This is a genomic window from Rhizobium sp. CFBP 13644 (genome assembly GCF_014842165.1).
In the GTDB taxonomy this organism is placed as follows: Bacteria; Pseudomonadota; Alphaproteobacteria; order Rhizobiales; family Rhizobiaceae; genus Agrobacterium; species Agrobacterium tumefaciens_C.
On record NZ_JACYVF010000001.1, the window covers coordinates 969,920 to 1,075,401 of the forward strand.

The 105,482-nt window shown below is 58.1% G+C and carries 89 protein-coding genes, 2 tRNA genes and 1 other RNA gene (1 of these 92 cut by a window edge); 57 read left to right on the forward strand and 35 right to left on the reverse strand.

The features are described 5' to 3' along the window. The 3 genes in view from rph to hemW are tightly spaced (at most 17 nt apart) and all read left to right on the forward strand, a layout consistent with a single transcriptional unit that may run on beyond the window. Positions 1-75: the 3' portion of a ribonuclease PH gene (gene rph / locus IFT53_RS04645; RefSeq protein ID WP_042616197.1), read on the forward strand. Its footprint begins 642 nt before the window's first position; only the last 75 of its 717 coding nucleotides appear in the window; the start codon falls outside the window, past its left edge; its stop codon occupies positions 73-75. A 17-nt stretch (positions 76-92) separates the two neighbouring features. Next, positions 93-737, forward strand: coding sequence for an RdgB/HAM1 family non-canonical purine NTP pyrophosphatase (rdgB, locus tag IFT53_RS04650; RefSeq protein WP_192063163.1), 645 nt, complete (start codon positions 93-95; stop codon positions 735-737). Next, positions 737-1,942, forward strand: coding sequence for a radical SAM family heme chaperone HemW (gene hemW / locus IFT53_RS04655; RefSeq protein ID WP_192063162.1), 1,206 nt, complete (start codon positions 737-739; stop codon positions 1,940-1,942). The genes rdgB and hemW overlap by 1 nt, the downstream gene beginning before the upstream one ends. Before the next feature lie 105 nt (positions 1,943-2,047). On the opposite strand, the gene IFT53_RS04660 is transcribed toward hemW, so the two are convergent. The 5 genes from IFT53_RS04660 to mutM form a co-directional block, all read right to left on the reverse strand. Next, positions 2,048-2,482, reverse strand: a complete 435-nt coding sequence (locus IFT53_RS04660) for a DUF805 domain-containing protein (RefSeq protein ID WP_244656186.1) — start codon at positions 2,480-2,482, stop codon at positions 2,048-2,050. A gap of 233 nt (positions 2,483-2,715) precedes the next feature. After that, entirely contained in the window at positions 2,716-4,278 is a 1,563-nt protein-coding gene (gene dnaA / locus IFT53_RS04665; protein ID WP_192063160.1) for a chromosomal replication initiator protein DnaA, read from the reverse strand. Between the two features lie 771 nt (positions 4,279-5,049). After that, a complete protein-coding gene (rpsT, locus tag IFT53_RS04670; RefSeq protein ID WP_042616193.1) occupies positions 5,050-5,316 on the reverse strand; it encodes a 30S ribosomal protein S20 in 267 nt (88 codons plus the stop codon). A 252-nt stretch (positions 5,317-5,568) separates the two neighbouring features. Next, positions 5,569-6,342, reverse strand: coding sequence for an enoyl-CoA hydratase (locus IFT53_RS04675; RefSeq protein WP_042616192.1), 774 nt, complete (start codon positions 6,340-6,342; stop codon positions 5,569-5,571). 30 nt (positions 6,343-6,372) lie between these two features. Further along, a complete protein-coding gene (mutM, locus tag IFT53_RS04680) occupies positions 6,373-7,266 on the reverse strand; it encodes a bifunctional DNA-formamidopyrimidine glycosylase/DNA-(apurinic or apyrimidinic site) lyase (protein WP_192063159.1) in 894 nt (297 codons plus the stop codon). A 145-nt stretch (positions 7,267-7,411) separates the two neighbouring features. On the opposite strand from mutM, the gene ubiE reads away from it, so the two are divergent. Next, a complete protein-coding gene (gene ubiE, locus IFT53_RS04685; RefSeq protein ID WP_192063158.1) occupies positions 7,412-8,188 on the forward strand; it encodes a bifunctional demethylmenaquinone methyltransferase/2-methoxy-6-polyprenyl-1,4-benzoquinol methylase UbiE in 777 nt (258 codons plus the stop codon). Positions 8,189-8,225: 37 nt separating this feature from the next. Next, entirely contained in the window at positions 8,226-9,800 is a 1,575-nt protein-coding gene (gene ubiB / locus IFT53_RS04690) for a 2-polyprenylphenol 6-hydroxylase (protein ID WP_192063157.1), read from the forward strand. A gap of 12 nt (positions 9,801-9,812) precedes the next feature. Here the strand turns inward: ubiB and IFT53_RS04695 are convergent, their stop codons facing one another. Together IFT53_RS04695 and recR are read right to left on the reverse strand one after the other, a co-directional pair. Further along, positions 9,813-11,078 (reverse strand): lytic murein transglycosylase, encoded by a 1,266-nt coding sequence (locus tag IFT53_RS04695; protein ID WP_192063156.1) that lies wholly within the window; start codon positions 11,076-11,078, stop codon positions 9,813-9,815. A gap of 11 nt (positions 11,079-11,089) precedes the next feature. Then, positions 11,090-11,695, reverse strand: coding sequence for a recombination mediator RecR (gene recR / locus IFT53_RS04700; RefSeq protein ID WP_192063155.1), 606 nt, complete (start codon positions 11,693-11,695; stop codon positions 11,090-11,092). Positions 11,696-11,750: 55 nt separating this feature from the next. Between recR and IFT53_RS04705 the strand changes: the two genes are divergently transcribed. Next, the gene (locus IFT53_RS04705; protein ID WP_192063154.1) at positions 11,751-12,365 is read left to right on the forward strand and encodes an MOSC domain-containing protein; all 615 of its coding nucleotides are present in this window, start codon (positions 11,751-11,753) and stop codon (positions 12,363-12,365) included. A gap of 6 nt (positions 12,366-12,371) precedes the next feature. Here IFT53_RS04705 and IFT53_RS04710 read toward each other — a convergent pair whose 3' ends face one another. From IFT53_RS04710 to ffs, 3 genes are all read right to left on the reverse strand, one after another. Beyond that, a complete protein-coding gene (locus IFT53_RS04710; RefSeq protein WP_042616185.1) occupies positions 12,372-12,695 on the reverse strand; it encodes a YbaB/EbfC family nucleoid-associated protein in 324 nt (107 codons plus the stop codon). 123 nt (positions 12,696-12,818) lie between these two features. Further along, positions 12,819-14,687 (reverse strand): DNA polymerase III subunit gamma/tau, encoded by a 1,869-nt coding sequence (locus IFT53_RS04715; protein ID WP_192063153.1) that lies wholly within the window; start codon positions 14,685-14,687, stop codon positions 12,819-12,821. Between the two features lie 82 nt (positions 14,688-14,769). Then, positions 14,770-14,866, reverse strand: an RNA gene (ffs, locus tag IFT53_RS04720) — signal recognition particle sRNA small type. Positions 14,867-14,955: 89 nt separating this feature from the next. Here ffs and IFT53_RS04725 point away from each other — a divergent pair. Then, positions 14,956-15,360, forward strand: coding sequence for an HIT domain-containing protein (locus IFT53_RS04725; RefSeq protein WP_042616183.1), 405 nt, complete (start codon positions 14,956-14,958; stop codon positions 15,358-15,360). Further along, positions 15,360-16,340 (forward strand): NAD(+) diphosphatase, encoded by a 981-nt coding sequence (gene nudC, locus IFT53_RS04730; protein ID WP_192063152.1) that lies wholly within the window; start codon positions 15,360-15,362, stop codon positions 16,338-16,340. Before IFT53_RS04725 ends, nudC begins: the two co-directional genes overlap by 1 nt. Before the next feature lie 2 nt (positions 16,341-16,342). Here the strand turns inward: nudC and IFT53_RS04735 are convergent, their stop codons facing one another. Both IFT53_RS04735 and IFT53_RS04740 read right to left on the reverse strand, forming a co-directional pair. Next, positions 16,343-17,200: a prephenate dehydratase gene (locus IFT53_RS04735; RefSeq protein ID WP_197980119.1), complete on the reverse strand. Its 858-nt coding sequence runs from the start codon at positions 17,198-17,200 to the stop codon at positions 16,343-16,345. 10 nt (positions 17,201-17,210) lie between these two features. Continuing rightward, the gene (locus tag IFT53_RS04740; protein WP_192063151.1) at positions 17,211-17,960 is read right to left on the reverse strand and encodes a 3-deoxy-manno-octulosonate cytidylyltransferase; all 750 of its coding nucleotides are present in this window, start codon (positions 17,958-17,960) and stop codon (positions 17,211-17,213) included. Positions 17,961-18,108: 148 nt separating this feature from the next. Here IFT53_RS04740 and IFT53_RS04745 point away from each other — a divergent pair, with 148 nt between their 5' ends. Next, on the forward strand, positions 18,109-18,681 hold the full coding sequence (locus IFT53_RS04745; RefSeq protein ID WP_192063150.1) for a c-type cytochrome: 573 nt from the start codon (positions 18,109-18,111) through the stop codon (positions 18,679-18,681). A gap of 65 nt (positions 18,682-18,746) precedes the next feature. On the opposite strand, the gene IFT53_RS04750 is transcribed toward IFT53_RS04745, so the two are convergent. Further along, positions 18,747-21,074 carry a transglycosylase domain-containing protein gene (locus IFT53_RS04750; protein ID WP_192063149.1) on the reverse strand — a complete coding sequence of 776 codons (2,328 nt, stop codon included), beginning with the start codon at positions 21,072-21,074 and terminating at the stop codon, positions 18,747-18,749. A 128-nt stretch (positions 21,075-21,202) separates the two neighbouring features. Then, positions 21,203-21,661, reverse strand: coding sequence for a YbaK/EbsC family protein (locus tag IFT53_RS04755; protein WP_192063148.1), 459 nt, complete (start codon positions 21,659-21,661; stop codon positions 21,203-21,205). Between the two features lie 510 nt (positions 21,662-22,171). Here IFT53_RS04755 and IFT53_RS04760 point away from each other — a divergent pair. Then, positions 22,172-22,381, forward strand: a complete 210-nt coding sequence (locus IFT53_RS04760) for a cold-shock protein (RefSeq protein ID WP_042616177.1) — start codon at positions 22,172-22,174, stop codon at positions 22,379-22,381. Between the two features lie 459 nt (positions 22,382-22,840). Here IFT53_RS04760 and IFT53_RS04765 read toward each other — a convergent pair whose 3' ends face one another. Both IFT53_RS04765 and IFT53_RS04770 read right to left on the reverse strand, forming a co-directional pair. After that, positions 22,841-24,232 carry a M20/M25/M40 family metallo-hydrolase gene (locus IFT53_RS04765; RefSeq protein ID WP_192063147.1) on the reverse strand — a complete coding sequence of 464 codons (1,392 nt, stop codon included), beginning with the start codon at positions 24,230-24,232 and terminating at the stop codon, positions 22,841-22,843. 91 nt (positions 24,233-24,323) lie between these two features. Then, positions 24,324-24,767, reverse strand: a complete 444-nt coding sequence (locus IFT53_RS04770; RefSeq protein WP_192063146.1) for a MarR family winged helix-turn-helix transcriptional regulator — start codon at positions 24,765-24,767, stop codon at positions 24,324-24,326. A 428-nt stretch (positions 24,768-25,195) separates the two neighbouring features. Here IFT53_RS04770 and polA point away from each other — a divergent pair, with 428 nt between their 5' ends. The 11 genes from polA to IFT53_RS04825 all read left to right on the forward strand — a co-directional run bounded on the left by polA (position 25,196) and on the right by IFT53_RS04825 (position 37,518). Continuing rightward, positions 25,196-28,183 carry a DNA polymerase I gene (gene polA / locus IFT53_RS04775; RefSeq protein ID WP_192063145.1) on the forward strand — a complete coding sequence of 996 codons (2,988 nt, stop codon included), beginning with the start codon at positions 25,196-25,198 and terminating at the stop codon, positions 28,181-28,183. Positions 28,184-28,258: 75 nt separating this feature from the next. Then, positions 28,259-28,981 (forward strand): DUF1868 domain-containing protein, encoded by a 723-nt coding sequence (locus IFT53_RS04780; protein WP_192063144.1) that lies wholly within the window; start codon positions 28,259-28,261, stop codon positions 28,979-28,981. Positions 28,982-29,172: 191 nt separating this feature from the next. Then, a complete protein-coding gene (gene rpmF / locus IFT53_RS04785; RefSeq protein ID WP_003507205.1) occupies positions 29,173-29,358 on the forward strand; it encodes a 50S ribosomal protein L32 in 186 nt (61 codons plus the stop codon). 187 nt (positions 29,359-29,545) lie between these two features. Next, positions 29,546-31,369 carry a sensor histidine kinase gene (locus IFT53_RS04790; protein WP_342365777.1) on the forward strand — a complete coding sequence of 608 codons (1,824 nt, stop codon included), beginning with the start codon at positions 29,546-29,548 and terminating at the stop codon, positions 31,367-31,369. Continuing rightward, the gene (locus tag IFT53_RS04795) at positions 31,366-32,730 is read left to right on the forward strand and encodes a sigma-54-dependent transcriptional regulator (RefSeq protein ID WP_192063143.1); all 1,365 of its coding nucleotides are present in this window, start codon (positions 31,366-31,368) and stop codon (positions 32,728-32,730) included. Before IFT53_RS04790 ends, IFT53_RS04795 begins: the two co-directional genes overlap by 4 nt. Positions 32,731-32,944: 214 nt before the next feature. Continuing rightward, a complete protein-coding gene (locus IFT53_RS04800; protein ID WP_192063142.1) occupies positions 32,945-33,928 on the forward strand; it encodes a tripartite tricarboxylate transporter substrate-binding protein in 984 nt (327 codons plus the stop codon). Between the two features lie 72 nt (positions 33,929-34,000). Beyond that, on the forward strand, positions 34,001-34,462 hold the full coding sequence (locus tag IFT53_RS04805) for a tripartite tricarboxylate transporter TctB family protein (protein ID WP_192063141.1): 462 nt from the start codon (positions 34,001-34,003) through the stop codon (positions 34,460-34,462). Positions 34,463-34,470: 8 nt separating this feature from the next. After that, entirely contained in the window at positions 34,471-35,976 is a 1,506-nt protein-coding gene (locus tag IFT53_RS04810; RefSeq protein WP_192063140.1) for a tripartite tricarboxylate transporter permease, read from the forward strand. A gap of 108 nt (positions 35,977-36,084) precedes the next feature. Beyond that, entirely contained in the window at positions 36,085-36,297 is a 213-nt protein-coding gene (locus tag IFT53_RS04815; protein WP_042616170.1) for a SlyX family protein, read from the forward strand. Positions 36,298-36,346: 49 nt separating this feature from the next. Then, a complete protein-coding gene (locus tag IFT53_RS04820) occupies positions 36,347-36,862 on the forward strand; it encodes a DUF924 family protein (protein WP_192063813.1) in 516 nt (171 codons plus the stop codon). A gap of 71 nt (positions 36,863-36,933) precedes the next feature. Next, positions 36,934-37,518: a LysE family translocator gene (locus tag IFT53_RS04825; RefSeq protein WP_192063139.1), complete on the forward strand. Its 585-nt coding sequence runs from the start codon at positions 36,934-36,936 to the stop codon at positions 37,516-37,518. A gap of 57 nt (positions 37,519-37,575) precedes the next feature. Here IFT53_RS04825 and dnaJ read toward each other — a convergent pair whose 3' ends face one another. Then, complete coding sequence (gene dnaJ, locus IFT53_RS04830) at positions 37,576-38,709, reverse strand: molecular chaperone DnaJ (RefSeq protein WP_042616168.1); 1,134 nt, start codon at positions 38,707-38,709, stop codon at positions 37,576-37,578. An 88-nt stretch (positions 38,710-38,797) separates the two neighbouring features. Further along, a complete protein-coding gene (gene dnaK, locus IFT53_RS04835) occupies positions 38,798-40,702 on the reverse strand; it encodes a molecular chaperone DnaK (RefSeq protein ID WP_192063138.1) in 1,905 nt (634 codons plus the stop codon). 351 nt (positions 40,703-41,053) lie between these two features. On the opposite strand from dnaK, the gene IFT53_RS04840 reads away from it, so the two are divergent. From IFT53_RS04840 to IFT53_RS04855, 4 genes are all read left to right on the forward strand, one after another. Continuing rightward, positions 41,054-42,811, forward strand: a complete 1,758-nt coding sequence (locus IFT53_RS04840) for an alkaline phosphatase (RefSeq protein ID WP_192063137.1) — start codon at positions 41,054-41,056, stop codon at positions 42,809-42,811. A gap of 194 nt (positions 42,812-43,005) precedes the next feature. Continuing rightward, positions 43,006-43,470, forward strand: coding sequence for a hypothetical protein (locus IFT53_RS04845; protein WP_192063136.1), 465 nt, complete (start codon positions 43,006-43,008; stop codon positions 43,468-43,470). Between the two features lie 2 nt (positions 43,471-43,472). After that, positions 43,473-44,153, forward strand: coding sequence for an ABC transporter ATP-binding protein (locus IFT53_RS04850; RefSeq protein ID WP_192063135.1), 681 nt, complete (start codon positions 43,473-43,475; stop codon positions 44,151-44,153). Position 44,154: 1 nt separating this feature from the next. Next, positions 44,155-45,459 (forward strand): ABC transporter permease, encoded by a 1,305-nt coding sequence (locus IFT53_RS04855; protein WP_192063134.1) that lies wholly within the window; start codon positions 44,155-44,157, stop codon positions 45,457-45,459. 29 nt (positions 45,460-45,488) lie between these two features. Here the strand turns inward: IFT53_RS04855 and IFT53_RS04860 are convergent, their stop codons facing one another. Continuing rightward, a complete protein-coding gene (locus tag IFT53_RS04860; RefSeq protein ID WP_192063133.1) occupies positions 45,489-47,117 on the reverse strand; it encodes an MFS transporter in 1,629 nt (542 codons plus the stop codon). A 278-nt stretch (positions 47,118-47,395) separates the two neighbouring features. On the opposite strand from IFT53_RS04860, the gene rimP reads away from it, so the two are divergent. The 9 genes from rimP to IFT53_RS04905 all read left to right on the forward strand — a co-directional run bounded on the left by rimP (position 47,396) and on the right by IFT53_RS04905 (position 58,625). After that, positions 47,396-47,980 (forward strand): ribosome maturation factor RimP, encoded by a 585-nt coding sequence (gene rimP / locus IFT53_RS04865; RefSeq protein ID WP_192063132.1) that lies wholly within the window; start codon positions 47,396-47,398, stop codon positions 47,978-47,980. 52 nt (positions 47,981-48,032) lie between these two features. Then, a complete protein-coding gene (gene nusA, locus IFT53_RS04870) occupies positions 48,033-49,643 on the forward strand; it encodes a transcription termination factor NusA (RefSeq protein ID WP_192063131.1) in 1,611 nt (536 codons plus the stop codon). Then, positions 49,640-50,332 carry an RNA-binding protein gene (locus IFT53_RS04875; RefSeq protein ID WP_192063130.1) on the forward strand — a complete coding sequence of 231 codons (693 nt, stop codon included), beginning with the start codon at positions 49,640-49,642 and terminating at the stop codon, positions 50,330-50,332. Before nusA ends, IFT53_RS04875 begins: the two co-directional genes overlap by 4 nt. A 102-nt stretch (positions 50,333-50,434) precedes the next feature. Further along, a complete protein-coding gene (infB, locus tag IFT53_RS04880; protein WP_192063129.1) occupies positions 50,435-53,197 on the forward strand; it encodes a translation initiation factor IF-2 in 2,763 nt (920 codons plus the stop codon). 74 nt (positions 53,198-53,271) lie between these two features. Further along, entirely contained in the window at positions 53,272-53,688 is a 417-nt protein-coding gene (gene rbfA, locus IFT53_RS04885; protein ID WP_042616157.1) for a 30S ribosome-binding factor RbfA, read from the forward strand. Positions 53,689-53,691: 3 nt separating this feature from the next. After that, on the forward strand, positions 53,692-54,639 hold the full coding sequence (truB, locus tag IFT53_RS04890) for a tRNA pseudouridine(55) synthase TruB (protein ID WP_042616156.1): 948 nt from the start codon (positions 53,692-53,694) through the stop codon (positions 54,637-54,639). 193 nt (positions 54,640-54,832) lie between these two features. Continuing rightward, a complete protein-coding gene (gene rpsO, locus IFT53_RS04895; protein ID WP_042616155.1) occupies positions 54,833-55,102 on the forward strand; it encodes a 30S ribosomal protein S15 in 270 nt (89 codons plus the stop codon). A gap of 286 nt (positions 55,103-55,388) precedes the next feature. Next, on the forward strand, positions 55,389-57,527 hold the full coding sequence (pnp, locus tag IFT53_RS04900) for a polyribonucleotide nucleotidyltransferase (protein WP_192063128.1): 2,139 nt from the start codon (positions 55,389-55,391) through the stop codon (positions 57,525-57,527). A gap of 78 nt (positions 57,528-57,605) precedes the next feature. Then, complete coding sequence (locus tag IFT53_RS04905; protein WP_192063127.1) at positions 57,606-58,625, forward strand: class I SAM-dependent methyltransferase; 1,020 nt, start codon at positions 57,606-57,608, stop codon at positions 58,623-58,625. On the opposite strand, the gene IFT53_RS04910 is transcribed toward IFT53_RS04905, so the two are convergent. Further along, positions 58,626-59,570, reverse strand: a complete 945-nt coding sequence (locus tag IFT53_RS04910) for an AEC family transporter (protein ID WP_192063126.1) — start codon at positions 59,568-59,570, stop codon at positions 58,626-58,628. A gap of 289 nt (positions 59,571-59,859) precedes the next feature. Here IFT53_RS04910 and IFT53_RS04915 point away from each other — a divergent pair, with 289 nt between their 5' ends. Beyond that, complete coding sequence (locus tag IFT53_RS04915) at positions 59,860-60,852, forward strand: adenosine kinase (protein ID WP_042616151.1); 993 nt, start codon at positions 59,860-59,862, stop codon at positions 60,850-60,852. Between the two features lie 23 nt (positions 60,853-60,875). Here the strand turns inward: IFT53_RS04915 and IFT53_RS04920 are convergent, their stop codons facing one another. Further along, the gene (locus tag IFT53_RS04920; RefSeq protein WP_042616150.1) at positions 60,876-61,412 is read right to left on the reverse strand and encodes an SH3 domain-containing protein; all 537 of its coding nucleotides are present in this window, start codon (positions 61,410-61,412) and stop codon (positions 60,876-60,878) included. A 184-nt stretch (positions 61,413-61,596) separates the two neighbouring features. Between IFT53_RS04920 and IFT53_RS04925 the strand changes: the two genes are divergently transcribed. After that, positions 61,597-62,601 carry a 2-hydroxyacid dehydrogenase gene (locus tag IFT53_RS04925; RefSeq protein WP_192063125.1) on the forward strand — a complete coding sequence of 335 codons (1,005 nt, stop codon included), beginning with the start codon at positions 61,597-61,599 and terminating at the stop codon, positions 62,599-62,601. Here the strand turns inward: IFT53_RS04925 and IFT53_RS04930 are convergent. From IFT53_RS04930 to IFT53_RS04960, 7 genes are all read right to left on the reverse strand, one after another. After that, on the reverse strand, positions 62,598-63,080 hold the full coding sequence (locus IFT53_RS04930; protein ID WP_192063124.1) for a GNAT family N-acetyltransferase: 483 nt from the start codon (positions 63,078-63,080) through the stop codon (positions 62,598-62,600). The genes IFT53_RS04925 and IFT53_RS04930 overlap by 4 nt on opposite strands. Further along, positions 63,077-63,838 (reverse strand): molybdopterin-synthase adenylyltransferase MoeB, encoded by a 762-nt coding sequence (locus tag IFT53_RS04935; RefSeq protein WP_192063123.1) that lies wholly within the window; start codon positions 63,836-63,838, stop codon positions 63,077-63,079. Before IFT53_RS04935 ends, IFT53_RS04930 begins: the two co-directional genes overlap by 4 nt. Before the next feature lie 40 nt (positions 63,839-63,878). Then, the gene (recF, locus tag IFT53_RS04940) at positions 63,879-65,003 is read right to left on the reverse strand and encodes a DNA replication/repair protein RecF (protein ID WP_192063122.1); all 1,125 of its coding nucleotides are present in this window, start codon (positions 65,001-65,003) and stop codon (positions 63,879-63,881) included. A 101-nt stretch (positions 65,004-65,104) separates the two neighbouring features. Continuing rightward, a complete protein-coding gene (locus IFT53_RS04945) occupies positions 65,105-65,734 on the reverse strand; it encodes a nucleoside triphosphate hydrolase (protein WP_192063121.1) in 630 nt (209 codons plus the stop codon). Beyond that, complete coding sequence (locus IFT53_RS04950) at positions 65,731-66,525, reverse strand: ATP-binding cassette domain-containing protein (RefSeq protein ID WP_042616144.1); 795 nt, start codon at positions 66,523-66,525, stop codon at positions 65,731-65,733. Before IFT53_RS04950 ends, IFT53_RS04945 begins: the two co-directional genes overlap by 4 nt. Then, positions 66,525-67,589 carry an ABC transporter permease gene (locus IFT53_RS04955; protein WP_042616143.1) on the reverse strand — a complete coding sequence of 355 codons (1,065 nt, stop codon included), beginning with the start codon at positions 67,587-67,589 and terminating at the stop codon, positions 66,525-66,527. Before IFT53_RS04955 ends, IFT53_RS04950 begins: the two co-directional genes overlap by 1 nt. Positions 67,590-67,726: 137 nt before the next feature. Continuing rightward, the gene (locus IFT53_RS04960; RefSeq protein WP_042616142.1) at positions 67,727-68,749 is read right to left on the reverse strand and encodes a sugar ABC transporter substrate-binding protein; all 1,023 of its coding nucleotides are present in this window, start codon (positions 68,747-68,749) and stop codon (positions 67,727-67,729) included. A 273-nt stretch (positions 68,750-69,022) separates the two neighbouring features. Here IFT53_RS04960 and IFT53_RS04965 point away from each other — a divergent pair, with 273 nt between their 5' ends. Next, the gene (locus IFT53_RS04965) at positions 69,023-70,255 is read left to right on the forward strand and encodes an ROK family transcriptional regulator (RefSeq protein ID WP_042616141.1); all 1,233 of its coding nucleotides are present in this window, start codon (positions 69,023-69,025) and stop codon (positions 70,253-70,255) included. Between the two features lie 513 nt (positions 70,256-70,768). Here IFT53_RS04965 and IFT53_RS04970 read toward each other — a convergent pair. Then, complete coding sequence (locus tag IFT53_RS04970; protein WP_192063120.1) at positions 70,769-71,536, reverse strand: alpha/beta fold hydrolase; 768 nt, start codon at positions 71,534-71,536, stop codon at positions 70,769-70,771. 63 nt (positions 71,537-71,599) lie between these two features. Next, a complete protein-coding gene (locus IFT53_RS04975) occupies positions 71,600-72,421 on the reverse strand; it encodes an alpha/beta fold hydrolase (protein ID WP_192063119.1) in 822 nt (273 codons plus the stop codon). A gap of 131 nt (positions 72,422-72,552) precedes the next feature. On the opposite strand from IFT53_RS04975, the gene IFT53_RS04980 reads away from it, so the two are divergent. Next, positions 72,553-73,005 (forward strand): MarR family winged helix-turn-helix transcriptional regulator, encoded by a 453-nt coding sequence (locus tag IFT53_RS04980; protein ID WP_192063118.1) that lies wholly within the window; start codon positions 72,553-72,555, stop codon positions 73,003-73,005. 173 nt (positions 73,006-73,178) lie between these two features. Here IFT53_RS04980 and IFT53_RS04985 read toward each other — a convergent pair whose 3' ends face one another. After that, complete coding sequence (locus tag IFT53_RS04985) at positions 73,179-74,150, reverse strand: DUF808 domain-containing protein (protein ID WP_192063117.1); 972 nt, start codon at positions 74,148-74,150, stop codon at positions 73,179-73,181. A 509-nt stretch (positions 74,151-74,659) separates the two neighbouring features. Between IFT53_RS04985 and IFT53_RS04990 the strand changes: the two genes are divergently transcribed. Then, entirely contained in the window at positions 74,660-75,211 is a 552-nt protein-coding gene (locus IFT53_RS04990; protein ID WP_192063116.1) for an invasion associated locus B family protein, read from the forward strand. Positions 75,212-75,602: 391 nt separating this feature from the next. On the opposite strand, the gene IFT53_RS04995 is transcribed toward IFT53_RS04990, so the two are convergent. The 3 genes from IFT53_RS04995 to IFT53_RS05005 all read right to left on the reverse strand — a co-directional run bounded on the left by IFT53_RS04995 (position 75,603) and on the right by IFT53_RS05005 (position 86,859). Beyond that, complete coding sequence (locus tag IFT53_RS04995; RefSeq protein WP_192063115.1) at positions 75,603-84,227, reverse strand: GLUG motif-containing protein; 8,625 nt, start codon at positions 84,225-84,227, stop codon at positions 75,603-75,605. 73 nt (positions 84,228-84,300) lie between these two features. Then, positions 84,301-86,022 (reverse strand): ShlB/FhaC/HecB family hemolysin secretion/activation protein, encoded by a 1,722-nt coding sequence (locus tag IFT53_RS05000; protein ID WP_192063114.1) that lies wholly within the window; start codon positions 86,020-86,022, stop codon positions 84,301-84,303. Between the two features lie 747 nt (positions 86,023-86,769). Beyond that, positions 86,770-86,859 (reverse strand) — tRNA-Ser (locus IFT53_RS05005). Between the two features lie 233 nt (positions 86,860-87,092). Here IFT53_RS05005 and IFT53_RS05010 point away from each other — a divergent pair. The 18 genes from IFT53_RS05010 (at position 87,093) to IFT53_RS05090 (ending at position 105,158) form a co-directional block, all read left to right on the forward strand. Next, positions 87,093-87,410 carry a hypothetical protein gene (locus IFT53_RS05010; RefSeq protein ID WP_042616138.1) on the forward strand — a complete coding sequence of 106 codons (318 nt, stop codon included), beginning with the start codon at positions 87,093-87,095 and terminating at the stop codon, positions 87,408-87,410. 70 nt (positions 87,411-87,480) lie between these two features. Further along, positions 87,481-88,131: a peptide-methionine (S)-S-oxide reductase MsrA gene (msrA, locus tag IFT53_RS05015; protein ID WP_192063113.1), complete on the forward strand. Its 651-nt coding sequence runs from the start codon at positions 87,481-87,483 to the stop codon at positions 88,129-88,131. Between the two features lie 275 nt (positions 88,132-88,406). Continuing rightward, on the forward strand, positions 88,407-89,399 hold the full coding sequence (locus tag IFT53_RS05020) for a BMP family lipoprotein (RefSeq protein ID WP_042616136.1): 993 nt from the start codon (positions 88,407-88,409) through the stop codon (positions 89,397-89,399). An 83-nt stretch (positions 89,400-89,482) separates the two neighbouring features. Next, on the forward strand, positions 89,483-90,988 hold the full coding sequence (locus IFT53_RS05025) for an ABC transporter ATP-binding protein (protein ID WP_042616135.1): 1,506 nt from the start codon (positions 89,483-89,485) through the stop codon (positions 90,986-90,988). Between the two features lie 19 nt (positions 90,989-91,007). Further along, complete coding sequence (locus IFT53_RS05030) at positions 91,008-92,111, forward strand: ABC transporter permease (protein WP_042616134.1); 1,104 nt, start codon at positions 91,008-91,010, stop codon at positions 92,109-92,111. A 4-nt stretch (positions 92,112-92,115) separates the two neighbouring features. Then, on the forward strand, positions 92,116-93,087 hold the full coding sequence (locus tag IFT53_RS05035; RefSeq protein ID WP_192063112.1) for an ABC transporter permease: 972 nt from the start codon (positions 92,116-92,118) through the stop codon (positions 93,085-93,087). Positions 93,088-93,090: 3 nt separating this feature from the next. Next, a complete protein-coding gene (locus IFT53_RS05040) occupies positions 93,091-93,480 on the forward strand; it encodes a cytidine deaminase (RefSeq protein ID WP_192063111.1) in 390 nt (129 codons plus the stop codon). Beyond that, positions 93,480-94,280 carry a purine-nucleoside phosphorylase gene (locus IFT53_RS05045; RefSeq protein ID WP_192063110.1) on the forward strand — a complete coding sequence of 267 codons (801 nt, stop codon included), beginning with the start codon at positions 93,480-93,482 and terminating at the stop codon, positions 94,278-94,280. The genes IFT53_RS05040 and IFT53_RS05045 overlap by 1 nt, the downstream gene beginning before the upstream one ends. 2 nt (positions 94,281-94,282) lie before the next feature. After that, positions 94,283-95,056 (forward strand): deoxyribose-phosphate aldolase, encoded by a 774-nt coding sequence (gene deoC / locus IFT53_RS05050; protein ID WP_192063109.1) that lies wholly within the window; start codon positions 94,283-94,285, stop codon positions 95,054-95,056. Between the two features lie 7 nt (positions 95,057-95,063). Continuing rightward, entirely contained in the window at positions 95,064-96,374 is a 1,311-nt protein-coding gene (deoA, locus tag IFT53_RS05055; protein ID WP_192063108.1) for a thymidine phosphorylase, read from the forward strand. Positions 96,375-96,914: 540 nt separating this feature from the next. Further along, on the forward strand, positions 96,915-98,132 hold the full coding sequence (gene coaBC, locus IFT53_RS05060) for a bifunctional phosphopantothenoylcysteine decarboxylase/phosphopantothenate--cysteine ligase CoaBC (protein WP_192063812.1): 1,218 nt from the start codon (positions 96,915-96,917) through the stop codon (positions 98,130-98,132). Next, positions 98,129-98,482: an MmcQ/YjbR family DNA-binding protein gene (locus tag IFT53_RS05065; RefSeq protein WP_192063107.1), complete on the forward strand. Its 354-nt coding sequence runs from the start codon at positions 98,129-98,131 to the stop codon at positions 98,480-98,482. The genes coaBC and IFT53_RS05065 overlap by 4 nt, the downstream gene beginning before the upstream one ends. Positions 98,483-98,553: 71 nt before the next feature. Then, positions 98,554-99,522, forward strand: a complete 969-nt coding sequence (locus tag IFT53_RS05070; protein WP_192063106.1) for an alpha/beta hydrolase family protein — start codon at positions 98,554-98,556, stop codon at positions 99,520-99,522. A gap of 88 nt (positions 99,523-99,610) precedes the next feature. Next, positions 99,611-101,122, forward strand: a complete 1,512-nt coding sequence (gene zwf, locus IFT53_RS05075) for a glucose-6-phosphate dehydrogenase (RefSeq protein WP_192063105.1) — start codon at positions 99,611-99,613, stop codon at positions 101,120-101,122. 99 nt (positions 101,123-101,221) lie between these two features. Further along, a complete protein-coding gene (locus IFT53_RS23935) occupies positions 101,222-101,350 on the forward strand; it encodes a hypothetical protein (protein WP_269082218.1) in 129 nt (42 codons plus the stop codon). A 223-nt stretch (positions 101,351-101,573) separates the two neighbouring features. Next, a complete protein-coding gene (locus IFT53_RS05080) occupies positions 101,574-101,774 on the forward strand; it encodes a hypothetical protein (protein WP_042616125.1) in 201 nt (66 codons plus the stop codon). A 190-nt stretch (positions 101,775-101,964) separates the two neighbouring features. Further along, positions 101,965-103,860 carry an ABC transporter ATP-binding protein/permease gene (locus tag IFT53_RS05085; protein ID WP_192063104.1) on the forward strand — a complete coding sequence of 632 codons (1,896 nt, stop codon included), beginning with the start codon at positions 101,965-101,967 and terminating at the stop codon, positions 103,858-103,860. 122 nt (positions 103,861-103,982) lie between these two features. Next, the gene (locus IFT53_RS05090) at positions 103,983-105,158 is read left to right on the forward strand and encodes a zinc-dependent alcohol dehydrogenase (RefSeq protein WP_192063103.1); all 1,176 of its coding nucleotides are present in this window, start codon (positions 103,983-103,985) and stop codon (positions 105,156-105,158) included. A 244-nt stretch (positions 105,159-105,402) separates the two neighbouring features. On the opposite strand, the gene IFT53_RS05095 is transcribed toward IFT53_RS05090, so the two are convergent. Then, positions 105,403-105,479, reverse strand: a tRNA-Met gene (locus IFT53_RS05095). Positions 105,480-105,482: the final 3 nt, after the last annotated feature.

The following is a 105,482-nucleotide window of genomic DNA, read 5'->3' on the forward strand; positions in this document are numbered from 1 at the left end:
TTTCTCACGCTGCTGGGCCTTGCCAAAACCGGCTGCGCGGAACTCGTTGAGATGCAGAAGCAGGCGATTGCCTGATCAAGGACGTTAAAACCATGCGCAAACTCGACACCAGAACCATTGTCGTTGCCAGCCACAACAAGGGCAAGATTGCCGAGATTTCCGATCTGATCGGTCCGCTCGGCTTTTCCGCGAAATCCGCCGCTGAGCTGAATTTCGCCGAACCCGACGAGACAGGCACGACATTCGAGGAAAACGCGGCCATCAAGGCGCTTGCCTCTGCCAAGGCCTCTGGCTTGCCATCGCTTTCCGACGATAGTGGTCTGGTGATCGATGCGCTTGACGGCGCACCCGGTGTCTACACTGCCAATTGGGCGGAAACGGCTGATGGCACGCGTGATTTTGCCATGGCGATGCAAAAGGTCGAAGACGCCCTTCAAAAGAACGGTGCGACGGAAACTTCCGCCCGCACATGCCGCTTTGTCAGCGTGCTGTGCCTTGCCTGGCCAGATGGCCACACGGAGTATTTCCGCGGGGAGATCGAAGGCACTGTCGCATGGCCACCCCGTGGCGCAAGTGGCTTCGGTTACGACCCCATCTTCCAGCCGGAAGGCTATGAAACGACCTTCGGCGAGATGACATCCGATGAGAAGCATGGCTGGAAGCCCGGCGATGCGCAGGCGCTATCCCACCGCGCCCGCGCCTTCAAGATATTTGTCGAAACCTGTCTGGACGCATGATGATCGATCTTGGGAGCAGGTTCTCCCCTGCCCCTGATGTGACGATGTTGCCCGATACCGGCGAGCCCGGTTTCGGCATTTACGTGCATTGGCCCTTCTGCGCGGCCAAATGCCCCTATTGCGATTTCAACAGCCATGTCCGCCACAAGCCGGTGGATCAGGATCGGTTCGTCTCCGCTTTCCTTCGCGAGATGGAAACCATGCGGCAACTAAGCGGCGCAAAAGTCGTCTCCAGCGTGTTTCTGGGCGGGGGCACGCCTTCACTGATGGACCCGCAAACGGTGGGCGCCATATTGGATGGCATTGCACGCTTCTGGCATGTGCCTGATGGTATCGAGATCACCATGGAAGCCAACCCTTCCAGCGTGGAAGCGGAACGGTTTCGAGGCTACAGAGCAGCCGGTGTCAATCGCGTCTCCATGGGCGTACAGGCACTGAATGACCGTGACCTTAAATTTCTGGGCCGCCTGCATGATGTGGCCGACGCACTGAAAGCCATCCGGCTGGCCCGCGAGATTTTCCCACGCATGTCCTTCGACCTGATCTATGCCCGCCCGAACCAGACGGTGGACGAGTGGGAGAAGGAGCTTGTCGAAGCGATTTCTTATGCCGTTGATCACCTGTCGCTCTACCAGTTGACCATCGAGGAAGGCACCGCCTTTTACGGTCTGCACAAGGCCGGCAAGCTGATTGTGCCGGATGGCGACCAATCCGCGCTGCTTTACGAGGCAACGCAGGAGATCACCGCCCGCCACGGCATGCCCGCCTATGAGGTGTCCAACCACGCAAGGCCCGGCGCAGAAAGCCGTCATAATCTGACCTATTGGCGCTATGGCGATTATGCCGGTATCGGCCCCGGCGCCCACGGGCGTCTCACCACCGGCGGATCCAAACTGGCGACGGCGACCGAACGTCATCCGGAAACATGGCTCGAAACCGTCGAGCGTGATGGCCACGGCATTCTGGATCAGGAGCTTCTGGGCGTTGAAGAACAGTCCGACGAGCTGCTGCTCATGGGCCTGCGCCTGCGCGAAGGCGTTGATCTTGCCCGCTGGAGCGACCTTTCCGGCCGCGATCTGGACCCGGACAAGGAAGAGTTTTTACTGAAGCATGGCTTCATAGAGCGCCTGGGAAATTCACGCCTGCGCTGCACGCCATCCGGCATGCTCATTCTGGATTCGGTCGTCGCCGATCTGGCCTGTTGAGGCCTGCACAGACATTCCACAAAGTCCATCGTCAGGCAGCACGCTGCTCATCCCCATCACCCATCTGTGGGTAGCGATGCGCAGATCGCACAGTCGCCTCTTCCGTCAGGTCTCGTCGCGACCCGGCGTGCAGTACCAGACGATGACGACGATGAGCCCGACCGGGGCGAAACAATAGAGAAGCTGATGCCAGCCGCTGCGGTTGATATCGTGAAGGCGGCGGGCAGCGACTGCAATCGACGGTAAAAACAGGATGAGCGACCAGATCAGGCTGATAATCCCACTATTATCAATGATCTCGATGACAACGGAACTGCAGAAAACGAACAGGAATGAGAACCAATATTCCGAGCGCGCCGCCCTGCCCTGGAAGTTGACAAAGTTTCTGAAAAAACTGGCAATGGCCTCACCGAAACTCATCGGCATGGGCGCCGCCCCAAACCTGTTGGGGCCAGATGGCGGTGACCTGAAGACGAAAATCAGTGGGAAGAAAATGAGGACGAGGATGATGATCCAGTGCCAATACGACGAACTTCCCAAGCCATTCCCTTCCATCTTTTCAAATCACGATAACAGATTTCAAACCGCATTTAGCGCGCGCTGATATCACAGCCTGGCAGGTGAGAGCGATATGAACACCGTTTCCGATTATTAGATAATCATGCGCAATCCACAGTTACAAGAAGAAAGACCGGCCGTCGCTATTGGAGCGAGGGCCGGTCTTGATGTGGCGGGCAGATATTCAGGCGGGGCCGTTTTCCCGGCCGCCGTCTTTACGCGTTGTTTTCGTTGATCAGGCGCTTCAGCAACTCAACCTCATGGCCGAGCTTGGTGTCGCCGCCGATCAGTTCCTCAATCTTGCGCACCGCGTGCAGAACCGTTGTGTGATCGCGTCCGCCAAAGCGACGGCCGATTTCCGGGAAGGAGCGAGGTGTCAGCATCTTGGCGAGATACATGGCGATCTGGCGCGGCTTGACGATGACGCGTGTGCGGCGGTTGGATACCAGTTCCTGGCGAGAGACATTGTAATGTCTGGCGACAATGCGCTGAATGTCTTCGATGCGCACGCGCTTTGGCTCGCCTGAACCCACCAGATGGGCCAGAAGCTCATCGACACGCTCGACCGAAAGGTTCGGCTCGAAGGAACGGCGGAAGATCAGCTGGTTGAAAGCGCCTTCCAGTTCACGGCCGCTGGCTGTTACGCTGCGGGCCACGTGGGAGACGATTTCTTCGGGAATATCGAAGCCTGGGTCTTCCTGACGGGCGACTGCAATGCGCTGGGTCAGCATTTCGTGACGCATCTCGTAATCAGGACCTTCGACCTCGATGGCCATGCCGCCCTGAAGACGCGAGCGAACACGTGGGTCAAGCGATTCCAGTTCCCATGGCGCACGGTCTGCGGCCACGACAACCTGCTTCGCGCTGTCGAGCAGCATGTTGAGCAGATGGCAGAATTCGTGCTGGATCATCTTGCCCTGCAGGAACTGCATGTCATCGATGACAAGAAGATCGATATTGCGCAGCGTGTCTTTCAGCGTCAGCGCGTCATTGTCACGGATCGCGGTCGCGAAACGCCACATAAAATATTCAGCAGTCAGATAGACGACGCGCGGGTTGCGCGGGCTATCGATGGCGGCATTGGCAATCGCCTGAAGAAGATGCGTCTTTCCAAGGCCAACACCCGCATGGATGAAGAGTGGGTTGAACCGAACGGCACCGGCGCCGGCCTCGGCAATGGTCTTGGCTGCGGCCAACGCCACGCGGTTGGACGATCCCTCGACAAAAGTATCGAAGGTGAAGCGGCTGTCGAGCGGCGATCCGAACAAAGGACCGGAGCCTGAATGGCGCGTGAGCGTTGCAGAGGCGCCAGACATCTGCACATTTGCTGCAGGTGGCTGTGGCGGCAGGAAGGGCTTTGCCCTCTGTATCGATGTGCTGATCTCGGATACAGGCTGCGCATCTTCCTCAACGGCTACTGGCCGTGCCGGGCGGCTGGCCGAGCGAACCAGAATTTCGACCTTCAAGACATCGGCATCCTCGCTCTGGACGAGCGTGGTGATGAGATCGATGTAGCGATTGTTGATCCATGACTTCAAAAATGTCGTCGGAACCGTAAAACGCACGACGCTTTTTGAAACCGAGTGAAGTTTCAGACGTGCGAACCAGCTTGCATATACTTCCGGTCCAACCTGTGCCTTGAGGCGCGCGCTAAAACGTTCGAACAGCGCGTCATGCTTCATAGCTTGCTTGTCCCCTGCCGCATCAGTCTCAGCTGCATCACATGCCTTCGGTGTGCGGTCCCCGTTCGATACCGCACCCATCAAATTCATTTGCATATTGCCGCCTTTCAAATTGCCAATCATAGCCTGACGAACCAACGCCCGTCAGGGATACCCCTCGTTCTTATTCTCTCTCAGACATCCCCCTCGAAAGTATGTCCTTGAGCCACTTATCTCACCGCGAGCCGGTTATCCCATTATCCTCTACATCATGGAGAGGCCTGCGATTACTCATCTACGAACTCCTGCAACACACATTAATCAAACGCCGAGGCGCGGTTTCGCATTTCCACAACCTGTAGGATTGCGACCAAAACGACCCCAATACTTGAAAAAACGAACCCAAACAGAATTCGTCCGCAAGAAGCATGTGCCTTCGATACTCAAGGATCGAGATAGCTTGTGGATAGAAATCCTTGCCCCTTGTCGAGATCCATTTAGGCAGGATCAGGGTGGGAGATCAATGCCGATATTTCTTTGATTCGGAAGATCGACCATTGACTCACAGGGGCCGTTTTGCATCGCCTTCATGCCCGTCTGGAGAATCTCTTATGAATCAATGAGATTCAATTTCCTGTCTTTTTTAAGGGCCGATTTGGGAGAAAAATAAAAATTCTCTTGACACAATCTTTGCCCCGTCTTCCCCTACGTAAAGAAGATCGTATTTTCATTACCTTTCACAAGCCATTGATTTATAAGGTACTTTTCCGTCATCTCATTGACGCAGAAGCATCATGTTTTTGAGATGATCGTTAAAGATCTATGATAAACGAAAAAAAGCCCGGTCGAGAGACCGGGCTTTTTTTAGATGAAAATGTGTTAGCCGGATTAGGCCATCAGTGCCTTCACGCGCTGTGCAAGACGGGACACCTTACGGTCTGCCGTGTTGCCAGGCATAACGCCGCGAGTAGCAGCGCGCTGGATCTCAGGCTGCGCTACTTTCAGCGCTTCTGTTGCAACTGCCAGATCACCTGTTGCGATGGCTTCTTCGACCTTGCGAATGAAACCACGAACGCGCGAACGACGAGCCTTGTTGACTTCAGTACGGCGAGCGATCTTGCGAGTCGCCTTTTTCGCCGAAGTTGTATTGGCCATGTATGCCTCTCTTCGAATTCAAACCAAAATCCGCAACCACAGGATCAGGTCCTTCAAAGACCTCGCGTTCCAAAGAGTGCGGGAGTAATTGGAATAAGCCGGATGGCTTTTCCTAACCGTGGGCGGGCATATAGCCTTAAAGCAGCTGCCCGTCAACGCGCATTTACAGTAAAAACGCTGATATTCCGAATCCTTGGAGCGAAGCGGACTCAAAACACATGAAGTTCTCTAGAGCATCGCAGGCGGTTTCACCTAGCGATTTCTGAAGACGGGTTTTCTCTTCTCCGCAAAAGCCGCCATGCCTTCCTTCTGATCCTGCGTAGCAAAGAGCGACTGAAACAGACGGCGCTCAAACCGCAGGCCTTCGCTCAATGTGCCTTCAAAGGACCGGTTGACGCTTTCCTTTGCCATCAGCACTGAGGCACGGGAGAGCGATGCGATGACGCCAGCGGCCTCCACAGCCTCATCCATCAGCCGTTCCTGCGGAACGATGCGGGAAACAAGCCCTGCGCGCTCTGCCTCCTGCGCATCCATCTTGCGGCCTGTCAGCACCATGTCCATGGCCTTGGCCTTGCCCACGGCGCGCGTCAAGCGCTGGGAGCCGCCCATGCCCGGAATGATGCCCAGTGTGATCTCCGGCTGTCCGAATTTGGCGCTATCCGAGGCAATGATGAAATCGCACATCATCGCCAGCTCGCAGCCGCCGCCCAGCGCAAAGCCGGATACTGCCGCAATGACAGGCTTGCGGCTTGCCGCCACATCGTCCCAGCCGCCCAGAAAATCGCCGAGATAGGCATCGACGAAATCAAGCGCCTGCATCTCCTTGATATCGGCGCCAGCCGCAAAGGCCTTTTGCGAACCCGTTATGACAATCGCTCCGATGGAATCATCTGTCGAAAAAGACGCCAATATATGGCGCAGCTCTTTCAGCAAGGCGGCATTCAGCGCGTTCAGCGCCTGCGGACGATTGAGCGTGATGACGCCGACATTGTCGCGCTTCTCAACGATCAGCGTTTCATAATCCATGGTGAGGGTCCTCTCCCGTTTTTCCTGGCGTCATGTCTGGCAAGCGGCACAATAGAATGTCGAGCGCCCCGCCTGTACGATCCGCTCAACCGTACCCCCGCAACCGGGTGTGGGGCAAGCATGACCCTCCCGATCATAGACCGAGAAGGAATGCTGGAAATAGCCAAGCGTGCCATCCGTCTGGATATGGTCACGCAGGGACGAGCCACCGGCGGCGATGGCATCGGCAATCACCTCGCGGATTTTCTCGGTGAGATCGATGAGCGATGCCCTCGGCTTGTCCGTTTTCGTGACAAGCGTGCCCGCAGCTCTTAAAGGAGAGAGATGTGCGCGCCACAGCGCTTCACAGACATAGATATTGCCCAGCCCCGCAATGACCTTCTGGTCCAGCAGCGTGCTTTTGAGCGGCTGGCTTTTTCCGGCAAAACGGCGCGCCAGATAATCGGCGCTCAGCGCGTTTCCGGTCGGCTCCGGCCCAAGATCGGCAAAGGCGGGGTAAAGATCGATGTTGGACCGCTCCACCAGATGCATGAAGCCGAAACGGCGTGGGTCATTATAGATGACCTGCGCATGCTTTCCGTCCTTGTCCAGATGGAAGATGACATGGTCGTGCTTGCCATCCTTGGAGCGCGGATGATGGAACACGCCGGGCGCATCCGTCTCCTGCACCTCATCCTCGATGCGAAAGGAGCCGGACATGCCCAGATGCGAAACGATCGTCAGTCCGTCCTCCAGCTCGATCAGCAGATATTTCGCCCGCCGCCCCAGCGAAACGATGCGTTTTCCCTCCACAAGCTCAGCAAACCCTTCCGGGAAGGGAAAGCGCAGGTCCGGGCGACCCAGAACAAGCTTTTCAAGGCGCGCACCTTCCATGGTCGGCGCGAGGCCGCGTCTGACGGTTTCCACTTCGGGCAATTCTGGCATCTGCTCAACTCACATGTTTACCGCGACGGTCTTGCGATCTAAATCCTGCGGACATACATGTCGCAGGCATAAACTGCCGCAACAGATAGCGTCGCATTCCTGTTTCCGCTATGGTCCGCCCCGTAATTAAAGATGGAGACCGCCGATGACCGAAGCCCGCACAACCGCCAATGGCGGCATGGAAACCTCCTATGGTTTTCACAAGGTTGAAGAAGGCCAGAAGCAGGGCATGGTCAACGAGGTCTTCCACAAGGTCGCCAAACGCTACGATATCATGAATGACGTGATGTCGGCGGGCATGCACCGGCTCTGGAAAGACGCGATGATTGCCGCGCTCAACCCGCGCAAGGACCCGACCTACAAGACGCTGGATGTGGCGGGTGGAACGGGCGATATCGCCTTCCGCATCGTCGAAGCCTCCAACCGGCTTGCCCATTCTACCGTGCTCGACATTAACGGCTCGATGTTGGCTGTGGGCGAGGAGCGCGCCGCCAAGAAGAAACTGTCCGACAATGTGACTTTCGTGGAAGCGAATGCCGAAGAACTTCCCTTCGAGGATAAAAGCTTTGATGCCTATACGGTGGCCTTCGGCATTCGCAACGTTCCGCGCATCGATGTGGCGCTGAAGGAAGCGCACCGGGTTCTCAAGCGTGGCGGACGCCTTCTGGTGCTGGAGTTTTCCGAAGTGGACATGCCGCTCCTCGACAAGGTCTATGATGCCTGGTCGTTCAACGCCATTCCTAAGTTCGGCAAGATGATCACCGGCGATGCCGAGCCCTACCAGTATCTGGTGGAATCGATCCGCAAATTCCCCAATCAGGATGATTTCGCGGCCATGATCCGCACGGCTGGTTTTTCGCGCGTCACCTATACCAATTACACAGGCGGCATTGCCGCGCTGCATTCCGGCTGGAAACTTTAATCGACATGATGACTGGCAGCAGGAAGAAGGCATTCGCATGAGCACGCCCGGTGCATATTTACGCCTGGCCAAGGTTGGCTGGGTTCTGGTGCGCGAAGGCGTGGTGCTTGCCCTGCCTTCGCAAGACCTTCCAACCATGTCCAAGTTTGCAAAAGCACTTCTCAAGCCCTTCGCCCGTAACCGTGCCAAACATGCCGACCGGCGTGACCGGCTGGCAACAGCCGTCGAACGGCTGGGTCCATCCTATGTGAAAATGGGCCAGTTTCTGGCCACACGCCCGGATGTTGTCGGTGCCGATTTTGCCGAAGACCTGTCGCGCTTGCAGGACCGCATGGCCTTTTTCCCGAATGCTGCGGCAAGAGCCAATATCGAGGGATCGCTCGGGCGTCCGATGTCGGATCTCTACCTAGAATTCGGTGAGCCGATTGCCGCCGCCTCCATAGCGCAGGTTCACCCGGCCATGGTGCGCACGCCAAACGGCCAGAAAAAAGTGGCCGTCAAGGTCATCCGCCCCGGCGTGCGCCAGCGTTTCCAGAATGATCTGGAGGCCATGTATCTGATTGCCGATCTGCAGCAGCGGTTCATTCGCTCTGCGCGGCGTCTGCGCCCGGTCGAGGTAACGCGGGCACTGGAACAGACGACGAAAATCGAGATGGATTTGCGGCTTGAGGCCGCAGCCCTCTCCGAAATCGCGGAGAACACAAAAAACGATCCCGGCTTTCGCGTGCCGAAGGTGGATTGGGAGCGCACGGGCCGCGATGTCGTCACCATGGAGTGGATCGATGGCGTCAAGATGTCTGACGTTGAAGGCCTGAGGGCTGCCGGTCACGATCTCGATGCGCTGGCCGATACGCTCATTCAGTCCTTCCTGCGTCACACCCTGCGCGATGGCTTTTTCCATGCCGATATGCACCCCGGCAACCTTTTCGTGGACCCGCAGGGCATGATCGTGGCCGTGGATATGGGCATTGCCGGGCGGCTGGGCAAAAAGGAACGCAGGTTTCTGGCCGAAATTCTCTATGGCTTCATCACCCGCGATTACATGCGCGTGGCAGAAGTGCATTTCGAAGCCGGCTATGTGCCCGGCCACCATGATATGGCAAGCTTTGCGCAGGCGATCCGCGCCATTGGCGAACCCATCCATGGGCAACCGGCCGAAACCATCTCCATGGGCAAGCTGCTGACGCTTCTGTTCGAGGTCACAGAACTATTCGACATGGAAACCCGGCCAGAACTCGTCATGCTGCAAAAGACCATGGTCGTGGTCGAAGGCGTGTCACGCATTCTCAATCCGCGCTTCAACATGTGGAAGGCGGCAGATCCTGTCGTCAGCGCATGGATCAGGGACAATCTTGGACCAAAGCGCATCGTAACCGACATCAAGGATGGGCTGAAAGCCGCCGTCAAGCTAGCCGAAGCCGCGCCCGAGATCGCAGCCAAAACGGAAAAGCTGCATGCCGATCTGGTCTATATGAGCGAACACGGCCTGCGTTTCGATGCGAGCACAGCCGAAGCTATCGGCAAGGCGGAAGCGCGCCACACAAAATGGGGACGCGCCGCACTCTGGGTCATCGCGCTCACGCTCATCTATATCGCTATCAGGATCAGTTGATGGGAGGAAGCTCTATCTGAGCTTCGTCTTCAGGGAGGCATCCGGGAAGCAGGTCGGGCGCAGCCCGTTCTTGGCCTGCCAGTCACCGAGGGAACGGCGCGTCTTGAAACCCGCCAGCCCATCCGCCTTGCCCACATCATAGCCCTTGGCGACAAGAGCTTTCTGCATGGACAGCACGTCGGAGCGCAACATGGAGCCGACATCGCCCCATTTTGCCTGAAACGGCCCGGCATTATAGGCGATGCGATCTGCCAGATTGCCGATGAAGAGCGCATAGAGATCGGAGTTGTTATACTCCTTGATGACGTAGAAATTCGGCGTCACCACGAACTCAGGCCCATTGCGCCCTGCTGGCACAAGCATCATGCCATCTGCATCCAAGTCATTGGACGGAAACGCTTTTCCAGAGATTCTGGCAATCCCGAGCTTTGCCCATTCCGTAACCGGGCGGGCAAGATCCGGCCCTTCCTGCGCGCAGGATACCGCGTCTGGTATGGAAACTTCAAAGCCCCAGTCGCGGTTGCGCTGCCAGCCACGTGTGGAAAGATAGTTGGCGATGGATGCCAGCGTATCCGGCACGGAGTTCCAGATATCGCGGCGGCCATCCCCATCGAAATCCACGGCATATTTCAGATAGCTTGAGGGCATGAATTGCGGCTGGCCGAGTGCGCCTGCCCATGAGCCCATTATTCTCGACGCTTCAATATCGCCGCGCTCCACAATCTTCAGGGCGTCGATCAGTTCTGCGCGGAACATGTCCTTGCGGGTGGAGGTATAGGCTTTGGTGGCCAGCACATCGATCACGGCATTGGGCAGCTTTGCCCGTCCGAAACCGGATTCACGACCCCAGACGGCAATCAATATATTACCGGGAACGCCATATTTTGCCTCGATGCGCTTTAACGTTGCGGCATGGGTGGCCGCCAGCGAGCGACCTGTTGCCGCCAGCCCCTGCAAACGCTGCTCGGAAAAATAGGCGCCGGGCGAGGAAAATTCTGCCTGGCTTTGCGCCTGTTCCTTCGGTGGTTTCTGGCCGGGAATGACGAGATCGGGCAGTTTCCAGTTGATGGAAAGGCCTGAAAGTGATGCCTCGATCGTATTCTGTGAGATACCCGCCTTGCGCGCCTCTGGCCAGATGTCCTGCTTCAGCCATGCATTGAACTGCGCATCATATCTGGCAGCGGCAGCACCGGTCGGCACCGTTTGCGCCGAAGACGGGCCTGCGGACAATGCGCAGAGGACCGCGGCAAGAACCGGGCCTGATATCGTGGAGCGCATGTGTATTCCTTTCAGATAAGGGTGCGGGCGCGCAATGCGGCGGTCAGCGTGCCCTCGTCCAGATAGTCGAGCTCTCCGCCAACCGGAACGCCATGCGCCAGCCGGGTGATCCTGACGCCGAGATCGCTCAGCCGGTCGGTGATGTAATGGGCCGTCGCCTGGCCCTCGACCGTTGCGTTTACCGCGATGATGAGCTCCTGAATACCGCCTTCGCTCACACGTTCGATCAAACCTTTGATATTGAGATCTTCCGGTCCCACGCCATCGAGCGGGGAAAGCGTACCACCCAGAACGTGGTAGGCGGTGTTCATTGCGCCCGAACGTTCCAGCGCCCAGAGATCGGATACGTCCTCGACCACGATGATGACCGTCTGGTCACGCCGGTCGTCGGTGCACACGGTGCAAGGGTCCATGGTGTCGACATTGCCGCAGCGCGAGCAGACCTTCACCTTGTCATAGGCATCGCCCATGGCATGCCCCAGCGGCCCAAGCAGCTGCTCTTTCTTCTTGATCAGGTGAAGTGCGGCGCGGCGCGCCGAACGGGGACCAAGCCCCGGCACTTTTGCCAGAAGCTGAATGAGTTTTTCGATTTCGGGGCCGGTGACTCGTTTTGCCATGAGCGCTTTCTACTGCATAAATGTCATAACGGGAATCATAAGCAGAAGGCATTCCATGAAAATACGCACAGTCTGCCGGGGCGATGCAGAAGTCCTGCCCGGAAAAACCTCAAAGACCGGGATTTTCAAACACCCGGTGCAGGGTGCGGTACTCATCGATCAGGCCGGGATCGTCAGTGATGCCGTGCTGAACAAGAAACATCACGGCGGGCCGGATCAGGCCATCTACGTCATGGGCTCTGTCGATCTGGATTTCTGGTCACGCGAACTTGGTTTTTCCATCGAACCCGGATTTTTCGGAGAGAACCTCGTCATCGAAGGTCTCGATAGCGCAAAAATGAATGTCGGAGATCAACTGATGGCCGCAGAAGTGGCACTGGAAGTCACCGCCGCCCGCATTCCCTGCGCAACGCTGTCTGCCAGGGTCGGTGATGCCTATTTTGCGCCCCGCTTCAAACAGGCGGGACAGCCCGGCTTCTATTGCCGTGTGTTGAAGGGCGGCATGATCGCGCCTGAGGAGACCGTCACCTTGACGCCCTATCAAGGCATCCAACTGCCCATCCCCGTTATCCTTCAGCGCTTCAGGCCCCAAAACCTGTCGCAAGCGGAACGCGAGGCCTATCTCACGACACCGCTTGCCAGCCGTTTCAGGGCCATGCTGGAAGGCTAAGCGTGTTTAGAACGGCAGCTTCATGCCGGGCGGAATTGGCAGACCGGCTGTGATTTCGCGGGTCTTTTCGGCAGTGACGGCTTCGGCGCGCTGCTTGGCATCATTGTGGGCTGCGACCAGCAGATCTTCCAGAATTTCGACTTCGTCTTCTTTCAGCAGGGACGGGTCGATCTTCACGCCGAGCAGCGAGCCTTTGCCGCTCATCTTCACTGTCACCAGACCGCCACCGGATTTGCCTTCGACTTCAAGCGCAGAAATCTCCTCCTGCATCTTCTCCATCTTGGCCTGCATTTCCTTGACTTTGCCCATCATGCCCATGATGTCACGCATACGAAACTCCTGTAATTTTCTTTATTATTTCCAGTGAACACCGGTTCACAGGAAATACTAAAGCTCTTTGTTTTTACGCAATTCCGGACGCAAAACCGGTTCCCACTTTTGCTGGAATTGCTCCTAGAATTCTATATCATCGCCGGGAAGAATGTCGCCTTCGCTCGACTCCGCAACGGATGGCGGCGCCACCTCTTCAATATCGTCAGGCACCGGTGTCCGGATGCGCACATCGGTGATCTTTGCGCCCGGAAACTGCGCCATGATCGCGGCAACATCAGGGTCCTGCCGGGCATCGACCAGACGTGCGTCCCGCGCATTGCCTTCGGCCTCAACGAGCGTGGCTTCGCCCTGTTCCTTGCTGAGGCTGATGAGCCAGTGGATACCGGTCCATTCCTTCAGCTTCACACCAAGCTCGCCCGGCAGTGAGCCCGGCGCGCCCTCGGCCAGCCGCATATCCATCCGGCCGGGTTCCAGCCGCACGAGCCGCACGAAATTGCGCACCAGCGCCTTCATGCGTGGATCGCGGTTCTTGGTGCAGAGATCGACCACATCCTGAAGCGTATTGACCGGAACCTTTGGCTCTGGCCGCTCTTCCGGCTTTGGAGCCGCCACCTGCATATCCTGCGGGCGGCTGTCTGGCACGGCGCGCAGCATGGCGGTCGGTTGCGGCGCGGCTTGCCTCTGAGGAGACGCATGGGCCGTTGCGACGGCTTGTGTGGAGGAATAGGCGCGTGCACCGCCGCCATTGCCTGAGCCGGATGGCGCTCCATTGCCAGAGCCACCGCCTTCACCACTGGAAAGCTCCAGCAGGCGACGGGCCGCGTCTTCAGGTGCGGGCAGATTGGCGGCGTGGGAGAGCCTGATCAGCACCATTTCGGCGGCACCGGCAGGGCGCGAGGCATTTTCTGTCTCGGGAATGCCCTTCAGAAGCATCTGCCAGATGCGAGACAGGGTGGAAACCGCGATACTATCGGCAAAATCTGCGCCGCGTGTGCGCTCTACCTCAGACAGGGATGGATCATCTGCCGCGTCAGGCACATATTTCATGCGGGTCACAAGATGGGTGAAATCCGCAAGGTCGTTCAACACGACGACCGGATTGGCACCCGCCTCATATTGGCCGGTAAATTCTTCCAGCGCAGAGGCGACATCGCCCTTCACCACGTGGTGGAACAGGTCAACGATGCGGGCGCGGTCGGCAAGGCCCAGCATGCCGCGAACGGCGTCCGCCTCGACCCGCCCTGCCCCATGCGCAATGGCCTGATCCAGAAGCGACAAACCATCGCGTGCCGATCCTTCGGCTGCACGGGCGATCATCGCCAGCGCCTGCGGTTCGGCCTCAAAGCCTTCCTTTGATGCAATGGCGGTAAACAGGCCCACGAGATCGGCTGCACTGATGCGGCGCAGATCGAAACGCTGACAGCGCGACAGGACCGTGATAGGCACCTTGCGAATTTCGGTCGTTGCGAAAATGAATTTCACATGCTCCGGCGGCTCTTCCAACGTCTTCAAAAGACCGTTGAAGGCCTGCGTGGACAGCATGTGCACTTCGTCGATGATATAGACTTTGTAGCGCGCAGAAACGGGGCGGTAGCGCACCTGTTCGATGATCTCTCTGATGTCATCAATACCCGTATGGGAGGCGGCGTCCATCTCGATCACATCGACATGGCGGCCTTCCATGATGGCCTGGCAATGCTCGCCGGGAATGCGCAGATCAATCGTCGGCTTGTCGATCTCATCGGTCTTGTAATTCAGCGCACGCGCCAGAATGCGCGCTGTCGTGGTCTTGCCCACACCTCTGACGCCCGTCAGCATATAGGCTTGCGCAATGCGGCCGGTTTCGAACGCGTTGGTCAGCGTGCGAACCATCGGCTCCTGGCCAACCATCAGATCGGAAAAGTCTTTCGGGCGGTATTTGCGCGCGAGAACCCGGTAACCTGTACCCTGCTCTTTGGTCTGGGGCATATTGGTTCCGGTTTCGCTCATCGCCTCGCCAGTGATTGGGTGCTGCCCGCTAAGTGGCCGAACTGGCCCGGCGATACCTGAGCACGTCTTCAAAAAGAAAAAGGTGGGAGGCTGGCACGGCGACCCGTGCCTGGCTCGTTAGGGCTGCTTCCTTCCGGACCTGACCCGGTTGGCGAGTGGCTCGTCCACCACCAACCTCCCGAAGGCACATATCGGCAATAATAAAACCAAATGCAAGCCAAGCTGATAAAAAACTGCTATCACGACCAAAACAAATTGGGAGGACGCCTTGCACACATTCCGGCTTGACGAGAGACTGGCTCGCGACAGCGAACTGATTACCAAGCTGGGCCTGTGCCAATTGCGCATTCAAAACGACAAACGCTGGCCGTGGCTGGTACTGGTTCCCCAGCGAAACGATGTGAGCGAGTTGTTTGAACTTACACCGCTTGATCAGGCCATGTTGTCTTTCGAAACCAATCAGGTCGCGTCCGCCCTGAAAGAACTGACCGGCGCGACCAAAATCAATGTCGGCGCACTTGGCAACATCGTGCGGCAACTCCATGTTCATATCATTGCCCGCACCGAGGGTGATCCATGCTGGCCAGGTCCAATCTGGGGGCAAGGCACGCCTGAGCCCTACTCCGACAATGACAGACACAATTTCATGAAAAAACTCGCCGGCGCACTCTGATGACATCAAGCAGCATTTTCACCACCAACGCTCCCCATCCCGAACCCAGCACGATGACGGCATTTTCCCAGAACGGTCTTGACCGTCTGGCGGAAAAGCGCACGGAAGATTGCGTTATCGATGCCCTGAAGGTGGAAGGCACGCACCTTCTGGCGTTTTCGGGCGCAAATCTGATTCTGAAACATGACGATCAGGTCCTCGACCCATTATTTGCCGCCTATGAGCTGGCCGAGCTTGAGCCTTCATTCGATGACGCCATCCTCCTAGGTCACAAGGATAATGGCGAGCCGCGCATCGCCGTGCCTGTCGGCATAGCGCCGGATGCTCTCGCCAGCCATTACAAGGCGGTGGATGCCCGCACTCTTTACCGTGACCAGCTGATCGGCGATGAGCTTCTGGGCGAGGTGGCGCAGGCCGTTGCGCTGATCAACTGGAACAGGGACAACCATTTCTGCGGGCGCTGTGGCGGCACGATGGAAACGCGCATCGGTGGATACAAGCGCATCTGCGCGGCCTGCGAACACACCATATTCCCGCGCACAGACCCCGTGGTCATCATGCTCACCATCGATATCGAGCGCGAATTGTGCCTTTTGGGCCGAGGCCCGCATTTTGCGCCCGGCATGTATTCCTGCCTTGCCGGCTTTGTAGAGCCGGGCGAAACCATCGAAAATGCCGTGCGCCGTGAAACCCGCGAGGAGGCCAATATCGAGGTCGGCCGCGTGCGCTACCACGCCTCGCAGCCATGGCCGATGCCGCACACGCTGATGATCGGCTGCTATGCCGAGGCGCTGAGCCGCGACATCACCCGTGATGAGGCAGAGCTTGAGGATTGCCGGTGGTTTACCCGCGAAGAGACGGAAGCGCTGTTGAACGCGACGTCTGCCGATGGCCGTCTACCGCCACCGCGCGGTGCCATCGCGCAACGGTTGATGCGCGACTGGATCGATTGGGGCAAGGCCGTCGAGCAACCTGACTGACGTCAGGCGAAGTTGAGCTTGCGGCGCATGGCGTGGCCCTTGTAGACACCGAGAATGCGGACCTTCTCCGAGAAGAACCGCAACTCGTCCAGCGCATGTCGCACGGAGCCGTCTTCGGGATGGCCTTCAATGTCGGCGTAAAACTGCGTCGCCACGAATTTTCCGCCCAGCTGGTAGCTTTCCAGCTTGGTCATGTTGATGCCGTTCGTCGCAAACCCGCCCATGGCCTTGTAGAGCGCTGCCGGAATATTGCGGACATTGAAGACGAATGTGGTGACGATCACCTCATCCGGTGATGTCCGCTTCACCCAGCTCTCATCCCGCGACAGGACGACGAAGCGGGTGACGTTGTTTTCCGAATCCTCAACATTTTCGGCCAGAATCTCCAGCCCATAGAGATCGGACGCGAGCCGGGGTGCAAGGGCCGCCATGCTGCGGTCGCCCAGCTCGGCAACGAGCTTTGCAGCCCCGGCGGTATCGCCCGCCACGACAGGCTTCCAGCCATTGGAACGAATGATCTTGCGGCATTGGCCAAGCGCGTGGATGTGGCTGTGAACTGTCTTGATCTCTTGCTTTTCAACGCCCGGCAACACCATCAGCTGAAAGCGGATCGGCATGAAATACTCGCCGATGATGTGGAGGCGCGATTCGGGCAACAGGTGGTGAATGTCGGCAACGCGCCCGGCAAGCGTGTTTTCGATCGGGATCATGGCGAGATCGGCCTCACCATTTTCCAGCGCGTTGAACGCATCTTCGAAAGTGGGGCATGGCAGCGGGTCCATATCCGGAAATACGTCACGGCAAGCCATGTCGGAATTTGCGCCAAAGTCGCCCTGAAAGGCAATGCGGTTGCTGCTCATGATGATCAATCTATCTGTTGGCGAGGATTTCGCGGGCCTTATCGAGTTGCGCCTGGGTATCGACACCCAGCGGAACCGAGTTGACGATTTCCGCATCTATGCGCATGCCCGCTTCAAGTGCTCTCAACTGTTCGAGACTTTCGCGCAGCTCCAGCGTCGATGGCTTGAGCGACACGAACTTCTCCAGCGCGGCGCGGCGATAGGTGTAAAGCCCGATGTGATGATAAAGCGGCCCTTCACCGTAAGGCGCTGTCGCACGGGTAAAATACAGTGCGCGCAGCCGTGATGGGGAAATCGGGCTTCCGACGATCTTGACGATGCTCGGGTTCGTCTTTTCGTCCTCATCGGTGATTTCAACGGTCAGCGTCGCAATGTCGGTCGATGGGTTTTCCATCGGGCGAAGCGATGCGCGGATGGTTTCCGGCTCGATGGTGGGCAGATCGCCTTGAACATTGATGATAAACTCGGCATTGCCGTCGGGATCGGCCTTTTGAAGGGCCTCAAAGATACGGTCGGAGCCGGATTGGTGATCGTCGCGGGTCATGGTCACGTCAAAACCAGCGTTCTTGACAGCCTCGAACACACGCTCGTCATCCACGGCCACAACGATTCGCTGCGCACCGGCTTCGCGTGCGCGCATGGCAACCTGAACGATCATCGGATGGCCGCCAATATCGGCCAGAGGCTTGCCAGGCAGGCGTGTGGAGGCCATTCGAGCCGGAATCAACACGACTGCCTTTTCAAAATTCCGATTATTCATCCAACACCCTTCAAATCCCGGCGAAAAAGTGGCAATAGGTCACGGTGCGGGGAGCATATTCAAGTTGCACGCGCTGTGCAAAAGCCATAGCTTTCGAGCAATTTCAAGATGTCCGTTTTATGCGAACGGTGTGAGGGAGCGCAAATCAATGAATTCACGTGTTAACATGGCGGTCGGCGCCCTCTTGGGCACGATCTTCGTCCTGATGTCGGTATCGATCGCGTCCGAGGGAATTTTCCACGCGCCGGCACCGGAAAAGGAAGGTTTCGCCATTGTTGCCGAAACAAGCGCTGATAGCGCTGCCGGTGAACCTGCGGCTGCTGCTACTCCTATTGCCAAGTTGCTAGCCAGCGCCGACGCTGCCAAGGGCGAAACCGTCTTCAAGAAATGTGCGAGCTGTCACACCGGGGAGAGCGGCGGCCCCAATAAAGTCGGCCCTAATCTCTACGAGATTGTCAATCGCCCCATCGCCAGCCACGAAGGCTTCAGCTACTCGGCAGCTATGAAGGATTTCTCCAAGGGCGGCACCGTGAAGTGGGATTATGACCACCTCAGCTACTTCATCGAAGCACCCAAGAAGCATGTTGCAGGCACGGCCATGGGCTTTGCAGGTATCAAGAAGGAAACCGAGCGCGCCGATCTCATCGCCTATCTGAGAACGCTCTCTGCTAGCCCGGCGCCGTTGCCGGATCCGAATGCGGCACCTGAAGTCATCAACTGATACAAGAAAAGCCCGGCTCGACCGGGCTTTTTGCTGTCTGGATGCTAGTGTCGCAAGGGGCCTGGTCAGTTCCCCATCAATATATCAAAGAGGGTCGTCTGCTTGGGTGCAGCCTGTCTTTGCTGCCCACCGCCGCCAATATCGGCTGGCGGTACCGGTCCGCCATCATAAGGCTGCTGCCGGGGAAACTGCTGGGATGGCGCATCGACAGGCGGGTATTGCGGGGTCGACGCAGTCTGGTCGCGCCCGACAGGGGCTGCCGGATAGTCTGGCGGCACCGGCGCCTGGCTGCCGCCCAATGCGTTGGAGATCATATCGGTCAGCGTTTGTGGCAGGGCTTCCGGCGCGTTGGCCATGGGCTGGCCAAGTTCGGGTTCACCATAGGTGCCGAGACCAAAGAGCGGAGATGGCGAGAGGCCGGAATTGGCCGCCGTCATGAATTCCTTCCACGCCTTGGCTGGCAAACCGCCACCGGTCACCTTTTTCATCGAGGTGCCGTCGTCGTTGCCGAACCAGACACCAGTGGTGAGCGTGCTCGTATAGCCCACAAACAGAGCGTCGCGGAAGGATTGCGTCGTGCCGGACTTGCCCGCCGCCTGCCAGCCCTTCAACTTCGCGGCCTTGCCCGTGCCTTCGTTGATGACCCCGGTCAGCATGCCGTTCATGGTCGCGGCAATCGCTTCGCTCAGCACCCGCGGCGGATTGTCATATTTGTTCTCATAGAGAACCTTGCCGTCCGGGTCTGTGATTCGCTTGACGATGTGCGGCGTCGCCTTGAAGCCGCCATTCATCATTGGCGCATAGGCCGAAGTCAGCTCCAGAAGAGACACTTCCGATGTGCCGAGCGCAATCGAGGCATTGGCTTGCAGGTCTGATTCAATGCCCATTCGATGCGCCACCTGGGCCACGCGATCCGGGCCGACCTCCATCACCAACTGAGCGGCGATGGTGTTCAGCGAATTAGCGAGCGCCGTTGTTAGGGTGACTTCACCGCGATATTTCTGATCGTAATTTTCCGGTGTCCACTTGCCGATCTTGACCGGTGCGTCGTTGCGCACAGAGTTCGGGGTCAGCCCATTTTCCAGTGCCGCAATATACACGAAGGGCTTGAAGGCCGAACCGGGCTGCCGCTTGGCCTTGGCGGCGCGGTTGAACTGGCTCTGCGAATAATCGGCACCGCCGACAATTGCCCGGATCGCGCCCGTGCCATCGATCGAGGCGAGTGCCGCCTGTGATGCGCCAAGCTTCTTGCCTTCGGTGCTTAACACATTGGACAGCGCCTTTTCGGCTTCCTTCTCCAGATCGAGATCGATGGTGGTATCCACCACCAGATCCTGCTTGACGTCGCCCACCAGCATGCGGACTTCGTCCAGCACCATATCGGCAGCGTAGTGCTCGGCACCGGACCAGAAACGTTTGGCCTTTGTCGGCGGCTGCGACATGGCCGTCTTGATTTCATCTTCGGTGATGAAACCGACATCCTGCATGGATTGCAGTACGACCTGCGCACGCTCCTCGGCTGCCTGCGGGTCGCGCGCGGGCGAAAGGCGCGATGGCGCTTTCAGCAATCCCGCCAGCAATGCGGCTTCGCCCAGATTGACGTCCCGGGCAGACTTGTTGAAATAACGGCGCGACGCCGCTTCCACACCATAGGCATTGGAGCCGAAATAGACGCGGTTCAGATACATCGCCATGATCTGATCCTTGGTATATTTCTGCTCCAGCCAGAAGGCGAGCAGAACTTCCTGGATCTTGCGTTCAATCGTGCGGTCTGGAGACAGGAACAGGTTTTTCGCTAGCTGCTGCGTCAGCGTCGAGCCGCCCTGCACCGTGCGGCCACTCATGATGTTGGTGAGGATGGCGCGGCCAAGCCCCAGCGGGTCGATGCCGAAATGCGAATAGAAGCGCCGGTCTTCAATCGCCATCACGGCTTGCGGCAGGTAAGGCGACATATCCTCAAGCGCCAGCGCCTCACCGCCCGTCGTTCCACGATTGGCAAGAACCGAGCCATCCACCGCCACGATTTTCAGGTTGGGCGGACGCTCGGGAATTGTCCAACTGCTGGCACTGGGCATGCGCGCCGCATAATAGGCAACAATACCCGCGACACCGATGCCACCCCATATGCCGAGCACGATGCACCAATAGGTGAAAGAGCGGATGAAGCCCGTGATGCCGCCGCCACGCGATGCACGTGCGCTACCTCTTTCCCGGCGCGGTTTTGCCCGCTCACGCTTTTGCGGTTTTTCAGGCCCAGAACCGGACGCCTTTTTACCACCGCCCTTGGCACCATTGATCCGGTCGCCTTCGTTCAAGCGGAGGTCATCACCGGACTCGTGAAAATCTCCGAAAGAAGGTTCTACACGCTGGCCTGATTTACCGAGTCCTGCCATATGCGGGAAATTGCTCCGTGAACGAGAGGCGCGCCATGCGCGGTTGCGGGTGTTGGTTCTATCGAGATGAAGCTTAAATGCGGCGATTTAAGGTGGGGTTAAGCCAGGCTAAAGCCGGAACGCCGCCATCACTGACAGACATCAACCCATTGTGCACCCGTCAGCGCCGCCATGCGCTCAGGCGTGATCACGACAGCCGAATTGGTTGCTCCCGCCGCAGGCACGACCTTGGCATGGTTCTTCAATGACACATCGCAATAGATCGGCAGTGCCGTTGGCAGTCCGAAAGGGCAGACGCCGCCAATCGGATGGCTGGTCACTTCAACCACCTCTTCACCGGCCAGCATGCGGGGCTTGGTGCCGAAATGGTCCCGGAATTTCCGGTTGTCGAGCCTTCTCGTGCCAGCGGTGACGAGGAGAAGAATGGTGTCGCCGGCTCGCAGGCAAATCGTCTTGGCAATCTGATCCGGCTCCACCTTGTGTGCCAACGCGGCCAATTCCACCGTGGCGGAGCTCTCATCCGTCTCGATGACATCGATATCAGGCGCGTATGCCGCGAAATAGTCTCGAACGGATGCAATCGTCATGCGCAATCTTTAGGCGTTACCGCCCGTAAAATCAAGTATTCTAAAGAAAGCTATGCAAACTGCGCAATGCTGCGCTGCAATGTAAGGTCTGTTCTCCGTCAAAAATTATTGTATCTTCAAACCATCGAAGCGACGCACTCCTCCTCCCAGCGTCGCTAGATTGGACTGACAGCACTCCTCCTCCCAGTTGTCAGTCAGTATCAAGAACCCGGCGCACCTCCTCCCGCGCCGGGTTTTTGCTTTCTGGCATTCTTCAAGTCCTGTCGCTCGATGCGACCCCCACAGGCTTCGCTTAAAAGGCGGTAAAGCCTGCTTTTTCTCGTTCTCATGCGCGTCAAACAAACTTGACTTATCCGCTTTGTCATTTTAGGTGTTTCGCCATCGATATTTGTTTGACGACCAGAGCTTCGGTGTCTTTATAGGCGCATACGACGATCTTTCCTTCAAAATCGAGAACACCCGCACTGACGTTCAGTGCACAAGTAATTTGCCAACGGAAGGAACATCGTTATGGCGACTGGTACAGTAAAGTGGTTCAACGCAACCAAGGGCTACGGCTTCATTCAGCCTGATGATGGCGCACAGGACGTGTTCGTACACATTTCTGCTGTTGAGCGCGCTGGCCTGAACGGCCTCAAGGATGGTCAGAAGATCACCTACGAACTGGTTCAGGATCGCCGCTCTGGCAAGATGTCTGCTGACAGCATCGTTGCTTCCTAATTGGAGCTTTCATCGGTCTTGAGACCGATGATGCAGACTTTAAAGGCCGGGTCTTCCCGGCCTTTTTCTATTTCGGCCTGACCACATCCTCGCCCTGCGCGGTCATCCGTAGAGGAAATTTTCAGTGGCGGCCTTGTAATCCGTGTGATGCCTTCCGATATACAGCTTCATGAGTGTTTCAGGATATTCTGAATATCTGGTCACAGATCGAATGTTTGCAGTTCACGCGTTAACCAAAACTTAACCGAAGCAGCGCAAACATGTATAGGAAGACGCGAGAGACAACCAAGTGTTGTCGCCGCGCTGAAACACCAAGCCGTTTCTTGCACTTTGACCACGGATGTACTGGCACTGAAGCAAAAAACGGAATGAAAGGTCGGGCTTGCCCGGCCTTTTTGTTTTCAAGAGACTTCATCTCTATAAAGGCGCCACCCTTGTTTCGGGGCGGCGCCTTTTTTGTTACTTCAGGCTCAGAGCCGACAAGATCCGCACCCAGGAGCGGATGCCCTTGTGGAAGGATTGCAGATCGTATTTTTCGTTTGGCGAATGGATGCGGTCATCGGTCAGGCCGAAGCCGATCATCAGCGAATCCATGCCCAGCATGGTCTGGAAGTCGCCAACAATCGGAATGGACCCACCCATGCCGATAACGACGGCGGGCTTTGCCCATTCATCCGAAAGCGCGTTCTTGGCCTTCGTCAGTGCTGGCGAATCATAGGAAAGCTGGATCGCGGGCGAGCCGCCATGCTCGTGAAAATCCACCGAGCAGTCGGCCGGAATTTGCGAGCGGACATAGGCGCGGAAGCTTTCGCGGATGGCTGCCGGGTCTTGGCTGCCAACAAGGCGGAAAGAAACCTTGGCGGAAGCCTTGGCCGCGATCACCGTCTTGAAGCCCTCTCCGGTGTAACCGCCGGTAATGCCGTTCACCTCGGCCGTCGGGCGCGCCCAGGTCAGCTCGAGAACCGACCGGCCCTTTTCGCCTGCAGGAACGGACAGGCCGACGCCGCCCAAAAAACCTTCCGCCGTCAGGCCGAGATTGTCCCAGGATGCCTTGATGTTGGACGGAGTTTCTTCGACCCCATCATAGAATCCTGCGAGCGTGACCTTGCCGGTCTCGTCATGCAATCCGGCGAGGATTTTCGTCAGGATATGGATGGGGTTGGCGGCCGCACCACCGAACAGACCGGAGTGCAGATCACGATCGGCGGCGGTGACGACGATTTCCTCGCCGACCAGACCGCGCAGAGCCGCGGCAATGGCAGGCGTTTCCGTGTTCCACATGCTGGTGTCGCACACCAGCGCATATTCCGCCTTCAGCTCGTCTGCATTGGCATCCAGGAATGGCTTCAGCGATGGCGAGCCGGATTCTTCTTCACCCTCGAACAGGATGGTGATGCGCAGCGGCAGCGAGCCGTGCACCTGCTTGTAAGCCCGGCATGCTTCCACGAAGGTCATCAACTGACCCTTGTCGTCGGATGTGCCACGGCCCGTCATGACCTTGCGGCCACCGCCAATGTCTTTCAGAGCGGGTTCGAACGGGTCATTTTCCCATAGCTCGATCGGGTCCACTGGCTGGACGTCATAATGGCCGTAAAACAGCACATGCGGCGCATCTGGCAGCGCGCCATCGTGATGGGCAACGACCATGGGGTGGCCAGCGGTGTCTCTGATCGAGGCATCGAAACCGATCGTCGTCAAATCGCGCACCAGCCATTCGGCGGCCTTGCGGCATTCAGCCTTGTAGCTCGGGTCTGTCGAAATCGACTTCAGACGAACGAGTTCGAAAAGTCTGTCGAGGCTGGCTGTGAGATTGTCGTCAACCGCCGAGAGAACGGGGGATATGTCTGTCATTACGCGATCCTGTCATGCGAAGATTGCCGCAGGATAGAGCAAAGCGGCTCATGGATCGAGCCGGAAAATCATTTCATGCCATCGCGTTTTTTCATGCTTTCGCGTCTGGCGCTTTCCCAGCCTTGATGGCCCGGCCCATATATTCCAGAAGAAGGTGACGCTCGAACCTCAGAAAGCCTGCAAGGACCGCATCATCTGTTGCCATGGAGGCAGAAATGGCGGTTTCTTCCAGCGCCCGGCCCTTGGCCGTCAGCTCTATGATCTGGGCGCGCCGGTCACGCGGGTGGGGCTTTCGCTCGATCAGCCCGTCGCGTTCCATGCGCGCCAGCGTGTTGGCAAGTGTTGCCTGCTCCACATCGACACGGTCCAGCAATTGCCGCTGCGTCAGTCCGTCTTCGCTCCACAGCTCCAGCAACACGGGAAATTGCCCACGGGAGAAGCCAAGCGTCCGGGCGCGTGCATTCAGCGCCGACGAAAAGGTCTTTGCCAATTGAGCCGAAAGATAGGTGGCCGAATCGTTTCGTGAAAAACGCATATCTTCGTTTCCGGGGTCGCAGACGGCAGTCATCCGCAATGTCCATTTCCCCATGGTAAATGCGCAGGCTTTCGCGAAACATGTGCGCAGACCCCGCCTGAACGGTGGCACAAAAAAACGCCATGGCCGGGAGGGGACAGCCATGGCGTTTATGTTGAAGGACAAAGGCCCGGAGAGGGGGGATAGGCCTTTGTCCGGTCTGACGCGGCGGGGGACGAGCCTGCAATCAGACTACGGCGTGATCAGTCGCCGTCGTTAAAGAAATGAGGCTCCAAATGAGGCTTTTCAAGGGAAGCCAGGATTACAAATTTGTAACGTTCTGGTGAAGATGGCGGGCGGTATAAGGGTGCTCGGAAACAGTGGGTTGCCGGTCTAAAAGGTTAACTTTGTCTGGACGGCACCCATGGCCCACGCTATCCATGCTTCCCATGAAAAAAGGCGATCACCTCTTCCTCGTAGACGGCTCCGGTTTCATTTTCCGGGCGTTCCATGCCATCCCCGCGCTCAACCGCAAATCGGATGGCTTGCCGGTCAATGCCGTCTCAGGTTTCTGCAACATGTTATGGAAGCTGTTGAAGGATGCCCGCAACACAGATGTGGGGGTCACGCCCACCCATTTCGCTGTCATTTTCGACTATTCCTCGAAGACGTTCCGCAACGAGCTTTACGATCTCTATAAGGCCAACCGCTCGGCACCGCCGGAAGATCTGGTGCCGCAATTCGGCCTGATCCGCCAGGCGACCCGCGCCTTCAACCTGCCCTGCATCGAGACCGAAGGTTTTGAGGCAGACGATATCATCGCAACTTACGCCCGTCAGGCAGAAGCCATCGGAGCTGACGTTACGATCATTTCGTCGGACAAGGACCTGATGCAGCTCGTCAGCGCCAATGTCCATATGTATGACGCGATGAAGGACAAGCAGATCGGCGTTCCCGATGTCATCGAGAAGTGGGGCGTGGCGCCCGAAAAGATGATCGACCTGCAAGCCATGACCGGTGACTCCACCGATAACATCCCCGGCATTCCCGGCATTGGCCCGAAGACGGCGGCGCAATTGCTGGAGGAATACGGCGATCTCGATACGCTTCTGGCCCGCGCAGGCGAAATCAAGCAGCAGAAACGCCGCGAAAACATCATCGCCAATGCCGAACTGGCCAGATTGTCACGCCAGCTCGTGGCTCTGCGCACCGATGTGCCGCTGGAAATGGCGCTGGATGCCCTGACGCTGGAGCCGCAGGATGGCCCCAAGCTCATCGCTTTCCTGAAGGCCATGGAATTCACCACGCTGACACGGCGCGTTGCGGAAGCAACGGGGGCGGACGCAGCCGTCATCGACGCCGCCCATGTGGCTGTCGAGCGCGGAGCGCTTGCTCGCGGCCCTGATCTGGATGCCGCAGGCGCGGCCTCGACTGACCAGCCGATTTCGCTGGATGAAAGTGCCGTCGGCATACCCGGCATCGCATCGAAAATGGAAGGTACTTCGCCTGCGGGTCTTGCTTCCTCACGCGAAGCGATCTTCTCCGCATCCAAGATCGACACGACCTCCTACCAGACCATTCGCACGGTTGAGGAGCTGGACCGCTGGATTGCCATGGCGCGGGAAACCGGCGTCGTGGCGTTTGACACGGAAACCACATCGCTTGATCCCATGCAGGCGCAACTGGTCGGCTTTTCGCTGGCCATTGCCGATAATGGCAAGGATGCCAGCGGTGCCAATATCATTGCCGCCTATGTGCCTATGAGCCACAAGACCGGCTCCGGGGGCGATCTTTTCAGCGATGGCATCAAGCTTGCCCCGGACCAGATCCCGTTCAACGATGCGCTTGAGCGGTTAAAGCTGCTGCTGGAGGACCCTTCGATCCTCAAGGTCGCGCAGAACCTGAAATACGACTATCTGCTGGTGAAGCGCCTTGGCATCACCATGCAGAGCTTTGATGATACGATGCTCATGTCCTACGTGCTGGAAGCGGGCAAGGGCCTGCACGGCATGGACGCGCTGTCTGAACGGTGGCTGGGGCACACGCCGATTGCCTACAAGGATGTGGCGGGCTCCGGCAAATCCGGCGTGACATTCGACTTTGTGGATATCGACAAGGCCACCGCCTATGCCGCCGAAGATGCTGACGTGACGCTGCGGCTGTGGATGGTGCTGAAGCCCCGCCTCGTCGCTGACAGGCTGACAACGGTCTATGAGCGGCTGGAGCGCCCGCTGCTTCCGGTTCTGGCCGCCATGGAAGAACGTGGCATTACCGTTGACCGGCAGATCCTGTCGCGTCTCTCGGGCGAGCTTGCGCAGAAGGCAGCGGCCTATGAGGACGAGATTTACGAGCTTGCTGGCGAGAAATTCAATGTCGGCTCTCCCAAGCAGCTGGGCGATATTCTGTTCGGCAAGATGGGCCTGCCCGGCGGTTCCAAGACCAAAACCGGGCAATGGTCCACCTCTGCGCAGGTGCTGGAAGATCTGGCTGCCGAAGGTGCTGAATTTCCCCGCAAGATCGTGGACTGGCGCCAGCTGACCAAGCTGAAATCCACCTATACGGATGCCCTGCCCGGCTATGTGCATGCCGAAACGAAGCGCGTGCACACCTCCTATTCGCTGGCATCCACCACCACGGGCCGCCTGTCGTCGTCGGAACCGAATTTGCAGAATATTCCGGTGCGCACCGCCGAAGGCCGCAAGATCCGCACGGCCTTCATCTCCACGCCCGATCACAAGCTCCTGTCTGCCGATTACAGCCAGATCGAGCTGCGGGTTCTGGCCCATGTCGCCGATATCCCGCAATTGCGAAACGCCTTTGCAGAGGGCATCGACATTCATGCCATGACGGCGTCGGAAATGTTCGGCGTGCCCGTGGAAGGCATGCCGTCTGATGTGCGCAGACGCGCCAAGGCGATCAACTTCGGCATCATCTACGGCATTTCGGCCTTCGGCCTTGCCAATCAGCTGGGCATTGGCCGCAGCGAAGCTGGCGATTACATCAAGAAATATTTCGAGCGCTTCCCCGGCATCCGCGATTATATGGACAGCACCAAGACCTATGCTCGCGACATGGGCTATGTCGAAACCATCTTCGGTCGCCGCATTCATTACCCCGAGATCCGGTCATCCAACCCGTCGGTGCGCTCCTTCAACGAGCGTGCGGCCATCAACGCGCCTATTCAGGGCTCGGCTGCCGATATCATCAGGCGGGCCATGATCCGCATCGAACCGGCGCTGGAAAAGGCCAACCTCTCGGCACGCATGCTTTTGCAGGTGCATGACGAATTGATCTTCGAGGTCGAGGACGGCGAAATCGACAAGACGCTGCCCCTCGTCGTGTCCATCATGGAAAATGCGGCAATGCCCGCCATCGACATGCGCGTGCCTCTGAAGGTGGATGCCCGCGCCGCCACCAACTGGGACGAGGCGCACTGATCCAGAGGGTGTCATCGGCGTGTCGCGTGCCGGGCGTAGGTGAAGCTGCCTTACCCCCAGGGAGCTTCAAGCATCATGCACGCACCGTTCGTTTCACCCGCGCTGACCATCTTCTCCACCGCCCATAACGATCTGCCACCACGCCATCTCGGCACCCGGTTCGATATGAGCGGCACGTTCCTGCATGAGCCCGGCAATACGGTCGTGTGCCATCTGGTGGAAGGGTCGCGAACGCAGCATGCCATCGTCAAGGCCCGTCAGCGCATTCTGGACATGCCGCAGGCCTCAAGCCATCTGGCCTTTACCCCTGTTTCCAGCCTCCATATGACGGTGTTTCAGGGCATTATCGAGTATCGCCGCGACTGGCCCTTCTGGCCAAGGGAAATGCCTGCCACGGCATCCATCACCCAGATGACGGAGTATTATCTCGAAAAGCTCGAGGGCTTTGCAAGGCTTCCGGCCTTCGCCATGCAGGTCAAGGCCGTCACGCCGAACGGGCTGACGCTTTGCGGAGCAACCGCCGAAGATGACAGGATCATCGCCGCGTGGCGCAATGCCTTTGCCGAGGTCTTCGGCTACCGGCATCCCGATCACGACACTTACGAATTTCATATCACCTTCGCCTATGTCATCCGCTGGTTCGATCCGGCCAGCCTGCCCATGTGGCAAAGAACACTGGATGAATGCCTTGAGGAGCTGCGCTCCGAAGTGCCCGTTCTTGAGATGCGGCCACCGGCATTTTGTGAATTCGACGATATGAAGCATTTTGAGGAATTGATGGTTTTTGAACCGGGGTGATGCTATGGAGTGAAATCCGTCGCAGGGATCCATCGTCTCGAATCAGGCATTTTTGAAAAATTATGCGCCGGGGCTGGTCAAAGCTCCGGGAGGCATGTATAAGCGCGCCAAATTTCCGAATAAAGAAACATGACATCAGGCCCTTGTTCTGGCTGGTTCGCGTGTTTCGCCGCTGAATTGGAGTTACACAAATGGCAGTACCTAAGAGAAAAACAAGCCCGTCCAAGCGCGGCATGCGTCGTTCGGCCGATGGCCTGAAGTCTGCAACCTACGTTGAAGACAAGAACTCCGGCGAACTTCGCCGCCCACACCACATCGACCTGAAGACAGGCATGTACCGTGGCCGTCAGGTTCTGACACCAAAGGAAAGCGCATAATTTCTGCGCATTCTACAGTTTTCGAGAAAGCCGGCCTTTGGGTCGGCTTTTTTGTTTTAGGCATGCGCCTGCCTCGCGCCACCAAAAATATGCGCGGTCCGATGTTTCCATTTGCGCCTGAATGGCTCTAGACTTCTCCATGGGAGAAGCGGGCATCGATCAGCGCGCATGTGGAGGAATAAGACCGGTGAAATATCGCTGGATCGGCATTGTGCTTGTATGCCTCAGCCTAGGCGGCATTGCCTTGACCCGCGGAAGCGATCTGGTCGCGGAGAGCTATTTCGATGAAGTGGCGGCACAGGGCGGCACGACGTTGCGACTGGCAGTCTCGGCTCTTGGCGGGCATCTGAGCCGTTATGAGCCCCTGCCCGCCTTGATGGCGGATCATGATGATATAGAGGAGCTTGTCGCCCATCCGCAGGATCAGGCCTTGCGGCTTCGCGCCAATATCTACCTGAAATCCATCAACGACCTGCTGAAATCCTCCGACATCTACATCATGACGCTGGATGGCGAGACGATTGCCGCCAGCAATTATGATGGTCCGGCGAGCTTCGTCGGCCAGAATTTCAGCTATCGCCCCTATTTTCAGGATGCGGCGAAAGGCCAGCAATCCAAATTCTTCGCGCTGGGCACCACCTCGCACAAGCGCGGCTATTATTTCGCCTCCCCCATTCTCTTCAAGGGAGAAATCAAGGGTGTCATTGTCTTCAAGGTGGACATCGAAGGCATCGAGGCATCCTTCGGCAATGGCGAGAACCGGATTTTCGTCAACGATCCCGAAGGCATCATCTTCATGACGGGCACGCCGGAATGGCTCTACGCTGCCATCCAGCCGCTAACGCCGGACCGGATCGCGCGCACGGAAGGCTCGCGCCGCTATGCCGATGCCAACCTCACGCAGCTTGACCTGACTCGCAGCACCTTCGGCACCCACGACCTAATGACCATCCGCGAAGGGCAATCCGACCGCGAATATATCTTCCTTTCCCAGCCGATGCCCGACGCTGGCTGGACGGTGAATGTGCTGATGGACACCAGCTCCGTGCGCACGCAGGTGCAGACGACCATGATCGCCATCATGCTGTGCCTCTGCCTCGCAGGCGCTGTCATCGCCGCCATGCTGCAACGGCGCAAGCGGCTTCAGGACCGGCTGGTCCATCAAGCAGAAGCGCAGGCTGAACTGGAGCGGCGGGTGGAAGAGCGCACCGCAGATCTCGCCCGCGTCAATGTCGACATCAAGCATGAGATTGCCGAGCGGCGGCAGACCGAAAAGCGGCTGCGCAAAACCCAGAAGGATCTGATCCAGGCTGGCAAGCTTGCCGCACTGGGCCAGATGTCCGCTGCCCTTTCCCATGAGTTCAACCAGCCTCTCGCCGCTACCAAAACCTATGCGGAAAGCGCCTCGCTGCTGATCGAGCGCGGCAGGGTCAGCGAAGCCTCGGATAATCTGAAGCGCATCTCGGTGCTGATTGATCGCATGGCCGCCATCGGCAAGCATCTGCGCAATTTCGCGCGCAAGCCCAACGAAAAGCTCGGCCCCGTGCCGCTTGATGCCGTGATCAGCGACACGCTGGAGATCGTTAATGCGCGACTAAAGGCAGCGGATGCGGATTTGAGCGTTGATTTAGGACCGGTGCCTCTTCAGGTGAAAGCCGGTCCCGTGCGGCTTCAGCAGGTGCTGGTCAACATCATTTCCAACGCCGCCGATGCTGTGGAAGGGCTTGAGGACCGCCGCATCGATCTCACCGCCCGTCAGGAGGGTGCCAAGGTCATCCTCTCCGTTTCCGATCACGGCCCCGGCGTGCCAGCCGCGATCATGGAGCGCATTTTCGATCCATTCTTTTCCACCAAGGGCGTGGGCAAGGGGTTGGGTCTGGGGCTTTCCATCTCCTACAATATCGTCAAGGATTTCGGCGGGCGTCTGAGTGTCACCAATCTGCCTGAAGGTGGTGCGCGGTTCGATATCGAGCTGGATGCCGAAGTGCCGATGGAGATTGCTGCCGAATGACCACGTCCCGCGTTTTGCTGATCGATGATGAAGAGGATCTGCGCCTTTCGACCGCGCAGGCGCTGGAGCTTGCCGGTCTGGATGTCGTCACCGTTGATAATGCCGACCATGTGTTCGAGCTGATCGGCTACAGTTTCGATGGCATCATCGTCAGCGATATCCGCATGCCGGGCATGGATGGCATGACGCTGTTGCAGAAGGTGCGGGAGCTGGATGCGGAAATCCCCGTCATTCTCGTGACCGGCCATGGCGACGTGCAGCTTGCGGTCAGCGCCATGCGCAACGGTGCCTATGACTTCATCGAAAAGCCGTTTAGCGTTCAATATCTGGCTGGCATCATCAAACGGGCGATCGACCGCCGCTCGCTGGTTCTGGAAAACCGCCGCCTTCGTGCTGTCGCGGGAAAACGCGATGATCTGGAAACCCGCCTGCCCGGTCGCACCCAGGTCATGGTCGATCTGCGCTATCGTATCCGGGCCATTGGTGCTGCTGATGCCGATACGCTCATCATCGGTGATACGGGTGCGGGCAAGGAAGTCGTTGCGCGTGCGCTTCACGATGTCAGCGCCCGCGCAGACAAGCCCTTCGTTGCCATCAATTGCGCAGCGCTGCCGCAGCATCTCATCGAAAGCGAATTGTTCGGTCATGAAGCTGGCGCTTTTCCCGGCGCGCTTCGCCCCCGCTATGGCAAGTTTGAACATGCCCGTGGCGGCACGGTTCTTCTCGATGAAATCGGCTCCATGCCGTTTGACATGCAGGGCAAGTTGCTGCGCGTGTTGCAGGAGCGTACGATCACCCGCCTTGGCTCCAACGAGACCGTGGAGCTCGATGTCCGCTTCATCGCCACCAGCAAGGCGGATTTGGCTGAGGAGGCGCTGGCGGGTCGCTTTCGGCAGGATCTACTTTATCGGCTCAATGTCGCAACCGTGCATGTGCCATCTCTTGCGCAACGCCGCGCCGATATTCCGCTCCTCTTCCTCCAACTGGTGCGCGAGGCCGCCGCGCGCTATGGCCGCGATGATCTCGATGTCCCCTCCGATATCGTCTCGGGCCTCTCCATGCGCGACTGGCCCGGCAATGTGCGGGAGCTTCGAAATGCGGCAGACCGGCTTGTGCTGGGTCTGGATGGCAACATCTCGGACGGGCCGCAGACGGTGTTGGAAAACCCGGCGAGCCTGTCGGCCAAGGTCGCCGAGTTCGAAAAATCCATTCTGGCGCGGGCCATCACAGCGCATCGCGGCAATCTGAAAGCCGTCTATGAAACGCTCGGAATATCGCGCAAGACGCTCTATGAGAAAATGCAGAAATATGCGCTGACCAAACATGGTGCCCTTGGCGAAGACCTGAAAACCCTGTCTTGACGGCAGCGGCTCAGACCATGGGCGGATATCCACCCATGCACCATGTCTAATGTTTCGATTTCCACCCATTAGGGCTGAAATAAGACGCGTTTTGTGACGGTTGTTCTGTGCCGCCATTGCGTGTGTGCAAGCACCCATTTCAAAGTATGTCACCCCGACCGACCGCAATAGGAGTGCGCCGGTCGATGAGGCCATATTTCATCGGGAGGAAAAGATGAAAATTCTCAAGACCGTCACAGGTGCCGTGGCTCTTGCTGCCGTATCGCTGTTTGCCTTGTCCGCAGCTGCCCAGACCTACCCGCAGCGCAACATCACCATGGTCGTTCCCTTCGCCGCAGGTGGCCCGACGGATACGGTTGCCCGCCTTGTGGCTGAATCCATGTCCAAGGATTTGGGACAACAGATCATCGTGGAAAATGTTGGCGGTGCCGGTGGCACGCTGGGTGCAGGCCGCGTTGCAGCCGCTGATCCGGATGGCTACACCGTTCTGCTCCACCATATCGGCATGGCCACCAGCGCCACGCTTTACCGCAAGCTGGCCTATAACACGCTCGAAGCCTTCGACTATGTCGGCCTCGTCACCGAAGTGCCGATGACCATCCTGTCGCGCAAGACGCTTGAGACCACAGACCTCAAGGGCCTCATCGAATACGCCAAGGCCAACAAGGACAAGGTCACCGTTGCCAATGCGGGCATCGGCGCAGCGTCGCATCTCTGCGGCATGCTGTTCATGAGCGCCATTCAGACCCCGCTCGTAACCGTGCCTTACAAGGGCACCGGCCCTGCCATGACCGATCTTCTTGGCGGTCAGGTCGATATCATGTGCGACCAGACCACAAACACCACCAAACAGATCCAGGGCGGCACGGTCAAAGCTTACGCCGTCACCACGCCGAAGCGTCTGGACGTGCTGCCAAATGTGCCGACCTCGGCTGAAGCCGGTCTGCCGAACTTTGAAGTGGGTGTCTGGCATGGCGTCTACACGCCAAAGGGCACACCTGCCGATGTCAATGAGCGCCTGTCCAAGTCGCTTCAGGTCGCGCTGAAAGACCCGAATGTGGCAGCACGCTTCGCTGAACTCGGTACCACGCCATCTTCGGCGGCAGATGGCACGCCTGCGGCGCTGAAGGCAAAGCTTGAAAGCGAAATCACGCGCTGGAAGACGGTCATCGAGGCCGCTGGCCAGTACGCCGACTAAGCCTGCTCTCAAGCACCCAACCGGTGGCCGAAAAAGCCACCGGTTTTCACTCGTCAGCGGGGGGACCAAAACATGAAATCACTTTCTTTCGATGCAACAGAGGCGGTGTGTGGCGCCTTCTTCATAGTGCTCGGCATTTTCTTTGCCTGGCAATCCTATGGGCTTGAGCTGGGAACAGCCTTTCGCATGGGCCCGGGATATTTCCCGCTGGTGCTGTCGCTCATTCTCGTTGGGCTCGGCACACTCATTCTCGTTCGGGCGGGCAAGGTGCAGGGCGAGCCCCTAGGCCCCATCGCGTGGCGCGGCATCTTCCTCATTCTGCCTGCGCCGATCATCTTCGGCATGACCGTGCGCGGCCTCGGCTTCGTGCCTGCCCTTTTCATCAGCGCGCTGATCGCATCCTTTGCATCGCATAAGATGAACCCCTTGATGGCGCTCATCCTGTCGGTCGGCATCACCGTCTTTTCCGTCGCAGTCTTCGACTACGGTCTTGGTCTGCCCTTCCAGCGCTTCGGCCCCTGGCTCAATTTCTGAGGTGCATGATGGAACTGTTCAATAATCTCGCGCTTGGTTTTTCCACCGCTACTTCTCTCGACAACCTGTTCTTCTGCTTTATCGGCGTCATTCTGGGAACATTGATCGGCGTTTTGCCGGGCATCGGTGCCACGGCAACCATTGCCATGCTGCTGCCTATCACCTTCCAGCTGGAGCCGGTCTCGTCGCTCATCATGCTCGCCGGTATCTATTACGGCGCGCAATATGGCGGCTCGACCACAGCGATCCTCATCAACATGCCGGGCGAATCCTCGTCTGCCGTGACCGCCATCGATGGCTACCAGATGGCGCGCAAGGGCAAGGCAGGCGTCGCTCTGTCCGTCGCAGCCCTTGGCTCGTTCTTTGCTGGCACGGTGTCGACTTTTCTCGTTGCGATCTTCGCTCCACCGCTCACCGCCATCGCGCTCAATTTCGGTGCTGCCGAATATTTCTCGCTGATGGTCGTGGGTCTCGTTTCCTCCATTGCGCTAGCCCATGGCTCCATCATCAAGGCTCTGGCCATGGTGGTTCTCGGCCTGCTGCTGGGCCTTGTCGGCACGGATATCTATAGCGGCACGCCGCGCTTCACGCTGGGCATCCGCGAATATGCCGATGGCCTGAACTTCGTGGCGGTCGCCGTTGGCGTGTTCGGTATTGCCGAAATTCTGCGAAACCTCGAAAGTGAAAAGACTCGCTCGGTTTTGATGGCAAAGGTCAGCGGCCTTCTGCCCAGCAAAGAAGAGTTCAAGCAGATGGTCGGCCCCGTTCTGCGCGGCACTGCCATTGGTTCGGCGCTTGGCATCCTGCCGGGTGGTGGTGCCATTCTTGCGGCTTTTGCCTCCTATACGGTGGAAAAACGTGTCTCCAAGCATCCGGAAGAGTTTGGCCATGGCGCGATTGCCGGTGTGGCTGGGCCAGAATCTGCCAATAATGCGGGGGCGCAGACATCCTTCATTCCGCTGCTCACGCTCGGCATTCCTGCCAACCCCGTCATGGCGCTGATGATTGGTGCCATGATCATTCAGGGCATCGTGCCCGGTCCCAATGTCGCCACCGAACAGCCTGCGCTGTTCTGGGGCATCATCGCCTCAATGTGGATCGGCAATCTGATGCTGGTCATTCTCAACCTGCCGCTCATCGGGCTGTGGGTGAAGCTGCTGACCATCCCATACTATGTATTGTTCCCGATCATCATGGCCTTCTGCGCCATCGGGGTCTACAGCGTCAATTCCAACGTCTACGACCTCTATGCCGTCGCCTTCTTCGGGTTGATCGGCTATGCGCTGGTGAAGCTCCGCTGCGAACCCGCACCGCTTCTGCTCGGCTTCGTGCTGGGACCGCTTCTGGAAGAAAACCTGCGGCGGGCGATGATCCTGTCGCGTGGCGATGCGACGACCTTCGTCACCCGCCCCATCAGCGCAACGCTGCTGCTGATTGCCGTGGCCGTCCTCGTCGTCGTCTTCCTGCCAAGCGTCAAGAAGAAGCGCGAGGAGGTCTTCCAGGAAGAAGACTGATCGCTCACCCGCCGTCTGAAACACGCAAAGGCCGGGCATCGCGTCCGGCCTTTGTCTTGTCTGGGCGGCGTAAAGCTGGCAAAGCAGGACATGAATAAAGAGGTGCCCATGGCAGACGACAGCGAAAACCGTATCATTGCGCTCGAAGAAACCGTGGCGCATCAGGCGAAAACCATCGAAGAGCTTTCCGATCAGCTGACCGAGCAGTGGAAAGTCGTGGAGCAGACCCGCGCCAAGCTGGACCGCCTGACCGACCGGTTCCTGAACCTTGAGGAGCAATCGCTTGAAGCTCCCGCCATCACCAAGCCCCCGCATTACTAAGGAAAACGCCGTGCCTCTTGATCGCTCCGAGACGCTTGTTTCCGATATCATGACATTCTGGAAAGAGGCCGGACCGGAGAAATGGTTCGACAAGGACGCGCAGTTCGACGCAACCTTCCATGACCGTTTTCGCGATGCCCATTTTGCTGCCGCCAGACGCGATCTGGAACAATGGCTTGAAGGTCCTGAGAGCAGCCTTGCCCTTCTGTTGCTGCTGGATCAGTTTCCGCGCAACTGCTTTCGCGGCACCGCGCATATGTATGCCACCGATCCGCTCGCGCGGCTCTATACGCAAGAGGCCCTTCAGCGCGGCCACGACATGACCATCGATCCCGAGCTTCGGATTTTCTTCTATCTGCCCCTCATGCATTCAGAAGAGCTGGCAGACCAGCAACTGTGCTGCAAGCTGTGTGAGCCTCTTGGCGACCACTACATGCCCTTTGCCATCGAACACCGCGACATCATCGAACGCTTCGGCCGCTTCCCCCATCGGAATGATATTCTTTTGCGAGAGAGCACTCAGGAAGAGAGCGCCTTTCTGGACGAAGGCGGGTTTTCCGGCTGAGAAAACTTGACTGAAATCAAACCGCCTGCGCTTTGATCCGGCTATGTCTCAACTCTCGTCTGGAGCATGACATGTCGACAATTCTGGAATTTACCGGTGCCATTCTGCTGCTGTTGCTGACGCCCGGCCCCACCAACACACTGATGGCGCTTGCGGGCTATTCGCGGGGCATCGCCCGCGCCCTACCCCTGATCGTTGCCGAATGCGTCGGCTATCTCACCGTCATCATACCCGTCGCCGTTCTCGCCGCGCCTTTTCTGGCCGCCCACCCGGCCCTTCTGCTTGCCGCCAAGATCTGCGCCAGCCTCTGGGTGCTCTATTTGAGCTATCGCCTGTGGTTCAAGGGCGTGGCAGAGCAGGATGCAGCCAAGGTGACGGCAAGGGATATTCTGGTGACGACCATGCTCAACCCCAAAGCGCTGATCATCGCCATCGTCATCATGCCGCACGGCCCTATTGCCGAGTTGCTTCCATGGCTTGGCCTGTTTGCAGGACTGGTGGTCTTTGCTGCATCGGGCTGGATCAGCCTTGGCCATTTCCTCGCTAAGGGCAAGGCTGTTCGACTGCACCCTGAAGCCATCCAGCGCATTGCCGCCACCTGCCTTTTTGCCTTTGCCGCTCTTCTTGCCGCCGCATCCCTTCGCGCCATGGCATAAAAAAACCGCGCATCCTTTCGAATGCGCGGCTTTTCCAAATACGATCATCTCCAGCCATCAGCCGTCGAAGAATTCCTTCATCCGGGCAAAGAAGCCTGCGGATTCAGGGTTGTTTTCCTTGGACGATAGCGTCTCAAATTCCTGTAGCAATTCGCGCTGACGTTTCGTCAGCTTCTGCGGCGTCTCAATCTGGATCTGGATGTAGAGATCACCCTGCTGCGCTGAACGCAGCACAGGCATGCCCTTACCCTTGAGACGGAACTGCTTTCCGGCCTGTGTGCCTTCCGGCACCGTCACGCGAGACTTGGTATTGTCCAGCGTCGTCACATCGAACGTGCCGCCCAATGCTGCCGTCGTCATGGAGATCGGAACCGCGCAATAGAGATCCGCACCATCGCGCTGGAAGAACTCATGCGGCCGCACCGAAAGGAAGATGTAGAGGTCGCCCGATGGGCCACCACGCATACCGGCCTCGCCCTCGCCCTGCAGGCGAATGCGCGTGCCGTCTTCGATGCCCGAGGGAATATTGACCGACAGAGACCGTTCTTCCGTCACACGGCCCTGACCGTTGCACTTGGTGCAGGGGTCGGTGATCGTCTGGCCGCGACCGTGGCAGGTCGGGCAGGTGCGCTCGACCGAGAAGAAACCCTGCGCTGCACGCACACGGCCTGAACCCTGGCAGGTGCCGCAGGTTTTCGGCTGCGTTCCGGGCTTTGCGCCGGAGCCGGTGCAAACGTCACAGGTGATGGATGTCGGCACACGGATCTGCGCTGTCTTGCCCGCAAAGGCTTCTTCCAGCGATATTTCCATGTTGTAGCGAAGATCGGCACCGCGTTCACGGCCACCGCTGGAACGACGCGCACGCCCGCCGCCCATCATCTCGCCGAAAATGTCTTCGAAGATGTCGGAGAACCCGCCGCTGGCACCACCGCCAAAGCCGCCGCCAGCATTCCCCATGCCGCCCTGCTCGAAGGCCGCGTGACCGAAGCGGTCATAGGCCGCGCGCTTCTGCGGGTCTTTCAGTGTCTCATAGGCTTCGTTGAGTTCTTTGAATTTTCTCTCGGATTCAGCGTCGCCAGGATTCTTGTCGGGATGATACTTCATCGCGAGTTTGCGGAAGGCGCTTTTCAGCTCTTTTTCGTCAGCTGTTCTGCCAACGCCGAGTGTTTCGTAAAAGTCTGGTTTCGCCATTAATTAACAAGCCCCGGGAAATGGATTTCCGGCTGCACGAGGCAGCCGGATTTCAGTCAAGCATCAATTGGATTTCAAAAGCCGCTGTTTATGCGGACTTCTTGTCGTCCTTGATTTCCTCGTAGTCTGCGTCAACGACGTCGTCCTTATGGCCTTCGCCAGCGCCTTCGCCGCCTTCAGCCTGCTGGGCTTCGTAGACAGCCTGACCGAGCTTCATGGAAACTTCCATGAGGGTCTGGGTCTTGGCCTGAATGTCATCGGCATCCGGCTCGGACGCTTCGACAGACAACTTCAGCGCAGCGATGGCATCTTCGATGGCCTTGCGGTCCGTTTCGGAAACCTTGTCGCCATATTCCTTCACCGACTTCTCGGAGGAGTGGATCAGGCTTTCGGCCTGGTTCTTGGCTTCCACACCGGCGCGACGCTTCTTGTCGGCCTCAGCATTAGCTTCGGCGTCCTTCACCATCTTGTCGATGTCGGCGTCAGACAGACCACCAGATGCTTGGATACGGATCTGCTGCTCCTTGCCGGTGCCCTTGTCCTTGGCGGAAACCTGCACGATGCCGTTGGCGTCGATATCGAAGGTGACTTCGATCTGCGGAACGCCGCGTGGCGATGGTGGCAGGCCGACGAGGTCGAACTGGCCGAGAAGCTTGTTGTCCTGCGCCATTTCGCGCTCACCCTGGCTGACGCGAATTGTCACGGCAGACTGGTTATCTTCGGCGGTCGAGAAAGTCTGGCTCTTCTTGGTCGGGATCGTCGTGTTACGGTCGATCAGACGTGTGAAGACGCCACCCAGTGTTTCAATGCCGAGCGACAGAGGCGTTACGTCGAGAAGCAGAACGTCTTTGACGTCACCCTGCAGAACGCCTGCCTGAATGGCCGCGCCCATGGCAACGACTTCATCAGGGTTCACGCCCTTATGGGGCTCCTTGCCAAACAGCTGCTTGACGATTTCCTGAACCTTCGGCATGCGGCTCATGCCGCCAACCAGAACAACTTCGTCGATTTCAGCAGCCGTTACGCCGGCATCCTTCAACGCTGCCTTGCACGGCGCAACAGTGCGCTGAACCAGGTCGTCGACCAGGTTTTCGAACTTGGCGCGTGTCAGCTTCAGCGTCAGGTGCTTTGGACCTGTTGCGTCTGCGGTGATGAAGGGCAGGTTGATTTCTGTCTGCTGCGAAGAAGACAGCTCGATCTTTGCCTTTTCAGCGGCTTCCTTCAGGCGCTGAAGCGCAAGCTTGTCGCCCTTGAGGTCAATGCCCTGATCCTTCTTGAATTCGCCAGCCAGATACTCGACCAGACGCATGTCGAAGTCTTCGCCGCCAAGGAATGTATCGCCGTTGGTGGACTTCACTTCGAAGACGCCGTCGCCGATTTCCAGAACGGAAATATCGAAGGTACCGCCGCCCAAGTCATATACGGCAATGGTCTTGCCTTCGGTCTTGTCGAGGCCATAGGCCAGCGCTGCAGCCGTTGGCTCGTTGATGATGCGCAGAACTTCAAGACCGGCGATGCGGCCTGCATCCTTGGTTGCCTGGCGCTGCGCGTCATTGAAGTAGGCAGGAACGGTGATGACGGCCTTCTCGACCTTTTCGCCGAGGTAGGATTCAGCCGTTTCCTTCATCTTCTGCAGAATCATGGCAGAGATCTGCGAAGGGGAATAACCCTTGCCCTGCGCCTGTACCCAGGCATCGCCATTGTCACCCCGGACGATATCGAACGGAACGAGGCCCTTGTCCTTTTCAACGGTCGGATCTTCGTAACGGCGACCGATAAGGCGCTTTACGGCAAAGAGAGTGTTGGTTGGGTTGGTGACAGCCTGACGCTTTGCAGGCTGGCCGACCAGACGCTCGCCATCGTCGCTGAATGCGACCATGGAAGGGGTCGTGCGTGCACCTTCTGCGTTTTCAATAACTTTGGTGTCCTTGCCGTCCATCACTGCAACGCAGGAATTGGTCGTGCCAAGGTCGATACCGATTACTTTTGCCATTTTTCTTCTCTCCTTGAAGCGAATTGTCGGAACCCCGGGAGGCATTCCACTGACAACTCCTTGACTTGGATGGTCTTCCGGTTTGGGCAGCATTTCTGCTGGTCTGCGGGGTATATAAGGAGCGATTTTTCTGCCTGCAAGGCGATACCGCTGCTGAGGGGCGCAAAAATGAAGAAATGAAGCCTTCATAACCAATTGAGGCACCCCCGTACCGGCGCACCGCATCGCAATGCCGAAATCTTCGCCCTTTCAGCGCTCGACGGAATATGGCCAGAACCGTCACGCCGTTGTCATGCACCTTGCCTATAGGCGTGTACATCTTCAACGAAACACCCATACCGCGAGGTTCTCATGCGCCAATTTCTCGCCATGCTTGTTGCAACCACCGTTCTTGCCGGTGCTGCCCAGGCCGCGACTGTCTACCCCCTTGATCGTGCCACGATCCTGACCGGCTCGCCTTTCGACTTCAAGGTCGAGTTCAAGAGCGTGGTCAAGGCCGATGACATCAAAATCATGGTCAATGGTCAGGATTACAAGGCTGTGTTCGGCGCTGACGTGACATTTGTTGCGGAAGAAAAGGGCAAGGAAGACAAGATCCTCGGTTCGGCCGTAACGCTTCGTGGTCTCAAGATTGCCAAGGCTGGCGATTACAAGGTGGAAGTTTCTGCCGGTTCGGAAACCAAGAACGTCACCTGGACTGTTTACGGCACGCCGGAAGCACCAAAGGCCAAGAACATCATTTTCCTTCTGGGTGATGGCCTGTCTGTTGCGCACCGCACCGCTGCCCGCATCATGTCCAAGGGCATGACCGAAGGCAAGGCGAACGGCCGCCTCAACATGGATGAGATGGACCGCATGGCCTTCATCGGCACATCGTCCACGGAAGCCATCGCGACCGATAGCGCCAACACCATGTCTGCCTACATGACCGGCCACAAGGCTCCTGTGAACGCTCTCGGCGTTTATGGCGACCGCACGCCTTCCAGCCTTGACGACCCGAAGGTTGAGACGATGGGTGAGGCTCTGCGCCGCCAGACGAAGAAGTCCATCGGCATCGTGACCACATCCGAATTGCAGGATGCGACGCCTGCGGCCATCGTTTCCCACACCCGCAAGCGCGCCGACAAGGCCGAAATCACCGGCATGATGCTGGATGTGAAGCCAGACGTAGTTCTCGGTGGCGGTTCCGCCTATTTCCTCGGCAAGGAAACACCCGGTTCCAAGCGCAAGGACGACAAGGACTATATCAAGCTGTTCAAGGATGCAGGCTACACGCTGGCAACCGACAAGAGCGAGCTTGAAAAGGCTGAAGGCTCCAACACCGGCAAGCTTCTGGGCCTGTTCCACACAAGCAACATGGATACCGTGCTTGACCGCAACTTCCTCAAGAAGGGCACTGTCGACAAGTTTCCAAACCAGCCCGGCCTGGTCGATATGACCGAGGCAGCACTCGGTGAACTGTCCAAGAACCCGGACGGTTTCTTCCTGATGGTTGAAGCGGCCAATATCGATAAAATGTCCCACCCGCTGGATTGGGACCGCGCCGTCATGGAAACCATCGAATTCGACAAGGCCGTCGGCGTTGCTCGTGAATTCGCTGCCAAGAACCCTGACACGCTGATCGTCGTGACCGGCGACCACACCCATGGCGTTTCCATCATCGGCACCGTCGATGACGAAAAGCCGGGCGATGAAATGCGCGCCAAGGTCGGCACCTATGCCGAAGCCGGTTTCCCGAACTACGAAGACAAGGATAATGACGGTTATCCAGACCGGATCGACGTGACCCGCCGCCTGTTCCTGAATGCCAATAATGGTCCAGACCATTATGAAACATTCCGTCCGAAGATGGATGGTCCTTTCGTTCCGGCGATCCAGAACGAAAAGAAGGAATATATCGCCAACGAAGCCTACAAGAACGTTCCAGGCGCTGTCTTCGTTCAGGGCAACATTCCAAAGGATGGCGACAGCGGCGTTCACGCCGTAGACGATATCGTTCTCCAGTCTACAGGCCCCGGCTCGGAAGAGTTCAAGGGTTACATGGAACAGAGCGACGTTTACCGCGTGCTGGCCGATACATTCGCCCTCGGCACCAAGCAGACGCAGTAATCACCGCTCTTGCTGATCAGGATCCGGCTCGCAGCCTGCGGGCCGGATCATCTCGTTTAGAGCATTTCCGGCGAAAAGGTGTCGCCTCCAATGCTCTATCTGTTTGTTTTTACGCAATTCCGGACGCAAAACCGGTTCCCACTTTTGCTGGAATTGCTCTCGAATAACCCGGACAGGTCAGATCGGAGATCGCCATGGCGCACCCCTCCCCACCGCTCACACGCAGGCAGTCGCTTCAGCTCGCCGGTATGGCGGGTTTTTCCATTTGGGCAGGGCCGTCTCTCGCGGCACCGTCGCCGCTCACCTTCGATGAGATGTATGGCAAGATCGGTGTGCTGGGTCTGGAATTTTCCGACAAGCTGAAGCAGTTGAGCGGCAAGGAAATCCGCATGAAGGGCTTCATGGCGCCGCCCTTGAAGGCTGAGGCTGCCTTCTTCGTGCTGACGGAAATTCCCATGGCGCTCTGCCCGTTCTGCTCGTCGGATTCCGACTGGCCGGATAATATTGTCGTCGTCTACCTCTCGGAAAAGCAGACCTTCGTGCAGCCGAGCACCACGATTGATGTCACCGGCATCCTTGAACACGGCTCCTGGACAGACCCGGAAACGGGTTTCGTCAGCCTCGTGCGCATTCGTGACGCACAATATGCGGTGTCCTGACCATGCTGTCCCTCACCATAACAAACCTTGCCGTTTCCTATCCCGGCCTTGCCAAACCCGTCCTTCACATTGATACGCTGAGCATTGCTGCTGGTGAGATGGTGGCGATCTCGGGTGCATCCGGTTCGGGCAAAAGCACCTTCGTCAATATCATCACCGGGCTGGAGCGGGTTTGCCAGGGCACGGTTGTCTGGAGCGATGACGACATCGCCGGATTGACCGAAACCAGACGAGACCAGTGGCGTGGCCAGAATGTCGGCCTCGTCATGCAGGACTTTCATTTGCTGCCGGGCCTGTCGGCCATCGAAAACGTGCTTCTGCCCGTTCGCCTCAGCCGCGCAATGTCGAGGGATTACGGCAAGCGGGCAGGCAAATTGCTGAAAAAGACCGGTTTGAAACGACCGGACCAGTCCATCGACACCATGTCGCGCGGCGAGATGCAGCGCGTGGCCATTGCGCGTGCGCTGTTGCGAAAGCCCGGCGTCATCGTTGCCGATGAGCCCACCGCAAGCCTCGACCCCGATCATGCCGAGGCCATCGGCCGCCTGTTGGTCGATCTGGCCCGGGCGGAAGGCGCCACACTTGTTGTCATCACCCATGACAGGCTTCTGGCAGAACGCCTCGACCGCCGTCTGGAACTCGCCAATGGCCGTATCCTGACCGACACCGCCGGGAACCCTTGATATGATCCGTTTTATTCTCTCCGACCTGAAGCGCCTCTGGGCCGGTTCTCTCGTCGTCGTACTCCTTGTTTCGCTCGCGACGGCGCTCGGCGTGACCGTGACCTTGCAGGAGCGCGCGCTTCGACTGGGAACCGCCCGCGCTGCCGATAAATTCGATCTCGTCATCGGCGCTGCCGGCAGCGAAACGCAACTCGTACTTTCCTCGGTCTTTCTACAGGCTGCACCCTTGCCGCTCGTCGGTGGTGAGACATTGGCAAAGCTGGCCAAAGACCCCCGCGTCGCATGGGCCGGGCCGGTCGGCTTTGGTGATTCCTTTGCCGGCTATCCGATTGTCGGAACGACCACCGCGCTCATCGACAACACGTCAGGCGGTCTGACGGAAGGCCAGGGTCTTGCCGATGGTGAAGACGCCGTGATCGGCTCTGCCGTGGATTTGCCTATTGGCGCAGAGATCAAGCCGATGCACGGCTCAGCGGAAGAAGGCGGCCATACCCATACGGAAATCGTCTATCACGTTCAGGGGCGTCTGAAGCCAACGGGCACGCCGTGGGATCGCGCCATTCTGGTGCCCATCAGCTCCGTCTGGCACATTCACGGCATGGAAGCCGGAGAGCATGCGCACGATCATGAAGGGCATGAGCATGCAGCCGAGGGCCATGCGGCGCATGCGTCCGAACCGCACGATCATGATGCACACAATCATGAGGCACATGACCATGACGCCCATGCCCACGAAGAAGGCGGACTGGACGAAACCTTCACGACCGAAACGCCCGGTGTTCCGGCTATTCTGGTGAAGCCAAAGACAATCGCCGATGCCTATAAGCTGCGGCAGGAATACCGGCAGGGCAACACGCTTGCGGTCTTTCCCGGTGAGGTGCTGACGAAACTCTATGCCACGCTGGGGGACGCACGGCAGGTGCTGTCTGTCGTCGCTATCGGAGCGCAGGGTCTGGTGGGCGCATCGCTTATTCTCGTGACCTTGACCCATATCGTTCAAAGGCGAAAACAGATCGGTGCCCTCAGGGCCTTCGGTGCGCCCCGCTCATCCATCTCGCTGATCGTCTGGACGGAGCTGTTTGCGCTGTTTGCAACCGGCATCGCGCTCGGCTTCGCAATTGGTTTTGGAGCGGCCAAGGTTATCACCGGCATGCTTGTCGCCAAAAGCGGCGTCGTCATGCCGGTGGAATTTGCACGGGTGGATGCCACGCAAGCGGCGGTGCTGCTGGCTGTTGCGGCGGTTCTTGCCGTTCTTCCGGCATGGCTTGCCTATCGCCAGTCACCCGCCGAGGCACTTCGCGGGTAGCAAGGCGCATGGCGGCCATCTTGGCCGCCTCAATGCGGATCGATATGCGCCTTGTGGAAAATATCGTCCTGAGGCGGTATCGCCTGACGTTCGATCATCCGGTGGACACGAGGGCGGGTCGCGCCACGGTGCAGCTTTAAAATGCTGTCCCAGCTTTCCGCATCCGCCTGGGTGCGGCGCTGGTTGTGCCTGACATATTCGACCCATGTCGGTACGTGGTAGATTTCCGTCCAGATATCGGGGTTCTCGAGATCGCGCATCAAGGTCCAGTTCTGCGCGCCATCGCGCAGGCGAATGCGTCGGCGCTCAACCATGATGGTCATGAACTCCGCAAGGTCAGAATCGTCGATCTCGTAATCCACGAGAATGGCAATCGGGCCGCTGCGAGGCTTGACGTCGAGAAGCAGGTTCGGCTCCACGAAGCGGTTGAGCGGATCGAGATTGAGCGAGGCAAAGGCTGGCATCGTCAGCTTGAAACCGACGATAACACCCAACAGCATCAGCAAGCACGAACAGAGAAGCGAGTAGCTTAGGCCATAATTTTCAGCCAGCGATCCCCACAGCCAGCTTCCCAGCGCGATGCCGCCAAAGGTCAGCGTCTGGTAGAGCGAAAGCGCACGCCCCACCACCCAGCGCGGCGTAGACAATTGCACGATGGTGTTGAAGAGCGAGAGCGCCAGCACCCAGCTCGCGCCGGCGATGGTGAGGAAAAGCGCCGTCACGATTGCATTGGTGCTGATGGCCGTCACACCGGCGCTCAGCGCAAAGCCGAGAAAGGCGACGCGCACGATCCACTCACTGCTCAATGTTTCGCGAAGACGCGCACTAATCAGGGCCCCGCCCACGGCCCCCACCCCGAAAGCGCCCAGCATAATGCCATAGGTCAATGGTCCGCCCTGCACCAGATCCCGCGCAACCAGCGGCATCAGCGCCAAAATCGCGCTGGCTGACAGGCCGAACAGAAAGCCGCGCACCAGCACCTTGCCGATATTGGGCGACATCGCCACGTAGCGCATGCCAGCGGAAATCGCCGCGAACAGTTGCTCGCGTGGCAGGGTCGATGTGCTTTTCGGCGGCTGCCATTTCACCAGCGCGTAGATCAATGCAAAATAGCTGAATGTGTTGACCAGAAACGCCGCCGCCGCGCCGCCAACCGCCACGATGACACCACCAATGGCCGGGCCGACGCTGCGGGTGATGTTGAAGCCGACACTGTTGAGCGTCACGGCTGCGGGCAGATCCTCACGCGGCACCATTTCTCCCACGGATGCCTGCCATGACGGATTGTTGAGCGCGGTTCCACAGCCGATCATGAAGGTGAAGAACAGCAGGAGCCACGGCGAAAGCCAGCCGAACCACGCAAAAACCGTCAGCATGACGGAGGCCGTCAGCATCAGGAACTGCGCCGAGATCATGATGCGGCGACGATCGAAGCTATCAGCCAATGCGCCAGACACCAGCGAAAACAGCATGATGGGAAGCGAGGTCGATGCCTGCACTAGCGCAATCATGTTTTCAGACGATGATAGCGCGGTCATCATCCATGCCGCGCCCACGGCCTGAATAAGCCCGCCAAAATTCGACGCGATACTCGCAAACCAGATCGTTCTGTATGTCTGGTGGCGCAATGGCAGCAGTGGGGATTTTCTATCAGGCACGGGCAGTCCAATTGATGCAATGGCTCATCCGGCTGACACTATAGACGCCGTTTGAGAGGATGCTACTGTTTCAAGCGATTGGACGGTAAAATTGTGACGGCGGGCAATTTTGCTCGTTTTACGCCGCATCCTTGCAATATTGCAGATAAGGGTCTATACGGACATTCAAATTCTTGATCGTCTGATGAAGAGTGGGGCCGAAAGGCTCCGCTCTTTTTCGTTAGGCGCCCTGAAAACCGGCCCCAAAGCCGGTTTGGACATGAGACCGGAAGGCCACAATGGCAGAAGCCGAACCAAGACTGATAACCGAAACAGGCGTTGACCAGCGCATCGCCGAGATCATCGAGCCGGTGCTTGCGGGCATGGGCTATCTTCTGGTGCGGGTTCGCCTGTCCAACCAGAACGGCGCGACCTTGCAGGTCATGGCCGAGCGCGAAGACGGAACCATGACCGTGCAGGATTGCGAAGCGGTCTCGCTCGCCATTTCTCCGGTTCTGGATGTAGAAGATCCCGTTCAAACGGCGTATCATCTTGAAGTCTCATCGCCCGGCATCGATCGGCCGATGGTGCGCAAGGTGGATTTTGTCCGCTGGCAGGGCCATATTGTCAAAGTCGAGACATCGATCCTAGTGGATAACCGCAAGCGTTTCCGCGGCAAGATCGCCAGTGTCGAAGAGGACGGCTTCAGACTGGAACGTGACCAGATCGCCTATGGTGAAGAGCCTGTGGTGATGATCCCATTCAATACCCTTTCCGACGCGAAGCTGATCCTGACCGATGATCTGATTCGCGAGGCGCTGAAGGCGGACAAGCAGGCCAAGGCCGCTGCCGCCAATCAGAACGAAGAAGCAGACGAAGACTAATTCCCAACGTAAGCCCTGATACGCGGGCAAAACGACTTACGGAGACATAAAAATGGCAGTAAGTGCTAACCGGCTTGAGCTTCTGCAGATCGCCGATGCTGTGGCGCGCGAAAAGGTCATCGACCGCGAAATCGTGCTCGCCGCGATGGCCGACGCCATCCAGAAGGCTGCCCGCTCGCGTTACGGTTCCGAGAGCAACATCCGCGCCGACATCAACTCCAAGACCGGCGAAATCCGCTTGCAGCGTCTGCTCGAAGTTGTCGAGAAGGCCGAAGACTACGGCACGCAGATTCCTCTGGAGCTGGCACGCGACCGCAACGTCGATGCAAAGATTGGCGATTACATTGCCGATCCACTGCCACCGATGGATTTCGGCCGTATCGCTGCCCAGTCCGCCAAGCAGGTCATCGTTCAAAAGGTTCGTGAAGCCGAGCGTGATCGCCAGTTCGACGAGTTCAAGGACCGCATCGGCGAAATCATCAACGGCACTGTCAAGCGCGTCGAATATGGCAACGTCATCGTCGATCTGGGCCGTGGCGAAGGTATCATCCGTCGCGACGAAATGATTCCTCGCGAAAACCTGCGCTATGGCGACCGCGTTCGCGCCTTCGTTTACGATGTGCGCCGCGAACAGCGTGGTCCGCAGATTTTCCTGTCGCGTACTCACCCACAGTTCATGGTCAAGCTTTTCACCATGGAAGTGCCGGAAATCTACGACGGCATCATCCAGATCAAGTCGGTTGCCCGTGACCCCGGTTCGCGCGCCAAGATCGCAGTTATTTCCAATGACAGCTCGATCGATCCGGTCGGCGCCTGCGTCGGTATGCGCGGTAGCCGTGTTCAGGCCGTTGTTGCCGAACTTCAGGGCGAAAAGATCGACATCATTCCGTGGTCGCAGGATCCGGCATCCTTCATCGTCAACGCGCTTCAGCCTGCTGAAGTCGCCAAGGTGGTTCTGGATGAAGAAGCCGAGCGCATCGAAGTCGTCGTGCCGGATGAGCAGCTGTCGCTCGCCATTGGTCGTCGCGGTCAGAACGTGCGCCTTGCTTCGCAGCTAACCGGCTGGGACATCGACATCATGACGGAAGCCGAAGAGTCCGAGCGCCGTCAGAAGGAATTCAACGAACGCACCGGCATCTTCATGGAAGCGCTGGATGTGGACGAAATGGTCGGTCAGGTGCTCGCATCCGAAGGCTTCGCCCAGGTCGAGGAACTGGCTTATGTGGACCTCAGCGAAATCTCGTCCATCGACGGTTTCGATGAAGACACGGCTGTTGAAATCCAGACCCGTGCCAAGGAATATCTCGAGCGCATCGAGACCGAAATGGACGCCAAGCGCAAGGAACTCGGTGTAGCCGACGAACTGCGCCAGATCGAAGGCCTGACATCTCAGATGTTGGTCGCCCTTGGTGAAGAAGGCGTCAAGACCATCGAAGACTTTGCAGGCTGCGCCGCCGACGATCTGGTTGGCTGGAGTGAGCGCAAGGACGGTGAGACGAAGAAGTTCGAGGGAACTTTCTCCAAGCTCGACGTTTCTCGTGTTGAAGCTGAAAACATGATCGTTCAGGCCCGTCTTCTGGCTGGCTGGATCACCGCTGAAGATCTTGCTGCCCAGCAGGAAGCTGCAGCAACCGAGGAGGCGGATACCGCCGATCAGGAATGACATCGCAGGCGCATGAGCCCGAAGAGCTGCTCGACGACGAGCCGTTCGAAGGTACCGCCAGCGAGCGGATGTGCATTGTGACACGACAAATCGGAACACCGGATGAGTTGATCCGTTTTGTCGCAGGCCCGGACCAGAGCGTTGTTCCGGACCTGAAACGCCAATTACCGGGGCGCGGTTGCTGGGTCACACCCGAGCGCGCCCTGATAGAAAAGGCAATTGCGAAGAAGCTCTTTGCACGCGCCTTGAAGACGGATGTGAAAGCCGGGCCGGACCTTCTGGATACGATGGACCGGTTGATGGCGCAGAACCTGACGGGAATGATGAACATGGCGCGCAAGGCGGGCCAGTTCATTTCCGGCGCGACGAAAGTCGATGCGTCGGTCCGGTCTGGCCAGGTGCTTGCGGTTTTTCACGCAACGGATGCAGCGCCAGATGGCGTGAGAAAGATAAGCCAGGCCCGCAAGGCCTGGACGCTCGGCTCTGGAGCCGAGAGCGAAATACCAGCTTTCCAGCTCTTCAGTGAGCAGGAAATGGACGAACTGATGGGCCAGAATGCTTTTATCCATGCCTGCGCGCTTGCAGGACAGGCGGGTGAGGGTGTAGTGAAGCGCGCAAAGATGCTCGAGCGGTATCGCCATGGCGATAGACCTCAGGTGGATTTAGACGCTGCCCGGACAGAACAATGACGCGGTCATCGGACAATTTCCGCCGCCGCGTACGGATGCAGCTAGTTAAAGACGAGGCCAGATGAATGTCATCCGGCTCTCGTTTGAAGGAACGGGAACGGAATGACCGATAACAACGACGACAAGACACTCAACGCACAGCCCAAGAAGACCCTGACACTGAAGCCCAGTGGAGCGTCTCAGGGTACTGTGCGTCAGGATATGGGTCGTGGTCGCACCAACGCGGTTGTGGTGGAAACCCGCAAGCGCCGCCCATTGCGTCCAGAAGACGAGAAGCCCATTACACCTGTAACACCTGCTGCGACTGCTACGCCAGCGGCTGCACCGCAGGCGGCAAGACCTGCCGCACCGGCAGCGCCTGCCCCGCGTCAGCAGCCTCAGGGTCAGCGCCCTTACCAGTCTGGCAACCAGAACAACAACAATCAGAACCGTTCTGCGCCATCGCAGCCTTCGCGTCAGCCGGACCGCCCACGTGGCGCCGTTTTGCATGACCTTTCGGCTGGCGAAATGGATGCGCGTCGCCGCGCTCTGGCAGAAGCCCAGGCTCGCGATATCATCGAAGCCAAGCAGCGCGCCGAAGACGAAGCACGCCGCAAGGTAGAAGAAGAAGCTCGCGCTATTGCCGAGAAGGAAGAAGCTGCGCGCCGCGCCGCTGAAGAGGCACTGGCCGCCAAGTCCGCGCCTGCCCCTGCTCCAACTCCGGCTCCGGTCGAAGCAGCGCCCGCTCCTGTTGCCGCCAGGTCTCCTGCTGGTGCTGGTCGTGGCGATACGCGCTCGCAGACAACCACACGCACAATACCAGCGGCCGTCCCTACGCCCATCGACAATGCCGGTCCTCGCGGCCGTCGTCCCGGTAGCGAAGAAGAAAGTGACGATCGTGGCGTCCGTCGCGGCGGCGTGCCGGTTCGCGGCAAGGTAACGGCTCCTGTTCCTGCCAAGCCTGCTGCTCGCCTCAAGACAGAAGAAGAGCGTCGTCGCGGTAAGCTGACGGTTACCTCCAATCTGGAAGAAGACGGTCAGGCTCGCGGTCGCTCGCTGTCTGCCATGCGTCGCCGCCAGGAGAAATTCCGCCGCGGCCAGATGCAGGAAACGCGCGAAAAGGTGCTGCGCGAAGTCACTCTGCCTGAGACCATCACCATTCAGGAACTGTCGCAGCGTATGTCCGAACGGGCTGTCGATGTGATCAAGTACCTGATGAAGGAAGGCCAGATGATGAAGCCGGGCGACGTCATCGACGCCGATCTGGCTGAAATCATCGCAGTGGACTTCGGCCATACCGTCAAGCGCGTATCGGAATCCGACATTGAAGAAGGTATCTTCAACGTCTCCGACGATGATGGCGGCGAACTGGTTTCGCGTCCTCCTGTTGTTACCATCATGGGTCACGTCGACCACGGCAAAACCTCGCTGCTCGACGCTATCCGTCAGACCAGCGTTGTTTCCGGTGAAGCCGGTGGCATCACCCAGCATATCGGTGCCTATCAGGTCGAGAAGAACGGTCACAAGATCACCTTCATCGACACTCCCGGCCACGCCGCCTTTACGGCCATGCGTGCCCGTGGTGCACAGGCCACCGACATCGCCATTCTGGTGGTTGCAGCCGATGACAGCGTGATGCCGCAGACGATTGAATCGATCAACCATGCCAAGGCAGCGGGTGTTCCGATCATCGTCGCGATCAACAAGATCGACAAGCACGAGGCAAACCCTGAAAAGGTTCGCCAGCAGCTTCTGCAGCACGAAGTCTTCGTGGAATCGATGGGTGGTGAAGTTCTCGACGTGGAAGTTTCCGCCAAGAACAAGCTCAACCTCGACAAGCTTCTCGAAGCCGTCCTGCTCCAGGCTGAAATTCTCGACCTGAAGGCAAACCTCAACCGCACGGCGGAAGGTACGGTCATCGAAGCCGAACTCGACCGTGGCCGTGGTGCCGTTGCAACGATCCTGGTTCAGAAGGGCGTTCTGCGTCCGGGCCAGATCATCGTGGCTGGCGACCAGTGGGGCCGTGTGCGCGCGCTTGTCAACGACAAGGGTGAACACGTCAAGGAAGCTGGTCCGGCCATGCCGGTCGAGGTTCTCGGTCTTTCGGGCACACCATCTGCCGGTGACCGCTTCGCGGTCGTCGAAAACGAAGGTCGCGCTCGCGAAATTTCCGAGTACCGTCAGCGTCTGGCCCGTGACAAGGCCGTTGCCCGTCAGACTGGCCAGCGCGGCTCGCTGGAACAGATGATGACGCAGTTGCAGGCGACAGGCCGCAAGGACTTCCCGCTGCTCATCAAGGCTGACGTGCAGGGTTCTGTCGAAGCGATCATCGCATCGCTGGACAAGCTTGGAACAGACGAAGTTCGTGCACGCATCATCCATTCGGGCGCCGGTGGTATCACCGAGTCTGACATCTCGCTTGCAGAAGCTTCGAACGCGGCCATCATCGGCTTCAACGTTCGTGCCAATGCTCAGGCCCGTCAGGCTTCCGAGCGCGCTGGCATCGAAATTCGCTACTACAACATCATCTACGATCTGGTGGATGACGTGAAGTCTGCGATGTCGGGCCTTCTATCTCCAGAACGTCGCGAAACCTTCCTCGGCAACGCCGAAATTCTGGAAGTCTTCAACATCACCAAGGTCGGCAAGGTTGCCGGTTGCCGTGTCGTCGAAGGCAAGGTGGAACGTGGTGCAGGTGTTCGTCTGGTGCGCGACAACGTCGTTATCCACGAAGGCAAGCTCAAGACGCTCAAGCGCTTCAAGGACGAAGTCGGCGAAGTGCCGGTTGGTCAGGAGTGTGGTATGGCATTCGAAAACTACGAAGACATCCGCGCTGGCGACACCATCGAGTGCTTCCGCGTAGAGCACATCACCAGAACGCTCTAAGCGTTTCGCCGTACACGAAATAACTGTCGGGCGCCGGCTTAACCGGCGCTCGCTTTGTTTGAGGCTAAGACAAAATGGCAAAAGCATCATCATCCGCGCCCACACAACGCATGCTTCGTGTAGCCGAACAGGTTCGCGCAGCGGTGACACAGATTCTGCAGCGTGGCGAAGTGCGCGACGACCTGATTGAAAAGACCGTGATTTCCATCTCGGAAGTGCGCATGTCGACCGATCTCAAGATCGCGACCGCCTTCGTGACCCCGATCGGCGTTGACGACCACACAGATACGATTGCGGCGCTGAACCGTCACGCCAAGTTTCTGCGTGGCCGCCTCGGCCCGCATATTCGGCAGCTGAAATATGTGCCGGAACTGCGTTTCCGCGACGATACCAGCTTCGACAATTACAAGAAGATCGACGCGCTTTTGCGCTCCCCGGAGGTCCTGCGCGATTTGGGACCTTCAACCGATAAAGACGACGAGCAGAACTGAAGCATGTCCAAACCACGCAAACAGCAGCACCGCAAGCCGAAAGGCCGGGACATTTCCGGCTGGCTTATTCTCGATAAACCCTTCGATTTCGGCTCGACAGAGGCCGTCTCCAAGATCAAATGGCTCTTTAACGCCCAGAAGGCTGGCCACGCTGGCACGCTTGATCCGCTAGCATCCGGCATGTTGCCGATTGCGCTGGGCGATGCGACCAAGACCGTTCCTTATGTGATGGATGGCCGCAAGATCTATGAATTCACCGTTTCCTGGGGCGAAGAGCGCACGACCGACGATATGGAAGGCGAAGTGCTCAACACATCGCCCAACCGGCCGGACGAGCAGGCGATCCGCGATATCCTGCCCAACTATACCGGCACGATCATGCAGATCCCGCCGCAGTTTTCGGCCATCAAGATCGCTGGCGAACGCGCCTATGATATTGCCCGCGGTGGCGAGGTCGTGGAAATCCCGGCACGTGAAGTGGAAATTCACCGCATCACCCTTCTGGCCTGCCCGGATGCCAATACGGCGCATTTCGAAGTCGAATGTGGCAAGGGCACCTATGTGCGCGCGCTGGCCCGCGATTTCGGCCGCGATCTCGGCTGCTACGGCTTTATCTCTGAGCTGCGCCGCTCCATGGTGGCACCGTTTGCCGAAGACGCCATGGTGCCGCTGGCCAAGCTCATCGAGTTCGAAGCCATTGAAGACCGTGACGAGCGACTGGCCGCACTGGATGCCTATCTGATCGATACGTCTGAGGCGCTGTCATCCCTGCCCCATCTCATCATCAATGATGATCAGGCACATCGCCTGAAGATGGGCAACGCCATTCTGCTGCGCGGGCGCGATGCCCCTACGGCGGAAATGGAAGCCTATGCCACGGCCCGTGGCAAGCTGATTGCCATTGGCGAGATTGCCGAAGGCGAGTTTCGTCCCAAGCGCGTTTTCGGCTAGGCCTTGCGGCCTCCCCGATGATCTCCATGCGTGTCATCCTGAAAGAGGCGGTTTTAATCGCCTCTTTCCTTTATGGTGCAATTGGTTTATAGGCGGGGCAGCTTGGGCAGCGCCCGCGCTATACATGGCCAGTGCTGGACGACATCCCGGCGCTTGGCGTCCCGTTTTTCCTTAAAATAGAAAGGATCGTCCGATGTCGATTACTGCAGAGCGCAAAGCCGCCCTCATCAAGGAGTACGCCATCAAGGAAGGTGATACCGGTTCGCCGGAAGTTCAGGTCGCAATTTTGACCGAACGGATCAACAACCTGACAGGCCACTTCAAGGATCACAAGAAGGACAACCACTCGCGTCGTGGCCTTCTGACTCTGGTTTCCAGCCGCCGTTCGCTTCTCGACTACGTCAAGAAGAAGGATGAAGGCCGTTACACCAAGCTGATCACCGCACTCGGCATCCGCCGCTAAAAACTGACACCGGCGGGTTTCGAGAAGAAAATCCCGCCGGTTTTTCTTTAAGGCTGTTCTTCACGGACGCCAAAACGAAGATGGGCCGGATGGGCCGGTGCCGTCTGAAACAAACCGATGACCTGTCATGGGGCAGGATTGCCGGATGCTTATGCAGCGCTTGCTGCGTTGCCGCATGTCTTCAAAGACATACGCGTTTAAGCCTCCCGCTGTCTTGCCCGTGACGTGTTAAAGCCGCCGCGTTTTCCTTTGCTGTGAGAACCGAGGCTACATTTGAGGACAAGAAATGTTCAATCAACATTCCGTCGAAATCGAGTGGGCAGGCCGCCCACTTAGACTTGAAACAGGCAAGGTTGCCCGTCAGGCCGATGGTGCGGTTATCGCAACCTACGGCGAGACCATGGTTCTTGCGACCGTTGTTTCTGCAAAGTCTCCAAAGCCCGGTCAGGATTTCTTCCCGCTGACCGTCAACTACCAGGAAAAGACATACGCAGCCGGCAAGATCCCCGGTGGCTATTTCAAGCGCGAAGGTCGTCCTTCTGAAAAGGAAACTCTGGTTTCCCGCCTGATCGACCGCCCGATCCGCCCGCTGTTTCCTGAAGGCTACAAGAACGACACACAGGTTGTCGTCACTGTCATTCAGCACGATCTCGAAAATGACCCGGACGTTCTGTCGATGGTTGCGGCTTCCGCTGCGCTCACACTGTCTGGCGTTCCTTTCATGGGCCCCGTCGGCGGCGCACGCGTTGGCTACATCAACGGCGAATATGTTCTGAACCCGCATCTCGACGAGATGGACGAGTCGGTTCTGGATCTGGTTGTTGCCGGTACGCAGGACGCCGTCCTGATGGTGGAATCTGAAGCCAAGGAACTCAACGAAGAAATCATGCTCGGCGCAGTGATGTTCGGTCATCGCGGCTTCCAGCCTGTGATCGACGCCATCATCAAGCTGGCTGAAGTTGCTGCCAAGGAACCACGCGAATTCGAACCGGAAGATTTCTCCGCTCTCGAAGCTGAAATGCTCGGCCTGGCCGAAGCTGAACTGCGCGATGCCTACAAGATCACTGAAAAGGCTGCACGTTACGCAGCTGTTGACGTCGTCAAGGGCAAGGTCAAGGCTCACTTCTTCCCAGAAGGCGAAGAGCCAAAGTACACCAACGAAGTTATCGGCGCTGTCTTCAAGCACCTGCAGGCGAAGATCGTTCGCTGGAACATTCTGGACACCAAGAGCCGCATCGATGGCCGCGACCTGTCCACTGTTCGCCCGATCGTTTCTGAAGTCGGCTTGCTGCCACGCACCCACGGTTCTGCGCTGTTCACACGCGGCGAAACACAGGCCATCGTTGTTGCCACACTCGGCACCGGCGAAGACGAGCAGTACGTGGACAGCCTGACCGGCATGTACAAGGAACGCTTCCTTCTGCATTACAACTTCCCTCCCTACTCGGTTGGTGAAACAGGCCGCATGGGCTCCCCAGGCCGCCGCGAAATCGGCCACGGCAAGCTCGCTTGGCGCGCTATCCGCCCGATGCTGCCATCGGTCGAACAGTTCCCTTACACGCTGCGCGTCGTCTCCGAGATCACCGAGTCCAACGGCTCGTCCTCGATGGCAACCGTTTGCGGCACATCGCTCGCGCTGATGGATGCAGGCGTTCCGCTTGCCAAGCCAGTGGCCGGTATTGCCATGGGCCTCATCCTTGAAGGCGAACGCTTCGCCGTTCTGTCCGACATCCTGGGCGATGAAGATCACCTCGGCGATATGGACTTCAAGGTTGCCGGTACAGCTGACGGCATCACCTCGCTGCAGATGGACATCAAGATCGCCGGTATCACCGAAGAGATCATGAAGGTTGCTCTGGAGCAGGCAAAGGGTGGCCGCACGCACATTCTCGGCGAAATGGCCAATGCCATCACCGAGGGACGTTCGCAGCTCGGCGAGTTTGCACCACGCATCGAAGTCATGAACATTCCGGTCGACAAGATCCGTGAAGTCATCGGCTCCGGCGGCAAGGTCATCCGCGAAATCGTTGAAAAGACAGGCGCCAAGATCAACATCGAAGACGATGGCACCGTCAAGATCGCTTCGTCTTCCGGCAAGGAAATCGAAGCAGCTCGCAAGTGGATCCACTCCATCGTGGCAGAGCCTGAAGTTGGCATGATCTACGAAGGCACAGTCGTTAAGACCGCTGACTTCGGCGCATTCGTCAACTTCTTCGGCGCGCGTGACGGTCTGGTTCATATCTCGCAGCTGGCAGCCGATCGCGTTGCCAAGACCTCCGACGTCGTCAAGGAAGGCGATAAGGTTTGGGTCAAGCTGATGGGCTTTGACGAGCGTGGCAAGGTTCGCCTGTCCATGAAGGTTGTCGATCAGGCAACCGGCAAGGAAGCCACTGAAAAGAAGAACGAAGGCGAAGCTGCCGAGTAAGGCTGGCTGCGCTGACCGATATCGAGGCGCGGGGCATCTCCCCGCGCCTTTTTTCTATTTGAACTTAGGACCGACCCCATGAGCCGTGACGCTGTCAAAACCCTGTTCCATCCCTTTGCCGCAGACATGCTGGCGATCCCGAAAACGGGCGAGCGCGTCCTGTTTCTGGGCGCAGAAGCGGATGCGCCGCGTGTGGAAGGGTTTGAGGCCAGTATCACTGCCGTTCAGAACCTTCGCCCGCTCTACCGCGCACTGCATGCGCAAGGCGTCGAAGTTACCCCGGATATTTCCGGCGAAGATTATGACGTCGCACTTCTGATCGGTGGCAAGCACCGTGGCGAAAACGAAAACCGTCTGGCGCAGGCGCTGACCCGCGTGAAGGCCGGTGGCCTCATCGTCGCCGCCGGTTCCAAGGAAGACGGCATCGTCACGCTGCGCAAGACGCTGGCAAAGCTCGGCATCGAAGCGGAATCGACACCGAAATATCACGGCGTCGCCATCTGGTTCCGCCGCCCTGAAGATGTGACTGCGGCTGTTGCCAAGCTCCAGCAGGGTGCTGTCACCGTCGATGGCCGCTTCACAGCCATGCCCGGCATGTTCTCGCACGACCGCATCGATGGCGGCTCGGAGCTTCTGGCATCGCGCATGCCAACGGATTTCGATGGCAATGCGGCCGATTTCGGCGCAGGCTGGGGCTATCTCTCCGTCATGCTGGCTGAAAAGTCCCCGCGCACGGCCCGTATCGATCTGTTCGAGGCAGACTGGAATGCGCTGGAATTTGCCAAGACCAACATGCTGGAAAATTGCCCGCGCCTGACAACGCGCTTCTTCTGGCAGGATCTGGTGGCAGAGCCACCGAAGGAAAAATACGACCTTATCATCATGAACCCGCCTTTCCACGCCAATGGTCAGGCGTCAGAGCCAGCACTCGGCCAGGCCATGATCAAGACTGCGGCAACCGCACTTCGCAGCGGCGGAAAGCTGCTGATGGTTGCCAATCGCGGCATGCCTTACGAGACTGTCCTCTCCACGGAGTTCCGTTCCAGCCAGGAAGTGTGCCGCAATTCGCGCTTCAAGGTTTTGAGCGCGCAGAAGTAATCAGCTTAACAGCCACGCCCAGAACGACACGGTCAGCACACCAAACAGGGTGGAAATGCTGATCGTGGAGGCGGCAATGCTGTGGCCAATGCCGAAGCGGTTGGCCAGCAGCCATGAATTGATGCCCGTCGGCACGCAGGATGTGAGGACCAGCGCTGCAGTCCATGCGGGGCTCAGGCCCAGCGCATGGGCCATCAGCCACACGCAGGCTGGCATCAGGATCAGCTTGAGAGCAGTTATCGTCATCGCGATACGCAGATTGCCACGAATGGGGTATTTCGTCAGCGCCATGCCCAACGAAATCAGCGCCGCCGGACCGGCCATACCGGCAATCTGATCGATCACCGTCGTCACCACGTCGGGCATCGCGAAACCTGTCATGTTGAAGCTCAGCCCCAGCACAAGCGCAATCACCAACGGATTCTGTGCGAGGTTTCGTCCGACCTGCTTGAGCACGGCAAATGCACTGCGCTTTTCGCCACCAGTCACCTTGTGCGTGGCGTTCTCCATCAAAATCGTTCCGGCGATCATCATGATCGGCAGATGCACGACAAGCAGGATGGAGATTGCCACGATGCCATCGCTACCGATGGAGCGACCGACCAGCGGCAGGCCGATGAAGATATTGTTGGCAAAGGCGGATGAAATTCCGGCAATCACACTGATCCGCAGATCCTGTTTGAAAACGTGGCGCGTTATCAGCTGCCCTGCCGCCCAGGTAATGGCAACGCCGAAGAAATAGGTGATCCAGAGCTTGAAGGGTGATGCGCCGTGAAAATCCGCCGTGGCAAGAGTTCGAAAGATCAGCGTCGGCACGGCGACCTTGAACACGAAGTCGCTCAGAACATCGCTCGCCTCCGCCTTGAACATCTTCACCTTCACCGTCATCCAGCCAATGAGAATGAGAATAAAGATCGGCGCGACATTGATGGCGACAGCATACATTGCGGAGGTACTTTCGCAGGCCCTTACAGAAGGCTTCCGGTCTAGCGCATCTGTGGCGACCGAACAAAAGAAAAAAGCGGGGTCAGCCCCGCTTTCATCCGCTTGCCCCACCAGTACATCCGTGGTGACGCAATGCGCATTCTATAACAATTCACTATGACAAACACATGACGCGTACTCTTTCTCGCTTAAGATGATGGCACACGGTTTTGGCTTTTCTTGGCGGTAAAATTCTTTAAGACCGGATGGTATATAACGCATCCAAAGATGCATCCCGGACAAGAGGCCCATGACAAAATTCGACGTACTGACAGTTGGCAATGCCATTGTGGATATCATTTCCCGGTGTGATGATGGGTTTCTCAATGAGAACGCAATCACCAAGGGCGCGATGAACCTCATCGATGCCGAGCGTGCCGAACTGCTCTATTCCCTCATGGGACCGGCGCTTGAAGCATCAGGCGGCAGCGCCGGGAACACGGCAGCGGGCATTGCCAATTTCGGCGGACGCGCCGCCTATTTCGGCAAGGTGGCCGAAGATCAGCTTGGCGAGATTTTCCAGCACGATATCCGCGCCCAGGGCGTCCACTTCGAAACCAAGCCGCAGGGCACATTCCCGCCCACTGCCCGCTCAATGATCTTCGTGACCGAAGATGGCGAGCGCTCGATGAACACCTATCTCGGCGCCTGCGTCGAACTTGGCCCTGAAGATGTGGAGCCATCCGTCGTTGCGGAATCTCAGGTCACCTATTTCGAGGGTTATCTGTGGGATCCGCCACGCGCCAAGGATGCCATCCGTGATTGCGCCCGTATTGCCCACGAAAATGGCCGCGAAGTGTCCATGACACTCTCTGACAGTTTCTGCGTTGGCCGTTACCGCGAGGAATTTCTGGAGCTGATGCGCTCCGGCACCGTCGATATCGTCTTCGCCAACAAGCAGGAAGCGCTCTCGCTCTATGAGACTGATGATTTCGAGCTGGCGCTGACCAAGATCGCTGCCGATTGCAAGATCGCGGCTGTGACCATGAGCGAAGAAGGCGCCACCATTGTTCGCGGCAGCGAGCGCGTGAAGGTTGAGGCCTATCCTGTCTTCGACGTGGTCGACACGACGGGTGCGGGCGATCTGTTTGCCTCTGGCTTTCTTTATGGTTACACGCAGGGCCGTTCGCTGGAAGATAGCGGCAAGCTTGGATGCCTCGCGGCCGCAGCCGTCATCCAGCAGATTGGCCCCCGCCCCATGTCTTCATTGAAGGCCTTGGCAGAAAAGCACGGCCTTATCTAAGGCCAGTAAAGGAGAGCCTTCAGCTACTTGAAGGCTTCTCCGGGGTAAGCGCCCCATATTTCCCCCTGAGACACCCAGCCGGTCACCTGACCGGCCTGCGCCTTGCACCAGTCGCCATTGCATTCGCCAATGCTGATCTGAACGCCGGGCTCGAGCTTGGCAACCACAGGCGCGCCCGACTGTGACTCGCGGCGCATGTTCACATAGACATCCTTGCCTTTGCCACGCATCCACGGTGCTGCAAGGGCCGTTCTCTCGCCAGAGAGCAGCGCCTGGTTGACCCAGCCTTCCGTGCCGTCGGCATCGCGAATGCGCCTCCAGTTCTCATATTCCTGAATGATTTCCACAGGCATGCCGGACTTCATATACATCCACGATACCGCGTAATCGGTGCTGGGGCCGATGCGCATGTTGACGCGTCTTGATTTGAGGCTGACGAAGCGTGGCAGGGGCAGGCCGCTTGCGCCCTTGGCGGCACCTTGTGCCAAAACAGGCGCGCTTGCAGCGTCGAGAAAACCCAGCGACAATGCAATGCAGACAGTAAAGACAACGCTACGCATGCCGGTTTCCGTTTCCTAGCAGTTCAATAATCAAGCAGACGAACGAGACGACCATTATGAAAGTCGACACCAGCAACATGCGAGATTTGTTTGTCTTCGCCGGTGGGTCTGGTAGAAACGCCCGTGACAAACGAAATTATCGCTCTTTTTGGTTAACGACCTCTGAACAAGGTACCTGCTGACAATGACGAATAAGAAGAGACCGAGCGTCTATTTGACACGCAAGTTGCCGGATCTGGTCGAAACCCGCATGCGTGAGCTGTTCGATGCGGAATTGAACATCGAAGACGCTCCGCGCAGCAAGGCAGAGCTGATTGCCGCCATGCAGAAAGTGGACGTGCTGGTTCCGACCGTCACGGATCGCATCACCGCCGAGATGATCGAGCAGGCCGGTCCTCAACTGAAACTGATCGCCGGATTTTCAAACGGTATCGACCATATTGATGTGGATGCCGCGGCCCGTAAGGGCATCACTGTCACCAACACACCCAACGTGCTGACCGAAGACAGCGCCGATATGACCATGGCTCTGGTTCTGGCCGTACCGCGCCGGCTGGTGGAGGGAACACGCGTTCTCGCCAATGGCTCGGATGAATGGCGCGGCTGGTCGCCCACCTGGATGCTGGGGCGTCGCCTTTCGGGCAAGCGCATTGGCATTGTCGGCATGGGCCGCATCGGCACCGCTGTTGCCCGTCGCGCCAAGGCGTTTGGCTTGTCGATCCATTATCACAACCGCAAGCGCGTCAACCCTGCTACTGAAGCGGAGCTTGAGGCGACCTATTGGGACAGCCTCGACCAGATGCTGGCCCGTGTGGACATCGTTTCCGTCAATTGCCCGTCAACGCCTGCCACCTATCATCTGATTTCCGCCCGCCATCTGGCGCTGATGCAGCCCACAAGCTACATCGTCAACACTGCGCGTGGCGATATTATCGATGAGGCGGCGCTGATCCGTTGCCTGATGGATGGCAAGATTGCCGGTGCGGGGCTCGATGTGTTCGAAAACGAACCTGTCGTTAATCCCAAGCTCATCAAGCTCGCCAAAGAGGGCAAAGTTGTCTTGCTGCCGCATATGAGCTCTGCCACCATCGAAGGCCGCATCGACATGGGTGACAAGGTCATCATCAACATCCGTGCCTTTTTCGATGGCCACCGCCCACCCAACCGCGTCTTGCCGGGACGAAGCTAAACGGTTTCAGTCAAGACCTTCATCATCTCGATGGAGGTCACTCTGGTGTAGCCGGGATGGGAGTTTTCTGCCGTGCGCACAAAGCCCCAGGCAGCGAAGCGGCGATGGTTTTGCGTCAGCTCGATGCGGGTTTCCAGCCGCAGCGCCGGAAGCTGAAGATCACGGGCAACCTCCTCAGCCTGTCCCAGCAGTGCCGCGCCCACGCCTTTGCCCTGCGACGAGGGTGAAACGGCAAGCTTGCCGACATAGAGGCTTGTCGCTTCCGGCTTGCAGAATATGCAGCCCTGCAAATCTTCCCCATCCAGCGCGATGAAGGCGATTTCGTCTCGGGTTTTCTGCACCAGATTATCCAACGTCAGCCGATGGGCCGAAGAAGGCGGATCGATCACCCCATCCATATAGGCAAAGGAGGAGAGGATCAGTGCCAGCAGATCCTCATGGCGTGAAAAACTGTCATCGATCCTGATAATCTCGATCATGCTTTGCTTGCCCTGCGTTTGTATCGCATCGTATCGAACCGCGCTGAAAGCGAATCATAGAGCAGCAACCGGCCAATCAACGGCTCGCCGGTTCCTGTGATCATCTTGATGGCCTCCATCGCCATGATGGTGCCAATCACGCCGGTCAGGGCCCCAATCACACCCACTTCTGCGCAGGACGGAACGACGCCCTGCGGCGGCGGCATTGGGAAGAGATCACGGTAGCGCGGAAACAAGATGCCGTCGGCACCGGCTTCATAGGGTTTCAGAACCGTCACCGAACCATCGAAACGCCCGACAGCACCTGTGACCAGTGGAATTTCTGCGGTTTCGGCCGCATCGGCTGCCGCGTAGCGCGTATCGAAATTGTCGGAGCCATCAATGACCAGATCGAAGCTTTTCAGATGGTCATGCGCCCAGACGAGCGAGAAACGCTCCTCGAAACTGATGGTGCGCACATGCGGGTTCAGCCGCGCGATGGATTGGCGGGCGCTTTCGGTTTTCAAGTCTCCCAGGGTGCCCGTGTCATGAATGACCTGACGCTGCAAGTTGGACAGAGAAACAACATCGTCATCGATGATGCCGAGCGTTCCAACACCCGCAGCTGCCAGATAATAGAGCACAGGCGCGCCAAGACCGCCCGCGCCGATGACAAGCACTTTGGCCGCTTTCAGGCGCTGCTGGCCGACGCCGCCGATTTCCGGCAACAGGATATGGCGCTTGTAACGTTCGATTTCATCTGGTGTCAGGGGGTCCAAAGTGTCGTCTCCCGGCAATCTCAACAGGGTGCAAGACCTATCACCCGATGCGCCCATGGGAAACATCGAAAAACTGTGCCCGGTCGCCAAGCCCTGCAAACATGGCAGCATCTGTCCCGGTCATGAAGCTCTGGCCGCCCAGCGCATGGATGAGATCGAACAAGGCGGCGCGCCGTCCCTCATCCAGATGGGCGGCAATTTCATCCAGCAGCAGCACCGGCGCGTGGCCGGTCATGTTGGCGGTGAGCTGCGCATGGGCGAGAACGAGGCCGACGAGAAGCGCCTTCTGCTCACCGGTGGAGCAGCGCCCCGCATCCATGTCCTTTTCCGCATGGCGCACGAACAGATCAGCCCGGTGTGGCCCTTCCAGCGTGCGCCCGGCGCTAGCATCGCGGTATCTGTTATCCTTCAGCGCGGCTAGATACTCGTCTTCCAGATCGACCGCCGGACGGTGAAACTGCCCATCCATGAAGCCTGACAGCGTCAGTGATGCAGTCGGGAAGTTCGTGTCATCGCTGCGGCTGTCGATCAGCGCCGTCAGCAGCCCCAGCATTTCGTGCCGGGCCATCGCCATGGAAATGCCAAGCTCGGCCATCTGTTTTTCGATGCCCTCCAGCCAGACCGGATCAAACCGGCCATCCGACAGGAGCCGGTTGCGACCGCGCATGGCCTTTTCAAAATCACTGGCCCTTCGGCCATGGCCGGGGTCCAGCGACAGCACCAGCCGGTCTAAAAAGCGGCGTCGGTCGGATGAAGAGCCGGTAAAAAGGCCGTCCATGGAGGGTGTCAGCCACAGCACGCGCAGATGATCGGTCAACTCGTCCACGGATCTGACCGACGTGCCGTTCAAACGGAGGCGACGCGCCAACGCCTCCCCCTCGCCTTCCAGCCCGGTGCCGATGGCGACTTCGCCATCCATTCCGCTCACCTCGGCGAAGATGGAAAAGCCCGCGCTTTGCGCTCCCACCCGCGTGACATCGGAGAGGGTGGCGCGCCGCAACCCGCGGCCCGGCGACAGAAAGGAGATGGCTTCCAGGAGATTGGTCTTGCCCGAGCCATTGTCGCCCGTCAGCACCACGTGGCGGTCATCAAGGCGCAGCGAGACCTCCGCGTAATTGCGAAACTCGGTCAGTGTCAGCCGGGAGAGGAAAACCTTGGCAGTCATGCCGCATCCAGAATCGTCATGGGATCATGACCTACAACATGCGGCTCAAAATCGGAATGGATTTTCAGACAAACCGCATATTGCTGCAGGCTTTGACGCCGCTATTCCCAGATATCGATGCTGATATCGGCGCGAACGGAGTTCTCCACCACACGCTTGCCGTTTGGCAGGTCGTTATCATAGAGCTTGGCCTGTATTCCAACCTCATCGAGCCCGTAGCCGACCCAGCGGTCGCGCAGACGCTGCTCCAGAACCTCGACAGTGGGACCAACGAAAATGGAAAAATCGTAGCTGTCTTTCAGCTTTGCCCATGGTTCTTCATTGAGGAGGAGATAATTGCCTTCCACCAGAATGAACCGCGTTTCAGGCGAAACGGCCCTTGCAGAGGCGATGGCGATTTCCCGCGAACGGTCAAACACCGGAACCAGAACCTCCTGATCGCCCCGGCGAACCGCTTCCAGAATATCTGAGAAGCCGCGCACATCGAATGTCTCAGGCGCGCCCTTGCGGGCCAGCAAACCGCGATGTTGCAGAATGCCGTTATCCATATGGAACCCGTCCATGGGCAGGACTTCGGCCTTTTCGCCGCGTCGGATCAATTCGCCATGCAGCGCATCTGCCAGCGTGGACTTGCCGGCCCCTGGGGGACCGGCAATCGCAACCATGAAGCGGGATGCGTCTGACGCGCGCTGGATGATGTCATCAGCCAGCGCATCAAGTGTCATCGTCATGCGGCGAGTATCTCTTTCGGCGGTTCTTTCGCGCCTGTCATGAAGGCAACCGCGTCGGACATCGTGTATTCCTTCGGGTTGATGACGCACAGGCGCTTGCCAAGCCGGTGGATGTGAATGCGGTCTGCGACCTCGAACACATGCGGCATGTTGTGGGAGATGAGCACGATCGGCATTCCGCGCGAGCGGACATCGAGAATAAGCTCCAGCACGCGACGGCTTTCCTTCACGCCCAACGCCGCCGTTGGTTCGTCGAGAATGACGACCTTGGAGCCGAAGGCTGCCGCTCTTGCCACGGCAACGCCCTGACGCTGGCCACCAGACAGGGTTTCCACCGACTGGTTGATGTTCTGAATGGTCATCAGGCCAAGTTCAGAGAGCTTGCTGCGGGCAAACTTGTCCATGGCAGCATGGTCGAGCTTGCGGAACACCGAGCCCAAGATGCCGGGCTTTCTCAGCTCACGTCCCAGGAACATGTTGTCGGTAATCGACAGAGCGGGCGAAAGGGCAAGGTTCTGATAGACGGTCTCGATACCGGCATCGCGGGCTTCGAGCGGCGTCTTGAACTGAACGACTTCGCCATCCAGCCTGATCTCGCCTTCGTCCGCGCGCACCGCGCCTGAAAGAGCCTTGATCAGCGAGGACTTGCCCGCGCCGTTATCGCCGATCACGGCCAGGATTTCGCCCGGATAGAGATCGAAATCCGCATGGTCGAGAGCGGTCACGCGGCCATAGCGCTTGACGAGACCATGAGCGGAAAGAATGGGTTTCCTTGTGTAATCAACGGTCATCACACGCCTGCCTTTCGGATCCATTGGTCAATTGCGACGGCGGCGATAATCAGCCAGCCTGTCAACATGACTTTCCATTGGGGGTCTGCACCCAGCATATTGAGGCCCATGGACACAACACCCACCAGCATCGCGCCAAACAGCGTGCCGAGAATGGAGCCGCGCCCGCCAAACAGCGAGATGCCGCCAATCACCGTTGCCGTGATGGCTTGCAGATTGTAGTCGGTCACGGCAGCGGATGGCGAAATCGAGCCGTTACGGCCAATGGCAACCCAGGCAGCGAAGGCCGCGATAAAGCCAGCAACCGTATAGACGCTGAGAAGGATCTTGCGCGTCTGGATACCGGAAAGCTTTGCCGCTTCAGGATCATCACCCACGGCATAGACGTGGCGGCCCCAGGCGGTGTGGTTGAGAATATACCAGAGCAGAGCAACAAGCAGGACCATGGCGATAACACCAAGCGTCAGAATGGCGCTGCCGATACGGAAATTGGTGGCGAAAATCTGCAGAAGCGGCGCGTTCGCCGCGACATCCGTATCGCGGATGGTCTCGTTGGCCGAATAGATGAAATTCGTCGCCATGACGATGTTCCATGATCCCAGCGTCACGATGAACGGCGGCAACTTGACCACGGAAACCAGAAAGCCGTTGAAGAAGCCGCACAATCCGCCGACCACGAAGCCAGCGAGAACAGCAACGCCGCTCGGCAATCCGTAGTTTACGGCTACATTACCCATCACCACCGATGAGATCACCATGACAACGCCGATCGAGAGATCGATACCGGCGGTCAGAATGATCAGCGTCTGGGCCGAGCCGAGAATGCCGACGACGGCAATCTGCTGCAGGATCAGCGTCAACGTGTAGGATGAAAAGAAACGTCCGCCGATGGTCAGACCGAAAATGGCGATCGACATCACCAGAACGATCAGCGGCACAGCCGCAGGCGTCGAATGCAGAAAATGCTGCGCGCGTTTCAAAGGTGAAATTTTTTGCTGTTCGAACGACGCGACATTCTTGTCGCTGCCATCAAGCACTCGCTCGAATTCCTGTATTCCGCTCATGTTTCCTCCTCCCGCTCGCCAGCGTCCGCCCGCTGCGGGGCTCAATCCTTAGCCGGATAATCTGACTGCGAAAACTTATGGGAAAGCCAGCCGGAACCCGGGTTCCGGCTGGCCTGGTTTTGTCAAAGGTTAAGGGATCAACCCCAGCACTTCGCAAGGCCTTCCTTGACGCTGATCGAAGGTACACCTTCAACCGGCTTGTCGGTTACGAGCGAAACGCCCGTGTCGAAGAAGGACTTGCCTTCGGTTGGCTTTGGCTTAACGCCGGTGTCAGCGAACTTCTTGATCGCTTCCACGCCGAGCGCTGCCATCATCAGCGGGTACTGCTGCGATGTTGCGCCGATAACGCCATCCTGAACAGACTTCACGCCTGGGCAACCGCCGTCAACGGAAACGATCAGCACGTTACCTTCCATGCCAACAGCCTTGAGTGCCTGGTAGGCACCGACAGCAGCCGGTTCATTGATGGTGTGGATAACGTTGATGCCTGGATCCTTCTGGAGAAGGTTTTCCATGGCCTTGCGGCCGCCTTCTTCGTTGCCGTTGGTCACGTCGTGGCCAACGATGCGTGGATCGTTTTCGTCACCAATCTTGCTCGCGTCCTTCGGATCGATACCGAAGCCCATCATGAAGCCCTGGTCGCGCAGAACGTCAACGCTTGGCTGGTCAGGCGTCAGATCGAGGAAGCCAACCTTGGCGTCCTTTGCCTTGTCGCCCATGGTGCCCTTGGCCCACTGGCCAATCAGCTTGCCGGCAAGCAGGTTGTCGGTTGCGAATGTCGCGTCAGCAGAATCGACAGGATCAAGTGGTGTGTCGAGCGCGATCACGAGAAGGCCAGCTTCGCGGGCTTTCTTGATGGTCGGCACGATGCCCTTGGTGTCGGATGCGGTGATGAGAATGCCCTTGGCGCCATCGGCGATGCAGGATTCGATTGCAGCAACCTGGCTTTCGGAGTCACCATCGATCTTGCCGGCGTAGGACTTCAGCTTCACGCCAACTTCCTTGGCCTTGGCCGTTGCGCCTTCCTTCATCTTGACGAAGAAGGGGTTCGTATCTGTTTTTGTGATCAGGCAAACCGACGTATCGGCAGCCGAAGCGACTGAGCCAAAGGAAACGCCGAGCGCGAGCGCGCCGAGAATGGCGGAAACAGTGCTTTTCATGTAGTCCTCCCGATGATGAGACAAGTGCTTCCTGTTGAAGCGACTGTTGCGACCCTTCTCCTCCAAGAGCGGGGCCACTGCGACAGATGGAAACACCAAAACAATCCTCTGTCAATAAATAAATCCAATTGAATTATTAATTCTTTGTGGCATTTTATGAATTCCGCATCTAGGGAAATTTGGTGGGAGGACACCTTATTTCCGGCAAAAACAAAGATGTGGAGAGCATATGCAGCCGGCGAAAAACCATTGCCGGCCGGGAGGGAATGCCACATGAAACGCGAAAGCGAGCCGCTGCAGCAACCAGCAGCAACTGCACCGGATTTGAGCGGAGGTGCCAATCAGGTCCGTGTGCGCGCCTATAATGAACGCCTGGTCCTGTCGCTGGTGCGCCGACACAGCGGCATGTCGAAGGCCGAGATTGCGCGCCGCAGCGGCCTGTCGGCTCAGACCGTTTCCGTCATCATGCGCTCGCTGGAAAGCGACGGGCTTCTTATTCGCGGCGAGCCCCTGCGCGGCAAGGTTGGCCAGCCATCGACGCCCATGCGGCTTAACCCCGATGCGGTGCTTTCCTTCGGTGTGAAAATCGGTCGTCGCAGTGTTGATCTCGTGCTGATGGATTTTGTCGGGCGCATCCGGCTCAAGCTGCGCAACACCTACCCCTACCCCATGCCGGAGTGGATCCTGCCGTTTGTCATCAATGGCATGGCAGAGCTGGAAGCGCGGCTGACACCTGAGATGCGCGAAAGAATCGCCGGCATCGGCATCGCCGCACCCTTTGAAATGTGGAGCTGGGCGGCAGAGGTGGGCGCGCCGCAACAGGAGATGGACCGCTGGCGCGGGTTCGATCTGCGCGCCGAAATTGCTGCCAAGGTCAGCTATCCGGTATTCCTGCAGAATGACGCGACCAGCGCCTGCGGCGCCGAACTCGTCTTTGGTCTGGGCCAGCAATATCCAGATTTTCTCTATGTCTTCATCGGCTCCTTCATCGGCGGCGGCGTGGTGTTGAATTCGGCACTGTTTTCCGGGCGAACGGGTGCAGCCGGTGCCATCGGGCCCCTGCCCGTTCAAGGCCGGGATGGCTCCACCGTACCCCTGCTCAAGATCGCCTCGATCTTCGTTCTGGAAGACATGCTGCGCGAAAACAATATCGACCCCAAGCCGCTCTGGTTTTCTCCCGATGAATGGGTGGATTTCGGTGAGCCGCTGGAACTGTGGATCCAAAACACCGCCGCAGCGCTGGCACAAGCCGTGCTCGCCGCCGCCTCGATTATCGATTTCGCATCCGTCATCATCGATGGCGGCTTTCCCGCGTGGGTGCGCCAGCGCATCACCTCCGCCACCAAGAAGGCGCTGGAATTGCATGATCTTCAGGGCGTATCGGTCCCCGAAATCATGGAAGGCTCCGTCGGCAGCCAAGCCCGCGCCATCGGCGGCGCAAGTCTTCCCCTGTTCTCGCGCTACCTGCTGGACCAGAACGTGCTGTTCAAGGAAACGGCTGGGTGAGCGCGCTTCGCGCTCTGAGCAATTTCGGAATTTTTGTTCGGGGGATGGTGGACAGGGTGGCTGATATTCGAAGCGACCCATCCAAACTTATTAAATGCCATATCATATCGTAATTGTTATGTATTTAACTCCACCTTCGTTTACCCCGCAGCATCAAATCTCGGTTCTTGTGGCGGGCTAGGAATCCTTCGTGAGGTGCATGAAGGCGAGTAAAATATGCGCGGCGACGCCAAGGCCCGGAAGCTGTAACCGGACGACAAACTCGTTTCGGACAGCACCATCACCAAGGCTTTATTTCGTACCGGGCGGTAGCCTCCGGGAACTGCAAATGGATCTGCTTCCCCACCATTTGTGATGGGGAAGCGAAGATGTTTTTTGGGCAGGCTGTTCACCCTAATGGAATACGGCAGCGGGGTCTGGAATGGCGCTACCGACCAGCTCTTTCAGAAAGCACACCATTGCAAGCGACAAGTACCGCGCAGTTAGTCCGCCTTGACGAGATTCGAACGACGCTTATTGCGCCGCTTCTTCGATAAGGTCTGCGACTGCCTGTGGCTGCGAAACCATCACCACATGCGACGCTCCTTCAACGACAACAGTTCGTTTCGATCCTGCCCGCTCAGCCATGAAGCCGAGCGCCTTGGCAGGGATGTTCTTGTCGCCATTACCATAGATGGAATAAGACGGCAGTGTCTTCCAGGCCGGCTTGCCTGACTTTTCGGTCAGCGCCATCTCCGTTATCGGCCGCTGACCGGCGGCCATGAGGGCAGCATCCTCGACGCCCACATCATGCGCAAACTGATCGTGGAACTTCTTCTGGTCGATGGACAGATCGGTACCGCCATCGGCAAGCTTGACCGGAGCCGCAAGCGCCTGCCCAAGCGTGCCACCCGGAAATTTTCCAGCAAGATCGGCCGCGGCTTCACCTTCATCTGGCGCAAAGGCCGCCACATAGACCAGTGACTTGACGTTAGCCTTTCCATTGGCAGCGGTCGTGATCACCTGACCGCCATAGGAATGGCCGACGAGAACGACGGGGCCGCTGATACTCGCAACCACATCGGAGATGTAGGCAGCGTCAGATGAGACGCTGCGCAATGGATTGGTGGCAGCAACGACACGGTAGCCATCCTTCTGCAGGATCCGGGTAACACCGTTCCAGCTCGAGGAATCGGCAAATGCGCCATGAACAAGAACAACGGTGGGCTTGGCAGGCTGGGCAACCGCGTTACCCGAGATCAGAGCGCCGGCAACTGCAAGGCTTGCAACAAACTTGGACATGGTAGTTCCTTTTCTCAAAGATGAGTTGATGTAGGATATTGAGGTCGACGAGGCTTCTGATGTTCAGCCGCGGATGAAAGCGAGCACGTCGGCGTTAAAACGATCAGCCTCGGTCTCAGCCAGTCCGTGAGAGCCGCCCGAATAGATTTTCAGCGTGGCATCGGCTACGAGATCAGCAGCCCGATGGGCAGAGGCGTCGATGGGCACGATCTGGTCGTCATCGCCATGAATGATCAGCGTCGGGCGATCAATGCTCTTCAGATCCCGGGTGTAATCGACCTCCGAGAACTCCCGAATGCAATCGTACTGACCCTTGATGCCGCCCTGCAGACCGATACGGCGGAAGTTCTCCCGCAAGCCGTCATTGGTCGCGACACCGTCCCGGTTAAATCCGTAGAAGGGCACCGTCAGATCAAAGAAGAACTGCGAACGGTTCTTCGCGGTGTTCTCACGAATGCTGTCGAAAACCTCCATCGGCGTGCCGTTCGGGTTGTCGGCGGTCTTCAGCATCAGCGGCGGAACCGCACCCACCAGAACAACCTTGGCAACACGAGCCGTGCCATGACGGCCGATATAATGCGAGACTTCTCCGCCACCGGTCGAGTGGCCAACCAGGATCAGGTCTGACAGGTCGAGTGCATTGATCAATTCGGCAAGATCGTCGGCATACTGGTCCATATTGTTGCCGTCGAATGTCTGATCTGAGCGGCCGTGGCTGCGGCGATCATGGGCGATCACGCGGAAGCCGTTCTGGCTGAAGAACAGCATCTGCTGGTCCCAGGCATCGGACGACAGCGGCCAGCCATGGGCAAAGAGGATAGGCTGGCCTGCTCCCCAGTCCTTGTAAAAGATGCGCGTACCGTCGGTGGTGGTGAAAATCGACATCTTGTTCTCCTATTTTGTTTTAATTTGTGAGCGATTAGTTTGTGTGCGATCTATATGCCGAATCCTTTGCCGCTTGTCAATCGCTTGCAATTAGATTGCGTACAAATTATTTAGGGGGAAAGGAGAACGTTATGACAAACGCCCCATCTAGCACCGACAACGGCTTGTCCGACGTCAACGGCATGCTGTGCTTTTCTCTCTACTCAGCAGGCCACGCATTCACACAGCTCTACAGGCCGCTGCTCGACAAACTCGGCCTCACTTATCCGCAGTATCTGGTTATGGTGACACTGTGGAATCGCGACGGTCAGAACGTGAAGGAGCTGGGCAACACCCTGTTTCTGGACTCCAGTACGCTCACACCGCTCCTGAAGCGGTTGAATGCGGCTGGGCTGGTCACCAAGACCCGAAACCCCACAGACGAGCGGGAGGTGCTCATTCACTTAACGGAAAAAGGGCATGCCCTTAAAGCCCACGCTGCAGATGTCATGCGGTGTATCGAGGAAGCCGTCGGACTGGATGCCGAAACCGTAGGAGCGATCAAGAAATCAGTCGACACGATACGGGACAAAATCAAGACATAGCGCCCGAGTAGCCAAGTAAAGTCGCAGCCCAGAAAGCATTCACCTTTCTGGGCCGCACTGGTTCATCTGAAACGTCTTGGCGACGTGGCTTGCGATCTGGCGAGCTAATCCGCGAACCGGCATCACCAGTTTCGTAGCGCAATTGGTGAAATGTTACCCTCGAAATCGTTTCCTCAATTGTGATCACGACCGCGCAACTTTCTCCACATTGGCGCGATCACAGTTCCCATGGCAGCCACGGCAACCGCACCAATGATGATGGCGAGCACAGCCTGCTGGACAGACGTCGCGAGCCAACCGACGACGGATGGAGCCAGTGAAACGGCGGAAACGACAGCCGCGGAAACATCGTGGATGAGGTGTTCTGGACCAGCATAACCGAGCTGGGCAAACCCGTGAACCAGAATGCTGCCTCCGACCCAGAGCATCGCTGCGGTGCCGACGGCTGCGAGCACTTTGAGGAAGATGGGCATGCCATAGACGAGACCGCGACCGATGATCTGTAAGACCGACGACGAGGTCTTGGCCATTGCGATGCCGACGTCATCTGCCTTCACGATGAGTGCGACGAAACCATACACAGCGAGCGTGATCAAAATACCGACAGCCGCAAGCACGAAGCCCTGCACATAGACACTGGACTGCGAAACCTCGGCCAGCGTCAGCGCCATGATTTCCGCTGAGAGGATGAAATCGGTGCGAACAGCTCCGCTGACCTTCTGGTTTTCAAGAGCGACCGGATCAAGCTCCTCACCCAGAACCTGCTTTTCGTGACCGTGCGCAGCATGCGGAAAGAACACCGCATAGAGCTTTTCGGCCCCTTCGTAGCAAAGATAAACACCACCGACCATGAGCAGCGGCGTGATGACCCAAGGCGCAAAAAATCCAAGAAGAAGCGCGGCCGGCAGAAGAAACAAGAGTTTGTTCTTCAACGAACCCAACGCGATGCGGGCAATGATGGGGAGCTCTCGGGCAGGACTGAGGCCAACCACATATCGCGGCGTGACGGCAGCATCATCGATGACGACGCCTGCTGCCTTACCAGTGGCTTTGACGGTTTGCGCGGCAACGTCGTCGAGTGACGCAGCAGCCAGTTTTGCGATTGCCGCGACATCATCGAGAAGCGCTATGAGACCTGTTGCCATAGAAAATGCAGCCTTTGTATTTTGAAATCAATGAATATGAATTTGTGTCCGTCAGGAAACGAAGACAGAGATCGCCTGTTCCCTGATATGAAACGTCAAGGGTATATTGGTCCTTAAGTCTACCTCAAGATTGATTGCACACGGCTTGCTGGTGCGAATGGTTACATGCTTGGTCGAGAACGACCTGATATCGTTTCAGTCGCCATGCGTACCCTTGCGCATGCTTGGCGAAACCGCCAGCATCCTCCACCAGTGGTCAACCTCTAGACTGTAAAAATCCGACATGGCGTGTGCAGACACCGGAGCTGCATTTGCGAGCCCTCGAGGCGAATTGGCACTATGGAAAGAAAGCTGGCTCGCCGGAGAAAGCGTGATGCAGAATTGAGACGCCAGGCGCGCTGTGTGGAATACGATGGCTTGATGAAGGGTAAAATTCTGGCCCTGAGGGGCCAATTGCCGTAACGCTTTAACGAACCATATTATTTAATGAATTTAAGATTGGAGACTTTATGACTTACTCTGGCGCTGTAACGGCTGCACTGTTTGGTTTCTCGCTGTTGTGCTCCGCCAGTTCAGCATCATTGGTGTTGGCTGAAAGTATAGTTGCGGAACAATTGCCAGGTGGAGCGACTGCGCTCACCGAGACTTTCGAAAACTGGACAGTCAATTGCGCAGTTGCGCAGGGAAAAAGGCGCTGCGTGCTCCTTCAGCAGCAAACCAACCAGCAAACCCGCCAGCTGATGTTCGCCATAGAGCTGTCGCCGACCCCTCAGGGGACGGTCGGTGCGACGCTTGTGTTGCCGTTTGGCCTCGCACTTGAAAACGGCTTGACGCTGCAGATCGATGATCAAGCCAAGGGCGAAGCGCTAAAATTCCGCACCTGCCTTCCGGTCGGCTGCCTGGTTGGCGCAACATTCGATAAGGCAACCGTGTCCAGCCTGCGCACGGGCACAACGTTGAAAGCCACGGCACTGGCCGACGGCGGCAATGACATCGGCTTCACCGTGCCGCTCAAAGGCTTCTCGGCAGCGCTCGACCGGGTGCAGGTCCTTGTGAAGTAAAGCGGATACGTCTGTCGATCTGCCCCTGTGCACGAGTGACTGGCTGGCATTAACGAAAACGGAAGAGTGGCGCGAACCCAGGATGTGTTCAAATGGGTTTCGTGCTTTTAAAGAGCAGGGGCTTGTCGCAAACATATGCGCGACTACCCCCCTCAGCACTCTCCTTTTCATGCTTGTGAAACCTTCTGCAGTCCGAAGCGGCGCGGAAAAGAGTAGTTCAGATCGTTGACAGTCCAGCGTCCGGAAGAGCCAAAACCTTTCCTCATCCAAATAGCACCGCATCGAAACCCACCATGGTTCGTCGCGCCGTTTCGGAGGATAGGAAGCCACCGATCATCGGCGCTGCGGCGATCTTGAATATTTCCCCATGCCACCTGCCGTCCGCTTAACGTCAATTCAAGGCGCACTGAACGCTGGTGACTGAGCCAGCGCCCGACGCCGTATCATTCTGGTTTTGAGCCATACATGAGACCGATAAATTGCTGGAGCCGAGGGTAAGCGGTGGGCCGTCCACTTCTTGAACCGTCGTTCCGGTCGACAGCAGATTCTTGAAAATGAAGGGGGAAGGCGTTGCCGAATTCCCGATGGGCATGAAGACCGAATACACCAGCGGTTGCCTCGGTATTGTCGTCGATCCGGCGTGGCTCTGATTGCCGTCAAGGTTAACCGGCAGAGGACTTATCGTCAGCGTTGCCGAAGTGGCATAGGTGATAGCGTAGTCGGAGGTCGAGATCCCCTGCACGGCCGAGGAGGTAATCGTATAGGTACCGGCGGCGGTCGTCGCCGTCGTCGATGAGACAGGTGTGCCGCCGACATTGATGGTCTGTGTCAGGCCGGTGATGGTGTCGCTACCCTGCAGGCCGCTGGCCGTGTATCCCGTTGCAGCCGATGTATCGAGCGCCTGCGCCGTGCCGTAGGTGGCGGTCTGGTTCGATGCCGTGATCGTCAGGGAGGCGGGCGTCACGCTGACCCCGCCGCTGCCGCCAATGACGGTGTAATTGCTGTTCGACAACGTCAGGCCTGCGAGCGAAGTGATCGCCTGTGTACCACCGGACATGACATGGCTGCCGGCCATCGTCGCCGTGCCGCCGATTGTCATGCTATCGCCGGCAACAAGATTGGCGACACTAAGGTTGCTGATATTGACGGCGGTCGATCCAGTGTAGCTCTGACTGCCACTCAGGATGACGGCTAGCGGATCGATAGTCAGCGCCGAAGTGGCATAGGTGATCGCGTAGTCCGAGGTCGAGATTCCCTGCACGGCCGAGGACGTAATCGTATAGGTACCGGCGGCGGTCGTCGCCGTCGTCGATGAGACCGGTGTGCCACCCACATTGATGGTCTGTGTCAGGCCGGTGATGGCGTCGCTGCCCTGCAGGCCGCTGACCGTGTAGCCGGTTGCAGCCGATGTATCGAGCGCCTGCGCAGTGCCGTAGGTGGCGGTCTGGTTCGCTACCGTAATCGTCAGGGAGGCGGGTGTGATCGACACCGTACCCGACGCATAGGATACCAGATAGTTGAGATCATTGCTGTTGAGCCCGCCTGGTGTCAGGACGTAGTCGCCGACGTGTCGGCTTGAGGTCGTCAACCCGGTTACGGTGCCAGCGAGCGCCTGCGCCTGCGTATCGCCGTTGAGCAAGCCGCCGACGGAATAGCTGCCGGATTGGGTATGCCCGTTATAGACGAGCGATTGCGTGGTGGCCGTGACGGTCAGCGTCGGCTGATAGCCGTAGACGAAACGGTCACCGTTGTTCGTGGTGGCGGCAAAGGTTCCCGTCGTGAAGTCATAGGCATTGCCGTAATAACTGAGGCCAGTCAATCCGGTGAAATCGTTGCCGACCGCGGCAGCGCCCGATGAGCCCGTCGCCTGAGTGTAGATCAGCCAGCGGCCGTTGGCGGTAGAGATTGGTGCCGTACCAGCATTGTTGACGAAGGCTCCGTTCACCGCAAGGACGATCGCATCGCCGCTGGCCGCCGAAGACAGCGAGCCACCGGCGCTGACCGTCATGGCGCCCGCTGTCCGGATCTGAATGCCGCCGGTTCGGCTGAGGGCCGTATCGATCGTGAATCCGCCCGATGCTGTTGACAGGATATTGTTCGGAACGGCGGTGAGACTGGCCTCGATCGCGGCTTCGACTGACGATCCGAAGGTGGATGCGAGATTGGCTTCAAGGATGGAAAGGCTTGGCGCTGAGGTCGTCAGGTTGTGTTCGCCGGACGTGATATCAGGCAATGCGACATTGCCCGAAGTCAATGTTCGCTGGTCGCTGTAGGTTCTGGCGCTGAGCGCATTGGCGCCTGATGGCGTCAGTGTCACGCCAAGGCCGCTCGTGGTATTGACGGAGCCGCCGGCGAACACTTGATAGTATGAGCCGTCAGCGCCGACCGAGGCCGTACCATAGCCGAGCAATGCGCCGGACTTGTAGAAGCCGACCTGACCGCCGACAGCAACGTTACCCGTGCTCGTGTAGGCGTGGCCGGAAATGGACTGCGGCAACGTCGAGAAAATCGCCGTTAGATACGGATAGAGCCCGGCTCCAGCAGCCCAGGCGGAGGTGTCGAACCCTGTCGGCAGTGCGCCGATCAACTGGCTCGTGGTCTTGGCCGTCACCCCGAGATAGGAGCCGCTATAGATGCCGTTGGATGGGCCGACGCCTGCGGCTTGGGCCGATGTCTGGGTATTCCAAACACCGTTGGTAATAGTGTCATTGATGGTGTTGACGCTACCGACGAGGCCACCGACATTGCCGGTCGAAGCAGTCACATTGCCAATGGCAAAAGCATTCGTCAGCGTCGCGTTCTGCATGTAGCCAGCCAAGCCACCGACCTGATCATTGCCAGTAACGGCCCCCATTGCATAGACATTCGCCGTGTTGTTCGTATTGAGCAGGAAGCCTGAGAAGCCACCGACCTGATTGACACCGACCACAGCACCTGTCGCGAAACCGGAGGTTACACTGCCGCCCTCGATCCGGCCCGCGAAACCGCCGACCTGACTGCCCAGGCTTTTCACCGAACCTGTCGCGAAGTTGCCGGTCATCGTTGCATAATATTCAAGGCCGACGAAGCCGCCGACCACATTGCTTGCCCCGTAGACCGTGCCGGTCGCGTAGGAGTTCGTGGTGGTACTGCTCTGGCTCTGCCCGGCATAGCCGCCGACCATCGAATTGCCGGTAACCGCACCTGTGGCGTAAGTCTGATTTGCCTGGGCGTATTGCAGGCCGGCAAACCCACCGGTGTAATTGACACCGGTGACCGTGCCTGTCGCATAGGAATTGTTGATCGAATTGCTGTTGTGCTGCCCAACGAAGCCGCCTGTGGCATCGCCCGTGCCGGTGACATTACCGGTCGCATAGCTGTTGGAAATCGTGCGGTCGTTATGGCCGACGAGACCGCCGGTACGACCGCCGCCGGTGACATTGCCCGTAGCCCATACACTGGTCAGCCCATTGCCCTGCTCGACGCCGACAAAGCCACCGGTATAATTGCCGCCGGCGTTTATGACGGTCGCCGTCGAATACTGCCCTGAGCCGATTGCGCCATAGTCCCAGCCAACGAAACCACCGACACCTTCACCGTTGCCGGTCACGCTCGCGCCGGTCGTATAGCTGTTGGTGATTGTGCTCTGGTTCTGGCCGACGAGCCCACCGACGCGGCTGATGCCGGTGACGGTGCCGGTCGCCCAGACATTGTTCAGGGCGCCGCCCTGTGCGATCCCGACGAAACCACCGGTAAAATTGCCGCCCGTACTGATGACGGTATTGGTCGAATATTGCCCCGAGCCGATTGAGCCATAATCCCAACCCACGAAACCGCCGACACCGTCACCGTTGCCGGTGACGGTCGCGCCCGACGAATAGCTGTTGGTTATCGTGCCCTGGTTCTGACCGACGAGCCCGCCGACGCGGCTGCGGCCAGTCACATTGCCCGTTGCGAAACTGAGATTGATCGTGTTGTTCTGCGTGATACCGACGAGGCCGCCAGTATAGTGGGCGCCGATGACGTTGCCGGAAGAGTTGGACTGGCTGATCGAGCCGCCAGCCATATTGCCGATAAGGCCACCGACCGCATCGCTGAGACCGGTGACGGTGCCCGATACAGTTGCGTTCGCAATGCTACCATTCGACCAGCCGACGAGACCGCCGATCTGCGAGTTGCCGGAGACTGCGACGCTGGAGACCACATTGCTGATCGTATTGCTGCCCGTCGTGTAAAAGATGCCGGCAAGGCCGCCAATATAATTTTCGGCTGTTGCGCCACCGGACCACGTCGACGCCGCAACCGAGCCGCCAAGAGTAAGGTTGGATATATTGGCATTGTTGACGACGCCGAAGAGGCCGAGATTGGCCGAGTGCTGGTCGAGCGCGAGATTGCTGATCGTATGGCTGCCGCCATCGAATGAGGTACCGCTGAAATAGGGCGTGAAGAGACCCGGGGTCGATGTGAGGTCGAGATCACTGGTCAGCTTCCAACGGAGGCCTGCAGTTCCGGCAAACCCCTGGAAGTTGATGAAGTCCTGCACCGAGGAGATGCTAAAGGCGCCGTTGCCGTCAGGCGTGAAACCATAGGCCGCCAGCGAGAGCGACCGGCCATTGTTGATCCATGACGTATATTGACTATTGCTGATGCCGCCGATGCTCCATAGCGCAGCAGAGTTGACCAAGACCGTACCTTGGTCGTAGTGCGAATTTCTGACCTGCGCGCCGTTGGTGAGATACCCGATCATCCCACCGAGCGAAAACGTGCCCGTGACATTGCCCGTGGAATAGCTGTCCGTCAGCGTCGCGCTACCGTCCATACGGCCGATCAAACCGGCTATCTGCGAACTGCCGGCCGTTGTGCCTGAGACGTTGCCGGTGGCGTAAACAGTCGTCATGGCGCCATTGCTGCCGCCGGCGAAACCGCCGATCTGGCTGCCGGTTGCCGTGACAGCGCCGGAGCTGTACGAGTTGTTAATCGCGCTTTCGTTATAGCCGACGAAACCGCCGACATTGTTATGGCCGCTGACGGCACCGGTCGCGTACGAGATGGCGACACTGGCATAGTTTCGTCCGATCAGGCCGCCGACCTCGTCGGATGTCGCGGTGACAGTCTTGGTGGAATAGGAATTGGTTACCGTCGACTGGTTCTGACCGATCAGGCCGCCGATGCGATAGCCGCCACTGATCGAGCCGGTCGCGTAGCTATTGTTGATCGTGCCGCCGCAATTGCAACCGACCAAACCGCCAGCGTAGTTCCCCGCATAGACCGCGCTCGACGACCATGACGCTGTGATGGAATTGTCGGAATGGCCAGCGAGGCCGCCAGTCCAGTTTCCGTTGGTCGCAGTGACGGTTCCTGTTGCCCGGGCGTTGACGAGAGCTGTGCTGTTACGGCCGATGAGGCCACCGGTTTGGTCGCCATAGGCCGTCACGCTGCCTGTGGCACTTGCGTCGGTGATCGTTCCGTTGAGGCTGTGGCCGATAAGGCCGCCGGTATAATGCCGTCCGCCGACAATCGTCCCGCTCGCCGAGACCGTCGTTGCCGAGCCCATGAAGTAGCCGGCAAGCCCACCTGTGTAAAAGCCGCTACCGGTCTGGGTGCCGCCATATTGCCGACTGGTGACGTTGACGCTGGAAGCCACATTCGAAGCCGCGATAGCCGAGTTGGACGAGTTATACATCGCTCCGATGACGCCGCCGACATAATCGAGACCCTCGACCGAACCGGTGACCGTCAGATTGGCGATCGCCGCGTCGCGCGCGTATCCGAACAGGCCGAGATTGCTGTTCAACTGATTGATCGAAAGATCGCTAATCGTGAAATTTCCGCCGTCGAACGTGCCGGAGAAATAGGGGATCACCTGGCCCGGAATGGAGGCGAGGCTGATATCGTTCACGAGCTTCCATTTGAGCGTGGAATCCTCTGCAAAGCCCAGAAGGTCCTTGAGGTTCTGGATCGTCGACAGCGAGTAATAGCCGTTTGCGTCGGCAGCGCCGAAATAGGTCGATGCCGTCAACGACTTGGTCGGCAGCCAGCTCTGGAATTGCGCGTCGTAGATGCCTCCTACGGTGATCATGTTCACGCCGTTGATCGCCGTCTGATCGATATCGTAGTGGGAATTGGTGATCCTTACGCCGGGGAGCATGTAGCCGACGAGCCCGCCGACATTGGTGAGACCGGTGACCGAGGTGCCATAGTAGTAGCTGTTGGTAAGCGAGCCGTTCCCTTCCAACCGGCCGACGAGGCCACCAAACTGGTCGCCACCATTTCCGTATGTGGACGAGTAGCTGACCGTGCCCGTGGCATAGGCCGACGAGATGCTGTTATTGGAAAAGCCGGCGATGCCGCCAACAAAATTCATGCCACTGACATTACCGGTCGCATAGACGGTGTTCGCGGTATTGTAGTTTACGCCGATCAGACCGCCGATATAGTGGTAACGGCCGTTCACCGACCCCGTCGCATGGGCTGTATTGACCGCGCCTTCGTTGATGCCAATGAGCCCGCCGACATTGCTGTTGCCGGTGACTGTGCCCGTCGCATAGGCGTTGCTGACGTTCGAATAATTGCGGCCGATCAAGCCGCCGATCTCGTCGCTGCCGTTACTGAGTACCGTACCGGTCGCATAGACGCTCGAAAGCGTGCTCCTGTTGTCGCCGACCAGGCCGCCGAGGCGATAGCCGCCAGTGACATTGCCGGTCGCGTAGCTGTTCGTGGTGAACTGTCCCCAGTTCGCACCGACGAGGCCGCCGGCATAATGAGAGGCATTAACGGTGCTCGTCGAATAGGACTGATCAATCGATCCATTGCCTTCGGAGAAGCCGACCAACCCGCCGGTCCAGTCACCGGAGCCGGAGACCGTGCCGGACGAATGCGCATTGCTGATCGTGACCTGGCTATTGCCGATGAGGCCGCCGGTTCGGTAGTTGCCGCTCACCGCATCCGTGGTGAAGACGTTGGTGACACGGCCAGACGCGTTTGCGAAGCCGATCAATGAGCCGACGTAGTTCTGGCCCGCAATCGTGCCACCGGTCAGCCCAAGATTCTGCACCGTCGCATTCGTCGTGTAGCCAAAGAGCCCTGTGAACTGGGCGTTGGTGTGGTTGATCGAAAGGTTAGCGATCGTGTGGCCGAGGCCCTCAAACTTACCGCTGAAACCGTTCGAGGCGGGGATTAGATTGCCGTTGCCATCTGTGCCGATCGGCACCCAGTTCGTCGTCGACGATGCATCTGCGATCGAATTCGCGAGCGCGTAATGGCCGATGAGGGATGAGGCCGAATTGTTGATGGCGGCAATATCGGCCATCGACTTGATAAGCGTATAGCTATTTCCGTTGATGGTCAGCGCGCCGCCGGACCCCGTGTAATCGAGGGAGCCCGCAAAGCTGCTCGCTCCCATGCCGAAGCCGAGTGTTCCACCCGAACCGCCATTATTCGTGGTGAGGACCACCCCACCCGAGCCGGTCACAGTGATCGGAGCAGTGATGGCGATGCTGTGGTAGGCGTCGAGCGTCAGTGTGTTGCTGCTTGCCCATGTGATGGCGGAGGTAATGTTGATATCGCCAGCACCGGCAGGGTTGACCGTACCTGTGCCGGTCGCGCTACTCGCCGTCGTCTGGAGCGTGACGTTGGTGCTCGCGAGATTATTGGCGATCGTCGTTGCATCCGAAGACCCGACGGTGATGTCGTAGGGGTCCGTCAGCCACAGACCCGTGGTGCCGACCGAAGCCGAGGTATTGACCCGCACTCCGGTGAAATCGACGCTCTTTCCAGAGGTCTCGACCAAGCCGCCATTGCCAGAGATCGAGCCGCCTTCGGCCGTCATCGTGCCATGGGCTTTCGTCAGTCCGTCCGACCAAAGAACGATCTGGCCGCCGTTGCCTGTACCGATCCCATTGGCCGTGATGGTCGAGGCCACGTCCATCGTGACGGACTGCGCATGCGCCAGCGGGCCGAGACCCAGCGGGCCACCGCCGATCAGCACCGTGCCGCCGGTCGTGCCGGACGCATCAATCGTCGTGCCGGTGAGATCGACGCGGGTCGTCACCGTGGTCGTTACCGTGCCGCCGGCTTTTTCCTTCGAGGCAACGCTGACGCGTGCCTTGTTCAGGGCAACGCTGTTGCCCGAGATCGCGATTTTGCCTGAAGCCGATGTGAGTCGACCGGAAACCTTGACATTGCCTCCGTCTCCGCCGCCAAGGACGATCTTACCATTTTTCCCTGATATCGAGGAGGCCTCAATCGAGCCAGGGATATTGATGGCATCGCGCACGGCCTTTCGCGCGGTCGCGGCAGTCAGCACGACCTGTCCGCCTGAGGCCTTGATCTCACCAGAGTTACTGATGAGCGGCGTGCCAGCTGCATCCGTGGCATTGGTCGGGACCGCGACCTGAAGGAACTGGTCGCCGGTGAAATCGAACGTCGCTTGTTCGCCCGAACCAAGGCCGATCTGACCGAGCGGCGCAGAAATCATGCCGGAATTGTCGACCATGCCGCCGAGGAGCGCGACGAAGCCGCCGGATGCCGTGGTGATCTTCCCGGCATTGCTGACCGAAGCCGAGGCGCCGGTCCCCAGAAACCTATCTTTGCCAGCCATGAAGTCGTCATTGCTGACATCAAGCGTCGACGCGACAAAGCCGCGCTCGACGGAGATGACGCCGGTTGGCGTGACCTGGATGCCGTTCGGGTTGATCAGGAAGACGCTGCCGTTCGAGGTCAGCGATCCCGCGATCGTCGAGGTTGTGGATCCCGTCACCCGGTTCAACGTTGCCGAGGACGCATCGGGCTGTATGAACTGAACAGAATTTCCGGCCCCGATGCTGAAGGATCCCCAGTCGATTACGGCACGGCCCGACTGTTGCTGGACTGTCAAAGCGCCCTGTGTCGGAGCGCCAATTTTCGCGCTTCCGCTGGCGACGGTGCCGTTGGCTGGCAGGATATCGTCAGCCCGTGAGGTGAACGGCGCAGCGACCGCCATATAGGCGATCAGGCTTGCCGATCTGAGCAATTTATCCCTGCGAAAAAAGCAGATCATATTGAATACTGAATCCTGAACTTGATTAAAATGGTCTTGCAGGTAGGCACGCGTCGTCGGATTGTCGTCCCGATCAATATTTTATGTTCCAACTTGCTGTTATCCGGGTGTCATCATTGTCAGCAACAGAGGAATTTCCCCGGCCCAGTTCAATCGTGGCGAATGACCAAAGCCCGGTTACGGCTGAGTTGAAATTGAAGCGGAGGCCAGCGCCGAATGACGTGGCGGTCAGACGGGATGTCTCGACCGCGGTCGGGGCCTTGATCTTTCCGACTCCAGCAGCGCCGAAGAGATAGGGCGAAGCGGTCGCCGTGAGACCCAAATCGGCCAGGCTGAACACGCGCCCAAGCTCGCCTCGCACACTGATGCCCGTGTCGGCCATCAGGGTGCCTGCGTCGAATGCCGACAGTGCGTCGTCACCTTGCAGCGAAAACTGGCCCCCTGCGGGCATCGGGCCGGAAATCGCCTGTTGTGCGTGCAGGATAGCCGCACCAGTGAAGTCACCAGGGAGCACCTGTTCATACCGTAGGTCCGCCTCGATCTTGGTGTAATCCGGGCGAGAGCCCTGTCGTGACAGCGGAACGCCCGACGCCGCGGCATCGACTGCTGTCCGTGCGCCGAACCAATCGGTGCCCTGCGTGACGAGGACACCGCCAGAGACAATCGCATTCCAGTCGAGGCTGTGCGATCCCTCAAGACCGGCCGTGAAGACGCGCAGGCGATCAAGGCTCGTTGTCACCCCGAAATCAGGAGCTGTCTGTTTCTCATCGGTGATTTCAAACGAACCGGTTAACGTTAGGGTCGTCTGACGCGTCTTTATGAGCGGATAGAGCGAGCGAAACGCCCAGCGCTCGAAGACGCCGGTGCTTCGCATAGCCGTAGGGCCGAGCCGAGGATTGGTGTCCGAGCGGGCGTATTCCGGATTGATGGTCCAGCCATCGACGCCGACAGGCAGGATGACGCCTGCCGCAGCGATCTGGCGAGATGGCAGGCCTGAAAACACGGTATCGACGTCCGGCCCAGTAATCAGCGAGGCATAGATCGTCTCGCCGAAGCCAAAAACGCTGTTGAGCGAAACCGTTACGGGAAATTCAGCGTCCCGGTAAAGGCTACCAACCTTGTTGTCGACGCCAATAGAAGCCGTAACCGGACGCCAGTCAGCCTGAAGCACCAGCTTCGCACCGCCGATCTTCTCGCCGCGCATGACGGCACTCGCCAGCTGCAAACCCGGCACTTCACCCGCCAGCAACAGTCGTCGCTCGATCTCGCCTATTGTCAGGCCGCTTGCCCCAATGAGCGATGCGACCCGGTCGCGGACAACATCGCGCACGCGCTCCGGTACGCCTGACGCATCGACGGACTCGATGAAGCCATCGAGTACGATGAGCTTGAACACACCACCATCGACCAATTCCTGAGGTGGGACGATCACGCGAGCCAGAACAAAGCCCGCTTGCGCGTAGGCCGCCTCGATCTCCGTCGCTGCCGCATAGAGCGTCTCAACGCTAACCGTCTTGCCGTTGATCCGGGCGAGCACGGCGTCGGTTCGGGATTTCAGCTGCGGCAGGCCGCCTTCGACCGAAGACGAGGCGATCAGGACGGTATATTTTTCAGCACCGTCTGGCACATTGCCCGGCTCTGTCGCCCCGAGCGTCATGCCGCCGCCCTGATGTCGCTGAACCGGCGCGAACGATTTCGGCGTGACATTGCTTGGATCCGTCGATTGCGCGAGCGCGGGCGACCCGGTGAAGACAAGAAGTATCCAAAACGCGATCAATCTGCTGTTCGACATCATCGATCGCTTTCTCGTTGAAGACTGAGAACCGCAGTAGACTGATTCTAATATCTTTTCGAGGGCCGTCTCTATTTTCAGGCGAGGTATTATCCTAGGCATAACGCGGTGCCTGGAGTGGACGAAGCGCAGCGCTTCGCACCGCCGAGAGCGCGCGACTGGTCAATCGCCTCGCAGTTCGAACATGACTATGAAATCCCCACCAGCAAGGTTCTGGCGGAAGCACCCATTTCAGCCAGAGAACGAACGCAAATATTAGCCTTGAAGGCAAGTGACCGGAGGCAAGCCCATTGACCTGATCCTGGGTCTGATCTGCGGTGCCCATAACATCCCAAACATTTTCGCACTGCTTATGATCGGGCATTCATATTCCAAGCCATGTGAATTTCAACTCCAGGGATAGTTACAAGTCAAAGGGGAACATGCAACTCTAAAGATCGTTGGTTAGCTCGGCTTACGCGCGGCTTTTCTTCGATCGTTAATGCACTTTGATCCTCGGCCGCTGAAACGTGTCTCGAAGCAGGACGCTCTCCTGCGGAAATGGCCGCTGCCAACTCAACGAGATGACGGGAAACAGCACGTCTTGCGCAGTGGCGCAACGAATCTCACGTAGCCGAATGTCCTCACGAATGGCGGCGGTCGACCTGATTCTGTCTGAGGATCGCACGAAAATCCTGCCTAAATCGCGTGGCGTGCCAATTCCAGCTAGTCAGAAATTTTACGGAGAAATCGGTCATATACCGAAGAAGGTGGCGGACAGGGTGGGATTCGAACCCACGGTACGCTTTCACGCACACACGCGTTCCAGGCGTGCGCCTTAAACCACTCGGCCACCTGTCCTAATAAACGTCTGCATGTTTGGAAAACTGCAAATCACTGGAACGGCGCGATATATACCGATGAATTCGCGCGGATCAACCCAGATTCGTGAGTTTTTTTATTTGCCGGGCAATTAGATGCGATTGGCGTGATTGCAAAGGGGGGTTGGCACCTTTATCCAGTGGGGCAACAGGCTTGTATGGAACAGATTTGATCCGCAGAGCCGCGCAAAGCCATTGGCAGAGGTTTTTTTCGTGAAATCGATTTTTCGGCTCATCAGTTTCCTGTGTCTTGCGGCAGCGGTGAGCATTGGCGTCTATGATTCGATCCGCTCCGTTTCGACCTCTTCCGTCGATCTGTTGAGCACCCGCGATGTCTGGTTCCAGTATTTTCCTTCCTCGCTTGCCATGGCACAGGCCGGTTTCGATCACTATATTCATCCCGAAGCGTGGCGGTGGCTGGAAAATGGCCTCTCGATGGTTCCGGCATTTGCGGTTTTTCTTGCCCTTTCACTTCTGTTCTGGATGGCGGGATATAGCAAGCGCCGGGCATTGGGCCGCTTTTCCGCTTAAAAGCGGTCATCGTCACGATCCATGAATGCAGAAACCAGAGCGCGGCAGATGCTGCCGCAAGGAGAATGCAATGTTCGGATTGAATAGCAGTTCCAAGAAGACCGTGATGCCAACGCCAGAGACCGCCTTCCCCGGTCGCGATGCGGAGGTAAAGGTGAATGAGCACCACTTCGTCAATGGCAATCCGTTGAAGGGGCCTTACCCCGATCATCTGGAAACGGTCTATCTCGGCATGGGCTGCTTCTGGGGTGCGGAGCGCCTGTTCTGGCAAACGCCGGGCGTGTGGGTCACGGCTGTGGGTTATTCTGGCGGCATCACCCGCAATCCGCATTATGAGGAAACCACCACGGGCCTCACAGGCCACGCCGAAGTGGTGAAAGTGGTATACGATCCAGCGAAAGTATCGCTAGCCGCTCTTCTGAAGACCTTTTTCGAGGAGCACGACCCGACCCAGGGAATGCGCCAGGGCAATGATATCGGCACGACCTACCGCTCCGTGATCTATACGACCAGCGACGCGCAATTGGCGCAGGCCAAGGCAGCGCGCGACACGTTCCAGCAGGCCTTGAAGGCGGCGGGACATGGTCAGGCGATCACGAGCGAAATCGAGCCGCTGGATATCTTCTATTATGCGGAAGATTATCATCAGCAATATCTTGCCAAGAACCCCGGCGGATACTGCGGCCTTCGCGGAACAGGTGTCAGCTGCAACATCGGCTGATAGACCGGCCTAATATACCTTCAAAAGCGCGTTCTCACCCCCAAACGGGGCTGAGGCGCGCTTTTATTTTTTGCAGATGCCTGTTGTCTCAGCCCAAAAGAACGGCAGTTAACGGTTTTTCCATCGGGTCAAAAAAACCGGATGAATTTTTCTTGCAGGCATGCAAGTATCCTCGCGCACAGTCTAGAAAAGGCTGGCATCTCCGCAGACATGCCCTTACCGGGTTTGCGGGAGGACCCTTTTAAAAAACCAAACTGTAACAACAGGGCTGCACAATGAAAAAATCCCTTCTGACGCTTTTCGCGCTGGCTGCGATGTCGGCTTCCGCCTTGGCTGCGGACATCAAGCCTGCGCTGGTCTATGGCACGGGCGGCAAATTCGACAAGTCGTTCAACGAAGCCGCTGCTGCGGGCGCCGAGAAGTTCAAGGCTGAAACCGGCACCGAATTCCGCGATTTCGAGCCAACCAGCGACACGCAGGGTGAGCAGGCCATCCGCAACTTCGCCAGCCGTGGTTTCAACCCGGTTGTTGCCGTGTCCTTCGCCTGGACATCGGCTATGGAAAAGGTTGCTGCAGAGTTTCCTGACACCAAGTTCGTTATTGTAGACTCCGTCGTTGAGCTGCCAAATGTGCGCTCCGTCGTCTACAAGGAAGCAGAAGGCTCTTACCTCGTTGGTCTTCTGGCCGGCATGGCATCCAAGACCGGCAAGGTCGGCTTCATCGGCGGCATGGACATTCCATTGATCCGCAAGTTCGCCTGCGGCTACGCCCAGGGTGCCAAGGCTGCAAACCCCAAGATCGAAGTGTTCCAGAACATGACCGGCACGACCGGCGCTGCCTGGAACGACCCGGTTCGTGGTGGTGAGTTGACCAAGAACCAGCTCGATCAGGGTGCGGACGTTGTTTACGCGGCAGCCGGTGCCACAGGCCTTGGCGTGCTTCAGACTGCTGCCGACAACAAGAAATACTCCATCGGCGTGGACTCAAACCAGAACCACCTGCACCCCGGCTCTGTTTTGACCTCCATGGTCAAGCGCGTCGATCTGGCCGTCTACAACGCATTCAAGGACACCAAAGACGACAAGTTCACCGCTGGCGTGATGTCGCTCGGCGTCAAGGAAGATGGCGTTGCCTATGCGCTTGACGACAACAACAAGGCGCTGATCACGCCTGAAATGATGGCTGCTGTCGACAAGGCAAAGGCTGACATCATCGCTGGAACCGTCAAGGTTCACGATTACATGTCCGACAAATCTTGCCCGAACTGATGTGATTTTATGGCATGGGGCGCATCGCGGATTTCGCGTTGCGCCCCTTGTCATATCCAGCCTCCGGAGACGTTGGGTTGACGATGGAACCTGCAATCGAGCTTGTCGGTATCGATAAAAAATTCGGCACCGTGCACGCCAACAAGAATATCAATCTCACCGTTGCCAAGGGTACGATCCACGGCATCATCGGGGAAAACGGGGCGGGGAAATCGACATTGATGTCGATCCTTTACGGCTTCTATTCCGCCGATTCCGGTGAAATCCGCATTGATGGCAAAGCCGTCAACATCAAGGACAGCCAGGCGGCGATCGATGCCGGTATCGGCATGGTGCACCAGCATTTCATGCTGGTCGAGAACTTCTCGGTTCTGGAAAACATCATGCTGGGTGCCGAAGGCGGCGCATTGCTGGCCAAGGGCACGGCTGCCACCCGCAAGGAGTTGAAGCGACTGGAAAGCGAATATGGCCTTGAGGTCGATCCCGATGCCATCATCGAGGATTTGCCGGTTGGCCTGCAGCAGCGCGTCGAAATCCTGAAAGCCATGTATCGCGGCGCTGAAATTCTCATTCTCGATGAGCCAACGGGCGTTTTGACGCCAGCCGAAGCCGATCACCTCTTCAAGATCCTTGGTGTGTTGCGCGATCAGGGCAAGACCGTCATCCTCATCACCCACAAGCTGCGCGAAATCATGGCCATCACCGATGACGTCTCCGTCATGCGCCGCGGCGAAATGGTGGCCACCCGCAAGACATCGGAAACGACGGTTGAGGAATTGGCCGAGTTGATGGTCGGTCGCCGCGTGCTTCTGCGCGTGGAAAAAGGCGAAGCAAATCCGGGCGAGGTGCTGTTTTCGGTCCGCAATCTCACTGTCAAAGACAGCCGTGGTGTGACCATGGTCGACAATGTCTCTTTTGATGTGCGCGCCGGTGAAATCGTCGGCATTGCCGGTGTGGCCGGCAACGGCCAGTCGGAATTGCTGGAAGCCATTGCAGGTATTCGCAAGCCCCATTCCGGCGAAATCCTGATGGGCGGCAAGACGGTCGACAAGGTCGATCCCGCCGTCCTGCGCAAGCTGGGTCTGGCCCACATTCCCGAAGACCGCCACCATATGGGGCTGGTTCTGAAGTTCGAGGAATATGAGAACTCCATTCTCGGCTATCACCGCGATGACCGCTACGGCAAAGGCATGTTCCTCAACCCGGAAGCGATCCGCAAGGATGCCATCGAGAAGATCGAAAAATACGACATCCGCCCACCCAATGCGAATTTGAAGACCGCCAATTTTTCCGGTGGCAACCAGCAGAAGATCGTCGTTGCGCGTGAAATCGAGCGCGACCCGAAGATGCTGATCATCGGCCAGCCGACACGCGGCGTGGATATCGGCGCCATCGAGTTCATTCACCGCCGCATCATCGAGATGCGGGATGCGGGCAAGGCCATTTTGCTGGTATCGGTGGAGCTTGATGAAATCCGCTCTCTGTCAGACCGTATTCTGGTCATGTTCGCAGGCCGGATCGTCGGAGAAAAAACGGCGGAAGCCGAAGAACAAACGCTTGGCCTGATGATGGCCGGCATCGCCGCATAAGGCAAAGGCTTTAAAGCTCATGAGTACAGCTTCCGTCCCTCTTCCCAACTGGATGTCCTACGGCCTTCTGCCGTTGCTCAACCTCGTCACCGCTTTGTTCATCTCAGGCATCGTTGTCTGGGGCATCGGTGAAGACCCGTTCGCCGCCCTGCGCCTTCTGGTCGAAGGTGCGCTGGGCCGTGGTGATGCCATTGGTTTTACACTGTTTTACACCACCAGCTTCATCTTTACCGGCCTTTCGGTTGCCGTTGCCTTCCATGCGGGCCTCTTCAACATCGGCTCGGAAGGGCAGGCCTATATTGGCGGTCTTGGTGCTGCCCTGGTGGCCTTGGCGCTGGATCACTACGTGCCATGGTATGTCACCATGCCTTTTGCCATTATCGGTGCAGCGGTGTTTGGTGCGGCATGGGCGTTCATTCCGGGCTGGCTTCAGGCCAAGCGCGGCAGCCACGTCGTCATCACCACCATCATGTTCAACTTCATCGCGGCCGCGTTGATGGTGTACCTGCTGGTCAATGTCTTCATCGTTCCGGGCAAGATGGCGCCTGAAACCCGTACCTTCCTGCCCGGTGGCCAATTGCCGAAGCTGGACTGGCTGATGGCAATGTTCGGCCTGAAGCTCGGTCCGGCACCGTTCAACGTGTCCTTCCTCATCGCTCTGGTCGCCGCATTCCTTGTCTGGGTGCTCATCTGGCGCACCAAGCTGGGTTATGAAATGCGCACGCTTGGCATCAGCCCGTCCGCTGCCGTCTATGCAGGCATTCCCTATTCGCGCACCGTCATCATCGCCATGCTCATCTCTGGTGGTCTGGCGGGCATGATGGCGCTGAACCCGGTCATGGGCGCATCGGCACGCTTGCAGGTAGAGTTCGTCGGCGGTGCCGGCTTTGTCGGCATTGCGGTGTCCCTCATGGGGCGAAGCCACCCGGTCGGCATCGTCTTTGCCGCTCTTCTCTTTGGTATTCTCTATCAGGGTGGCGCGGATCTTTCGTTTGAAATGCCTAATATCACCCGCGAGATGATCGTCGTCATTCAGGGTCTCGTTATCCTGTTTGCAGGCGCGCTTGAATATATGTACCGCCCCGCGCTGGTGCGCATCTACCAACAATTCGTGAAGAGGTAAGGCCATGGACACCTTCGATATGCTGGTCAGCATTCTCGGTTCGACCGTTCGCCTGACCATTCCCCTGTTGTTTACAGCCCTTGCCGGGCTGTTTTCCGAGCGCGCAGGCGTGTTCGATATCGGCCTTGAGGGCAAGATGCTGGCGGCAGCCTTCGCATCCGCCTGCGTGGCCTATCTGACCGCTGACCCGTGGGCAGGTCTTGCCGCCGGTATTGGTGTGTCGATCTTCTTCTCGCTGGTGCATGGCTTTGCCGTCATTACCAACCGGGGCAACCAGATCGTCTCGGGCGTGGCGCTCAATTTCGTCGCCGCCGGTCTCACCGTCGTTCTCGGGCAGGCCTGGTTCGGCCAGGGCGGTCGCACGCCGCAGATCCCGGGCGAAGGCCGTTTCACGCCGATCATTCTGCCGGGTGTGGATGCCATGCGGGAAATTCCCTTCATTGGCCCGCTCTACGCCAATGTTATCTCCGGCAACAATATCCTGACCTATCTCGCCTTTATCGCCGTGCCAATTTCCTGGTGGGTGCTTTACCGCACTCGTTTCGGTCTGCGTCTGCGCGCCGTGGGTGAAAATCCCGGTGCTGTCGATACGGCTGGCATTTCCGTCACATGGATGCGCTTCCGCGCCGTCATCGTCGCAGGTTTTCTCTGCGGCTTTGCAGGCACCTATCTCGCTGTTGCGCAATCTGCGGCCTTCATCGCCAACATGTCGGCGGGCAAGGGCTATATTGCGCTGGCTGCTCTGATCTTTGCCAAGTGGAAGCCGGTTCCGGTCATGTTTGCCTGCCTGCTCTTCGGCTTTCTGGATGCGGTTGCAAACTTCATGCAGGGCAAGGCCATTCCCGGCATCGGTGAAGTACCGGTGCAGATTTTCCAGGCACTGCCTTACATTCTCACCTGCATTCTGCTGGCCGGTTTCATCGGCGTTGCCAAGCCGCCAAAGGCTGGTGGCGTTGCCTATTCGAAGGAGCGTTAAACCATGTCGCACGAACTTTTCGAGGCAGCCCGCGAGGCTATGTCCTTTGCCCACGCACCCTATTCGAAATTCCCCGTCGGCGCGGCCATCCGCGCCGAAGACGGAAAGATCTACAAAGGCGCGAATATCGAAAACCTGTCCTTTCCTCAGGGCTGGTGCGCGGAACCTTCCGCCATCAGCGCCATGGTCATGGGCGGGGCTAGAAAGATCACTGAAATCGCCGTGATTGCTGAAAAGCTGGCGCTTTGCCCGCCCTGCGGCGGTTGCCGCCAGAAGATCGTGGAATTTGCGTCCGCCGACACGAAAATCTATCTGTGTGACGATGCGGGCGTGCAAAAGGTCATGACCATGGAGGAGCTTCTGCCCTTCAGCTTCAAGACAGAGCTTGCCTGATGGACAACGCCATCATCGATGTTCTCGTTGACCGGCTGAACGGCCTGATGCCACGCACCGCCATTGTGCTTGGCTCCGGTTTGGGATCACTGGTGAATGAGGTGACGGACGCCATCCACATTCCCTATGCCGAAATCCCCGGCTTTCCCGAAAGTGCCGTTTCCGGCCATGCGGGTGAGCTGGTGGCGGGATATCTGGGTGGTCAGCCCGTCATCATGCTGGCTGGCCGCGTCCATTATTACGAACAGGGCAATGCCAGCGCCATGCGCCCGGCCATAGAGGCTCTCGCAGGCATCGGCGTTCAGTCGCTCATTCTCACCAATGCGGCTGGTTCCGTGCGGCAGGATATGCCGCCGGGCTCGGTCATGCAGATCACCGATCACATCAACTATTCCGGCATGAACCCGCTGATTGGCGAAGAGAGCGACCGCCGTTTCGTGGGCATGACCAACGCATACGATGCAGATCTATCGATTGCGATGCGCAATGCCGCCATCCGCGCAGGCGTTCCGCTGTTTTCGGGCGTCTACATGTGGTTTTCAGGCCCAAGCTTTGAAACGCCAGCGGAAATCCGCATGGCACGCACGCTGGGTGCGGATGCCGTTGGCATGTCCACCGTGCCGGAAGTTATCCTTGCGCGCTTTTTCGGGATGCGCATTGCCGCCGCTTCCGTTATTACCAATTACGGTGCCGGGATGACCGGTGAAGAACTGAGCCATGACGAGACCAAAGACATGGCACCCATTGGCGGCAAGCGTTTGGCCGCAATTTTAACGGAAATGATTTCAGGAGGAAATTGAGCATGGAACTTCAGCGCCCGCGCGAAGCCGCCGCTCTCGCCCTGTCCTTGCTGGACCTCACCAATCTGAAGGAAGATTGCACGCCGGAGCAGATCGCCGCGCTGTGCCAGAAGGCCCATACGCCCTATGGCACCACAGCCGCCATCTGCATCTGGCCGCGCTTTGTGGCACAGGCCCGTGCCGCCTTTGGAAAAGACACATCGGTGCGCATCGCAACCGTCGTCAACTTCCCATCCGGTGACCTCGATGTCGCAACAGTTGTTGCCGAGACCGAACGCGCCATTGCCGATGGCGCAGATGAAATCGATCTGGTCATTCCCTACAAGAAATTCATCGCAGGCGATGAAAATGCTGTCAGCGAGATGGTCTCAGCCGTTCGCAAGGCATGCCCACCCCCCGCGCTGCTCAAGGTCATCCTTGAAACCGGCGAATTGAAGGACAAGGCACTGATCCGCCGTGCCTCCGAGATCGCCATTGCCGAGGGTGCTGATTTCATCAAGACATCCACCGGCAAGGTGTCCATCAATGCCACGCTTGAGGCTGCGGACATCATGTTGCAGGCCATACGAGACAGCAGGAAGAATGTTGGCTTCAAGCCCGCTGGCGGCATCGGCACCGTGGAAGATGCCACGCTCTATCTGCGTCTGGCAGAAACCATCATGCGCCCCAACTGGGCCATGCCATCCACCTTCCGCTTCGGCGCATCCGGCATTCTGGACGATATTCTGAACGTGCTGGCCGGTGGCGAGCCCTCCAAGGCATCCAGCGGATATTGAGCCACCCATGATTCCGCAGGAAATCATCCGCCGCAAACGGGACGGTGAAGTGCTGACGGCGGATGAGATTTCCGCTTTCATCGCAGGCCTCTCCACGGTCACCATCTCCGAAGGACAGGCCGCAGCCTTTGCCATGGCCGTGTTCTTTCGCGGCATGAGCCGGGATGAAACCGTGGCGCTGACGCTTGCCATGCGCGATAGCGGCGATGTTCTCTCATGGGCCGATATCGGCAAACCCATTGCTGACAAGCATTCCACCGGCGGCGTGGGCGATAATGTCTCGCTGATGCTGGCACCCATCGTCGCTGCCTGCGGGCTTGCGGTGCCGATGATTTCGGGCAAGGGCCTTGGCCACACCGGCGGCACGCTGGATAAGCTCGAATCCATCGCAGGCTATGATATCATGCCTGACGAGGTCCTGTTTCGCCGCACGGTGCGGGATGTCGGCTGCGCCATCATCGGCCAGACGGGCGATCTCGCCCCCGCCGACAAGCGGCTCTATGCCATCAGAGACGTGACCGCGACGGTGGATTCGGTTCCACTGATTACCGCCTCCATCCTGTCGAAGAAACTCGCGGCTGGCTTGGAAACGCTGGTTCTGGACGTCAAATTCGGCAATGGCGCCTTCATGCAAAGCGTTGGTGAAGCCGAGCAATTGGCGCGGTCTCTGGTCGAGGTCGCCAATGGCGCTGGCGTCAAGACCTCAGCCCTCATCACCGATATGAACGAACCTTTGGCCGATACAGCGGGCAATGCGTTGGAAATCATCCATTGCCTCGAATTTTTGCGCGGCGAAAAAGCCGGAACCCGCATCGATACGACAGTCTTTGCCTTCGCGGCTGAAATGCTGGTGCAATCCGGCGCTGCCTCCAGCCTTGAAGAAGGCGAGCGGCAGGCGCGCCACGCCTTGAACAGCGGTCAGGCCATGGAGCGGTTCGGGCAAATGATCGCAGCACTTGGCGGTCCCGCTGATTTCGTTGACCGTCCTCGCGCCTATCTGCAACCCGCGCCTCATATTTTGCCTATTGCAGCACCGGAAGCCGGATGGCTGTCATCATGGAAGACGCGTGATCTCGGCATGGTCGTGGTCGAACTCGGCGGCGGCCGCCGCCATCCCGGCGGTACCATCGACCATCGGGTGGGCCTGTCCCATATTCTGCCGCTCGGCACCAAGGTCGAAAAAGGCCAGCCGATTGCCACCGTACACGCAGCCTCAAGCGAAGATGCGGAACGCGCAAGAGCCCGGGTGCTCGATGCGCTCGGCTGTTCGGATCAGCCCTTTATGGCCGCACCGGTGGTGGCCGCGCGCATTGGCTAATGCCAAACACGTAGAAACATCTGAGCAAAATCAGATGCTTGTTCAAAAATGCAAAAATATCAAAAAAAACGTCCAAACGCTTTCTCAATGACGAGCGGACCCGTGCCTACAATCTCCCCACTTCCAACGCGCCATGTTTTCGCGAGACATGGGCGCGGGCGGAAGGCTGATGGATGGACGCAGACGTGCGGGCAGGCATCAGAATGCGATGACAGAACGGTGGGCTGGACCGTCTCGACCAGAAAGACCATTCACGGCTTTCGGATGCGGGACGGGACGGCTTGCCGGATGCACCTCAAAAGCTTGGGGACCGGATCATTCACGATCCGGTCTTCAGCAATAACGGCAGGCCCACGCAAATGCGGCACCACCTGCAAGACTATACCAGAGACATTTCCCGCATTTGCGTGTGCTCTCCGGGTTGAAACAGACATGCCACGGGCGCGATGCGCCGCGTGAACGCGCAACCGCGTCCGCTGCGATTGCACTTTGAAAGCCAAGGGCTTAGGCTCCATGTCAAACAGGATACTGGTCGGCATCATGACACTTTCGGGCAAGCATATTCTTCTCATCATCTCCGGTGGCATCGCGGCCTATAAGAGCCTTGATCTCATCCGCCGTCTGAAAGAGCGCGGTGCGCGGGTAACGCCTGTGATGACATCAGGTGCGCAGCAATTCGTGACGCCGCTTGCCGTTGGCGCACTCTCGGCCACCCACGTTTTCACAGAGCTGTTTTCGCGGCAGGATGAGCAGGATGTTGGCCATATCAGGCTGGCGCGGGATTGCGATCTCATTGTCGTTGCCCCCGCCACTGCCGATCTGATGGCGAAAATGGCCCATGGTCTGGCCGATGACCTGGCCTCCACCATTCTGCTGGCAACCGACCGCAAGGTGCTGGTAGCCCCCGCCATGAACCCCAAAATGTGGGCCGCCAAGGCAACGCAGCGCAATATCGCGACGCTTGAGGCCGATGGCATTGCCTTTATCGGCCCCATGGCTGGAGAAATGGCGGAAAAGAACGAGGTGGGCCTTGGCCGCATGGCGGAGCCCTTGCAGATTGTCGAGGCTGTCGAGAAGGCGCTGGATGATGGGCTGAAGCCTCTTTCGGGAAAGAAGGCCATCGTCACATCAGGCCCGACGCATGAGCCGATCGATCCGGTGCGCTACATTGCCAACCGCTCCTCCGGCAAGCAGGGCCATGCGATTGCAGCTGCATTGGCGCAGCTTGGGGCCGAGGTCACGCTCATTACCGGACCGGTCACGCTTCCTGATCCGGCAGGTGTCGTCACGGTTCATGTGGAGCGGGCGCATGAGATGCTGGACGCGGTGCTTTCCCAATTGCCTTGCGACATCGCCGTGATGGTGGCCGCCGTTGCCGACTGGCGCGTGGCAAGGGCTGGAGACCAGAAGATCAAGAAGCAACCCGGCGATGAACCGCCTGCCCTGCAGCTCACCGAAAATCCGGATATTCTCAAAACCCTTGGCCACCATGCGCAAAGGCCTGCCATCGTCGTCGGCTTTGCCGCTGAAACGCAGGATGTGGAGGCCAATGGCCGCGCCAAACTTGCGCGCAAGGGCGCTGACATCATCGTTGCGAACGACGTCTCTGCCTCCACCGGCATCATGGGTGGCGACCGCAACAGCGTGAAGATCATCTCCCAAGATGGCATCGAGGCATGGCCCGATCTCGACAAGGCAGAGGTGGCAAAGCGGCTTGCGTCGACGATTGCGACCATGCTCGCGGACAAAGCGGAATGAGCTTCTTCGAGCGCAGCTTTTTCGACGCGACCCTTGGCCCATGGCCGGGCGTCCGCTTTGTCGATCAGTGGGATTCCCATGTCGCAAAGGTTGGAGACAAGGTCTTTGCCGTTCTGGGGCAGCGCGAAAACTGGCGTCTCGTTGTCAAATGCACGGAAGAGAGCTTTGAAATCCTGACCTCACTCGAAGGTATCGCGCAGGCACCCTATTTTGCCAAGCGCAAATGGATTTCCATTTCCGACCATGCCCCGCTCGAGCAGGAAGAGCTGGAACATTATATCCAGCGTTCCTACCAGCTTGTGGCAGCAGGATTGACGAGGAAGTTGCGGATGGAGCTGCGTATCCTGTGAGGCACCAGTTGCCGCAGATATCCTTACCCAGCAGCGGAACAGACTTTTATTCGACATTGATTGGAGAAAAGATGCTTTTCAGAACCTTTGCTTTTGCTACCGCTTTCAGCCTTACAGCGGCGCTCGTTCAAGCCGCAGGCCTAAAGTCGGTTGAAGTTCCGGCAGATGGCGGTGGGCCAGCGTTCAAGGCGTTCGTGTGGTCGCCATGTGCTGCCGAGCCCGTGGAGACAAAGCTCGGCCCTATCATTCTGAAAGCTACGCGTGGCTGCCCGGTCGTTGGTAACGCATTGCCCCTCATCGTTATCTCGCATGGGCATGGCGGTAGCTCTCTCGGCCATCACGATACTGCTGAAACATTGGCAAATGCCGGATTTATTGTCGCCGCACTCAATCACCCCGGAGACAACTTCTCCGATATGAGCAAGTCAGGCGATATCTCCGCATTCATAGACAGACCAACTGACATAAAGCGCCTCGTCGACTTCATGATCAATGCGTCACCAGATGCCGCCAAGATCGACCAGCAGCGGATAGGTTTCTTCGGCTTTTCACGCGGTGGTTACACGGGCCTTGTTCTCGCCGGCGCAAAGCCAGATTTCCATGATCCCTCCGTCATTTGTCCTGACCCGGCCCCAATGTGCGGTCAAATGCGTCGAAACGAAATTCCCACCCGGCCTCTGACGCAAGATTCCCGGATCAAAGCATTCGTCATCGCCGATCCTCTCAGTTTTTTTCCAACCGAGGATACTCTGAAGGCTGTCAAAGCGCCACTTCAGCTTTGGGGCTCTCAGTATGGTGGCGACGGCGTGCTGCCCCAAAGCATTAAGTCTCTCTCTGAAAACCTACCAAATAGACCTGAGTTTCAGACGGTCGCTGGTGCCGGTCACTTTGCGTTCTTGGCACCCTGTGCGGCTGAGTTGGTTACATCGCAGCCGGAGATCTGCGCTGACGCGTCAGGCTTTGACAGAAGCGATTTTCACCGCTCTTTTGATACTCAGGTCCTCGCATTTTTCAAGGCGCAGTTAAACGGTGCTCGATGAGCCGGTCATCAGGAGCTGGAACCAGACATAATCCGGTCTGAACGATGTTCTAAGTTCAGGGCCAATTCAGACAGTTGGAGATATAACTTTGGACGCTGCACCTGCCCCTCCGGTTACACTCGTCATCTTCGGTGCCACAGGCGATCTGACGCGCCGCCTTCTGGTGCCCGCGCTCATCAACCTCACACGCAGCGGACTGGTGGCGGATGACCTTCACATTATCGGCGTGGGGATAGAGCCCGGCGACGATTCGGTGCTGGTTGATAAGCTGGATGGTTTCCTCGCTGGACTTGGAGGCGACGAGCCCGTTTCCGCCGATCAGGCATGGCTGCGACTGAAGAAACGCATTTCCTATATCAGCGGCGATTTTACCAAGGACGAGGTCTTTGTCGAAATCGCCCGCAGGCTTGCCCAGTCTGAAACGGGAAATGCCGCCTTTTATCTGGCCGTTCCGCCGCAGTTCTTCGGCACCATCGTCGAGAAGCTGGGTCAGCACGGGATGGTGACCGAGAAGGACGACGCTTTCAGGCGTATCGCCATCGAGAAGCCTTTCGGGACAGACCTTGCCTCGGCCCGCGCGCTCAATGCGAAAATTCTCAATATCGTCGCCGAAAAACAGGTTTATCGCCTCGACCACTTCCTCGGCAAGGAAACCGTCCAGAACCTGATGACGGCGCGTTTTGCCAATATGATGATCGAGGCGCTGTGGAACAGCAATTACATCGACCATGTGCAGATTACCGCCGCCGAAACCGTGGATGTGGGCACGCGCGGCAAGTTCTACGATGCGACAGGCGCTCTTCGTGACATGATCCCCAACCATCTGTTCCAGCTTCTGGCCATGGTCGCGATGGAGCCGCCGAACAGTTTCGATGCGGAAGCCATCCGCAATGAGAAAAGCAAGCTTCTGGCGGCCTTGCGGGTCTATACGGAAGAGGAAGCGCCAAGCCATTCCGCACGCGGCGTCTATACGGCTGGCACGCTGAACGGTGTCTCCATCCCGGCCTATCAGGACACCAAGGATGTTGCCGCGGGATCCAGCACGGAAACCTTCGTCGCTCTGAAAATCTATGCCGATACATGGCGTTGGGCGGGCGTTCCTTTTTACCTGCGCACCGGCAAGGCGATGACGGCCCGTGACACCGAAATTGTCGTGACCTTCAAGAATGTCCCCTTCACCCAATTTCGACAGTCGGGTTCCAGACCGAAGCTGCCGCCAAACCGCCTCGTCATTCAGGTTCAGCCGGATGAGGGCCTCAGCCTGGAAATGTCGATCAAATCGCCGGGCCAGACCGTCGATACCGTGCCGGTTTCGCTCGATTTCCGCTATGCGGACCGGTTCGATATCGGCAAGACGACCGGTTACGAATCGCTGCTCTACGAATTGTTCGTTGGCGACCAGACGCTGTTTCAGCGGGCCGATGGCATCGAAGCCGGTTGGGCCGTGGTTCAACCCTTCCTCGATCTGTGGGCTAAAGAGGGGCATCCTGAACCCTACCAACCCGGCAGCATGGGGCCGAAATGTGCGCAGGAACTCATTGAGCGCGACGGGCGGCAATGGCGCGCGCTTGGCGTCATGCACCCGCACAAACAGGCATAGTCACCGCAGAATGGTGCCGGAGGGCGTCTGGGATCAAAAATCTCTTGCCTTTACCATCCACATCATCGCTAATCTGCAAGACAAACAAGGAGACATTCCATGGCTAAGGGTCAGGTCCGCAGCAACAAAGAAGTCAGAAAGCCGAAGAAGGACAAGGTCGCTCCGGCAGCCGCGCCAACGCTCGGCTCTCAGGTCAAGGCCAGCGAAAGCTCGACCAAAAAGAAGTAACGCATTCACTTGCGACAGCAAACTCCGGTGCGCACAGGCTGCCCGCCGGAGTTTGTGTATCTATGCGCCCGATAGCGTTGGCGTACATAGAGCAATTCCAGCAAAAATGGGAACCGGTTTTGCGTCCGGAATTGCATAAAAACAAATAGATAGAGCATTTCCGGTGAACCCGTGTTCACCGGAAATGCTCTAGAACGATGGAGAGACTAAAATTATAAAAATAATGGTTCTGCTACACAGCGCCAAAGGCATGGAATGGCAAACGCCGCCCAAAGGCACCAGCCTCAAGACATTGGGCGAAGCCGAAGAGCAAGGCTACATTTCCATTCGCGGTGAATTTCAAAAGCGCCAGTTTCGCCTGACGCAGTTCGGCTTCGACTATGTGGAGCGCGACAAGCGCCGCCTGGAAGCGCGCAATCAGTAAGTTATGATTGTCAGGCCCAGACGTTACGCGTCTGTGCCTCCTTCGACCCGCGCCCTGAGAAAGCCGCATCACACTCTCATTCATACATCTGAAAACCATCATCAAGCTGGAACCAGATCGGGGCCGCCCCGTTGATAGCAGGAACATTTTTTGCTCCCAACGTCGCCCTCACATTTGACCAGGAGTGAGAATGGTTTCTGATCCCTCAGTGTCTTCGGACGCCTCCATTACCCATCACGATATGACGCCCGAAGAAGTGGAAGAGGCCCGGAAGGCCTTCCTTCTCAAACGCTTCTGGATCAGTGCGCGTGGCTTCTGGGGCCGGCAAGGTGACCGCCTGGCATGGCCGTTGTCCATCGGGCTTCTGGTCATGATCGGCATCAATGTCGGGTTTCAATATGGCATCAATGTCTGGAACCGTGGGCTTTTCGACGCGATTGAGCAGCGGAACGCAGACGGCGTCTATTCGCTTGGCTCGATCTTTCCATTTCTCGTCCTGGGTAGCGTGGGACTGGTGAGTTCGCAGGTCTATGTGCGCATGCGCATGCAAAGACGCTGGCGCTCGTGGCTGACCAAGGGGCTGACTGGGCGTTGGCTTGCCAGTGGCCGTTACTACCAGCTGAACCTGATTGATGGCGACCACCAGAACCCTGAAGCGCGCATTTCCGAAGATATGCGCATTGCCACCGAAGCCCCGGTTGATTTCACCGCCGGTGTCATTTCCGCCTTCGTTTCCGCCTCGACATTCATCGTCGTGTTGTGGACCATTGGCGGTGCGCTGACCTTGCAGATAGCTGGCTCAACGGTGACCATACCCGGATTCCTTGTCATCGCCGCTGTTGTCTATGCCATCATCACCTCGAGTGCGATTGCATTTATCGGGCGCAATTTCGTCAAGGTTTCCGAAACCAAAAACCAGGTTGAGGCCGAGTTTCGCTATACGCTGACACGGGTCCGCGAGAATGGCGAAAGCATTGCCCTTCTCGGTGGCGAGGAAGAGGAACGCGATGACCTCGACCGCCGGTTTTTCAATGTCAGAACGCAGTGGCGGCTTTTGTCCAACCAGTATATGCGCACCTCGCTTGTGTCCCACAGTTCCATGCTGATTGCACCTGTGGTGCCGGTGCTGCTCTGTGCGCCGAAGTTTCTGGATGGAAGCATGTCGCTCGGCCAAGTCATGCAGGCCGCATCCGCCTTCACCATCGTTCAGGGCGCGTTTGGCTGGCTGGTGGACAACTATCCTCGTCTGGCAGACTGGAATGCCTGTGCACGCCGTGTCGCATCCCTGATGATGTCTCTCGATGGTCTCGAGCAGGCGGAAAAGAGCGATACGGTCGGGCGCATCCAGCGCGGGGAAACCACTGACAATACGATGCTCAGCCTCAGCGATCTCTCGGTTTCGCTGGGCGATGGCACGGCGGTGGTGAAGGAAACCGAAGTGCAGATCCAGCCAGGCGAGCGGGTTCTCGTGGCCGGTGAATCCGGCTCTGGCAAGAGCACGCTCGTGCGCGCCATTGCCGGGCTATGGCCTTGGGGCGGTGGACGCGTCGATTTTCATCCCGAGCATCAGCTCTTTATGCTGCCGCAAAAGCCCTACATTCCGACCGGCACGCTGCGCCGGGCGGTCTCCTATCCCCGCCCCGCAGATAGCTGGGGCGAGGAAGATATCCAGATTGCACTGGACAAGGTCGGCCTCGGCGAGCTTGGCGAAAAGATGGAGGAAGAGGCTCCATGGGACCACACCTTGTCGGGCGGTGAAAAGCAGCGCCTCGCCTTCGCCCGTCTTCTGCTCCACAAGCCGAATATCATCGTGCTGGATGAGGCGACATCGGCTCTTGATGACAAGACGCAGGACAAGATCATGGCCATGCTGATTGAAGAGCTGCCCGATGCGACCGTTCTCAGCGTCGCGCACCGCGTCGAGCTTGAAGCGTTTCACACACGCAAGATCACGTTGGAAAAACGCGAGGGTGGGGCAAAACTGGTCAGCGATATCGGTCTCATGCAGCGCCATCAAAAGCGGGGAAGGCTTTCAAAGCTGATCAAGAAGCCGCGCTTTCGCAAACAGAACCGCCAGCCTTCGTGAGGCTGGCGCCCGCCTTTGCCATCACGATAAAGAGCCAACGGAACTTCTGCCCTCCACTTCGGTTCGGACGCTAACAACAGCGCGACGCGTCACGGAAACCGACAATAAAGAGGAATAGAACCATGAAAGCTCTCTGCTGGCACGGCAAAGGCGACATTCGTTGCGACAGCGTACCCGAACCGCAACTCCAGGACGGGCGTGATGTCATCATCAAGATGACCGCCTGCGCGATCTGCGGCTCTGACCTGCATCTCATGGATGGCTATATTCCTTTCATGGAAAAGGGCGACATTCTGGGCCATGAATTCATGGGTGAAGTGGTTGATGTCGGTCGCGACAACAAGACCCTAAAAGTTGGCGATCGCGTGGTTGTGCCCTTCACCATTTCATGTGGCGAATGCATCCAGTGCCGCAAAGGCAACTGGTCTGTGTGTGAACGATCCAACCCAAAACCGGAAAATGGCGTAAAGGCCTTCGGCTACCAGACCGCCGGCCTGTTTGGCTACTCCCATCTGACTGGTGGCATCCCCGGTGGTCAGGCCGAATTTGTGCGCGTGCCCTATGCAGATGTCTCCCCCATCATCATACCCAACGGCATGACCGACGAGCAGGCTCTTTTTCTGGGTGATATCTTCCCAACCGGATGGATGGCAGCGGCTAATTGTGAAATCGAGCCAACCGACATCGTTGCGATCTGGGGCTGCGGCCCGGTTGGCCAGTTCTGCATCAAAAGCGCCTTCATGCAGGGTGCGGAACGCGTCATCGCCATCGACAACGTCCCGGAGCGTTTGGCGCTGGCGCAAGCGGCAGGGGCTGAAATCATCAACTACGACCAGATTGATGGCACCATTCCCGATTGCATCAAGGATATGACCGGCGGTCACGGGGCCGACAAATGCATCGATGCCGTCGGTGCTGAATCCCACGCTACCGCATCCTTCGACGCAGTTATCGATAAGGTAAAGGCAGCCACCTTCCTCGGAACCGACCGCCCGCACGTTCTGCGCACCGCGATCATGGCTTGCCGACCGGGTGGCATCGTGTCAGTCCCGGGCGTTTACGGCGGCATGCTCGACAAAATTCCATTCGGTGCGGCGATGAACAAGGGCCTGACCATCCGCACCGGTCAGACCCATGTGAACCGCTATGCACAAGACCTGCTGCGCCGTATTGAAGAAGGCGAAATCGATCCGAGCTTCATCATTACCCACCGTGCGAAGTTGCAAGACGGACCTGCACTCTACGAGACGTTTCGTGACAAGAAGGATGAATGCATCAAAGTGGTGCTGACGGCGTAATGATGTTTCGTGAAAGGGGCGGGCTTCGCCCGCCGTATCTTTGAGATCTGAACGGTCTATGTTGGAAATGCGCATTGGGCTTTGTGCGCGTTCCTGCCCTACAGGCGCCCGGTGACATAAAACTCTCTAGCTGACCTTTCGGCAGCTAAACCGATTGGTTTTAGTCCGCGCATAACATTCGATGAGGCTAATCTGTCCGCGGTGAATTTGTCTGGCTTTGATTTTGATTATCTGGGAAGGTTTTTGGTTGCGGGGGCAGGATTTGAACCTGCGGCCTTCAGGTTATGAGCCTGACGAGCTACCGGGCTGCTCCACCCCGCGTTA

Excerpts from the sequence above, each read along its gene's own strand:
- IFT53_RS05045 (WP_192063110.1), top strand. The coding sequence starts at position 93,480 with ATGGACAACGCCATCATCGATGTTCTCGTTGACCGGCTGAACGGCCTG.
- rpmF (WP_003507205.1), top strand. The coding sequence starts at position 29,173 with ATGGCAGTACCTAAGAGAAAAACAAGCCCGTCCAAGCGCGGCATGCGT.
- IFT53_RS04930 (WP_192063124.1), bottom strand. The coding sequence starts at position 63,080 with ATGATCGAGATTATCAGGATCGATGACAGTTTTTCACGCCATGAGGAT.
- pnp (WP_192063128.1), top strand. The coding sequence starts at position 55,389 with ATGTTCAATCAACATTCCGTCGAAATCGAGTGGGCAGGCCGCCCACTT.
- IFT53_RS04960 (WP_042616142.1), bottom strand. The coding sequence starts at position 68,749 with ATGAAAAGCACTGTTTCCGCCATTCTCGGCGCGCTCGCGCTCGGCGTT.
- IFT53_RS04955 (WP_042616143.1), bottom strand. The coding sequence starts at position 67,589 with ATGAGCGGAATACAGGAATTCGAGCGAGTGCTTGATGGCAGCGACAAG.
- IFT53_RS04705 (WP_192063154.1), top strand. The coding sequence starts at position 11,751 with ATGAAAATACGCACAGTCTGCCGGGGCGATGCAGAAGTCCTGCCCGGA.
- IFT53_RS04765 (WP_192063147.1), bottom strand. The coding sequence starts at position 24,232 with ATGACAGACATATCCCCCGTTCTCTCGGCGGTTGACGACAATCTCACA.
- ubiB (WP_192063157.1), top strand. The coding sequence starts at position 8,226 with ATGAGCACGCCCGGTGCATATTTACGCCTGGCCAAGGTTGGCTGGGTT.
- IFT53_RS04975 (WP_192063119.1), bottom strand. The coding sequence starts at position 72,421 with ATGTCGATTTTCACCACCACCGACGGTACGCGCATCTTTTACAAGGAC.
- IFT53_RS04995 (WP_192063115.1), bottom strand. The coding sequence starts at position 84,227 with ATGATCTGCTTTTTTCGCAGGGATAAATTGCTCAGATCGGCAAGCCTG.
- IFT53_RS04675 (WP_042616192.1), bottom strand. The coding sequence starts at position 6,342 with ATGGATTATGAAACGCTGATCGTTGAGAAGCGCGACAATGTCGGCGTC.
- IFT53_RS04760 (WP_042616177.1), top strand. The coding sequence starts at position 22,172 with ATGGCGACTGGTACAGTAAAGTGGTTCAACGCAACCAAGGGCTACGGC.
- deoC (WP_192063109.1), top strand. The coding sequence starts at position 94,283 with ATGGAACTTCAGCGCCCGCGCGAAGCCGCCGCTCTCGCCCTGTCCTTG.
- IFT53_RS04915 (WP_042616151.1), top strand. The coding sequence starts at position 59,860 with ATGACAAAATTCGACGTACTGACAGTTGGCAATGCCATTGTGGATATC.
- IFT53_RS04875 (WP_192063130.1), top strand. The coding sequence starts at position 49,640 with ATGACATCGCAGGCGCATGAGCCCGAAGAGCTGCTCGACGACGAGCCG.
- IFT53_RS05085 (WP_192063104.1), top strand. The coding sequence starts at position 101,965 with ATGGTTTCTGATCCCTCAGTGTCTTCGGACGCCTCCATTACCCATCAC.
- IFT53_RS05035 (WP_192063112.1), top strand. The coding sequence starts at position 92,116 with ATGGACACCTTCGATATGCTGGTCAGCATTCTCGGTTCGACCGTTCGC.
- rimP (WP_192063132.1), top strand. The coding sequence starts at position 47,396 with ATGGCAGAAGCCGAACCAAGACTGATAACCGAAACAGGCGTTGACCAG.
- IFT53_RS04715 (WP_192063153.1), bottom strand. The coding sequence starts at position 14,687 with ATGAGCGAAACCGGAACCAATATGCCCCAGACCAAAGAGCAGGGTACA.
- dnaJ (WP_042616168.1), bottom strand. The coding sequence starts at position 38,709 with ATGGCGAAACCAGACTTTTACGAAACACTCGGCGTTGGCAGAACAGCT.
- IFT53_RS04800 (WP_192063142.1), top strand. The coding sequence starts at position 32,945 with ATGAAAATTCTCAAGACCGTCACAGGTGCCGTGGCTCTTGCTGCCGTA.
- IFT53_RS04810 (WP_192063140.1), top strand. The coding sequence starts at position 34,471 with ATGGAACTGTTCAATAATCTCGCGCTTGGTTTTTCCACCGCTACTTCT.
- rpsO (WP_042616155.1), top strand. The coding sequence starts at position 54,833 with ATGTCGATTACTGCAGAGCGCAAAGCCGCCCTCATCAAGGAGTACGCC.
- recR (WP_192063155.1), bottom strand. The coding sequence starts at position 11,695 with ATGGCAAAACGAGTCACCGGCCCCGAAATCGAAAAACTCATTCAGCTT.
- IFT53_RS05025 (WP_042616135.1), top strand. The coding sequence starts at position 89,483 with ATGGAACCTGCAATCGAGCTTGTCGGTATCGATAAAAAATTCGGCACC.
- IFT53_RS04945 (WP_192063121.1), bottom strand. The coding sequence starts at position 65,734 with ATGACGATGACACTTGATGCGCTGGCTGATGACATCATCCAGCGCGCG.
- recF (WP_192063122.1), bottom strand. The coding sequence starts at position 65,003 with ATGACTGCCAAGGTTTTCCTCTCCCGGCTGACACTGACCGAGTTTCGC.
- nudC (WP_192063152.1), top strand. The coding sequence starts at position 15,360 with ATGACATCAAGCAGCATTTTCACCACCAACGCTCCCCATCCCGAACCC.
- IFT53_RS04985 (WP_192063117.1), bottom strand. The coding sequence starts at position 74,150 with ATGGCAACAGGTCTCATAGCGCTTCTCGATGATGTCGCGGCAATCGCA.
- IFT53_RS05030 (WP_042616134.1), top strand. The coding sequence starts at position 91,008 with ATGAGTACAGCTTCCGTCCCTCTTCCCAACTGGATGTCCTACGGCCTT.
- infB (WP_192063129.1), top strand. The coding sequence starts at position 50,435 with ATGACCGATAACAACGACGACAAGACACTCAACGCACAGCCCAAGAAG.
- IFT53_RS04855 (WP_192063134.1), top strand. The coding sequence starts at position 44,155 with ATGATCCGTTTTATTCTCTCCGACCTGAAGCGCCTCTGGGCCGGTTCT.
- IFT53_RS04825 (WP_192063139.1), top strand. The coding sequence starts at position 36,934 with ATGTCGACAATTCTGGAATTTACCGGTGCCATTCTGCTGCTGTTGCTG.
- IFT53_RS04950 (WP_042616144.1), bottom strand. The coding sequence starts at position 66,525 with ATGACCGTTGATTACACAAGGAAACCCATTCTTTCCGCTCATGGTCTC.
- polA (WP_192063145.1), top strand. The coding sequence starts at position 25,196 with ATGAAAAAAGGCGATCACCTCTTCCTCGTAGACGGCTCCGGTTTCATT.
- IFT53_RS04745 (WP_192063150.1), top strand. The coding sequence starts at position 18,109 with ATGAATTCACGTGTTAACATGGCGGTCGGCGCCCTCTTGGGCACGATC.
- IFT53_RS04750 (WP_192063149.1), bottom strand. The coding sequence starts at position 21,074 with ATGGCAGGACTCGGTAAATCAGGCCAGCGTGTAGAACCTTCTTTCGGA.
- mutM (WP_192063159.1), bottom strand. The coding sequence starts at position 7,266 with ATGCCAGAATTGCCCGAAGTGGAAACCGTCAGACGCGGCCTCGCGCCG.
- nusA (WP_192063131.1), top strand. The coding sequence starts at position 48,033 with ATGGCAGTAAGTGCTAACCGGCTTGAGCTTCTGCAGATCGCCGATGCT.
- IFT53_RS04815 (WP_042616170.1), top strand. The coding sequence starts at position 36,085 with ATGGCAGACGACAGCGAAAACCGTATCATTGCGCTCGAAGAAACCGTG.
- IFT53_RS05000 (WP_192063114.1), bottom strand. The coding sequence starts at position 86,022 with ATGATGTCGAACAGCAGATTGATCGCGTTTTGGATACTTCTTGTCTTC.
- IFT53_RS04780 (WP_192063144.1), top strand. The coding sequence starts at position 28,259 with ATGCACGCACCGTTCGTTTCACCCGCGCTGACCATCTTCTCCACCGCC.
- hemW (WP_192063162.1), top strand. The coding sequence starts at position 737 with ATGATCGATCTTGGGAGCAGGTTCTCCCCTGCCCCTGATGTGACGATG.
- IFT53_RS04845 (WP_192063136.1), top strand. The coding sequence starts at position 43,006 with ATGGCGCACCCCTCCCCACCGCTCACACGCAGGCAGTCGCTTCAGCTC.
- IFT53_RS04795 (WP_192063143.1), top strand. The coding sequence starts at position 31,366 with ATGACCACGTCCCGCGTTTTGCTGATCGATGATGAAGAGGATCTGCGC.
- ubiE (WP_192063158.1), top strand. The coding sequence starts at position 7,412 with ATGACCGAAGCCCGCACAACCGCCAATGGCGGCATGGAAACCTCCTAT.
- rpsT (WP_042616193.1), bottom strand. The coding sequence starts at position 5,316 with ATGGCCAATACAACTTCGGCGAAAAAGGCGACTCGCAAGATCGCTCGC.
- IFT53_RS04805 (WP_192063141.1), top strand. The coding sequence starts at position 34,001 with ATGAAATCACTTTCTTTCGATGCAACAGAGGCGGTGTGTGGCGCCTTC.
- deoA (WP_192063108.1), top strand. The coding sequence starts at position 95,064 with ATGATTCCGCAGGAAATCATCCGCCGCAAACGGGACGGTGAAGTGCTG.
- IFT53_RS05070 (WP_192063106.1), top strand. The coding sequence starts at position 98,554 with ATGCTTTTCAGAACCTTTGCTTTTGCTACCGCTTTCAGCCTTACAGCG.
- IFT53_RS04820 (WP_192063813.1), top strand. The coding sequence starts at position 36,347 with ATGACATTCTGGAAAGAGGCCGGACCGGAGAAATGGTTCGACAAGGAC.
- IFT53_RS04755 (WP_192063148.1), bottom strand. The coding sequence starts at position 21,661 with ATGACGATTGCATCCGTTCGAGACTATTTCGCGGCATACGCGCCTGAT.
- IFT53_RS04740 (WP_192063151.1), bottom strand. The coding sequence starts at position 17,960 with ATGAATAATCGGAATTTTGAAAAGGCAGTCGTGTTGATTCCGGCTCGA.
- IFT53_RS04770 (WP_192063146.1), bottom strand. The coding sequence starts at position 24,767 with ATGCGTTTTTCACGAAACGATTCGGCCACCTATCTTTCGGCTCAATTG.
- IFT53_RS04980 (WP_192063118.1), top strand. The coding sequence starts at position 72,553 with ATGACAAACGCCCCATCTAGCACCGACAACGGCTTGTCCGACGTCAAC.
- IFT53_RS04910 (WP_192063126.1), bottom strand. The coding sequence starts at position 59,570 with ATGTATGCTGTCGCCATCAATGTCGCGCCGATCTTTATTCTCATTCTC.
- IFT53_RS04735 (WP_197980119.1), bottom strand. The coding sequence starts at position 17,200 with ATGAGCAGCAACCGCATTGCCTTTCAGGGCGACTTTGGCGCAAATTCC.
- coaBC (WP_192063812.1), top strand. The coding sequence starts at position 96,915 with ATGACACTTTCGGGCAAGCATATTCTTCTCATCATCTCCGGTGGCATC.
- IFT53_RS04905 (WP_192063127.1), top strand. The coding sequence starts at position 57,606 with ATGAGCCGTGACGCTGTCAAAACCCTGTTCCATCCCTTTGCCGCAGAC.
- rdgB (WP_192063163.1), top strand. The coding sequence starts at position 93 with ATGCGCAAACTCGACACCAGAACCATTGTCGTTGCCAGCCACAACAAG.
- IFT53_RS23935 (WP_269082218.1), top strand. The coding sequence starts at position 101,222 with ATGGCTAAGGGTCAGGTCCGCAGCAACAAAGAAGTCAGAAAGCCGAAG.
- rbfA (WP_042616157.1), top strand. The coding sequence starts at position 53,272 with ATGGCAAAAGCATCATCATCCGCGCCCACACAACGCATGCTTCGTGTA.
- IFT53_RS04710 (WP_042616185.1), bottom strand. The coding sequence starts at position 12,695 with ATGCGTGACATCATGGGCATGATGGGCAAAGTCAAGGAAATGCAGGCC.
- IFT53_RS04970 (WP_192063120.1), bottom strand. The coding sequence starts at position 71,536 with ATGTCCAAGTTTGTTGCAAGCCTTGCAGTTGCCGGCGCTCTGATCTCG.
- truB (WP_042616156.1), top strand. The coding sequence starts at position 53,692 with ATGTCCAAACCACGCAAACAGCAGCACCGCAAGCCGAAAGGCCGGGAC.
- IFT53_RS04695 (WP_192063156.1), bottom strand. The coding sequence starts at position 11,078 with ATGCGCTCCACGATATCAGGCCCGGTTCTTGCCGCGGTCCTCTGCGCA.
- dnaK (WP_192063138.1), bottom strand. The coding sequence starts at position 40,702 with ATGGCAAAAGTAATCGGTATCGACCTTGGCACGACCAATTCCTGCGTT.
- dnaA (WP_192063160.1), bottom strand. The coding sequence starts at position 4,278 with ATGCAAATGAATTTGATGGGTGCGGTATCGAACGGGGACCGCACACCG.
- msrA (WP_192063113.1), top strand. The coding sequence starts at position 87,481 with ATGTTCGGATTGAATAGCAGTTCCAAGAAGACCGTGATGCCAACGCCA.
- IFT53_RS04850 (WP_192063135.1), top strand. The coding sequence starts at position 43,473 with ATGCTGTCCCTCACCATAACAAACCTTGCCGTTTCCTATCCCGGCCTT.
- IFT53_RS05020 (WP_042616136.1), top strand. The coding sequence starts at position 88,407 with ATGAAAAAATCCCTTCTGACGCTTTTCGCGCTGGCTGCGATGTCGGCT.
- IFT53_RS05090 (WP_192063103.1), top strand. The coding sequence starts at position 103,983 with ATGAAAGCTCTCTGCTGGCACGGCAAAGGCGACATTCGTTGCGACAGC.
- IFT53_RS05080 (WP_042616125.1), top strand. The coding sequence starts at position 101,574 with ATGGTTCTGCTACACAGCGCCAAAGGCATGGAATGGCAAACGCCGCCC.
- IFT53_RS04925 (WP_192063125.1), top strand. The coding sequence starts at position 61,597 with ATGACGAATAAGAAGAGACCGAGCGTCTATTTGACACGCAAGTTGCCG.
- IFT53_RS04990 (WP_192063116.1), top strand. The coding sequence starts at position 74,660 with ATGACTTACTCTGGCGCTGTAACGGCTGCACTGTTTGGTTTCTCGCTG.
- IFT53_RS04840 (WP_192063137.1), top strand. The coding sequence starts at position 41,054 with ATGCGCCAATTTCTCGCCATGCTTGTTGCAACCACCGTTCTTGCCGGT.
- IFT53_RS04920 (WP_042616150.1), bottom strand. The coding sequence starts at position 61,412 with ATGCGTAGCGTTGTCTTTACTGTCTGCATTGCATTGTCGCTGGGTTTT.
- IFT53_RS05040 (WP_192063111.1), top strand. The coding sequence starts at position 93,091 with ATGTCGCACGAACTTTTCGAGGCAGCCCGCGAGGCTATGTCCTTTGCC.
- IFT53_RS04965 (WP_042616141.1), top strand. The coding sequence starts at position 69,023 with ATGAAACGCGAAAGCGAGCCGCTGCAGCAACCAGCAGCAACTGCACCG.
- IFT53_RS05065 (WP_192063107.1), top strand. The coding sequence starts at position 98,129 with ATGAGCTTCTTCGAGCGCAGCTTTTTCGACGCGACCCTTGGCCCATGG.